Origin of the sequence: Agrobacterium larrymoorei (genome assembly GCF_013322225.1) — a bacterium.
Lineage (GTDB): Bacteria > Pseudomonadota > Alphaproteobacteria > Rhizobiales > Rhizobiaceae > Agrobacterium > Agrobacterium larrymoorei_A.
Map to the genome: position 1 here is coordinate 56,664 of NZ_JAAMFB010000012.1, position 84,411 is coordinate 141,074.

Genomic DNA, 84,411 nt, shown 5'->3' on the forward strand with positions numbered 1-84,411 from the left:
CGCGCTGGTGGTGATCGAATATCCGCCATTCGGCGTCATAGGCACCACCAACATCATAGATTATGCGGTCTTCGGCGGGGGTAATCCACCCTGGCGCGCGGCTGCGCACGATACGCGCCTGTGGGTAAAGTCTGGTCAGGATGACGCTGGAAAGCAGTTCATCGGCATGAAAGCCACCGGAATGGGTGACGAGGAATTCCACCGTCATGCAGCATAAGCCCTTTATTGAGGATGATCTTTGCTGCGGACCTACCCGTTATTTTGCAGTGCGGCAACCGGCTGACTATTCGATTGCCGTGATTTCGAGTTCCTTGCCGCTGACTGTCACCACATCGCCTACGGCCTTGCCGTTGAGCGCGCGGGCGACCGGAGAGACGTAGGATATGGAACCGGTCTTCGGATCTGCTTCGTCTTCTCCTACAATGCGGTAGGCCTGAACGCGACCATCATCACGTGTGAATGTGACCTTGCTTCCAAAGGCAACGACGTCCGTCGCTTGCGGTGCGGGGATGACCTGGGCGGTGCGAAGACGCTCCGCGAGATAGCGGATATCGCGCAGATGGGGCGAGATCTGCCTTCTGCGCTCGTTTACGTCATCAACGGCATTGGCGATTTCATGCGCTGCACGCGCCGCCTTGAGCTGTTCTTCAAGGAGTTTCAGTCCCTGTTCGGTGACGAGGTTTGGGTGCTCGGAAATAGGGCGATCGGGCAGTTGCGTTTCCGCTGCAGTCTCCGCACTCTCTTCCTTCACAAATGCGACGCTCACGGTGAAACTCCATAAAAATACTCATCCACCATATGGAGATTGCGAACCTTATTGGCAAGCTGCGGGCAAGGGCTACTCGTGGCGCAACGCCTCAATCGGGCTTAGGCTTGCGGCGCGTCTAGCAGGGAAGTAACCGAAGACGACACCGATAGCCGCCGAGAAGCCAAATGCAATCGCGATGATGGATGGGCTGGTAACAAAAGGGACGCCAAGGAAGCTGACCACCGCATAAGCGAGCCCAAGACCCGTGAGAATGCCGGCTATTCCGCCGAATGCAGAAAGCATGACAGCTTCTACCAGAAACTGGGTCAGCACCTGTTTTTCCAGCGCGCCGATTGCCAGACGAATGCCGATCTCGCGGGTTCGCTCAGTCACGGAAACGAGCATGATGTTCATGATGCCGATGCCGCCGACGAGCAGGCTGACGGCTGCGACGGCGCCGAGCAGGCCCGTGAGCAGCGTCGTGGTCCCCGTCATGGCAGAAGCAATCTGCGTCATGTCGTTGACGGTGAAGTCATCATCACGCCCCAGCGCGATACGTCGGCGTTCCCGCAGCAGGTTTTCAAGGTCCGATTGAACCTTGGTGGTTGATACGCCGTCCTGCGCGGAGACCATGATGGATGAGATGGTGGTGGTGCCGCCGATTCTGCGTTGGTGGATTTTCAGCGGCATGATGATCGTATCGTCCTGATCGTCACCCATGCCGGACTGGCCCTTGCGCACCAGAACCGCAATGACCGGGCAGGAGATGTTGCTGACACGGATTGTCTGCCCCACCGGATTTGATGCGCCGAAAAGCTCCTGCCTTACGGTTTCACCGATGATGCAGCCAATTTGACCGCCACGATCTTCCGCGGGCTGGAATTCACGGCCGAGCGCAATCGTCCAGTCCTGTGCGATGAGATAATCGTTTGACGTTCCCACTACACTGGTCTGGTGGTTTCGCCCACCATAGATGACGGTTGCAGCGGAAGATCTGTTTAACGGGGCAACAGCGCGGACGCCGCTGATCTGGTCCTTGATTGCCTGCACATCCCGGTCGGTAAAGCGCTTGGCGTCCACGCTTGCGCGGCCGGGACCGAACTGGCCGGGCCGCACGAAAAGCATGTTCGTGCCTAGCCTGGAAAGTTCAGCCTTCACACGCTCTGTCGTGCCATTGCCGATTGTCACCATGGCAATGACGGCAGCCACACCGATGACGACGCCTAGCACGGTGAGAAACGAGCGAAGCATGTTGCGGCTGATGGCCCGCATGGCAAGGCGGCTTGTTTCAAAAAACACCGGACGTCTCCTTCTCTTGCTCTGCCAGACTGTCGGAGGCAAGATGCCCGTCCACAAAGCGGAGCAGGCGGTTGGCGTGCGCGGCGATATCTTCCTCATGCGTCACCATGACGACGGTGATGCCCTTGTCGCGGTTGAGCGAGGTTATGAGGTCCATGATTTCGACGCTGGTCTTTGTATCGAGGTTACCGGTTGGTTCGTCCGCCAGAAGCAATGCCGGTTTGGTGACGATGGCGCGAGCGATGGCGACACGCTGCTGCTGCCCGCCTGACAACGCCTGTGTTGTGTGATGTTCGCGTCCGGTCAGCCCCACCTGCGCCAGTGCGTCCATGGCGCGCGCACGTCTCTCGGCGGATTTCATACCTCGATAGATGAGAGGCAGTTCCACATTCTCTACGGCCGAGGTGCGTGAAAGCAGGTTGAATCCCTGAAAGACGAAGCCCAGCATGTGTCGCCGCAGAAGCGTCAGGTGCTCATTATCGAAGCCACTGGTCGGCACGCCCTGAAAGAGATACTCACCTGCCGTCGGCGTATCGAGACAACCGATGATATTCATGGACGTGGATTTGCCGGAGCCGGATGGCCCCATGATCGCGACGAACTCGCCTTCATGGATCGACAGGCTTACGCTGTCCAGCGCGCGGATCGTCGCTTCGCCTTTGCCGTATTGTTTCACGACCTCGCGAAACTCGATGAGAGGAGTGGCGGTCATGACATCGCGCCTCATCCACTACGTTGCTGAGCATCGGTGATGACGAGATCGCCAGACTTCAGATCATTCGATTTGACGGCGGTGAATTGTCCATCGGTCGATCCGGTTTCGATCTGAATGCTGACGGGGATGTTGTTTCTCAAAACCCAGATCGTGCGTTTACCATCGGTCGCCTGTTCTGTTCCACCACCGCCTCGCGGGCGGTTCATGCGGGGAGGGCGGAACAAGGCCCCAAGGCCACCGCCGCGAGACGCACTTTCGCGTGGCGGGGAGTAACGCAAAGCGGCATTGGGAACGAGAAGTGCGTCCTTCACATGCTCCACCACGATGTTCGACGTGGCGGTCATGCCAGGTCGCAGCAACAGTTCGGCGTTGTCGACGGTAAGAATACCCTTGTAGGTGACGACATTGGAAACCGTTTCGGATGCGAAGCGCACGCCTTCGATTTCCGCCGGAAAGCTGCGTTCAGGATAGGCATCCACGTTGAAGGTTGCCGTTTGTCCCACCTCGACCTTGCCGACATCCGCCTCGTCGATGGAGACCTGAAGCTCCATTTTTCGCAGATCGCCAGCGATGGTGAACAGCACCGGCGCGTTAAGCGAGGAGGCGACCGTTGCGCCCGGATCGACGCTTCGCGTGAGAATCACGCCATCTATGGGGGAAACGATCTTGGCCTTGCCGAGATTAACCTCGGCAAGCCGCAGGTCGGCCTCGGAAGAAAGAACCGTCGCTTCATTGACATCCAGCGTTGCCGCCGCTGCATCATAAGCGAATTGCGCGGCATCGAGGTCTTGCTGGCTGGACACTCGATTCTGGACGAGCGACTTCAATCGCTCCAAGGAAGTACGGGCGGAACCAAGGTCCGCCTTTGCTTTCAGGACGTTCGCTTTCGCAGAAGCAAGCTTCGCGCGGGCGCTCTGAACATCGGCCTCGAGCTTGTTGGTATCAAGTTCGGCAAGAACGTCGCCCGCCTTTACGGTGGAATTATACGTTACGTTGACCTTGCGAACTGTGCCGGAAAGCTCGCTTGAGATATCCACCTGATCGGTAGGCTGCACGGAGCCGGTGGAGGTAACGATCACCGAAAGATCGCCCTGCTTTGCAGATTCAGTCGTATACACGTAGGCGATCCGAGAGCCTGCAAAAGCGAAATAGTAGATGCCGATCGCTGCTGCCACGACCAAAAACGCCGCCGTATAGACCCATCGGCGGGATTTCTTTCTGCCGGAATTTGCCGAAACAAGAATTTCTCCAAGGTCGGGCTTTTGAGAAGGAGTGCTATTTTTCTGCACGGACTTATCGGCGTCGTTCATTCCTGGTACCTGTTGATGCCGCTCTATCCGGCTCCTCCGGCCTATTCCGTAAAATTGTGTTGGCAGGCCTTGCTAATGTTCAACCCCGCTTCGCACAGCTTCGTTGCATGCGGAAGTGAAAACTTCGTAATGTTGGCGTGCGCAGGTTGCGGCGCGTATCTGTGGAAAAAAGAGGGCTCGCGAAAAAAACAAACAGAAAGGTGATTTTACCTGTTGCAGGGTCCGCACGAACTATGTATTACCCGCCTCACGACATCGGCGGAGTGTAGCGCAGTCTGGTAGCGCATCTGGTTTGGGACCAGAGGGTCGGGAGTTCGAATCTCTCCACTCCGACCATTTAAAGTCATCTATTTGCAATGACTTTCGTGATTTCCCTAATAAATTGGTTCGGGTTTAAAATAGTGTCTGTGGGCGCAGCTGGTGCCGCGCCTCATGCTACATATTGAAAATATGCCCAGGCACCGACAAAGAATGCAACGATCCCCAAAACTGTAAGAAATTTGCGCAAACCGGGGCGAGGTTGTTTCTGCCGCTTTGGTGGTTCTGGCTTACGGAATTTGATGACATTTTCGTTCATTTTAGGCCTCTTATGATATTTCGAGATAGAATACGGTTCGCTTGATGGGTTCAAGAGTGCGCGGTGCTTTTTCTTTTGGCAGGCCGCGGCATCTTTCCATATTGGTGGATTTTCTCTTTTCAGCGAATGGCTTAAATTCTGTTGGAGTACTATCCATTACAAAACCGCTTCGCAGTTGCTTGAAATGCTCTATCGGCGGCTTATCGACTTGACTTGGAAGTGGAGTCGGTCCAAGTGAATTTTGGCTGCCGTGCGTAATAAATCGGTTACGGGTGGTGGCTTAGAAAGAGCGAAGTCTCGCTTGATCGGAAGACGGAGCAGTTGAAATGTCGGCAAAAATCTATCGTCCAGCAAAGACGGCTATGCAGTCTGGTCAGGCCAAGACCAATGTCTGGGTTCTGGAGTTCGATGCTGAGGTTCCCCGTAAGATCGACCCGATCATGGGCTATACGTCTTCGTCGGACATGAAGCAGCAGCTGAAGCTCAACTTCGATACGCAGGAGCAAGCGGAAGCCTACGCGCAACGCAAAGGCATCGAATACCGCGTCATTCTACCCAAGGAAGCAACCCGCAAGGTCGTCTCTTACACGGACAATTTCCGCTATTCGCGCACGCAGCCTTGGACTCACTAATCTGATTTTCGACGCCTTCGCGGGCGTCATCAAGGCCCCTTAGCTCAACTGGATAGAGCAACTGCCTTCTAAGCAGTAGGTCGCAGGTTCGAGTCCTGCAGGGGTCGCCACTAACTTTTATCCAGAACGAAATGTTGGTTTAACGCTGGTCTCTCAGACTTACAGCCTGCTGCTCTCAGCTTTTTTATCTTATTGATCGCGATTGCATCTCGTCTTTTTGCGCACAATCCTTATTTCTGATGCGCGAATAAATGAAGGAGATTGCATGAACGACCGATGTGGCCCGTATGTACAAATGGGTATCCTCGCGGAGCGTATGGCTGCGATGTACCAGATGGATAAGAACCTTGAGTTGGCACCCCATCTTTTGCATTACATGGACGAAGTCGATGTCAATATTGCTTCCGATAGCTTTGACCATGTCGGCTTCATGACCAAAATCCGCGACCGCGTTGAATCGGGCGTTCTAAAAGCTACTGAATCTCGCCGCCGTGATTTTCTGCGGGCCGTCTCTGGCGCGCTCATGGAGCGTATCGGACGGGACGCTATTGATTTGGCTCGGGAGAGTTGATGATTTCAGCGGTCGATGGAAGTTGGGTGAACTGCCGTCTGTAGAATATAAACCCGCACTGTAATTCCGTGCGGGTCGAGTTCATAAATTCTACTTCTTTTCATTTTTTGCGTTTTTAGGATCCGTGGAGAACGAGATTCCGCAACTCTTCCTGCGTGACGCATCCTCGATAGCTTGCATCTCTCCTTTCAGACGAGCGACTTCGGCGGCAGACGCTCCGTCTCCATTGTTGAAAAAGAGAGCAGGCCAGAACAAAACGATGCCGACTGTTGTGATTGCAGCATCTTGCCCCGCTTTTTTGTCTTGAACTCCAGATGCGGCAATGGCTCTGCTAGATACCGCCTTTGCTTCTTCCGCGAGTTGGCTGCAAGAGAGATGAGTGTAGAGCGTAGGAGATACGTATGTCGCCGCGATCTTGTCGGCTTTCGACGCGCACGAAACTGCCGCCACGGCGATTACGCCGATGGTAATGATATTTTTCATGATTTACCCCCGATTAACTTAAGCAATCAAGCATAAGTACAATCCAGAGTCGATTGCAGACTTACTAAAATTGTTTTCATCAGCATTTAAGCTGTGAAAACATTTTGAACTTCACCAAGCAACAAAACTATTTGAGCTCAGCCTTGATCCTCTCCGCATACTCTTTCAACACTTCTGTATCCGCCATCGCGCCACTATGCGGCTTCAGCGGTTCGCCTTCCTTGCGGGGGACGATGTGGAAGTGGAGGTGGAAGACGGTTTGGCCGGCGGCGGGTTCGTTGAACTGGGCAATATAGACGCCATCTGCTTCGAAGGCTTCCTTTGCGGCGATGGCGAGCTTTTGGACGACTGGGATTGTTTTTGCCAAGACTTCCGGATCGGCATCCAGAAGGTTGCGGGAGCCGGTTTTGGGGATGACGAGCAGGTGGCCAGGGGCTTGGGGCATGACGTCCATGAAGGCCAGCGTGTGATCGTCTTCGTATACCTTCACGGAGGGGATTTCGCCGCGCAGGATTTTTGCGAAGATGTTGTTGGTGTCATAGGTCGTCATGATGTCTTCTCCCTAAATGCTTTGCTTGCATTGGCCTGCGTACTCGCGAGAGTATTAATGGCTGATGCATGGATTGGATATGTGACTATGGCTGTTCGCCCGCGTCAGTCGTCGGTTTCCTGCCGCTCACCTTTGCGGAAAGGGCTGCGATCTTCAAGATAGTCGTTGATCTCCTCCACTTCGCTACGCTCCCGCTCCAGATAATCCGCAATTGCGCGGCGAAGGCCGGGGTGGGTGATGTAGTGGGCGGAATGGGTCGTGATGGGGGTGTAGCCGCGTGCGAGCTTATGTTCGCCCTGCGCTCCGGCTTCCACGCGCTTCAGGCCCTTCGACAGAGCGAAATCGATGGCCTGATGATAGCAAACCTCGAAATGCAGGAAGGGATGGTCTTCGATGCAGCCCCAATGGCGGCCATAAAGCGCGTCGCCGCCGATGAAGTTGATGGCGCCCGCAATATACTTGCCCTCGCGCTTTGCCATGACCAGCAGGATATCATCCGGCATCCGCTCGCCGATAAGCGAGTAGAATTCGCGCGTAAGGTATGGCTTACCCCATTTGCGGCTACCGGTGTCCATATAGAAGGTGAAGAACTGGTCCCAGATATCTTCCGTCAGATCGCTGCCGGTCAGCAAGTCGATCTCTATTCCGTTTTCCAGTGCTGCGCGGCGTTCCTTTTTCAGGGTTTTGCGCTTGCGCGATGACAAGGCGTCGAGAAAATCGGAGTGGTCGCGGTAGCCCTCGTTGATGAAGTGGAACTGCTGGTCGGTGCGATGCAGGAACCTGTTTTCCACCAGCGCTTCGATCTCGTCTTCTGGCGCGAATGTCAGATGCGCGGAGGAGACGCCAAGCTTCTCCGTAACCTGGGCGAGGCCAGATGCGAGAACTTGCTGGAACGCGGCAGTATCCAATCCGGCTGTCAGCAACCTGGGGCCTGTTGCGGGTGTGAAGGGAACCGAGCATTGAAGCTTGGGATAATAGCGCCCGCCCGCCCGCTCAAAAGCGTCTGCCCATCCGTGATCGAAAACGTATTCGCCGCGGCTGTGATTTTTCAGGTAGGCAGGGACCGCCCCCATCAACTCACCGTCGCCACGCTCCAGCAGAAGATGCTGGCCAAGCCAGCCTGTCTTGGGCGTGGCGGAGCCTGATTCTTCCATGGAAGACAGGAAAGCATGAGAAATAAAGGGGTTGTACGGTTTTGTTAATGTGGATTTTGATGTTCCGGAAAGTGTGTTCCAGCTTTCCCGATCAATGTCCTTGAAGGACTGTGCAATGCGAATGGAATATTCATCGCTCATGCGGCCTGCCAAATGGCTAAAGCATGTCGCGTTTAATTGTCTTCAATTAAACGATAACGTACATGCGAGAAAATAAGGATCTAAAGCGGGTCGCGGTGAATCCTATTCACTGCGACCCGCTTTAGGTTATGCTGTCGGGGCTGACGCCTTCGGGTCGAAACCCTCGAACGTCATCTGGTCAGCATATGTATAGGTCTTCTCTTTGGCGTTTTCATCCCGCACCGTCCAGGTAATTACCGGAACGTTGAGTTTTCGCTGCGCCTCGATGAAGCTGTTGGGCAGATGACCCCAGAAATAGGAGATAAAATCGAGGCCTATCTGCATGGCTTCGTCATGCTTGAAGAAGTCTTCCGGGTTGGCACCTTCCGCCGTCAGGCCAAGGGGCCACGGCGATCCCGCGGCTTTCAAGTCCTTCAGCAGATGGTGGTCGAAGCTCATCAATGCGACCTGGCCCTGATAGCCTTCAAGGTCTTCCAGAACGGCTTCGGCAAAACCGTCATCAACGCCTTCACCTTCACGTCCCTTTAACTCGATGACGAGCGGAACTTTGCCTGCGCAGAGCGTCAAAAGCTGCTTCAGTGTCGGTACGCGGTCCTTCGTCTGGCCAATGGACAACAGGCCGAGTTCTGCAGATGTACGTTCCCGCACATCCCCCTTGATGCCGGTCAAACGCGTCATCTCGTCATCGTGGAAGATGACTGGAACGCTGTCTGCCGCCAGTTGCACATCGCATTCGATGGCAAAACCTGCCTCGATTGCGCGGGAGAACGCGGAAAGCGTGTTCTCCCATACGGCCTTGTTCATGTCGTGATAGCCACGATGGGCGACGGGTTGGGCCGTCAGCCAGGAAAGCTTCAATGTCATGCTTCGATTTCCACGATGGCGTCGATCTCGACAGCGGCATTGAAGGGCAGGGACGCCATGCCGACGGCGGCGCGCGCATGTTTGCCAGCGTCGCCCAGAACATTCGCAATCAGGTTCGATGCGCCGTTGATGACGAGGTGCTGCTCGGTGAATTCCGGGACGGAGGCAACGAAGCCGTTGAGCTTCAACACGCGGCGAACCTTGGAGAGATCGCCGGTCAGCGCTGCCTTGACCTGCGCCAGAATGTTGACTGCGCAAAGTTCGGCAGCCTTCTGCGCCGTCGCAACATCCACATCACGACCGACATGGCCGGTGACCGCAATCTTGCCGGATTCCATGGGCAACTGACCTGAAATGTAGAGCAGATTGCCGCTGATGGTGAAGGGCACGTAGTTTGCAGCAGGCGCTGCGGCGGCGGGAAGGGTGTAACCGAGTTCCTTGAGGCGAGCTTCGATGGCGTCCGACATTTTTTCCGTTTCCGCTTTTGTTGTAAATCTTTCAAAAATCCGGCATTCAGTTCATGATGTCCAAAAGCCGGATGGTTGCTTGTACAGTATGAGCGATGAGTCCAACAGGAGATATTGTATGATCGTCAGGAACCTTGCTCTCGTTCTTGCCGCTGGCGTGGGCTTAACACCCTGCATCGCAAGTGCCGTGCCGGTAGGTGTTCCCAACCTTATTTCCCATCGCGCCGTCTATGACCTGGAGCTGAAAGATGCTTCCGACCGATCCGGCATAGAAGGCATGACGGGGCGAATGGTCTATGAGTTCACTGGCTCCTCCTGCAAAGGCTACAAGACCGACTTTCGTTTTGTCACGCAGATCAGCACGGGCGATGCTGTGCGTCTTACTGACCAGCAGACTACGACGTTCGAGGACCCTGGCTCGAAGAAGTTTACCTTTGAAACGAAGTCTTTCACCGACGACAAGCTCGACAAGGAAGTGACTGGATCGGCTGCTGATGTCGATGGCACGATGACGGTCGATCTCACCAAGCCAGATTCCCGCAAGGTCGATCTGGATGCTGGCGAATTTCCGACCGAACACATGTATCAGGTCATCGAAAACGCCAAGCTCGGTAAGCGCATCTTCGAGTCGCGCGTATTCGACGGTTCTGACGATGGCGATGAGAGCATGATAACCTCGACGCTGGTCGGCAAGCAGCAGACGCCGAAGGAAGGTGTATCGGACCCGGATGCTGGCATGGCAGGCGATTTCGCCAAAGCGCCATTCTGGCCGGTCACCATCGCTTACTATAATGACAAGTCCGGTACGGATGCGCTGCCAATCTATCGTATGTCCTTTAAGCTATACGAAAATGGAATCACGCGCGACCTGACAATGGATTATGGCGACTTCGTTCTGACCGGCAAACTTGCCAAGCTCGATGTTCTTCAGCCAGAAAGCTGTGAAACAGCGCCCATGCGCTGAAATCGATGGGCGTCCGGCCTTTTTTAATGTTGGATGCTTGCAATTTGGGTGAGGGCGCTGTATGCGGCTCACCATTCCACACGCGAAGCTTGGGGTGTTCCGGGAGAAATCCGGTCCATTCCGCCCGGTGGTGCCGCTCAAACGGCGCTGTTCGCTTCGCGGGGGTTCAACCGGAAAAGGATAACTAGGCATGGCATTGCCCGATTTCTCTATGCGTCAGCTTCTCGAGGCTGGTGTTCACTTCGGCCACCAGACTCACCGCTGGAACCCGAAGATGAAGCCGTACATCTTCGGCGATCGTAACAACATCCACATCATCGACCTGGCTCAGACCGTTCCGATGCTGTCGCGCGCTCTTCAGGTCGTTTCCGACACCGTTGCTCGTGGTGGCCGCGTTCTGTTCGTTGGCACGAAGCGTCAGGCTTCTGAAATCATCGCAGACAGCGCAAAGCGCTCCGCTCAGTACTACGTCAACTCGCGTTGGCTCGGCGGCATGATGACGAACTGGAAGACGATTTCCAACTCGATCCAGCGTCTTCGCAAGGTCGACGAAATCCTGAACTCCGAAGCTTCGGGCTACTCCAAGAAGGAGCGTCTGAACCTCGAGCGCGAGCGCGAGAAGCTTGAAAAGGCTCTCGGCGGTATCCGCGATATGGGCGGCGTTCCGGACCTGATGTTCATCATCGACACCAACAAGGAAAAGATCGCAATCGAAGAAGCCAAGCGTCTTGGCATCCCGGTTGTTGCTATCATCGACAGCAACTGCGATCCGGACCACATCGACTTCCCGATCCCGGGCAACGACGACGCTTCGCGCGCCATCTCGCTCTACTGCGACCTGATTGCACGCGCTGCAATCGACGGTATCGCACGTCAGCAGGGCGCTTCCGGTCGCGACATCGGCGCTTCTGACGAAGCTCCTGTCGAGCCAGCTCTCGAAGACGAAGCCAACGCCTGATAGTGGGCCGTCTGGTGGCGTCGTGACGCCGCCTTTCAATCAGGATTAAGACAAGGCCGTTCTGGACTACATGTTCGACGGCCTTGTTCGTTTAAAGCCACCGCAGCTTCCCGTAATCGCGTCAACGACGATGAGTTGGGGAGCAGCAGGGGGCTGACAAGTTTCGTGGCGGTCTCTTCATCAGGCTGTCACAGTTCCGGGTACATTCGTTCCCAAAATCCGATTTCGGCCTGGCAAACTGCCGTGACCGACCGAACCGACAAGAGGCACACAATGAGCGAAATCACAGCCGCAATGGTTAAGGAACTGCGCGAAAAGTCTGGCGCAGGTATGATGGATTGCAAAAAGGCGCTGGCCGAAACCGGCGGCGACATGGAAGCTGCAATCGACTGGCTGCGCGCCAAGGGTATCGCCAAGGCTGACAAGAAGTCTGGCCGTACGGCTGCCGAAGGTCTCGTCGGTATTGCATCTGCCGGTCACAAGGCTGTTGTCGTTGAAATCAACTCCGAAACCGACTTCGTTGCCCGTAACGATGCCTTCCAGGATATCGTTCGTGGTGTTGCCTCCGTTGCGCTGACGACAGATGGTACGGTGGATGCCGTTGCGGCCGCAACCTATCCTGCGACGGGCAAGACCGTTGCCGACACCATCAAGGACGCAATCGCAACCATCGGCGAAAACATGACGCTGCGTCGCTCCGCTTTGCTTGAAGTCGAGCACGGCGTTGTTGCGACCTATGTTCACAACGCTGCTGGTGACGGCATTGGCAAGCTTGGCGTTCTGGTTGCGCTCAAGTCGGTTGGCGACAAGGCTGTCCTGACGTCCATCGGCCGTCAGATTGCCATGCACATCGCTGCAACCAACCCGCTGGCCATCCGCGCCGAAGAAGTCGACGCCGCTGTTGCAGAACGCGAGCGCAACGTATTTATCGAGCAGGCCCGTGAATCCGGCAAGCCTGAAGCCATCATCGAAAAGATGGTCGATGGCCGTATGCGCAAGTTCTTCGAAGAAGTTGCTCTTCTTTCGCAGGCCTTCGTTATCAATCCGGACCTGACTGTTGAAGCTGCCGTCAAGGAAGCCGAAAAGGAAGCCGGTGCGAAGATCGAAGTCGTCGGCATGGCTCGCCTGCTTCTCGGCGAAGGCATCGAAAAAGAAGAGAGCGATTTCGCTGCAGAAGTCGCAGCCGTCGCAAAGGGCTGATGTTCTTTACCCAATATGGGAAAACTTCGGGGCATCGCGTGACAACGCGGTGCCCTTCGTGTATCCGCGTTTTGGTTATATCTAAAGCGAATGGTGCATTTCAGCTTCCTATCCGCTTTGGATTTTCGTATTTCGCATGTCGTCATCTCAAACCGCACACATCGCAGCGCGACATGCTTTAAGGAGTCATGATGTCTTCCAAGCCGCTTTATAACCGTGTTCTTCTCAAGGCGTCCGGCGAAGCCCTCATGGGCAATCAGGGGTTCGGCATCGATGTTGCCGTAGCTGACCGTATCGCCTCCGATATCGCCGAGGCCCGTGCCATGGGCGTCGAAGTCGGTGTCGTCGTGGGCGGCGGCAATATTTTCCGAGGCGTTGCTGTTGCCTCCAAGGGCGGTGACCGCGTGACTGGCGACCACATGGGCATGCTGGCAACCGTCATCAACGCGCTGGCTCTCGCAACCTCTTTGCGCAAGCAGGATATCGATACGGTGGTTCTTTCCGCCATCGCCATGCCGGAGATCTGTGAGAGCTTTTCACAGCGTGCCGCCATTCACCACCTGTCACAGGGCCGCGTCGTGATCTTCGCAGGTGGCACGGGCAATCCATTCTTCACCACTGATTCCGCCGCCGCCCTTCGTGCAGCCGAGATGGGTGCTGAAGCGATCTTCAAGGGCACGCAGGTTGATGGCATTTACTCGGCCGACCCGAAGAAGGATCCGACCGCCACCCGTTTTGACGAATTGACCCATTCGGAAGTTCTGGGCAAGGGGCTGGCTGTAATGGACGTGGCTGCCGTTGCTCTGGCAAGGGAGAACCACATCCCGATCATCGTGTTCTCGATCCACGAAAAGGGTGGTTTCGCGCAGATATTGACGGGTGGCGGTCGCAAGACCATCGTGCACGACAAATAATCACCGGCTGCTGATTCCGCGCCGATAAAAACGGGCCGCCAAGGCCGAAATTATGGAGTATGAAGATGAGTGGTGTTGACCTCAATGACATAAAGCGCCGCATGGATGGCGCGATCAACGCTTTCAAGAGCGATATCGCTTCGCTGCGGACCGGGCGTGCATCCGCCAACATTCTCGATCCAGTCACGGTTGATGCCTATGGTTCGCGCGTGCCTCTTTCGCAGGTCGCCAACATCACCGTTCCCGAGCCACGCATGCTTGGCGTCAACATCTGGGACAAGTCGATGGTCGGCGCTGTCGACCGCGCTATCCGCGAGTCCAACCTCGGCCTCAATCCGATCGTTGATGGTCAGAACCTTCGTATTCCTTTGCCGGAACTGAACGAAGAGCGCCGTAAGTCGCTGGTGAAGGTTGCGCATGAATATGCTGAGAAGGCCAAGGTCGCCATTCGCCATGTTCGTCGTGACGGAATGGATGGTCTAAAAAAGGCCGAAAAGGATGGTGACATCGGTCAGGATGAAAGCCGTGGCAACTCCGACAAAATCCAGAAAATGACGGACGACACGATTTCTGAAATTGATCGCTTGCTTGCGGAGAAGGAAAAGGAAATCATGCAGGTATAGTTGGCTGCGGCCAATCCCTGTAACTTTGCTTTCTTCAACTCCGCGCTGCCTAAACTGGATTGAGATGTCGGAAACTGGACGTTCCCCACTGCCTGAGCATGTTGCCATCATCATGGATGGGAATGGACGCTGGGCAAAGCAGCGCGGATTGCCGCGTATCATGGGCCATCGCCGTGGCGTCGAAGCCGTGCGCGAAACGGTGAAGGCTGCCGGTGAGTGTGGGCTGAAATATCTGACGCTTTTCGCTTTCTCTTCGGAAAACTGGCGCCGCCCGGAAGCTGAGGTGGTCGATCTTCTCGGCCTCCTCAAGACATTCATCCGCCGCGATCTGGCCGAGTTGCACAAGGAAAATGTGCGTATTCGTGTGATCGGCGACCGTCAGGGGCTGGCTGACGATATCAGGAACCTGTTGACGGAGGCTGAAGAGACGACGCGCGATAACTCCGCGCTGACGCTTATCATCGCCTTTAACTACGGTTCGCGTGACGAGATTGCGCGCGCGGCCCGATCGCTGGCTCTGGACGTTGCAAGCGGCAAGATCGATTCTTCCGCAATTACGCCGGACGCGATCAACGCGCGGCTGGATACGGCCGGAATTCCCGATCCGGACCTCATCATCCGCACCAGCGGCGAGGAGAGGCTCTCGAACTTTCTGCTCTGGCAGGCGGCTTATTCCGAATTTCTTTTCATTCCCGACTACTGGCCGGATTTCGACCGGAAGATTTTCTTCTCGGCAATCGATCAATTCATGACACGAGATCGCCGGTTCGGCGGCCTTTCCGGTCAAGTCGCTCTGGCGGGCGTTTGATGAACCGCGAATTGAAGCTGCGGATTATCTCCGCCCTTGTGCTTGCCCTGATTATTCTGACCGCAACATGGTACGGCGGGCTGATGTTTCGCACTGTTGCGGGCATTCTTGCTCTTTTGATCTATACCGAATGGAGCACCATCACGAAATTGTCAGACACCAATCCCACGGGCTATGCCTGGGGGTGGTTTGCTGTCGCAGTGATGAGTGGCAACACGATTTTCGGCGAAAGTTCGCTGGATTTGCCGCTGCTTTCCGGCTTTGCGATCACCGCAGCCCTGTTTCCGATTCTGCGTGGCAAGAACTGGTGGCTGGTGGGTGGCATCGTTTACTCTGGACTTACAGGAATCTCGCTGGCCGCCATTCGCGGTGACGACGCAGTTGGTCTCGTGGCTATGCTCTTCGTCTTCGCCATCGTCTGGGCGACGGATATTCTGGCTTACTTTGTCGGCCGTGCAATAGGCGGGCCGAAGCTTGCGCCTGCCATATCGCCCGGCAAGACGTGGTCCGGCGCCATTGGTGGCACCGTTTCGGGCGTCATCGCGGGCGGGGCGGTCGCCCTTGCTTATCACGGTCGCCTGGCTCTCATCGTCGTGGTTATGGCGTTCGCGCTTTCGGTTTTCAGCCAGATCGGCGATCTTTTCGAATCCTTCATCAAGCGTCGTTTTCAGGTGAAGGATTCCTCGAACATGATACCGGGCCATGGCGGCTTTATGGATCGGGTTGACGGTCTTGTTTTCGCCTGCTTTACCGTATTCCTCATTGCTGTTGTTCACGCCGCGCTAACGGGCGATGTGCCAGGATCGGGCAGCGGAATTCTGATCGGTTTTTGAACTGGTTGACCGGCAGTAAAGCGAAGGGCAGGGCAGAATGGATGTGGTGATGAATGCGGTTGGCTTTTTGACCGGCTACATGGTGCCGTTCATCCTTGTTCTGTCGCTGCTGGTTTTCGTCCACGAGATGGGCCATTACCTCGTCGGTCGCTGGTGCGGCATTCGATCCACAGCTTTTTCTGTCGGCTTTGGCCCTGAACTCGTCGGCCTTACCGACAAGCGCGGCACGCGCTGGAAGCTTTCCGCGATTCCCCTCGGCGGCTACGTCAAGTTCTTCGGCGATGACGACATTTCCAGTAAGCCGGATAGCGATGGTCTTACCGGGCTCACTCTTGAAGAGCGGGCGCATACCCTACAGGGCGCAAAGTTGTGGAAAAGGGCTGCAACGGTTGCTGCCGGTCCTATCGCCAATTTCATTCTGGCGATTCTCATTTTTGCAGCTCTGTTTACGATCTACGGACGCACGATTTCAGATCCGGTTGTGTCGGAAGTTCGTCCCGATAGCGCTGCGCAGACCGCCGGGATTATGCCTGGAGACCGGCTGCTTGCCATTGATGGTGAGAAAGTGGTTACTTTCGAGGATGTGCGCCGATATGTCAGCATTCGTCCCGGTACACAGATTGCCGTAACGGTGGAGCGAAACGGGCAGGAGCTATCCCTGCCGATGACCCCAACCCGCACCGAGACGACGGATCAATTTGGAAACAAGATCGAGCTTGGAATCATCGGCATCGTAACCGATCAAACCAGAGGCAATTTCCGCCATGTTACCTACGGTCCAGCGGAAGCCGTGTGGGAAGGTGTTCGGGAAACAGGCCACATCATCACGGGTACGTTCAACTATATAGGCAATCTTATTACCGGCCGCATGGATGCCGATCAGCTCGGCGGTCCGGTTCGTGTAGCGCAGGCTTCAGGCCAGATGGCGACGCTCGGCGTGGCCGCCGTCATTCAGTTGGCAGCAGTGCTTTCGGTGTCAATCGGACTTCTCAATCTGATGCCTGTTCCAGTTCTGGACGGGGGGCATCTGGTGTTTTATGCGATTGAAGCGGTGCGTGGCAGACCCCTCGGTTCAAGTGCGCAGGAGGTTGCGTTCCGCATCGGCATGGCAATGATTTTTAGCCTCATGGTATTTGCCACTTGGAACGATATCAGCAGCTTGATCGGCTAAGGGACGTCTTTTAGCTGTTTTTTTAAGAAATTGTTTACCGTGTTTTGATGCCAAAGTGGCGATTGGGTCACGGTGGCTTGCGAAGTAAACAGAAATTAACGGTCGGGCTTGCTTGTAGAGGAAAAGCAGGTAAAACGACGCAGATGGCCGGAGTCGGGTTCTGCCCGCTGAGGGACAACGGGAAAAGGTAAGAGTTGAATATGAAGGCTGGTTCAAGATTTTTGAACGCGGTGTCGGCGGTTGCGCTGTCTGCTGGTGTTTCTTCGGTCGCAGCTGTGGGGGTACTTGCTTCTGCCGGTGTTGCGAATGCGGCTGTTGTCAGCAGAATCGATGTACGCGGCGCTGAGCGTTCCGGTGCGGATGCGGTCCGTTCCAACATAACGATCGCGCCCGGTCAGAATTTCTCCAATGCTGATATCGATGAATCGGTGAAGCGCCTTTATGCGACGGGATACTTCTCCAACGTCAGCATGAGCGTTTCGGGCCGCACGCTCGTCGTCACGGTTGCTGAAAACAATCTGATCAATCAGGTCGTTTTCAACGGTAACCGTAAGATCAAGGACGACAAGCTTCAGGGCATTGTTCAGACCCAGTCTCTCGGACCGTATGATCAGACCCTCGTCTCCGCCGACATTGCACGGATCAAGGAAGCTTATGCTGCCATTGGTCGTAGCGACGTCGAAGTAACGACGCAGGTCGTTCCGGTCGGTCAGGGTCGTGTTAATCTTGCTTTCCAGATCAATGAAGGTGAGCGCACCAAGATTGCGCGCATCGATTTCGTCGGAAACAATGCCTACAGCGATGGCCGTCTTGCTGCTGTCATCAACACCAAGAAGTCCAACATGCTGTCGTTCCTGACGCGTAAGGACGTTTACAATGGCGACAAGCTGCGCGCCGACGAAGAGGCGCTGCGCCAGTTCTATTACAACCGTGGTTATGCCGACTTCCGCGTGCTGTCTTCCGATGCAGTACTTGACGAAGCGAGCAACGAATACACGATCACGATCACTGTCGATGAAGGCCAGCGCTACGCTTTCGGTAACGTCGCTGTCGAATCGACCGTTTCTGGAGTTGATGGTGCCGAGCTTCAGGGTCTCGTAGAAACCCGCTCGGGTTCCAGCTACAGCGCCAAGGAAGTACAGCAGAGCATGGAAGCTATTTCCAAGCGCGTTGCTGCTGAAGGCTATCCTTTCGCACGTGTAACGCCACGTGGCGACCGTGATCTGGCTGGTAACACCATTGGCGTTACCTATATCGTAGACCAGGGCGAGCGCGCCTATGTCGAGCGTATCGAAATTCGCGGTAATACCCGTACTCGTGACTATGTCATTCGTCGTGAGTTCGACATCAGCGAAGGCGATGCGTTTAATCAGACCGTTGTTTCTGCCGCCAAGCGTCGTCTTGAGGCTTTGGGTTACTTCTCCAAGGTCAATATCGGCACGTCGCAGGGTAGCGCACCTGATCGCGTCGTCATCGTCGTAGACGTCGAAGATCAGGCAACTGGCTCCTTCGGTATCGGTGCGGGCTATTCGCAGAACGACGGTGCGCTTCTCGAAGCGTCTATCGAAGAGAAGAACTTTCTCGGTCGCGGCCAGTACATTCGCCTCGCAGCGGGTGCAGGTCAGGATGATGCGCGTAGCTACAACCTGTCCTTCACCGAACCTTACTTCCTGGGTTATCGTCTTGCCGCTGGTTTCGACCTGTTCAAGAGCCAGAGCTCGAGCGAAGACTATTATGATTACGACGAGCAAGGTTTTGCACTTCGCGTAACCGCTCCGATCACGGAAAATCTCGCGACGACGTTCAAGTATACGTATAAGGAGATCAGTTATGATGGACGCGGCGATTGGAACGTAGGTAATAACCTCGCTTCTCCTTATCGTGCGCTTATCGCAGGTGGCGACTGGACTCAATCTATTATTTCCAACACCATCGCCTACAATACTCTTGATGATCGCAATATGCCGCGTGAAGGCTGGCAGGCTGCGTTGACGAATGAGTTCGCAGGTCTCGGTGGTGATTCTGAGTACTACAAGATTTACGCTAAGGCTCGTTACTACCACACCCTGTCTGACGAGTACGACATCATCGGCTCTCTTACCGGTCAGGCTGGTTATGTTGCTCCAACAGGCGACAACTTGCTGGTGTTCGATCAGTTCAAGATTGGTGGACGCGTGATCCGTGGTTTTGAAAATGATGGTATTGGTCCGCGTATTGGTGATGACGCAATCGGCGGTACGACCTATTTTGCCGCGTCTGCCGAAGTGACGGCTCCTATGCCGGGCGTTCCGGAAGATTTTGGTCTTCGTTTGGCCGGTTTCGTGGACGCGGGTACTCTGTATGGCAATAAAGTTTCCGCTACTGAGTCGGTTCAGGACGACAGCTCTATCCGCGCTTCTGCCGGTATTGGCATCATGTGGGCTTCGCCGTTCGGCCCGCTGCGTGTCGACTACGCAGTGCCGTTCATGAAAGAAGACTACGACGAAGTGCAGAACTTCAAGTTTGGCATGTCCAACACTTTCTGATATCGGCAGTCCAGAACTGCGAGTTTGAACGTTCTGGAGTTTCCGTCTGATGGAATACAATGCATTTTTTCCGCCTCACGATGGCATGCGATTGAAAGATATCGCAGACCGTCTTGGGGCGGAACTGTCTGATGAAGCAGCCGGTGATTGTATCGTTCGGTCTATAGCGCCGGTCTACAGGGCAAAAGCCGACCAGCTTTGCTACATCCTGTCCCGCAAGAATCGAGATGAGTTACTGACTTGCGAAGCAGCTGCGGTCATTTGCGACGCAGCGCTGAAAAGCCTTTTACCTCCACACATTCCGGCTTTAATTACGAAGAATGCCCATACGGTTTTCGCCCAAGCGGGTGAGCTACTTCATCCTTCCGCGATGAAGCCGTCTGCGGTTCTTTTTCACGATTCCGAGATATCGCCTACAGCCCATATCGATCCGACGGCGAGGCTTGAACCAGGCGTTGTTGTTGAAGCGATGGCGGTAATCGGTGCGAATTCGCACATTGGCGCTGGCACGCGGATCGGTCCATGCGCCATCGTGGGCGCTGATGTTCAGATCGGTCGTGAATGCACCATTGCAGGCGGTGCGAGTGTTTTGTCTGCCCTTATCGGCAATAGCGTGATCATTCACAATGGCGCCCGCATTGGACAGGACGGCTTTGGCTATGCGCCCGGTCCGCGCGGTATGATCAAGATCGTACAGATCGGTCGTGTCATCATTCAGGACAATGTCGAAATCGGTGCCAATACGACCATCGACCGTGGGACTATGGACGATACTGTGATCGGCGAAGGCACCAAGATCGATAATCAGGTCCAGATCGGCCACAACGTTCGTATCGGCCGCCATTGCGGCATCGTCAGCGGTGTTGGCATTGCCGGAAGTACACGCATCGGTGATGGCGTAATGATTGGCGGCGCTGCGGGGATCAACGGGCACATCACTATTGGCGACGGTGCGCAGATCGCCGCGATGAGCGGCGTCGTGGCAGACGTTCCTGCCGGTGCAAAGTATGGCGGCGTTCCGGCCAGACCAATTAAACACTTCCTGCGCGACATGGCGGATATCCTGGCGCGCGCCGAGGAACGAGATAAGAAAACAGGAGAGAAGAATGTCTGAAGAGACGCAAACGACGCTTGGCGCGGCTGACATCCTAGAGGTGATGAAGCTGCTGCCGCATCGTTATCCCTTTTTGCTGATCGACAAGATCATCGATATCGATGGTGACAAATCCGCTATCGGTATTAAGAATGTGACAGTCAACGAACCGCATTTCACAGGCCATTTTCCGGATCGCCCGATCATGCCCGGCGTCCTGATCGTTGAGGCCATGGCTCAGACTGCGGGTGCCATCTGCGCGCGCAACCAGGGTGAGGGTGGCCATCTCGTCTATTTCATGACAATCGACAACGCGCGTTTCCGCAAACCTGTCGTGCCTGGAGACCGTCTCCAGATCCATGTCGTCAAGCAGCGTCAACGCGGCAATGTATGGAAATTCCATTGTGAGGCAAAGGTTGAAGGCGTTCTGGTCGCGGAAGCGGATATCGGTGCAATGATGATCCCCGAGGACCAGCAATGAGTAACGTTGCGGCTTCTGCCAAGATCCACGCCATGGCCGTTGTCGAGGATGGCGCGATCATTGGTGAGAACGTCGAGATCGGCGCGTTTTGCCACGTCGGTGCTAAAGTGACATTGCGGGACGGAGTCAAGCTGCTCAACCATGCGGTCGTAACCGGCCGGACAGTGGTGGGCGAGGGAACAGTCATCCACCCCATGGCGGTCATTGGCGGGCAGCCACAGGCTATTCGTCATGATGGATCTGAGACCACGCTGGATATCGGGGCGCGTTGCATCATTCGTGAAGGCGTGACGATGAACACGGGCAGTTCGGATGGCGGTGGAAAGACGATTGTGGGGAGCAACAATCTGTTCCTTGCCAATTCGCACGTCGCTCATGATTGCATTCTCGGAAATGAGATCATTCTGTCGAACAACGTCATGCTCGCGGGTCATGTCACGATCGCGGACAAGGCGATTCTCGGCGGTGGATGTGCCGTGCATCAATTCACTCGAATTGGAAGGCAGGCTTTTATCGGTGGGCTTTCCGCAGTCAGCTATGATGTTATTCCCTATGGCATGCTGAATGGAAACCCTGGCGTGCTAAGCGGCCTGAACGTCGTTGGAATGACGCGTGCGGGCATCGAGCGTGCCGATATCCATACGGTTCGCCGCGCATATAAGCAAATATTCGAGGGTGAGGGCAATGTGCGGACGAGTGCATCTGCCATTCGCGACGATTATGTCGACTGCGCCCAGGCGCTCGAAATCATCGATTTCATAGCAGAAGCTAACGACCGCGCGATCTCGTCGCCAAACCGCGGTAAGTAAGCAATGAAGCACAGCGGCCAGCGTCTGGCGATCATCGCCGGTAGCGGTTTTCTTCCCTACTATGTGGCTCTGGCCGCGCAGGAGGCAGGTGAAACCCCGCTGATCATTCGCTTACAAAATGAAGCAGACCTCGATTGGTCGCAGTTCGAGAATGTTGCGATCAGTGTGGGGGATGTGAAAGGGCTTGGTCAGCTTCTTCTTTCACATGGAATAGACCGTGTCGTTCTATCCGGCGGTGTTTCACGCCGTCCTGAATGGCTTGAGATTCGCCCCAATCTCAAGATGATCGCTAAAATGCCGTCGATCATCCGCACGCTTTTGTCAGGCGGTGATGACACGGTCCTGCAAATGGTGATCGGTCTCATTGAGGCACAGGGTGCTCGCGTTATCGGAGCGCATGAGATCGCGCCAGCACTTCTTGCAACCACTGGCCCGCTTGGGCAGATAAAACCGAATGACGACGATCGCAGGGACACCAAAAAGGCTGCTCAGGCTGCACTGGCTCTCGGCATGTTGGACATAGGGCAGGGTGCAGTATCCGTAGGCGGACGAATAGTCGCTACGGAGGGGGTTGAAGGGACCGATGGAATGCTGGAGCGCGTGGCGGCGCTGCGCACTGCGGGACGAATATCAGCGCGCCGCAAGGGCGTTCTGGTCAAGCTATGCAAGCCACAGCAGGATGTTCGTGCGGATCTACCCACAATCGGTCCTTCGACGGTAGAGAACGCTGCCAAAGCCGGACTTGCCGGAATAGCGGTGGAAGCGGGGCGCGCCTTCATTCTTGATCGTGAGGCCATGTTGAAGGCCGCCGATGAAGCAGGTCTTTTTGTTTGTGGTATAGACACGGCTCTTGAGGGAGACATGATGTGACCGAAGGCGCTCTGAAGCTTGCCGTGGTGGCTGGGGAAGTCTCAGGCGATCTGCTCGGCGCCGATCTGGTTGGATCTCTTAAAAAACAGCATGACGGGGCGGTGGAGCTCATCGGCGTCGGTGGAGAGCAGCTGACAGCAGAAGGCTTGACCTCGCTTTTTGACTATTCCGAATTGTCGATCATGGGTTTCACACAGGTTCTGAAGAAACTTCCACAACTCATTTCCCGCATAAAGGAAACGGCAAACGCGATAATTGCCGCAAAGCCCGATGCGCTGTTGATCATCGATAGTCCCGATTTCACACATCGGGTTGCCAAACGGGTAAGGAGGGTACTGCCAAACCTTCCAGTGGTGAACTATGTTTGCCCCAGTGTATGGGCATGGAAAGAGTATCGCGCTCAGGCAATGCTGGGTTATGTCGATCATGTGCTCGCTCTCTTGCCCTTCGAACCGGAAGCGATGCAGCGTCTTGGTGGTCCGCCGACGACATTTGTCGGCCACCGCTTAAGCGTCGATCCGAATGTTCTAGCGGTTCGGGAGAAAAGGGCATCGCGCAAGCCTCCACAGACGAGGGAGCCGCGGACGATCCTTCTATTGCCGGGATCCCGTTCGACGGAAACCATCCGTTTGATGGAACCCTTTCAGCAGGCTGCGACGGCCTTCGTAGAGCGTAATGGTCCGACCCGATTCGTGTTGCCAACCGTCCCTCGGCAGGAAGCGCGGGTGCGTGAACTGGCTGAAGCGTGGCCAAGCGATATTCGGCCCGAAATCGGAACAAGTGGCGATTTCAAATGGCGATGCTTTGCTGAAGCGGACGCCGCAATCGCGGCATCCGGCACAGTTATCCTGGAACTGGCGCTATGCAACGTTCCCGTCGTGTCCGTTTATAAAACCGACTGGATTTTCACGATGCTCAGCAAACGCGTGAAAACCTGGACCGGTGCTCTGCCAAACCTGATTGCCGACTACCCGGTCGTGCCGGAATATTTCAACGAAGTCGTCCGCGCAGGCTCCATGCTACGCTGGGCGGAACGCCTTTCCTCCAACACCGCGCAGCGCCAAGCTATGCTCGAAGGCTTCGCCCTAGTGCATGATCGCCTGACGACAGAGGTGCCGCCGGGCGAACGCGGAGCGAAGATTTTGGTTGAGACGATCAAGAAGAAGGCAGAGATGGCCTGAGATCGTCGCCATCAAGAAAGCAACATACGCTCAACACGCCTTTGTGATTCCATCGACAGATCGATTATTCCCACGGTAGAATCTCGCATCATCACTTACAGCGGCTGATCAGTAGCCTGATGCCTGCGAAGGCAAAAAATGCTCCTAGGGTCGTCTGGATTGCGCGGCGGCATCTGGCATAGATCCGGACCATTGGCTGTGTCGAAAAGATAAGTGCATAGCATATATGTACAATGAGCGAGAGGAGAGAGGTGCCGAGAACGATGATCATGCCGACCCACGCGGGTGCATCGCTCTGCAAGCCGAGCGAAACAATTGCAATCCATGTCAGAGCTGCTTTTGGATTCGTCATCTGAATGCTCAATCCACGCAGGAAATAACCCGATTGGCTTCTTCTCCCCCAGCCTGGTTCTTTCGCTTCTATGTCGTGCGCGCAGGCTGCGGACTTGAAGGCCTTGAAGCCCAACCACAGGAGATAGATGCTGCCACCGATCTTGATAATAGTCAGCGTGACTGCATAAGTGGATAGCAATGCTGAGAGCCCCAGCACTGTTAATACGGCCCAAAATAAAGACCCAGTTGCTACGCCCATAGCCAGCGCCATGCCTGAAGTTCGCCCAACGCGCATCGATGTTGCCATGACCGCGAGAACGTTGGGACCGGGGCTGGCTATTCCCAGTAGAAAAGCCGTGTAAGCCATTAATATCCCAGGCAGGTATATTATGATGTCATCATGCATGGTGTGATTCTTCTATGTTGATCAGAATACCATTTCCATACAGCAGGATCGGGCACCGTTGTTTCGGCGTCGACCGAACTATCCAATGATGACGCGGTACACCCTCTGCGTTATCTTGGGGCATGACAAATATCGCCAGCGCAAACGCCCTCGCAGAAATCGCCGCGTTGATCGGAGATCCGGCAAGAGCGAACATTTTGTCAGAATTGATGGGCGGCAAGGCGCTGACAGCTGGTGAACTCGCTCAAGCAGCAGGTGTAAGCGCTAAAACCACCAGTGGCCATTTGGCGAAGCTGCAGGAAGGCGGCCTAATAGTTTTGGAAAAGCAACATGGTCGCCACCGATATTTTCGCATTTCCTCCGTAGAAGTCGCTCAGATTATTGAGGTTCTTTCATCTGCTGCTGCTCGGGGCCCTAAACGGTATCGACCACACGGTCCGAGGGATGAAGCAATGCGCTTCGCCCGCACGTGCTACGACCACATCGCGGGTAGACTTGGAACCTCTTTGACGGAGTCCCTATGCTTAAATGGCTACGTGGTACTATCCGATGGTGCGGGGGTTATCACGGAGGCCGGAAATCGGTTCTTTTGCGACTTTGGCATTGATCTGGAACTATCGCGGATGTCCAAGCGTGCCCTTTGCCGAACATGCCTCGACTGGAGTGAGCGGCGTCCTCATCTAGCCGGTTGGCTTGGCGCAGCCATTCTAAAGCGATCTCTTGATCTGGAATGGGTCGTTGCTTCTTCGAAAGGCCGCGTCCTTCGGCTCACGAACGCGGGGCGCACGGAGTTTACTTCCAGATTTAATATCGCAGTGGATTGACTGCTGTATTCTCTAATCGGCTCGATCAGGCAATCCGTAAGTGAAGAAAAGCCCCGAGGTTGTCTCCAACTCTCGGGGTCTTTGATTTTAACTGAGTACGTTAGGCTTAGAAAAAGCCCTTGCGTTGCCACCAGCCGCCCTTGCGGGGCTTTGGTTCGTCGCCTTCCGGATTTTCGCCTGCGCCGGTGGAGGTAACCACAGGCCCAGACGAGGACACGTTTTCACCGCGGTTGGCGCGGGCAGGTTTTGTGCCGTCTTCTGCTGCATCCGATGTGGTTTCGGTAGAGACTTCAGCGACTTGCTCTAAAGGAGCAGATGCCGCAGGCGCTTCTACAACTGGAGTTTCCTGTGGTGCAGGCGTGGCTGTTACCGTTGGTGCCTCAGCGTCCGCAGTCGTCTCTACCTTTTCCTTCGCCTTGCGTGTGCGGCGCGGCTTCTTAGGCTTTTCAGATTCCTCGACGACGGCTTGCGTTTCAGGCTCCGCCTTGACGATGTCTACGGAAGCGACCGGTTCTACACTTTCCACCTGAGCTGCAGCTTCACCATCCTGAACGGATTCGTCTGCATCGCCATTTTCTACTTCCAGCGTTTCGCCATTTTCATCGCGATTGCGGCGACCGCCGCGCTTGCCACGACGGCGGCGTTTGCGCTTGCTGTCTTCAGAGCTTCCATCTTCGCCTTCGGCTCTGACGTCTGCACCTTCAGCCTGCTCTTCGCCGTTGTCTTCTTCTTCGTCTGACTCGTCGGAAGACGTTTCGTCATTGGCGTCTGCCTGAGCGTCGCCATTCTGACCGTTGCCCTTAACGCGACGGCGGCGGCGACGCTTGCGCTTGCGCTTGCCGTCTTCCCCATTTTCAGCCTGAGGACGAGATTCGCTAGCCGGCGCCTTGACGATGATTTCTTCGTCTTCTTCCTCATCGAGTTCGATGACGATATCGTCGTCTTCTTCCTCAAACTCCGGCAGTGCCTGTAACAGGCTTTCGATCTTTACCGGGTTCTCTACAGCATCACCCCGATCGATCGCGAAATGCTGGGCACCAACGCTTGCATCCGCAGCGACGATGATTGCGACGCCGAAGCGACCTTCATAATCAACGACGGTCGCGCGCTTGTGATTAAGCAAATAAAGCGCTGTGTCTGGCGTAGTGCGAACCGTGATGTTGTGAGTCGTATTACGCAGCAGATATTCCTCTACGCCGCGCAAAACATGCAGTGCGATGGAGGATTCGGAACGAACATGACCTGTGCCGCCGCAATGCGAGCAAACTTGCGTCGTGGATTCAAGAACCGAAGCGCGGATGCGCTGCCGTGACATTTCCAGAAGACCGAAGTGCGAGATGCGGCCAACCTGAATGCGGGCACGGTCGTTCTTCAGGCAATCCTTCAGCTTCTTTTCGACGGAGCGGTTGTTGCGCTTTTCTTCCATGTCGATGAAGTCGATGACGACCAGACCTGCCAGGTCGCGCAAGCGAAGCTGGCGTGCGACTTCTTCAGCCGCCTCGAGGTTAGTTGCCAGCGCCGTTTCCTCGATGGAATGTTCGCGCGTCGAGCGACCGGAGTTCACGTCGATAGAAACCAGCGCTTCCGTCTGGTTGATGATGAGATAGCCACCAGACTTAAGCGTCACTTGCGGCTGCAACATACGGTCCAGTTGCGCTTCGATGCCGGAGCGCGAAAAGATCGGGTGAATGTCGCGGTAAGGCTGAACCACTTTGGCATGGCTCGGCATCAGCATCTTCATGAAGTCTTTTGCTTCACGATAGCCTTCTTCACCGGACACGATGATCTCGCCGATATCCTTGTTGTAGAGATCGCGAATGGAGCGCTTGATGAGCGAACCTTCCTCGTAGACGAGGCAAGGGGCGGTCGAATTCAGGGTCAGTGTGCGGACATTTTCCCAAAGGCGCATCAAATATTCAAAGTCGCGCTTGATCTCGACACGCGTGCGGTTCGCACCCGCAGTACGCAAAATGACGCCCATGCCGTTAGGAACTTCCAGGTCGCGAGCGATTTCCTTCAGGCGCTTGCGGTCCGCAGGCTGGGTGATCTTGCGGGAAATACCGCCGCCACGCGCAGTATTCGGCATCAGAACCGAGTAACGACCGGCCAGCGACAGGTAGGTAGTCAGAGCAGCACCCTTGTTGCCGCGCTCCTCCTTGGCAACCTGAACCAGTAGAATCTGCCGGCGCTTTATGACTTCCTGAATACGGTACTGCTTGCGAGGCTTGCGCGAAACGCGATCAGGAACTTCTTCCATCGCGTCTTCTGCGCCAACAGATTCGATGACTTCCTTTTCGTGATGATCGTCGTCGTCATCATCATCGTCCTGACGGCGGCCTATACCTTCGACTTCCTCGGAAATCGTATCTGTATCGACCATGGCAGCCATTTCGCCGCCCTTGCTGTCGTCTTCATCCGCATTTTCGTCCGAAGCAGCTTCCGCCGACGCTTCTTCAGTCTCGGCCTTCTTTTTCGCACGAGGGCGGCGGGTGCGCTTCTTCGGCTTCTCTTCCTCAGCAGGGGCTTCGGCTGCAACGGTCTCTTCAGCCGCAGATTCGGTGGTTTCAACGACTTCTTCTGAGGCCACGGCCTGTTCTGTAGCGGCCTCGTTCAACGGAACGATACCGACATCCGGCTGATCGGCCTGAGAAAGATCGATGGCAGGGGAGGCGGGTTCGTTCGGCGCGTCTGCAGGTTCGAAGTCGTCGCTGCGGCGATGCTCTTCGGCTTCCGCCTTCAGCAGTGCCTGACGGTCGGCCAGCGGGATCTGATAATAATCCGGGTGAATTTCCGCAAAGGCAAGGAAGCCGTGCCGATTACCACCGTAATCCACGAAAGCTGCCTGAAGCGAAGGCTCAACGCGGGTTACCTTGGCAAGGTAGATGTTCCCACGGATTTGTTTCTTGTGTTCCGACTCGAAATCGAATTCTTCAATCCGGTTTCCGCGGACGACTACGACGCGCGTCTCCTCTTCGTGGGAGGCGTCGATAAGCATTTTGTCTGCCATGTAAGCTGTGCTCCTCGGCGCAGCCCTGTCTTATACGAGAAGAGGCCCGCCACGAGGACAGGCCTTTCATCATTTTTCAAGGGTGTGCCGGAAATGAAGTTTCCAGCCCGGCGCATGTAAACTGGCAGCATCCGGACGACTGGCAAGGCATACTGCCTGCTCCATGTATCCGGTTCATATGAAAGCTGCTGCAACGACATCATTGGCCAAGCGAGAACGACTTTAATAAATAGACCCCGAAAGGTCCGATGAAATTGCTCTCCTCAGAGCGGCGGTGGCATGCCACCGGGTATGATTCCGGCCATGGCCGGTTGATCCAGTTTCAGGAAAAAAATGCAAAGACGGCAGATGATTGCCCGATTTGCAGCGCCAGCGTCTTTATCGATTGGCAGCCGGCGGGCATCTATCCCGTCAACACTTTTAACCCTCAATCTCGTTGTATGTTTTATCTGTCATAATAGCAATAGGCAGGCTAAATATGCCATATCATTGATGGATTTTCGCAGTTAAGAAATGCTTTACCAACGCCTGCGATTGTTGCGCGGGCGCGCAAATCAGGCCATCCTACATCCATGCCGCCTTCATTTGGACCGTAAAAGGCGAAATTCTCCTGTCGAACGACTGAAACGCGAAAATGATACTGGCATCCATAAATAATCATTCAAAGAATGACACGCGTCACTTCGTAAGCGTTTTCAAGCGAATCGCCATGGTGATCTGCGCGGCTTTTCTTGCGGCTCCCCTGTCGTTCGAATGTGTACATTCGGCTGAAACCGCCCCGTCGTTGGTCGCGAATGCTGCACGCATTATCGGCGACGAGGCGCGGACCCGCGTTGTTCTTGATTTTAACGCCGAGCCCGAGTTTGAAATCCATTACCTGGATGCACCGGCGCGAATCGTCGTTGATATGCCAGCCGTCAGTTTTGCATTTCCGACACAGGATTTAGCGCCCACCGGTCTTTTCAACGATATTCGCTTCGGCAGTATGGGGGAGGACAGTGCCCGTCTCGTTCTGACTGCAAAGAAGCCCGTTCAAGTCGCCGTTGCAGAAACCAAGGTAGAGGATGGAGGCAAGGTTTTTCGGTTTGTGCTGGACACGGAAATCGCCACGAAGCAGAAATTTGCCGATCTGCTGAAAAATCAGAACTGGCAGGCGCTTGCCCCGGCGACCACCGCTTCGGTTACACCGGATATTCTGGCGAAATCTCCCCGTCAGTCTGATTTCGTCATTGCCGTGGATGCGGGACATGGCGGAATAGACGCAGGGGCCAAAGGTGGCATCAGCGGTACGGATGAAAAAGTTATCACCCTACAATTCGCAAAACAGCTTTCAGACCGCCTGAACAAGATTACCGGTGTAAAGGCGTTTTTGACCCGAGACGACGATACGTTTCTTGCACTTTCCGAGCGGGTAACGCTGGCGCGGCAGCAGAATGCCAATCTATTCATTTCGGTCCATGCCGATACGTTGAAGCAAAAGGGCATTCGCGGCGCGACCGTTTACACCATTTCAGACCGCGCATCAGACCGGATGGCACAGGATCTTGCCGAGCGTGAAAACCTTTCCGACCAGGTTGCTGGCGTGGCTGTCACCAACACCCAGCCTGAAGTGGCAGATATTCTTCTAGACCTCACCCGTCGCGAAACGCTGGCGTTTTCCGTAACCCTGGCGGAAAACATCGTGTCGTCCTTTGAGGGGCAGGTGGGGCTTATCAATAACCCCCATCGTTACGCGGGTTTTCAGGTGCTTCGCGCTCATGATGTCCCCTCGGTTCTGCTGGAGTTGGGGTTCCTCTCCAATCCAGATGATGAGAAGCTGTTGCTGGACGAAAAATGGCGTGAAAAGGTTGCTGACCGGCTTGCAGCGGCAGTGACACGTTACCGTGCGCAAGCACTGGCCAATGGCGGATGATCCATCCTTTGACTACCACCTGTGTCGGTTTTGCGACGGTTTGTGAAAACCGTTGAGGCTTTGCATCTTTAAGGGTTCAATTATAAACCGAAGCCCTATTTTACTCACATTCCCCACGTTACTCGCAGGCTAGATTCGGCGACAGGAAGGGTTCGTTTCCATTTGGAGAAGCGGCGATCTCCCGGTAACATACGCGGGAATGCTTTTATCAGCGACTTGTCATCCGTTAAGCGGTGTGCAAAACGGCACGCTACATGTAAAAATGCGCTCCTGAAATATGGGCGCAAAGTTACGATTCGAAGTATCGGTAGCCTAATATGATCAGACTGATTGGATATTTCTTCGGCTTGGCGAGCATGCTCTTTCTCGTGGTCGCTGCTGGCGTTGCCATTTATTTGGTGACGATAACGAAGGATTTGCCTGACTACGCGGTTCTGAGCAGCTATGAGCCGCCGGTGACGACGCGCGTGCATGCTGGCAATGGTGCTCTAATGGCTGAATACGCCGAGCAGCGCCGCCTTTTCCTTCCGATTCAGGCTATTCCTGACCGTGTGAAGGCTGCATTCCTTTCCGCTGAAGACAAGAATTTCTATCAGCATCCGGGTATCGATGTGACGGGTTTCGCCCGCGCCGCCCTTGCTTATGTAACCGGTGGCCCCACCCAGGGCGGTTCGACGATCACGCAGCAGGTGGCGAAAAACTTCCTGCTGACGAACGAACAGACAATGGAGCGTAAGGCGAAGGAAGCCATTCTCTCCTTCCGTATCGAACAGGCCTATAGCAAGGACAAGATTCTCGAGCTTTATCTCAATGAGATTTTCTTTGGACTGAATTCGTACGGTATCGCCAGCGCGTCTCTTACCTATTTCAACAAATCCGTGACCGAACTGACGATTGCGGAAACGGCTTATCTTGCTGCCCTGCCGAAGGGGCCTGCCAACTATCACCCTTTCCGTCGTGGGAAGGCAGCTGTTGAGCGCCGTGACTGGGTTATCGACCGCATGGCGGAAAATGGGTACATCACTAAAGCTGATGCCGACGAAGCCAAGCAGCAGCCGCTGGGTGTCAACGTACGCCGCGGCGGCCCGCAGTTGCCTGGGGCCGATTACTTCGCGGAAGAGGTTCGCCGCCAGATCGTTGATCAGTATGGTGCGGATGCCCTGCTAAAGGGCGGGCTTTCCGTCCGTACGTCCTTCGACCCCGAGATCCAGATCGAGGCGCGCCGCGCATTGCAGGACGGTCTTCTTGAATATGATGAGCGTCGCGGTTTCCACGGACCTGTCGATCAGATCGACACCAGCGGCGACTGGACTGCGGCACTCGAAAAGATCAGGCCGTTGCGTGACGTGCCGGAATGGCGTCTCGCGGTTGTGCTTGCGTCTTCGGCTGAAGGTGTCGATATCGGCCTTCGCCCGGATGGCGACAGCGAAACGCAGCAGACGCGCGGTCGCATAAAGCCGGAAAACATGCGCTGGGCCTATCGCGATTCGAAGGGCGCGCGCAGTACGGCGAAATCTCCGGCAGGTGTCTTGAAGACCGGTGATGTGGTCTATGTCGAACCCATGTCGGGCGGCGGGAGTGATCTCCGGCTTCGCCAGCCTCCAAAGGTTCAGGGCGGCATGGTTGTCATGGACCCACATACGGGCCGCGTTCTGGCAATTGTCGGCGGCTTCTCTTATGCGCAGTCGGAATTTAACCGCGCGACCCAGGCCATGCGCCAGCCGGGCTCGTCCTTCAAGCCGTTTATCTACGCTGCGGCTCTCGACAACGGTTATACCCCCGCTTCCGTTGTTATGGATGCTCCGCTGGAAGTCGTTTCCGGAGGCGAAGTCTGGCGGCCGCAGAACTACGGCGGGGAAGTCGCGGGTCCATCCACACTGCGCCTCGGTATCGAAAAGTCCCGCAATCTCATGACCGTGCGTCTCGCGCAGGACATGGGCATGAACCTCGTTGCTGAATATGCCGAAAGCTTCGGTATCTACGACAAGATGCCTCCGTTGCTTTCGATGTCCCTCGGTTCCGGTGAAACGACAGTCATGCGCATGGCGTCTGCCTATTCGGTGATTGCCAATGGCGGAAAGCAGATCAAGCCGACGGTGATCGACCGCATTCAGGACCGCTACGGCAAGACTATCTTCCGTCATGAAGATCGTGCCTGTGAGGGCTGCAACGCGACCGTCTGGCAAAATCAGGACGAGCCGACGATCGTCGACAAGCGTGAGCAGGTTCTGGACCCGATGACCGCCTTTCAGGTGACATCGATGATGGAAGGCGTCGTTCAGCGCGGTACGGCGGCTGGCAAAATCAAGACCAACCTTCCGGTTGCCGGCAAGACGGGCACCACAAACGACGAAAAAGATGCCTGGTTCGTTGGTTATACTCCAGACCTCGTCGCGGGCCTCTATATCGGTTTCGATACGCCAGCACCTCTTGGTCGTGGCGGCACCGGCGGCTCGCTTGCCGCACCGATTTTCGGTGAGTTCATCGCACAGGCGCAGAAACATCTCGAGCCAAGCAAGTTCATCGTGCCGAACGGAATGCAGTTCATTGCCGTGAACCGCAAGACAGGCATGGCGGCCATGGAGGGCGAGCCGGACACCATCATGGAAGCCTTCAAACCGGGTACCGGCCCTGCTTCCACGCTTGAGGTCATCGGCATGGATGGCTACATGTCGCAGGAGGATATTCTGCGCGCGTCTCCGCAGGCGCAGCAGGCGATAACGGGCGGCGGCGGCGGCCTATACTAGACACGCTAATTCTGAAGGCGAGGGGCGCGGGTCTTTACATCCGCGCCCCTCGCATTTATTCACGCAAACAGTTTTCAAAAAAGGCGAAATACTCTCGAAATGCGCAACGAAATCGTGAATGTAGTCGACGAAATCAAGCAGGCCATAAGCCTGCTGAGGAGGCATCTTTGACTGGGATCAGGCAATAAGACGGCTGGACTGGTTGAATAACAAGGCAGAGGATCCGAACCTCTGGAACGATGCGTCCGAAGCGCAGAAGCTGATGCGGGAACGCCAGCAACTCGATGAATCCATCAGTGGGGTCAAATCACTCGAACAGCAGGTGAATGATAACATCGAGCTCATCGAGATGGGCGAGGCTGAGGGGGACGCCGATATCGTCAAGGAGGCCGAGGACGCCCTGAAGGCCCTTCGCAGCGAAGCAAACCGCCGTCAGGTGGAAGCTATGCTCTCCGGCGAAGCGGATTCCAACGATACCTATGTCGAAGTTCATTCCGGCGCTGGCGGTACGGAAAGCCAGGATTGGGCCAACATTCTGTTGCGCATGTACACGCGCTGGGCGGAACGCCAGGGCTTCAAGGTCGAGGTTCTGGAAGTTCACGAAGGCGAAGAAGCTGGCATCAAGTCTGCAACGATCCTCGTGAAGGGCCACAATGCTTTCGGCTGGATGAAGACGGAATCGGGTGTTCACCGTCTGGTACGTATTTCGCCTTACGACAGTAACGCGCGCCGTCACACGTCGTTCTCTTCGATCTGGGTTTATCCCGTCGTTGACGATTCGATCCAGATCGACATCAACGAAAGCGACTGCCGTATCGATACCTATCGTTCGTCGGGTGCCGGTGGTCAGCACGTTAATACGACTGACTCGGCTGTGCGTATTACGCATATTCCGACCGGTATTGCCGTTGCGTGCCAGCAGGAGCGCTCCCAGCACAAAAACCGCGCCAAGGCCTGGGAAATGCTGCGCTCGCGTCTCTATGAAGTCGAACTCCAGAAGCGGGAAGACGCGGCCAATGCGCAGGCTGCTTCCAAAACCGATATCGGCTGGGGCCACCAGATTCGCTCTTATGTTCTCCAGCCTTACCAGCTGGTGAAGGATCTGCGCACAGGTGTTGAAAGTACCGCGCCGAGCAACGTTCTCGATGGCGATCTGAACGAGTTCATGGAGGCAGCACTTGCCCACCGCATCAGCGGCGGCGCGAATGTAGAAGTTTCCGATATCGACTGAACGTTGATGTCTTGAATTATGTGAGCCTCTCGCGATGACAGTTGCGGGAGGCTTTTGTTTATGGAGATTACGTTGCGTCAGGTTTTGTATATCGTTGATGTTCAGCCGAGCTTTAACCCGCCGCCCGCTTTGATGACGGATATAACATCGCTGGCAAAGCGGATGCATAGCGTTGCCAGCGTCGAACGCCACGACGAAAATATTACGCCCTTCGAACGACAGCTTGCATGGAAGCCGGGAGTGGATGACGATTCATTCGTTCCAGCCGATCGCGTATTCATCAAGCATGGTTATGCGCCGCCCAAGGACGCCGTCGATTACCTTATTTCGCTGAAACTCGATCGCGTGCTCGTTTGCGGCATTCAGACAGACACCTGTGTGCTTGCGGCCGGATTTGCATTCTTCGATGCTGGACTGCAACCAACGCTCCTACCATGGCTCACCGTCGGGTCTAGCCTCGACCGATCCGGCGCACTCGGCACACGCCTCTGGAAGCATCATTTCGGAGCCGTGCTTAACGGCCCGGACGAACTTGCTGTCTGATTTAATTCGAGGCTTTCTCGATTTTCATGTCGCCCAATTCGTCTATAAGCACGGTCCACGCATCGGCTTCCTTTTGCGTTGGATCGGTCTTCAGGAAGACAGTGACAAACAGGCCGGGAGCGGTGGAAGCACCTGACGAACTTTCGGACCGGATATCAGTCACGTAAGCCTTCATCTGCGTGAACTCTTCCAGTTCCAACGTCTCAACCAGATTAGGACCCTTAGCAGTATAGGCTATCTGCTGAAGATAAACCTTTGCCGTTCCGTCGGTCTGACGCATGGCGACTAGCTTGTAATAGCCGCGGGTGGGTTCGCTCGCCGCCGCATTGTTCGATGCGTCTTTTTCGGCGGGCTGCTCCCACATGCCGCTACTGGTCACGAAAATGGTCGAAACGGGCAAGGCGTCGATATCCCGAGTCTGAGCCAGCGCTGGGGCAAAAGAAGCAGACAAGAGGGCGGCTGCGAGAAGCGTTTTCATCATCATCGTTTTCATCAGTTCGTAAATTGTTCGGCAAGCACTCTATCAGACCATGAACGGTCTGGGTCGGAGAGGATTCTCGCAGTTCTATCTTGAGACTGTGCAATCCGCACGGTCCTTACCGATTTCACTTCCGTGTGGTCGGCAACGGCGTTGACTGGACGCTTGTCGATCTCGAGGACGTGGATTTCGACCGTGACTTTGTTGGGGAGGAGCGCGCCCCGCCAGCGGCGAGGTCGGAAAGCGCTGACCGGCGTCAAGGCAAGGAGAGGGGATTCCAGTGGAAGGATTGGCCCGTGGGCAGAAAAGTTATAGGCGGTAGACCCGGCGGGGGTAGCAACCATCATGCCGTCACACACGAGCTCTTCCAGCCGCGTCTGGCCGTCGACATCCACGCGCAGCTTTGCAGCCTGATGAGACTGACGGAAAAGGCTCACCTCATTCATGGCCAGCGCCGAGAACTCTTCACCATGAGCGTCTATCGTCGTCATGCGCAGCGGATGAAAATCATTACCAGTCGCGGCCTCGATACGTTCCCTTAGGCGTTCAACCTTATAGTCATTCATGAGAAAGCCGATAGAGCCACGGTTCATGCCATAGACGCGCTTACCGGAATTCATCGTTTCGTTCAGCACCTGGAGCATGAAACCGTCGCCGCCCAGCGCGACGATAACGTCGGCCCCCTCGAAAGATTCGTTGCCGTATTCCTCGATCAATTCCTCGCGCGCGGCCTGCGCGTGCTCTGCAGATGACGCAACGAAAGAAATAGACTGTGTTGAACGCGACATGCCGCCACCCTTGTTGATGGCATCTTTGGTACATGAATACGCAGTCGTCCTACAAGCTCTTTCCCGCGTTCCCACGACCTCAACAAGTTTGTCACAAGTCAGTATTTGAACGGTAGCAAAGTACCATCGGATCAAAATGACACGCCTGTGAAGAAATGTTGATGATTAATTTTGCCTGTTTACGATTCACGCCGTCAGAGATCAGGAACTAAACAACACCTATCCCGTTCTGTGAACAAAAGGAGAGGTGACATGAAGTCGCAAAGCAGTTCCGATAGCCGCAGAGTTCTTGAAGCCGCCAACAGTGCGTCTTCCTCAACCTACAAGCCGCTGATCATTCCTCTGCGCGGCACCTATGTCGCCATGATCTTCCGAAGAACATGCCGTGGCGCGTTGTCAACGCAGAAGAATTAGTCTTCCGACCTTTGGGCTAGTCCCAAGTAATGAATCCAAAGAGCATGCACAACGACTTATAGTGGTAACAAAAATAGCGAAGGGAGAATGACATGAAAGCAATTCTCATAATCGCAGGTGCTCTGGGCATGACCGCCTCTGCAGCGCTCGCAGACTGCATCAACCACACCAATGTGAACGCATCCATACCTGTAGACAGGGAATTTAAAACCGCCAGCATCGCGCCTCCGACCGGGCCGGTAGAGAAGCCAGTGTTGATCCTTAAAAAGACTGACCGCGTGGCCATCGCAACGCAGGGTGCTGTGGCTTCGCCGGAGAGCGCTCTTCAGCGCATGCAATAAGCGAAACGAAACGCGCATTTTTCAAGATGTCCCGTGCGGATCAAAATCCCACGGGACTTTTGCTTGGTAGGTCTAAGTCGAACAACTCCATCAAGCCATCTTTGCCGGAAATCTCAGACGATTTACGCAAAATCATCTGGCGTCCGGCGTCAAAATGAAGCTGGAACAAGCGTCGCGCCCGAATAACTACGGACATCCGTAGTTCACGAATCCAGTTTGAGCGACAACTGCCTGCCACCATTTTTCTTAAGAATATAAATCGGTTTTGCGGTCATGAACTCGGTTTTTCTTTGCAGCTCTCGACGCCGAGCCTCGGCGCGCTCCCTGAGGTCACGAGATTTTGCAACTACATTAAGTGCATCTTGAATGGCTACATCCGCTCGCGTCATGGCAGGCTCTCCATTTGTTCACTTTATGTTCTTATTTTTGATCTTCCTTGTCAAGCAGTATTCGAGTGTCCGAAAGATGGGGCGTAGGAAAGGAGGCTCGGAAAACTGAAAAGCCGGCACGTATGGATGCCGGCTTCAAAACATTCATGATGTAAAGCGAATTGACATACGTTTACAAAGGTCAGGACAGAGGTTGGCCCTCTACAAAGGCAGCCTCAGAGATTTGTCCGCTGACGAGAGCGACGATTGCCAGGACCGCATGTTGCCGGTCCCAGCCAGCACCTTCGGCTTTTTCCAATAACCCGTTTATAGACGGCTCAAGAGCGAATTGGCATTCTGCCTGGTAATCCATCGTGTCGATAGAAAGCGACGGAGAATTGATCAAAGCGCGCATTCAGCACTCCATTCTAACGCGCGAACTGACCCCCAAATCAGAAAGCGCGGAAATTCAGATGCCTGCGCTGCCTCACTATAAGACGAGCAGCACAAGTTACGAATCCCCCAGCGCCGGGCAGACTCGGTTAATTGCGAGGCAGTGTCAACTAGACTTTGCCCCTTATGCTCAGGTTTCTCAGTCTCTGTGAGGTGTCCGCCGCCAGATCAACATGGCCATGACGAACAGGCAAAACAGGACGAACCAGATCAGCGGAAAAGCCAAAAAGAGAGTCGCATACCCACACCCTCCCGCGACGCACGATCCTGACTGCGCCATAACGGTGGCCGTTAAAAAGGCGACCGCACCGCTTGCGGCGACGCCTCCTATTAAAAGAAGAAGATTTGTTACCGTTCTCATGTCGGCGATTATGAAGCGAAATAAGACAGCTTTTAGGAGCGCAATATCTAGGTGTGATTTATAATCGTAATCGCCTGCCTAGTGTTGCATGTGAGGCATACGTCATACGAGAGCCGCGCAGGCTGAAACCAAGCATTACGCACTCGGTTTGCATACACGTTCCATTAGAATAAAGAGGAATTTGGTGGGTGATGTAGGGCTCGAACCTACGACCCGCTGATTAAGAGTCAGCTGCTCTACCAACTGAGCTAATCACCCGCCGCCCGCCGTCTGGCGGTGTGATTGGCCGTATAAAGAGGAACATTTGGGTTGTCTAGCGGCAAATGTATTTTATTTCGTTTTTATGCCTCCAAAATTTCCCGATAAACGAAAAAAGCCCGGAAGACCGGGCTTTTGGCGGTTGAGAATTTTTCTTCGTCAACGCCGGAAGGCGCGTCCGATCGCAATGAGAATGCAGGCGCCGATGAAGCCGGCTATCAGATAACCCAGCCATCCCGCCAAAACGATTCCGAAGACGGATAGAATAGCGTTGGCGACGATGGCTCCGATTATTCCTAGAATGATGTTCATGAAGACACCCATGTTGCTCTTCATGAATTGTTCGGCAAGCCACCCTGCGATGCCGCCGATGATGATTGCGGCGATCCAGCCAATCCCAGCAGATTCCATAATGTCCTCCAAGTTTGCGTGATAACTGTGTCAGTCACTCTAATATCGCGCGAATGGGCGTTTTGTTCCCCCGTTTTGCGATTTATTGGCGCTTGAAACCCTCGAGTTGCCGATTATTTTGACGCGATGAATCAGGCGAAGCAGAAAGGCAATACGATGATTTTTTCGATAAGGCAGAACAGGTCGCTTCGGCACCTGCCGATGCTCGCCGTTGCCTGGATGCTTTTGTCCTCGTTTGCCTTGGCGCAGGTTACCGATGAAGCCGTTCCCGATGCACCTCTGCCGGTCGCGCAGCAGGCAAAAGTCGATATCGAAAAATGGAATTCGACGCTGTCTGGTATTACTCAGGATGTTGAGAACGGAAGCGGTGAAGATAACAAACTCGTGGACCTCAAGGGCCGTGCCGACGACCTTACGGGAAACGCGAATGGAACGGTCAGCAGTCTTCGCGTCCGGCTAGATGAGATAAACGGTCGCCTGAGCTCTATAGGAGAGCCGCCGAAGGAGGGGCAACCGCCTGAGCAGAGCGTCGTTACGGATGAGCGAAACAAGCTGAACAGCGAAAAGTCGCAGATCAACGCAATTCTGGGACAGGCGGAAGCTGTTTCGACGGCTGCCGCCAGACTTTCCAACAACATCACCTCGATCCGCCGCTCGCTCTTTGCTGCGACACTGTTCAAGCGGACTGAAATCTCTCTTCCTGTGTTAGGTGAGGCCGGAAAGGAGTTTGTTAGCGAGTTATCGGCGCTGAGCAGTTCGTTGACGAACTGGGCAAACTACGTCTGGAATTACAAACGAGTTTCCATGTTTGGGGCAGTTTCGCTGTCGGTACTTGCGGCGCTGCTCTTTTTGGTCGGTGGATATCGCCTTCTTGGTCACCGCATGGAGCGAAGAGCGTTTACAGGCGAACCATCTTATTTACGCCGACTATCGGTCGCGTTCTGGTCTACGACGGTCCAGTCGCTGTCCGTGTTCCTGTTTATGGTGACGTCGGCATTTTTTCTCGATAACTTCGGTGTACTCACCGAGGATATTGCACCGATCGTTTTTGTCGCCATGTCCGTCATGGCCTTCGTCTACTTCGTTTCACGACTGACCTACGCCATTTTCGCGCCGACACAGCCGGAGTGGCGCTTGTTGCTGGTCTCTAACCGAGGCGCACACACCCTTTCCTCCGCCATGCTCGTGATGGCACTGGTCAATGGCCTTGATTACCTGTTCAGCACAATCAGCGAAACGCAGAATTCCCCGCTGATCCTGACTGTGGCGAAGAGCTTCGTAGCGTCGATAACCATAGGCGTTATTCTCTTTGCGATGTCGTTTTTGCGTCCGGTCATCGGCGAGGGGCAGGATGCCGAAACCGGCAACCGACGCATGCCACGCTGGCTGGTTATTCTGCTGCGCGTCGGCGGCCTGCTGCTGATTGGTGCGTGCCTCACCGGTTACGTGGGCCTTGGGCGTTTTCTGGCCACGCAGATCGTTGCAACGGGGGCTGTGGTTGCGACGATCTACATCGGCATACTCTCCGGCAAGGCGATTTCCAGACAGGGTGCGTTTGCCGAAACACTCGCAGGCCGCTATCTCGGTCGCCGTTTCGGACTAGGGCCAGTGCCTTTGGATCAGGCAGGGCTTGCAGCGGGGCTCGGCATATACGGCATTGCGCTCGCCTTCGGGGTGCCGCTCATCCTGTTCTCATGGGGCTTTCAGCCGGGAGACATCGAAAGCTGGGCATATCGCCTGCTGACCGGTTTCTCCGTCGGCAACACCTCGATTTCGCTGATCAGTATTTTTACCGGCATTCTGGTCTTTGCGGTTGGCTATATCGTTACACGCTGGTTCCAAAAGTGGCTGGATCGTAACGTGATGGCGCGCGGGCAGGTGGATGCCGGTGTGCGCAATTCCGTCGGCACGGGCATTGGTTATCTCGGTGTCGTCGTCGCCGCCATTTTTGGTGTCTCGTCGGCGGGTCTTGATCTTTCCAGTCTTGCTCTTGTCGCTTCCGCTCTTTCGGTCGGTATTGGTTTTGGTCTGCAGAACATCGTTTCGAACTTTGTCTCCGGCCTCATTCTTCTCGTCGAGCGCCCATTCAAGGTGGGTGACTGGGTGGTGACGGGTACGACAGAGGGAACCGTGAAGCGGCTCTCGGTTCGTGCTACCGAGATCGAAACCTTCCGTGGTCAGTCGATCATCGTTCCGAACTCGGAATTCATAAATGCGTCTGTCGGCAACTGGACGCATAGAAATCGCATCCAGCGCGCGGAAATCCCCGTTTCCGTTGCTTACGATACCGATCCGCAAAGGGTGATGGATATTCTGCTGGAGCTCGTCAAGAAGCAGACGCCGGTGCTTCGCAATCCTGAGCCACACGTCGAGTTCCTGCGGTTCGGCGACTTTTCGCTGGATTTCGAGCTGCGGTTCCATCTGGCGGATCTTTCACACGGGCTAACCGTGAAGAACAATCTGCGCATGGAAATCCTGCGTCGTTTCCGCGACGAGGGGATCAGCATTCCGATGCCGCAGCGCAACCTCAATATCCATATGGAAGGTGAGACCAATCCGCAGCTTCTGGCCGCACTTCTGGCCGAAGAGGGCGAAAAAGCGGTCGTCTCTCATACAAACGCGGCGGCGGCTGCAAAACAGGAGACGCCGAAGCAAAATGATATGGATGAAACCGAAATGGAATCTGGAAATAAACAGCCCTCTGCCCGCGCAGCCAAGCGCAGCAGCTGACCGGTTCGGAGCTTGAAAATCGTCAAAAGGCTCGTCGTCGCGGCGAGCCTTTTGCATGTCGTAATCAGGCGTTTGGGCAACGAAGCGACATTGCATAGTCCGTTCCATACTGGTTCGGGAAAATTCCGCCATTAGGCGGGTAGAAAATGCCTCAAGGGGAACTTTCATTATGAAGACAAATGCGCGGGCTGTTGTTATCGGTGGCGGCGTTGTCGGTGTTTCGACGCTTTACCACCTTGCCAAAAAAGGCTGGAACGATGTCGTTCTCATCGAGCGCAAGGAGCTGACGTCCGGCTCCACATGGCACGCCGCTGGCCTGCTGCCGCTGTTCAACATGAGCTATTCGGTTGGGCAGATCCACAAATATTCCGTGAAGTTCTATCAGGAACTTCAGGAAGAGACCGGTATGAATGTCGGCTTTTCCAAGGTTTCCAATATTCGTCTCGCCCGGACAAAGGACCGCTGGGATGAATATATGTACTACGCTGGCATCGCTGAAACCATTGGCGTCAATTACAAGCTGCTGACGCCGGAGGAGGTGAAGGAAGTCTGGCCTCTTTGTGAGACAGACGGTCTCCTCGGCGCTATTCAGCACCCGGACGATGGCTATATCCAGCCTGCCGATCTGACCCAGGCGCTTGCCAAGGGTGCGCGTGATCGTGGCGCGACGATCTATCGCAACACCACGGTTACTGAAATTGAGCAGCAGGCGGACGGCAACTGGAAGATTACGACCGACAAGGGCGAAATCATCGCGGAGCATGTCATCTCCTGTACGGGCAACTTTGCCCGCAAAACCGGCGAAATGGTTGGCATCAACATTCCCGTCATTCCCGTCGAACACCAATACATCGTTACCGAGCCACACCCGGCCATTCTGGAACGCCGCAAGCAGGGTCTGCCGGAAATGGGCGTGTTACGCGAATCCGATAGTGCCTGGTACATGCGCGAAGAAGCTGGCGGCCTGATCCTCGGCCCTTACGAAGTCGGCGCACCCGTCTGTTATGTCGACGGTCCGTCCGACGAAAGCGAGTATGAGCTGTTCCAGGAAGAGCTCGACCGCCTTATGCCGCATATCGAGACGGCTATCGAACGCGTTCCCGCATTCGGTGAAGTCGGTATCAAGAAGGTCTATAACGGCGCTATTGCCTATACGCCCGATGGTAATCCGATTGTTGGCCCTGCGCCGGGGCTCAAGAACTTCTGGCTCAACGAAGGTCACTCTTTTGGCATTACTGCGGCTGGTGGCGCAGGTTGGCAGTTGGCGGAATGGATCGTCGATGGTGAGCCCACGCTCGACCTCACCGGCGTCGACCCACGCCGTTTCGGTCCTCACGCCACAGAGGGTTATCTCATCGCCAAAAACGAAGAAGCCTACGCAAACGTCTTCACCATGCACTATCCGGATGAAGAGCGTTCGGCTGCGCGTCCGCTGAAGACGACGCCGGTTTATGATCGCCTGAAGAAGCTCGGCGCAGTATTCGGCTCTGTCTACGGCTGGGAACGCGCAAACTGGTTCGCACCTGAGAGCTATGCGCTGAAGGAAGAAGAACTCGGCGTCGGAGCAGACGTAATCACCAACCATAATTACGCTCCTGCTTTGGAAGACGGTCGTATCGTTGAAAAGTGGTCGTTCCGCCGGTCGAACTATTTCGAACACGTCGGCAACGAAGTGAAGAATGTGAACCAAAACGTCGGCGTGATGGACATGTCCGCCTTCGCGAAGATGGAAGTCTCCGGCCCCGGTGCACGCGCCTGGCTGGAATCTATCCTCGCCAACGCCATTCCGAAGAAGCGTGGCCGTATTGCCCTGACCCACCTTCTGACGCCTAATGGTGGAGTGAAGGCCGAGTTCACTGTTTATGAATGGGCACCGGGCCGCTTCTATCTGGTTTCGGCTGGCGGTCTCGAGTCTGTCGACCATGACACCCTACGCCGTCTGGCGCCGACCGACGGTTCCGTCGTTCTCCAGCCGATCACCCAGAAATACGGTGTGTTGGTGCTGGCAGGGCCTAAGTCGCGTGATGTACTCAAGAAGTTGACGCGCACCAGCCTGGAAAACAAGGATTTTCCGTGGCTCACGGCGAAGGAAATCTCAGTGGGCGTTGCCACGGCGCATGCGCTGCGTGTCAACTTCGTAGGCGAACTGGGTTGGGAACTACACCATCCAATCGAAATGCAGAACTACATCTTCGACCGCCTGATGGAGGCCGGTGCGGAGTTCGGCATCAAGCCGTTCGGTATCCGCGCAATGGTTGCCATGTCGCTGGAAAAATCCTACCGCAACATGGGTCGCGAGCTTTCGGTTGAATACAATGCGTATTCCTCCGGTCTCGACCGATTCGTAAAGCCTGAAAAGCAGTTCATCGGTCGCGATGCGCTGGTTGCTGGTAAAGAAGCGGGCCTGAAGTGGATATTCTCAACGCTCGTCGTCACAGGTAACACCACGGTCGACGCTCGCGGCTCGGAGGCCATCTTGAACGACCCGGGAGATGTCGTCGGCCGTGCGACGAGCGGCGGTTTCGGCTGGCGTATCGGAAAGTCGCTGGCGCTTGCCATGCTTTCACCGGAATACGCTACCGTCGGTACGAAGCTTAAGATCAAGATTTTGGGCGACCATTACGACGCTGAGGTAGTGGGCGAAAGCCCCTTCGATCCAGACAACGCCGTCCTTCGGGCATAAGAACCAAAAAGGCTCCGGTTGATCCAGGAGCCTTTTTTCTGTGTGTCATCTGTCGCGGGTGACAGACATTTCGCCGAAGATTCTTGCCATTTCTTTTTGGACGTTACGCTCTTCATCGCTGTCACCAGAGGGAGATACAGCGGGTTCTGGTGCTTGCTGTTCTGTATTCTCAACCTCCAGGCTAACAGGAGGTCCACCCGCTGCGTTATTCTTGGCAATTTCTGCTTCCAGAAAACTCTCAAAGTCGCTGGTAAGCTGGTCACCGAAAACCGGACCATTGTCACCAAGTGCAAGCGGTTCTTTCTTCGGGGAAGCGGCAGCGGTGACCGCTGGCGCCGTCTGGAAGGTCGGTAGCACCCGCTCGCGGGCGGCATCGAGAAAATCGACGGCGCTCTGCCGATCGATGGCGGGTTCTCGCGCAGCGACAGGCTCCGGTGCAACGGCTACGGGCGTCGGGATGACAGCTTGTTCCTCAGCCGCCGACGCCGGGCTTTTTATCGGGCGCTCTGGCTCCACAGTTGGCAGAGCCGCAACTGTCGCCGCGACCGCTGTTGCCGGTACCGCAGGCGCAACGGGCTCACGCGCGATAGTACGTGGTATTGCGGGCGCATCCTCCTGATCTCGCTGCCTAGGCGCCGCTGCCGGGATTTGCGCTGACGTGACAGGGGGGCGGGCGGGCAACGGGGTCGGCGCAGGCGCAGGCGAAGGCGAGGGCGTGACTGCCGGTGCAGATGGTCTCGGTACCGGCGGTGTCACAGGCCTCACGGTTGCCACTGGCGATGCGGCAACTGGCTGCTTCTTCTCGGGTTGAGGCACCGCTGGCTGCGAGGGAGCTGCATTTGTTGCCGCAAATGTGGGCCGCGTTTCCTCCTCACGCTGTGGCGGAAGAGGTTTTGGCTTTTCGGACGTGATGGCTCGCTCTGCCGAAAGCGATTGCAAAACTTCCTGCTGTGGGTCGCGGATGTCTTTTACGATCGGGATTGCGCCAATGCCGCTTTCAATGACGATATCCGTAGGGCCGCCGATCATGACCAGATGCTCGACATTGTCGCGCCGTACGAGAACGAGACGGCGGCGCGCATCGACTGCCGTTGCGTCCAGCACCTGAAGACGAGGTTGACGGTTTTTTCCACCGCGAATGAACGGGGCAGAGCCGCTCCGTCTTCGAATGAACCATAAAACGATGGCAAGAAGGAGAAGCGCGACGCCTACGCCCACGACCGCCACGATAAGGCGGTTGCCATAAGTGCCGATAAAGTCTTCCATCATGAAGCCGGTCCCTTTGGTCTTCTGCAGCCCAAATGATTGCTGCATTTCATGTTTTTACAGATTGTGAACGGAAAAGACGATTTTTTTGGGCCGGACACAAGAATTATCCGAATTCCTCCACGAAATTGCTGGAGCTATCTCGATAAAGCCGCTTTTCGCACAGTCATAGCTTCAGTCGTACGCGGCGTCGCGTCTTCCCCCGCGCATTGGCTGTGCATGGACAAAGGTTTATGCAGTTCAGGAGCTTTTTGATATTTCTTCGAATTGCTACAAGGAAAAGTAAAGGCGATTCCGTATGCTTCGCCTCAGTGAATGCCAGGGAATGACAGAACTGCAAGGGTTAGAGCCTCGATGACCAAGGTGCGTCAAGCCAGCGACAATGACTTTCCCTTGGTGGACAGGCGTGCCCGCTCCGGCACTGTGCTGCGAATATTGCTTCTGGCTTTGGTGCTGGTGGCTGCTGCCGTTGCTTTCGTCTACTTCAAGAACTCACTGGAAAACGAGATCGTGCTCGGTATTCTGGGCGTTCTGGCGATGCTTGGCATCTTTTTCCTCGTTTCTTCGGTCATCGGTTTCATCGAGGTCATGCCGCAGTCGCAGTCGGACGGGATGGCGCGGCGGTTTCTCTCCTCTCATCCGGATGGAACGCTGATCGCCGACCCAAAGGGGCGCCTGGTCTATGCCAATGCGACCTATTGCCAGATGACGAGCGCCACCAAGGCTACGGACATACAGAGCCTCGAAACTCTGCTCTCGCGAGACCGGGAATCGACCGAGGCACTTTACCGCCTGATCAACGGCCTTCGGGAAGGCCGCGACGGCTACGAAGAATTCAGGCTTTTGAAGCCGCTCAGCCAAACCGCCTCCCATTCCGGTCCGCATTGGTACCGCCTCAAGGCGCGCCTGCTCAAGGACACGAACGGGCAGGACCTGCATGTTTTTCAGATCGCTGACATTACCACCGAGCGCGAAGATCAGGAGCGGTTTTTCCGCGAGTTGCAAAACGCCATCGATTACCTCGACCACGCGCCAGCCGGTTTCTTCTCGGCGGGCCGCAAGGGCGAGATCGTTTATTTGAACGCCACGCTTTCCGAATGGCTTGGTATCGATCTTGCGCAATTCTCGCCGGGATCCATGACAGTTTCGGATATCGTTGCAGGCGAGGGTATGGCACTGATCGAGTCCGTCCATCCGCAGGCCGGGGCCAACCGTACAGAAATGCTCGATCTCGATATGCGCCGCGTCAACGGCCAGAGCATGCCCGCGCGTCTGGTGCATCAGGTAACCGCCGCGCGCGATGGTGCGCCAGGTGAGAGCCGCACCATCGTTCTGATGCGTCCAAAGGGGCAGGAAAACGCGGAGTCGGCTTCGGCGATGCGCTTTACCCGTTTCTTCAACAATACCCCGATGGCGATTGCATCACTGGACGGTGACGGGCGAATCCTGCGCACCAATGCGCCGTTCCTGAAGCTATTTTCCGGTGTCGTCGGCCGTGACGAAATCGATAGTCACGTGACATTCGAGACCGTTCTGCATGATAACGAAAAGGCGAAATTTGCTCAGGCCGTTGATGCCGCCAAGGACCGACAAGGCGATATCGCGCCGTTCGATTCGCGCCATCCCACCGATGAGGCGCGCCATTTCCGCTTCTACGTGAACGCCGTCATTGACCAGGATGACGAAGCGCCGGAAGAGGTTGCCATTGTCTACGCAATCGAAGTGACCGAGCAGAAAGCGCTCGAAACGCAGATGGCGCAGACGCAGAAGATGAATGCCGTAGGTACGCTGGCAGGCGGCATAGCGCATGACTTCAACAACGTTCTGACCGCCATCCTTCTGTCATCCGACCATCTTCTGCTTCAGGCGCGACCGGCCGACGCCAGCTTTGCCGATTTGATGGAGATCAAACGAAATGCAAACCGCGCAGCCGTTCTCGTTCGGCAGTTGCTTGCATTCTCTCGCAAGCAGACAATGCGACCGGCTGTCCTCAATCTGACAGACGTCATCGGTGATCTTCGCATGCTGGTGGATCGTCTGATTTCCGGCACGAACGTCAAGCTGGAAGTCGATTATGGCCGCGATCTCTGGCCGGTGAAAACAGACCTTTCGCAGTTCGAGCAGGTTCTGATCAATCTCTGCGTCAACGCGCGCGATGCCATGCCGGATGGGGGAAAGATCAAGATCGTTACGCGCAATATGACCGAGAACGACGTTGCAGCCCTTGGACGGTCGGATCTTCCTGTTGAAGATCTGGTAATGATCGAGGTAGCCGATAACGGCACTGGTATCGCACCCGAAATCATGGACAAGATTTTCGAGCCGTTCTTCACCACCAAGGAAGTGGGCAAGGGAACGGGACTGGGCCTTTCCATGGTCTATGGCATCGTCAAGCAGTCCGGCGGCTATATCTATCCGGAATCCGAGGTGGGCAAAGGTACCGCCTTCCGTATCTTTCTTCCACGTCACATCGTTGAACCTGTCCAGGCGGTTTCGTCAGTCGATGGCGCACCGGTTCAGACGCAGCCGGCTCCAGCGGCGAAGGAGCCTTCAAACGAAGAACCGCTGGATTTGACGGGAAAATCGGCTGTCGTGCTTCTTGTCGAAGACGAGGAGGCCGTTCGTCGCGGTGGCAAGCGTATGCTGGAGACCAGAGGCTACACTGTTCACGAAGCGGGCTCGGGCACCGAAGCGCTCGACGTCATGGAGGAGTTGGAAGGCAAGGTCGATATCGTGGTTTCGGACGTGGTGATGCCAGAGATGGATGGACCATCGCTGCTCAGGGAATTGCGGAAGTCCTATCCTGATCTCAAGTTCATATTCGTTTCGGGATATGCCGAAGACGCCTTTGCCAAAAACTTGCCCGCAGATGCAAAGTTCGGATTCCTGCCTAAGCCGTTCTCGCTCAAGCAACTGGCGGTCGCCGTTCGGGAGATGCTCGACGATAACAGTTGATGCTCAGCGTGCAGCGGACTCCAAAATTGCCTTATCAGGTTGATGGCTTGGGAATGTCCGGTAGAAAACCATTTAAGGTCAATGTTCCTGCGTGTCGCCGAAGTTGGATCTAACTTTCGTCGGCTTGAAACGGATTAGTGATTGCAGTGCGCCGCAAGGGGCTTAAAATCGCTCATTGAAGACCTAAATAGGAGAAGGCGAAATTCTTACTCGCTGCCTTATCGGGTTAAGCGGGTTTGATGTGGAGAATGAAGAAAGATGATCGCCAAGTCGATCTACATGCAGGGCGAAGGTGAAGGGGACGACGGCGGAACGAACCGTGGAACGTCGGTTATTACCCGCACCCAGCCCAAGACGAAACGACCGAATTTATACCGTGTTCTTCTGCTGAATGACGACTACACTCCAATGGAGTTCGTCATTCATATTCTGGAGCGTTTTTTCCAGAAGGACAAGGAAGCCGCGACCCGTATCATGTTGCATGTCCATCAACATGGGGTAGGGGAATGCGGAGTATTCACATATGAGGTCGCCGAGACAAAAGTAAGCCAGGTCATGGATTTCGCCCGACAGCACCAGCATCCGCTTCAGTGCGTCATGGAAAAGAAATGAGGATCGCAACGTGCCAACTTTTTCCCCAAGTCTAGAGAAGGCGCTGCACCAGGCACTGACCTTTGCAAATGAGCGTCACCACGAGTATGCGACGCTCGAACATCTACTGCTCGCGCTGATCGAGGATGTCGATGCCGCCGCCGTGATGGGTGCGTGCAACGTCGACCTCACTGCACTGCGCAAGACCGTGGCTGATTATGTCGATAACGAACTTTCCAATCTGGTCACAGGATATGACGAGGATTCCAAGCCCACCTCCGGCTTCCAGCGCGTCATCCAGCGCGCGGTTATCCACGTCCAGTCCTCCGGCCGCGAGGAGGTGACGGGCGCCAACGTTTTGGTCGCCATTTTTGCAGAGCGTGAAAGCCACGCTGCTTACTTCCTGCAAGAGCAGGAGATGACCCGTTACGATGCGGTCAACTACATCTCGCATGGTATCGGTAAACGTCCGGGTTCTTCCCAGACCCGCACGCCGCGGGGTTCGGAAGAGAACGAAAACGAGGCAAAGCCAGCGCGAAACGGTTCGGAAGACGATGGTTCCGGTGCCAAGAAGCAGCAGGATGCGCTGAAGGCTTACTGCGTCAACCTCAACGACAAGGCTCGTAACGGTAAGATCGATCCGCTGATCGGTCGTCACGAGGAGGTCAACAGGACCATTCAGGTCTTGTGCCGCCGTTCGAAGAACAATCCGCTTTATGTTGGAGACCCTGGTGTCGGCAAGACCGCCATCGCTGAAGGTCTCGCAAAACGCATTGTTGAAGGCAAGGTGCCGGAAGCGTTGAAGAACGATACGATCTTCTCGCTGGATATGGGTACGTTGCTGGCCGGTACGCGTTACCGCGGTGATTTCGAAGAGCGCCTGAAACAGGTCGTGAAGGAACTCGAAGAATTTCCGGGTGCGGTTCTGTTCATCGATGAAATCCACACTGTTATCGGTGCTGGCGCGACATCTGGCGGCGCAATGGATGCGTCCAACCTCTTGAAACCTGCACTGTCCTCAGGGGCGATCCGTTGCATCGGTTCGACCACCTACAAGGAGTATCGCCAGTTCTTCGAGAAAGACCGCGCACTTGTGCGTCGTTTCCAAAAAATCGACGTCAACGAGCCATCCATCGATGATGCCATCGAGATCATGAAGGGTCTGAAGCCCTATTTCGAGGATTATCATCATCTTCGTTATACCAACGAAGCGATCAAGGCTGCGGTGGAGCTTTCAGCACGTTACATTTCCGACCGCAAGTTGCCGGACAAGGCTATCGACGTGATCGATGAGACTGGTGCGGCGCAGATGCTGCTTCCAGCTTCCAAGCGGCGCAAACTCATCACCGAGAAGGAAATCGAGGTCACCATCGCGACGATGGCTCGTATCCCGCCGAAGACAGTTTCGAAAGATGACGAGATGGTTCTGGCCAATCTCGAGCAGGAACTGCGCTCGGTGGTCTACGGTCAGGATATTGCGATTGAAGCTCTCTCGACCGCTATCAAGCTTGCCCGTGCTGGGTTGCGCGAGCCGAACAAGCCGATTGGTTCCTATGTCTTCTCCGGCCCAACCGGCGTGGGTAAAACCGAAGTTGCCAAGCAGCTTGCGTCGTCACTCGGCGTTGAGATGCTGCGCTTCGACATGTCGGAATATATGGAGCGTCACACCGTATCTCGCTTGCTCGGTGCGCCTCCCGGCTATGTCGGCTTCGATCAGGGTGGTCTTCTGACAGATGGCGTCGACCAGCATCCGCATTCGGTCGTGCTGCTGGACGAAATCGAAAAGGCGCATCCGGATATCTACAATATTCTCTTGCAGGTTATGGACCACGGTTCGCTCACGGATCATAACGGCAAGAAGATCGATTTCCGGAACGTCATTCTGATCATGACCACTAATGCGGGCGCGTCCGAAATGGCAAAATCTGCCATCGGTTTCGGTTCGTCGCGTCGATCTGGTGAGGATGAAGAGGCACTGAACAGGCTGTTTACACCGGAATTCCGCAACCGTCTGGATGCGATCATTCCATTCTCACCTTTGCCAACAGCGGTCATCCACAAGGTTGTCCAGAAGTTCGTCATGCAGCTTGAAACACAGCTTTCCGAACGCAACGTTACGTTTGACCTGCACGAAGACGCCATCGCTTGGCTCTCCGATAAGGGCTATGACGAAAAGATGGGTGCGCGTCCGCTTGGTCGCGTTATTCAGGAGCACATCAAGAAGCCGCTTGCTAACGAGATCCTGTTCGGAAAACTCAAAAAGGGCGGAGTCGTCAGTGTTGCCGTCGACAATAAAGACGGCAAGGACGGCCTGAAGCTTGAGGTGTTGCCAGAAACGGCTCCAGTCAAACCAAAGCCGGAAGCTGAGTTGAAGGCGGCGAAGTCCCCTGGAAAGGGCAAGGCCAAGTCGAAAGCGGCAAAGGTTGCCAAGGCTGACGAACAATCAGAGGTCTTGACGCTGGATGACGACAAGTCTGCCGACGAGGCAACGCCTCGCCGCAAGGCCAACGCGGTTCCAAAAGTGCCGAAGAAAAAGTAAAAGCGTCTTGTCTTGAGTGATGAGTGCCGGGTAGTTTCTGCCCGGCACTTTTGTTTGTATCGGAAATACCATGCCTAGCCAAAATGGCACCGACTCTCACTTTCTCTGGTTCGCACGGGGAATGAGAGGGATATTCTCGCTGCCTTCTCTCATCCTCATGACATCGTTTGTTGGGTTCAGTGCGTTTGCGCTGGAATCTGGCGTCACGCGTGGCGAGGCGGTATTCATGACGCTGACGATCTGGGCGCTGCCCGCGAAGATGATCCTGATCAGCTCCATGGTCAGCGGTGCAGGGCTTGCGGCGTGTTTCCTGGCGGTGACATTATCCTCTATCCGTATGATGCCGATGGTGGCGTCCATCGTACCGGAGATGCGGACCGCAAAGACCCCAACCTGGCTACTCCTATTCATCTCGCATTTCGTGGCCATAACGGCATGGGTTTTCGCCACGCAAAATCTTAGCAAAGTCTCAAGGGAGGCTCGGGTCGCCTGGTTTGCGGGTTTCGGCATGACTTTGACCGTCATAAATGCGCTGATCGTCGGCGTATGTTACGGCGTGGTTGCGGCTTTTCCGCCGCTCGTTGCTGGTGTGTTGTTCTTTTTGACGCCTGTATACTTCGTCTCGTCGATATGGGCTTCGGCCCGGCACAGCGTCGTAAAGGTCGCCTTCATCATTGGCGTCATCGGTGGCCCGTTATTTGCGATGATAGAGCCTGAATTCGACATTCTCTATGCGGGTGTCGGCGGCGGAACACTTGCTTATCTCGTTGATCGTTTTTGGTTTCGCCGCCGCGTTCAACCTGTCTCACCGGAGAGTGAGCTATGATGGGCGACGCGTGGTGGGCGCCTTACCTGTTCATTGCAATTGCAGGATGGATCGCTACGGATTTATGGCGATGGCTGGGCGTCATCGCCGGTAACAAGCTTCGTGAAGATTCGGAGGCTTTGAACTGGGTGAGGGCAGTGGCGACGGCTCTCGTTATGGCTGTGACAGCCAAACTGATTGTTTTCCCTACCGGTACGCTTGCTGATTCGCCTGTATGGTTACGGATTGGTGCCGCTGCGCTGGGCTTCATCGCATTTTTGGCCAGCGGTCAGAGAGTTTTCGTGGGTGTCGTCGTACCGATTATTCTGCTTGCATCGGGCATGTTCCTGCTAGGAGTCTAACCCGGGTTTTTCATAAATATCGTTCAAAAAAAATGGTTGAAGCAGTTTATTTCTGCTTCAACCTCAAAGTATGCCGTTATCACTAATGCACGTTCAACACGTGTGCATGGCTGCTGGCCACGAGAAACGATTCTCTCGCAGCCTCAATGTCGCACCGTCCAGAAATCGCGGCGAGGCACTGCTTTTTTGCTTCTTCGTACTCATATCCGTGGTCGTTCGGCCAACGATACATGAGCATATCAAGCGCGACCAACGGACTGTATATTTCCACCATAGCGCAAAGCGGTAAGTGTATTGCTACGGGTTTAACCCATTGCGCGTGGTGACAGGGCTGTGACTTGTGGATGAGCATGGGATCCTCCTTCCCGACCTCGCGCACAAAACCGAAAAATCACGAAATGGTTCCTGTTCACGGAAAATGTGAACACATTAGGGGTTTCTTTTTATCAAGATGAATGGAAAATGAACGAACACATGAACCGGAGATGAACGAAAAAGCTGTTCACGCGTTTATATGCTCATAATGAAGGAGGCCCGATTATGTTCAATCTGTCTGGAATTCAGGAAAGCTTTTTTGGTGATCGTATGGCTGGCGTATGCCAGGCGATAACCTCAGCACTCGCGTTTGAAACGGGTCTGGAAAAATCAAGTATTTCGGCCATGGTCGAGAACGACACGATCTACCTCGAAGGCACAGCCGACTCCGTTGAGGCAATCGACATCGCCATCAGCTTGGCATCTTCGATATCGAACTGCCGCATTCTCAGCCACATCGAGCCAGTTTACTGAGAGCCGCGTGCCGGGCCATCTGAGCCCGGCAAAATTGTTATTTGTTGTTGCCGATCTGTTTACTGCGAACAACGTCGCCAGCCTTTATTCGAAGCTTCGCAGCAAGGCCGCCGTTCAATTCGAGAACGTAGCGGACTGATCCGCCAGAGCCGATGATCGATTCTGAATGCGGAACAGCATTCGCACCGATGTGTTCAATTTTCCCGGACTTGGACATGAACAGCATATCGAGTGGAATGAAGGTGTTTTTCATCCACATTGTCACGTCTCGGTCGGCACCGAAGTCGAATAACATTCCATGATTGTCTGTCATGGTCTTACGGAACATCAGCCCCTGCTGTCTCTGTGCATTGGTCGTGGCGAGTTCTACGGTAAATTCGTGGGTTTTGTTGTCAGAGGTCTCAATCGTCAGCGTTTCGGTTGGGAAGCTTTCCTGAGCTGTCGTGAGCGTCGGCGAGCATAAAGACAACACAAGCGCCAAAAAGGCGCTCGCAACTTTTCCTGATCTGGAAGAATTCATTAGTGGGCCATCCCAATACGCGCCGGATTGTCCGGATGGATTTCAGCAGCCATCAAGCCCTTATCTCCATCTCCATACCGAACCAGAACGACCTGACCGGGACGAAGTTCCGCAAGACCGTACCTGCGTAAAGTCTCCATATGAACGAAGATATCCTCGGTGCCTTCGCCGCGCGTCAGGAAGCCGAAGCCCTTGGTACGGTTGAACCACTTGACGATGGCGCGCTCCAGTCCGCTCTGTGGCGTAACCTGAACATGAGTGCGTACCGGCGGCATCTGCGAGGGATGAACAGCCGTGGACTGATCCATGGAGAGAATGCGGAAAGTCTGGTAGCCACGGTCCCGACGCTGGATAAGCGCTACGATGCGCGTGCCTTCGAGAATGGTCTGATAACCATCACGGCGCAGGCAAGAGACGTGGAGAAGCACATCCTGCGTGCCATTATCGGGAACGATGAATCCGAAGCCTTTGGCAACGTCGAACCATTTTACGACACCAGTGATCTCGACAAGGTCAACGGCATCGCCCGAAAGGTCTTCGAAATCGACAACAGTTTTCGACGACATTCTATCAGCCATATTTGCCCAGCCCCTCGATTACGCACCACTACCGGTCAACTGATTCTTTAACCAGAGATTAACATCTTGGTAACGGTTTTGCGCAAGTCCTAGTTTGTGATTACTCATCGGTTTTTACCCTTTCGGGCTTGCTCAAGGCTGACTTGCATGGCCTAAATGAAGGTGAGATGCATGGAAGGAGAATGCAAATGCGTTATCTACACACGATGGTTCGCGTCAAAGACCTCGAAAAATCCCTGAATTTCTACTGTAATCTCTTCGGTTTAGAGGAAGTTCGCCGTATCGATAACGAAAAAGGTCGCTTTACGCTGGTGTTTCTCGCTGCGTTCGAAGATGTGGCGACCGCAAAGGAGAACAAGGCTCCATGCCTGGAGCTCACCTATAATTGGGATGCGGAGGATTACACCGGCGGGCGCAATTTCGGCCATTTGGCTTACGAGGTTGATGATATCTACGAAACCTGCGCGAAGCTTCAGGCAAATGGCGTGACGATCAATCGCCCGCCTCGTGATGGCCACATGGCTTTCGTTCGCTCTCCTGACGGCATCTCCATCGAAATTCTTCAAAAAGGCGCAAGCCTGGCACCAGCCGAGCCATGGATATCTATGGAAAACACCGGTTCTTGGTGATGTCGTGGGCTGTGCTAACCTTCGACCTGCATGAACGGCCTTGAGAATACGAAAGCTCCCATTAGTCGGCTTGGTGCGGACTGGCGGGAGCCTCGTCTGGCGAAACGGTATATCTTGCATGCAAACGGAGGTTTCTTCTGTTGACATCAACGGCTGACAACATCTCGAAGAAAGTGCCGCTTGCGCTTTTGGCCGCGGTTTCACTTCTGGTCCTGTCCGGCTGTGTCTCGGAAGTGCAAGAGGCAGCGGCTGACCTGAAGCCAACCGCAGCAACCGCGCCGGAAAATACCGTGAGCGCGGCAAGTTCGCCGCCGGGTGGTGCGATGGTACATCAGGCAGGCTATGTCGATCCTGTCGTTGCGTCTGCCGCTTCCGGCCATCGCTCACAGCCAAATGCGGCGCAGTCTCAATATCAGCCAATTCAACCCACTGCTGGCGAAACACCGCAGATGGCCGGACTGGTGACGCAGCCCACCGGTATCTCCGCCGGGTCACAAAGCATCTTTTCAAGCGCGCAAGGTGGACCGGCGTCTGCCGCCAATACAGCGGGTGGCCAGATGAATACGGGTTCTGTTCCAGCCTATGCGCCGACGCCAAAAATCTCACCTGCTCTTAACAGTGTTTACTCGGCACCCGCCGCGCCTGTGGCGTATCCTCAACCAGTGACACAGCAACGTCCGCTGGAGCATTCTGCCAACAGCCAATCACCCGCCGCGTCCGGCTCGACAGAAAATCTTGCCGCGAGTGTTTCCGGGGAGAACGTACCTCCGGACGGCAGCTTGCAGAGCGTGCCGATCGCTGCCTTTTTTGCCGGTGCTGCGAAAAAACGAACGGCTGCACAAACGTCTGCCGGAACGCAGATTGCTGCACTTCCCAGGTCTGCCCAAGCGGGAATAGCGCTTGCGGGCAGGGCAACCATGACGGACGAGTTCGACGATTCCCATACGGATGACGATGACAAGCCGGCGGGACTGATGAAGCTCGCCTCACTTTCAGGCCTCAGTCGGGTCATGCCGAACGGACTTGTCCTGCAAACGGAGCAGGTAAATGTCGGCTGCTTCAAGCCCGAACTGATCCGTCGTATCAAGGAAGTCGAATCGCACTACCAGCGTCCAGCCATAATCACGTCCGGCTATCGTCCACCGAAGGGCGCCACACAACACTCCAAGCATTACACATGTGAAGCGGCAGATATTCAGGTCAAGGGCGTTTCAAAATGGGAGCTTGCGGAGTATTTGCGTTCCTTGCCGGATCGGGGTGGGGTGGGTACATACTGTCACACCGAGTCCGTCCATCTGGACCTGGGTGAACCGCGTGACTGGAACTGGCGTTGCAGGCGCACCGCACAAAATCTCTGACAAAGCAGTTGCTCCGGCGCAAGTCCCTGAAGCCATAGACGGCGATTTTGCCGTTGCGTAAAAACACGGTCAACGGATGGTTAAGCAAATGCCGCTAAGGTGATTCCAGTAGCGCGTTTGAAGGCTGTTCGAGAGTATGTGGACAAAGCATCATAAGAAAAGACGGTTTGGCCGTCTCGTTGTTCCTGCGATTACGGTCGCGTTTCTCTCCTATTTCGGATATCATTCGGTCCATGGCGATTTCGGGCTTGAGGCAACGGAGCGTCTGGAGCGTCAGCGCATTGCGAGAACGGCCGAACGGGACAAGCTCGTCAAGGCCCGCGTCGCACTCGAGCGTCAGGTCGAACTGATGAGCGATGGTTCCCTCGAAAGAGACATGATCGACGAGATTTCTCGGTATCAACTGAATATGTCGAAGCCGGATGAAATCGTCATCATGAACGGATATTTGTGATTAACCTAATTCGGGTTAATCAATTTTTATGATTTATTCACAGCTACTTAACTTGAATATGAGCCATGCGTTTATGGCATTGCTGCTTCGCATTTTCTTGCATATGTTACGCGCCACTCCAACCATTCAAATTCAACTTAAGGGAGGGATGAATGGCGCCGCGCAAAAACGCGACCGTATCCGGCCGCAAGACTACGGCAAAAACGCCTGCCAAGGAATTTACCGGCAAGAATTCGCCGGAATTTGGCAAGGACGAAGAGCTTCACGCCTATCGCGAGATGCTGCTCATCCGTCGCTTTGAAGAAAAAGCTGGCCAGCTTTATGGCATGGGCTTCATTGGTGGCTTCTGTCACCTCTATATCGGTCAGGAAGCTGTCGTCGTCGGCATGCAGATGTCGCAGAAAGAAGGCGATCAGGTCATCACCGCTTACCGTGATCACGGCCACATGCTGGCTGCTGGCATGAGCGCGCGCGGTGTCATGGCAGAGTTGACGGGACGTCAGGGCGGTCTTTCCAAGGGGAAGGGCGGCTCCATGCATATGTTCTCCAAGGAAAAGCATTTCTACGGCGGCCACGGCATCGTCGGTGCGCAGGTTTCTCTTGGAACCGGTCTTGCATTCGCGAACAAGTATCGCGGCAATGACAACGTATCCGTCACTTACTTTGGTGACGGCGCGGCGAACCAGGGTCAGGTTTACGAGAGCTTCAATATGGCTGCTCTCTGGAAACTGCCGATCATCTACATCGTCGAGAACAACCGTTATGCCATGGGCACGTCCACGGCACGCGCGACGGCTCAGTCCAATTACTCGCTGCGCGGTTCCGGCTTCGGCATCCCGGGCATTCAGGTGGATGGCATGGATGTGCGCGCGGTCAAGGCTGCTGCGGATGAGGCTCTGGAACACTGCCGTTCTGGCAAGGGTCCGATCATTCTGGAAATGCTGACCTATCGTTATCGCGGTCACTCCATGTCCGACCCGGCGAAATATCGTTCCAAGGAAGAAGTGCAGAAGATGCGCTCCGAGCAGGACCCGATCGAACAGGTCAAGGCACGCCTTCTCGAGCAGGGTTGGGCGAGTGAGGACGAATTGAAGGCAATCGACAAGGATGTTCGTGACATCGTTGCCGACAGCGCTGAATTCGCCCAGAACGACCCGGAGCCGGATGTTTCCGAGCTCTATACCGACATCCTGCTCTGATCCGGGAAGGGAGATACCATGCCTATCGAAATTCTTATGCCCGCCCTTTCCCCAACCATGGAGGAAGGCACGCTTTCCAAGTGGTTGAAGAAGGAAGGCGACACCGTTACATCTGGCGACGTGATCGCTGAAATCGAAACCGACAAGGCGACGATGGAAGTCGAAGCCGTGGACGAAGGCGTCATCGGCAAGCTGCTGATCGAAGCCGGTACGGAAAACGTAAAGGTCAACACGGCGATAGCCGTGCTGCTTCAGGAAGGTGAAAGCGCCGACGCTGTTTCTTCTTCTGCAAAGAAAGAAGAGCCAAAGGCCGAAGCCTCCAATTCCGGTTCCGACGCTGCTGGCGGCAAGACCCGCGAAGCAAGCGAAGAGCCGTCTGCTGCTAAGGAAGCTGCAAAGGTTCCAGCCGCACCGAAGATCGAAGTTGCTGCCGATCCCGATATTCCGGAAGGCACCGAATTCGTAAGCCAGACAGTGCGCGAAGCGCTTCGCGATGCAATGGCTGAAGAAATGCGCTCCGACGAAAAAGTTTTCGTCATGGGTGAGGAAGTTGGCGAATACCAGGGTGCCTACAAGATCACCCAAGGGTTGCTGCAGGAATTTGGCGACAAGCGCGTCATCGATACGCCCATCACCGAGCACGGCTTTGCCGGTATCGGCGTCGGCGCTGCTATGACGGGTCTGAAGCCGATCGTCGAATTCATGACGTTCAACTTCGCCATGCAGGCTATCGACCAGATCGTCAACTCTGCTGCCAAGACGCTCTATATGTCCGGCGGTCAGATGGGTGCGCCGATGGTGTTCCGTGGCCCTTCGGGTGCTGCTGCCCGCGTTGCTGCCCAGCATTCGCAGTGCTATGCCGCATGGTACAGCCATATTCCGGGCCTCAAGGTCGTCATGCCGTACACGGCTGCCGACGCCAAGGGTCTTCTGAAGGCGGCTATCCGTGACCCGAACCCGGTCATCTTCCTCGAGAACGAAATCCTGTATGGTCAGAGCTTCGAAGTGCCGAAGCTGGATGATTTCGTGCTGCCAATCGGCAAGGCGCGCATTCACCGCAAGGGCAAGGATGCGACCATCGTTTCCTTCGGTATCGGCATGACTTACGCCATCAAGGCAGTCGCCGAGCTGGAAAAAGAAGGCATCGATGTCGAGCTGATCGACTTGCGCACCATCCGTCCGATGGACCTTCCGACGGTTATCGAATCCGTCAAGAAAACCGGTCGTCTGGTCACTGTCGAAGAAGGCTTCCCGCAGTCATCGGTCGGTGACTTCATCTCCAACCAGGTTCAGCGCGCTGCTTTCGATTACCTCGATGCACCGATCCTGACGATTGCGGGTAAGGACGTTCCAATGCCTTACGCTGCAAACCTGGAAAAGCTGGCTCTGCCGAACGTCGACGAAGTCATCCAGGCTGTCAAAGCCGTCTGCTACAAGTAAGGGGAGGGCGTTTCGATGCCTATCAACATCACAATGCCTGCCCTTTCCCCCACGATGGAAGAGGGCAATCTTACCAAGTGGCTGGTCAAGGAAGGCGACAAGGTTGGTCCCGGCGACGTGATTGCCGAGATCGAGACCGACAAGGCAACCATGGAAGTGGAAGCCGTTGACGAGGGTATCGTTGCCAAGCTGGTCGTTCCGGCTGGCACCGAAGCGGTCAAGGTCAATGCCCTGATCGCCATCCTCGCCGGTGAAGGCGAAGACGTTGCAGAGGCTGCCAAGGGTGGCGATGCTGCTCCAGCTAAGGCCGAAGCGCCGAAGCAGGAAGCCAAGGCAGAAGCGCCGAAGGAACAGAAATCGGAAGCCGCCCCTGCAAAGGCTGAAAAGCCGGTTGCAGATCAGGCTGCCGCACCTTCCACGCCCGCTCCGGTGTCGAAGTCTGGCGAGCGCCTTTTCGCATCTCCGCTGGCACGCCGTCTGGCGAAGGATGCCGGTCTTGATCTGTCGGCTGTTTCGGGCTCCGGCCCGCATGGCCGCATCGTCAAGTCCGACGTGGAAAAGGCAGTCAGCTCCGGTGGCGCAAAATCCGCTGCGGCACCTGCTCCCGCATCCTCCGGCGCTTCGGCTCCGGCTGCTGCTAAGGGCCCGTCCGACGAGAATGTTCTCAAGCTGTTTGCGGAAGGCTCCTACGAGCTTCTGCCGCATGACGGCATGCGCAAGACGATTGCCTCGCGCCTGACCGAATCCACGCAGACCGTTCCGTCCTACACGGTTTCGATGGAATGCGAACTGGATGCGATGCTGAAGCTGCGCGCCGAGATCAATGCATCCGCGCCGGTGAAGAGGACGGAGAAGGGCGAGGTTCCGGCCTTCAAGCTTTCCGTCAACGATTTCATCATCAAGGCAATGGCGCTTGCACTGCGTGACGTTCCGATGGCGAATGCCTCCTGGACCTCCACGGCCCGCGTTCTGCACAAGCATGCAGATGTCGGCGTCGCGGTCTCCATCCCGGATGGTCTCATCACGCCAATCGTGCGCAAGGCGGAAGAAAAGTCTCTTTCAGCCATCTCCAACGAGGTCAAGGATCTTGCCAAGCGTGCGCGTGACAAGAAGCTGAAGCCGGAAGAATACCAGGGCGGCACGACATCCGTGTCCAACCTCGGCATGTTCGGCGTCTCCTCCTTCACGTCGATCGTCAACCTGCCGCAGGCGTCCATCGTTTCGATTGGCGCTGGCGTCGAAAAGCCGGTCGTTCGCGGCGGCAAGATCGAAGTCGGTACGGTCATGACCGCCACCTTCGCCTTCGACCACCGCGTCATCGATGGCGCGCTCGGCGCGGAACTCGCTTCCGCCTTCAAGCGCTACATCGAAAGCCCGATGAGCATGCTGGTCTGATAAACACGGTCGAGCCGAAAGCTGTCGCCAGCCTTCGGCTCTTCCCGTTCGGGAGACGGATGTGACGAAAACCGTTCTTTGCTATGGCGATAGCCTGACATGGGGATATGACGCCGAGAATCTCGGTCGTCATGCCTTTGAAGATCGTTGGCCGAGCGTGCTGCAAAAGGCGCTGGGTGGCGATGTCAATGTCATTGCCGAGGGCTTGAACGGGCGTACCACCGCTTACGATGACCATCTGGCGGATTGCGACCGGAACGGCGCCACGGTGCTACCGACCATTTTGCACAGCCACGCGCCGCTTGATCTTGTCATCATCATGCTCGGCACGAATGACCTGAAGCGTGGCATTGGTGCGGGCTCGGCCGTCGGTGCCGTCAAGGGTGTCGAGCGGCTGATCAGCCTCATCAGGCATCACGTATGGTCCTTCGAGGATCATGATGAGCCGGAAATCCTGATCGTGGCTCCGCCGCATATCTGTGAGACGGGCAACGAAATGTTCGCCGCCATGTATGCGGGCGCCATCGAGCAGTCACAGATGATGGGTTCGCTCTATCGCGATCTGGCTGACGATAAAGGTTGCGCCTTCTTCGATGCGTCGTCCGTTGCTGTCACGACGCCGTTGGATGGCGTTCACCTGGATGCCGAAAATACGCGTGCGCTTGGTCGCGGGCTGGAGCCCGTGGTGCGCATGCTGCTTGGAATTTGAATTTTAAATTCGATTGACGGAGCGGCGCGAAGTCGCCGTCAAAAAGATAAAGGCAGGAAATAGAATGGCTCAGTCCTACGACCTCATTGTCATTGGCTCCGGCCCTGGTGGCTATACCGCCGCCATTCGCGCGGCTCAGCTCGGTATGAAGGTTGCCGTTGTCGAGCGCGAGCATCTGGCCGGTATTTGCTCCAACTGGGGTTGCATTCCGACCAAAGCGCTGCTGCGCACCGCCAACGTCATGCACAGTGCCACGCACGCCAAGGATTACGGCCTGACGCTGGATGGCTCGATCAAGCCTGACGTGAAGGCCATCGTCGCCCGTTCGCGTGGCATTGCTGCACGCATGAACAATGGCGTCGGCTTCTTGTTCAAAAAGAACAAGGTCGATATCATCTGGGGTGAAGCCAAGATCACAAAGCCGGGCGAAATCGTCGTTGGCAAGATCAGCAAGCCAATTGTCCAGCCGCAGGGTCCTGTACCAAAGAATACGCTGGGCGAGGGCACCTACACCGCCAAGCATATCATTGTTGCAACTGGCGCACGTCCCCGCGCGCTTCCCGGCATCGAGCCGGATGGCAAGCTGATCTGGACCTATTTCGAAGCCATGAAGCCGGAGGAACTGCCTAAGTCCCTGCTCGTCATGGGCTCTGGCGCCATCGGCATCGAGTTTGCCAGCTTCTACCGCACCATGGGCGTCGATGTGACCGTCGTTGAAATCATGAGTCAGGTCATGCCGGTGGAAGATGCCGAAATCTCTGCCTTCGCCAAGAAGCAGTTCGAAAAGCAGGGTATCAAAATTCTTCTCGAAGCCAAGGTTGCCAAGGTAGAGAAGGGTGCCAACTCCGTTACCGCCACCATCGAAAAAAAGGATGGCTCGTCCGAGAAAATCACCGCAGACCGGATGATTTCAGCCGTCGGCGTTCAGGCCAATATCGAGAACATCGGCCTCGAAGCCGCTGGTGTGAAGACCGATCGCGGCTTCATCGTCATCGATGGTTATGGCAAGACCAATATTCCGGGTATCTACGCCATTGGCGACGTTGCCGGTGGTCCGCTTCTGGCCCATAAGGCCGAACATGAAGCTGTCATCTGCGTCGAAAAGATCGCAGGCCTGCCGAATGTCCACCCGATGGACAAGGGCAAGATACCCGGCTGCACCTATTGCAATCCGCAGGTCGCGTCTGTCGGTCTGACGGAAGCCAAGGCCAAGGAACAGGGCCGAGACATTCGCGTCGGCCGTTTCTCCTTTGCCGCAAACGGCAAGGCCGTGGCGCTCGGTGAAGATCAGGGCATGGTCAAGACCATCTTCGACAAGAAAACTGGCGAATTGATTGGTGCTCACATGGTTGGCGCGGAAGTAACCGAACTCATCCAGGGCTTCGTCGTGGCCATGAACCTTGAGACGACGGAAGAAGAGTTGATGCACACCATCTTCCCGCATCCGACGCTCTCCGAAATGATGAAGGAAAGTGTGCTCGACGCCTATGGGCGTGCGCTGAACGCGTAATTGCCGGTCGATACCCGGCATTGCTTGCGCGTGCCGGGTACACCATATGTCTCTGAAATAGGGTTGACGGGAGTATGGAATGGAAAGTGTAGGCTGGATTGCCGCGATCTTTATCGGCGGCTTGGCGGGTTGGCTCGCGGGCAAGCTCATGGATATGCGCTTCGGCATTTTCATGAACATCATCCTCGGAATCGTTGGATCGGTCGTTGCTGTCGCCGTGTTGCAGTCCTTCCATGTTTTCGTGGAAGATAGTCGGCTCGGCTACTTCGTGACATCTTTCTTGGGCGCGAGCCTTCTGTTATTCCTCGCCAAGCTCGTCAGGCGATAAATCCGCGCAAAAGCGGTAGAAGCAGGTCTCTTATGGTCACTATTCTCGACAGGACGTCTTCCCCGGATGAAAAGCGCATTCGGCACCCGGAGAAGGCTCACAAGCCGGATACGGAAGTCGCGCGCAAGCCTGAGTGGATTCGCGTCAAGGCGCCCACATCCAAGGGCTACCACGAGACGCGTGAACTGGTGCGCAGTCACAAGCTGGTGACAGTATGCGAAGAGGCTGGCTGTCCGAATATCGGCGAGTGCTGGGAAAAGAAGCACGCGACCTTCATGATCATGGGTGAGATCTGCACCCGCGCCTGCGCCTTCTGCAACGTCTCCACCGGCAAGCCTAACGCGCTCGATATGCTCGAGCCGGAAAACGTCGCCAAAGCCGTCAAGCAAATGGGCCTCAGCCATGTCGTCATTACGTCGGTTGACCGTGATGACCTTGAAGACGGTGGTGCAGAGCACTTCGAAAAGGTGATCTGGGCTATCCGCGCCGCATCGCCCAATACGACGATTGAAATCCTGACGCCTGACTTCCTAAAGAAGCCCGGTGCGCTGGAACGCGTCGTGGCCGCTAAGCCTGACGTTTTCAACCACAACATGGAAACCGTTCCCGGCAATTACCTCACCGTTCGCCCAGGTGCGCGTTACTTCCACTCTGTTCGCCTGCTTCAGCGCGTGAAGGAACTGGACCCGACCATGTTCACCAAATCCGGCATTATGGTCGGTCTCGGTGAAGAGCGTAACGAAGTGCTGCAATTGATGGACGACCTGCGCAGCGCCGATGTGGACTTCCTGACAATCGGCCAGTACCTCCAGCCGACCCGCAAGCACCACAAGGTCGAAAAATTCGTCACGCCGGAAGAGTTTAAGTCCTACGAAACCATTGCCTACACCAAGGGCTTCCTCATGGTTTCTTCCAGCCCGTTAACGCGCTCTTCCCACCACGCCGGCGACGATTTCGCACGCCTGCGCGCCAACCGTGAGAAGAAGCTGCTCGTTGCAGCCGAGTGATACTGTAATGGCGCGTGAACCTTTGCCACGCGCCATGCTTTGAATCTGGACGTCTGTGCGGCTTTCACCACAACGCTACCAGTCAATTTTGTGTGACATACGCTAGGTGTCGCTTGAATGTGCCTCCAGAAGCGTCTTCAGTTTCTCCAAATCTGCCTGCACCAGTCCGGCGTCTCGGTCAAAATCCGCGCTACTCATTCCCGGTAGTTTCAGCACTGTGAAGGATATTTCCGCACCGTCTCCATTCGGGGTGATACGCAATGCGTTGTACACTTCCAGTCCATCCGGCATGGTCACGATGTGGTCTATGACGCCGTAATCATTGGGCTCTACAAAGTGGACACGGACGCTGCCCAACGGACCTGAGGCAATCCAGTCGTCCCCCTCCCGTTGCAATCCGCTGGCGAGACCTGCTGCCCATAAGGGCATTCTTTCAGGATCAGAGGCAAAGGCGTACACATCTCTCCAAGCCCGGTCTATCGCCTTGTGGACAATTCGAGTTTCCATGGTTGGCATATGATCCCTCCTCGATAAGACAGTCTGCGCTATTTTGTCCTCACTTGACCTAAGTCAAGGATGGTTGCGCCGACTGATGGCAAAACGCAAGGAAAGAAACGGACCTTGCGACCATGAATCTGTACACCGCCGGACATCCAAGTTCAGGGGCCGATAAAGGCCGAAGTCGGAATTCGGAGAAGGCCGGAGACGGGCGCCCGCCACTCTATGAACCGCGCAAGAAGATATTTCCCAAGCGAGCGCAGGGCCGATTTCGCCGCTTCAAATGGATCATAATGCTGACAACACTCGGCATTTACTACCTGACGCCGTGGATCAGGTGGGATCGAGGCCCATATGCGCCGGATCAAGCGGTCCTTGTCGATATTGCCAGCCGACGGTTCTACTTCTTTTTCATCGAAATCTGGCCGCAGGAATTCTACTACGTTGCGGGGATGCTGGTCATGGCAGGTTTTGGCCTGTTTTTGGTTACATCCGCTGTCGGTCGCGCATGGTGTGGATATACCTGTCCTCAAACCGTGTGGGTTGATCTTTTCCTGATTGTAGAACGCGCGATCGAAGGCGACCGCAATGCGCGGATGAAACTCGACTCTGGTCCCTGGACATTTGAGAAAGTCCTCAAACGTGCAGCCAAACATTTCATCTGGCTGGGGATTGGCTTGGTAACCGGTGGAGCATGGATATTCTACTTTGCCGACGCACCCACCTTGGCATTGCAGCTTCTCAATGGCGATGCGGCGATGATTGCCTATTACACAGTCGCTACTCTGACCGCGACAACCTATGTTTTGGGTGGGCTGATGCGCGAGCAGGTCTGCACCTATATGTGTCCATGGCCGCGTATCCAGGGTGCGATGCTGGACGAGCATTCGCTGGTCGTAACCTACAACGACTGGCGGGGAGAGCCGCGCTCGCGCCATGCGAAGAAGGCAGTTGCCGCGGGGCAGCCGGTCGGCGATTGCGTGGATTGCAACGCCTGCGTTGCGGTCTGTCCCATGGGTATCGATATTCGAGATGGCCAGCAGATGGAGTGCATTACTTGCGCCCTGTGCATCGACGCCTGTGATGGCGTTATGGACAAGCTCGGAAAGCCGCACGGCCTCATAGCCTATGCCACGCTCAGCGAATACGATTCCAATATGGCGCTTGCCACCGGTAATGGCGCGCACCCAATCAAGCCGTCGAATATTCGTGATAGTGATGGGACTTTCGTCAAAGCCATTCGACACTTCAACTGGCGCATCATTTTCCGCCCGCGAACGGTCTTCTACATGACAGTCTGGTGTCTGGTGGGCGTGGTCATGCTGGTAACACTGGCGACCCGCGAGCGGCTCTCTGTCAATGTCATCCACGACCGTAACCCTCAATATGTGCTGGAGTCGGACGGTTCGATCCGCAACGGCTATACGGTTCGCATCCTGAATATGATCGCCCAGCCGCGAACGATCACGCTTTCGCTGGAAAGCCTTCCCGAAGCGGTCATGAAGATCAACGGCATTTCGGACGTTGCAGCAAGAAGCTTCGATATCGCCGTGAAGCCCGATGAGGTCACGAGCATCAAGGTTTTTGTGACCCTCTCGGCGGGTGAGGTCGAAAGGACGGCGACGGATTTCAATTTCACTGCTATGGACGCGGAAAACGCCGAGTCCGCACATTACAAGGCCGTATTTAACGCGCCGGGAGCGAAAAAATGAGCTTGGAACGGAGCCAAAAGAAGCCGTTTGTCTTCACCGGCTGGCACATGCTGGCCATAATGCTCTTGTTTTTCGGCACTGTCATTACCGTCAACATCACCATGGCCTGGAACGCGGTGACGAGCTGGAGCGGGTTGGTGGTGAAGAACACCTATGTCGCAAGCCAGCAATTCAACGGCAAGGCTGAGGCTGCGAAGGCGAGGGCGGCGAGCGGTATCGTCGGCACGCTTCTAATCGACGGCGACAGCATTCGATATGATGTCACCCATGCCGAAAAGGGTGTTGTCGATACCGATATGGTGACGCTGAACTTCCGCCGCCCGGTTGGCGAGAGCCAGGATTTTTCGCTGGCTATGGATAAGCTATCCGCCAACAGCTTTGCTGCCAGACACGAGCTTCCACCTGGTGACTGGATCGTGGAGGCTGTCGCCGTAAAAGATGGAAAGGTCATCGTTCACGAAGGTACGCGTATCGATATTGCCGGAGGTGTCAGATGAGTTGCTGTGCGCCCGGAACGGAAAGTGCGCTCGATAAGGCGGGGTTGAAGCGGGCGCTGCCCTCGTCCGAGGAAATGATGATGGCAAGCCGCGATCTGGGGCAGGGTATGCGCCAGATCGATCTTTCCGTGCCGGGTGTCTATTGCGGCACCTGCATCACCACCGTCGAGACTGTGCTGAAGGCTCTACCGGTCGTGGAGCGCGCTCGCGTCAACCTGTCATCCAAACGCGTTTCGGTGATCTGGAAAGAAATATTGGACGGTGACAGGACAAATCCCGGCGTCATTGCGGAGGCACTCGCCTCTAAGGGATATGAGGTTCACCTTTTCGGGAATGGTGAGGAGGCTTCCGACGAACTTCGCAATCAGCTCATTCGGGCTGTTGGACTAACCGGCTTTGCGTCGATGAATGTGATGCTGCTTTCCATTTCGGTCTGGTCGGGCGCGGATGCCGCGACGCGTGATATGTTCCACTGGCTCTCGGCTTTGATCGCCACGCCAGCTCTCATCTATGGTGGCCGCTTTTTCTATAAATCTGCCTATACCGCGTTGAGACATGGCCGAACGAACATGGATGTGCCGATAGCGATCGCCATCACACTCACCTATGTCGTTTCAATATGGGAAACGATGCACAGCGCCACTCATGTCTGGTTCGATGGTACGGTGTCGCTATTATTCTTCCTGCTAATCGGCCGAACGCTGGATCACGTCATGCGCGACAAGGCACGCTCTGCGATTGCGGGTCTGGCAAGGCTTTCACCCCGTGGCGCGACCGTTCTCTTGGCTGATGGTACGCGGGATTACCTGCCGGTTAACGAGATTGAGCCGGGTAACAGCATAGCTGTGGCTGCGGGCGAAAGAGTGCCGGTCGATGGCGAGGTGGTGAGCGGTAGCAGCGATCTGGATGTGTCAATCGCCAACGGTGAGAGCGCGCCGCGTGTCGTTCGTGTGGGCGACGCCGTTCAGGCCGGAACGCTGAACCTGACAGGCCCAATTATCATCAAGGCGACGGCGATAGCGAAAGATTCTTTTCTCGCGGAAATCATCGGTCTGATGGAAGCTGCCGAAGGAGGCAGGGCTCGTTACCGCCGTCTTGCCGACCGCGCGGCGCAATATTATGCGCCTGTGGTTCATCTTCTCGCGCTGATCGCCTTCGTGGCATGGGGCGTCTTTGGCGGAGACTGGAAGCAGGCGCTTCTGGTTGCTATCGCGGTTCTCATCATCACCTGCCCATGTGCTCTGGGGCTGGCAGTGCCGGTCGTTCAGGTCGTAGCAGCTGGACGTATGTTCAAGAATGGCATCATGGTAAAGGATGGCTCTGCCATGGAACGTCTGGCAGAGATCGACACCGTTCTGTTTGACAAGACGGGAACATTGACCATTGGCAAGCCGCGACTGGTGAATGGTTCGGACATTTCCGAAGCGACGATGCGGCTCGCGGCTACTATTGCGGCCAATTCCCGCCACCCACTGTCGCAGGCGCTTTATGGTGGCGTTGCAGGTCCATTTCCTGATTTCAAAGAGATCACGGAAATTCCCGGCTGCGGCGTAGAGGCCAGAGGGCCGCTCGGGGTCTATCGCCTTGGAAGCAGAGCGTTTTCCTGCAAGCAAAATGCCGTAGCAAGCGGAACTGATGGGACGTCGGAAGTCGTTCTTTCTCTGAACCATATGGAAATCGCCCAGTTTTGCTTCGAGGACAGCTTACGGCCAGGCGTCAAGGAAACCGTTTTCGAATTCAACAGGGCTTGCTTTGCTACGGAGATCGTTTCCGGTGACAGGCCCAGTGCCGTCGAAGCTCTTGCAAGACGCGTAGGTATCAATAAATGGCAGGGTTCGATGGCGCCCTCTGAAAAGGTCGGTCGCTGTGAGGAACTTGCAGCGGCAAACCGGAAGGTTCTCATGGTGGGTGATGGCATAAATGATGCACCCGCGCTGGCCGCTGCCCACGTTTCCATCGCACCTGCATCGGCTGCGGACATCGGGCGTAAGGCTACGGATTTCGTTTTCATGCATAGCGATCTGCGGGCTGTCGCCTTTGCGGTCAATATTTCAAAGCGGGCGGGGCGGCTCATTCGACAGAACTTTGCACTGGCAATCGGTTACAACATTATTGCAGTACCGATTGCGCTTGCAGGGTATGCGACGCCGATGATTGCGGCGATCGCCATGTCGACTTCGTCGATCATCGTCGTCGTGAATGCACTCCGGCTTAATGGCTTCGAACAGCAGGTTACGGCATCTGCGGGCTCGACTTCCGTTGGCGCTGAACCGATCGCACATGGGGGGCACTTGGCATGAATATGTTGATGTACCTTATCCCGGTCGCATTGTTTCTCGGAGGGTTGGGTCTGTGTGCTTTTCTCTGGTCGCTGAAAAGTGGCCAATATGACGATATGGATGGCTCCGCATGGCGAGCTCTGGACGATGGAGATGACAGGCCATCGCAATAAGGCCAGTATGCACTTGGCGCAAAGCTGACCTGCGTCACCAAAATATAATCGTTTTAACTGCCTCTTGCCTTGCTGTTTGAAAATTTGAGTGCCAAAACAACCGCCATCGAATGCAATATGGAGGCACATCCGTGGAACAGGCAGAAATCGGTTTGATTGGTCTTGGCGTTATGGGGTCGAACCTCGCGCTGAATATCGCGGAAAAAGGTAACAAGATTGCCGTTTTTAACCGAACCGCGGAAGCGACGAAGAAATTCTACGCTGAAGCTGGTGACCTGCAGGGCCAGATCATTCCTTGCGAAACCATCGAGGAATTCGTTGCCGCCATTCGCCCGCCGCGCCCCATCATTATCATGATCAAGGCTGGTGAACCTGTCGATCAACAGATGGAAATTCTGAAGCCGTACCTCGAGAGCGGCGACATCATGATCGATGCGGGTAATGCAAATTTCCGCGATACGATCCGTCGTTTTGATAACCTCAAGGATAGCGGCCTGACCTTTATCGGCATGGGTGTTTCCGGTGGCGAAGAAGGTGCTCGCCACGGCCCGTCGATCATGGTCGGCGGCACGGAAGAAAGCTGGAAGCGCGTCGAGAAGGTACTGACTTCCATCTCCGCGAAATACAAAGGCGATCCGTGCGTAGCATGGCTTGGCAACGACGGTGCTGGCCACTTCGTCAAGACTATCCACAATGGCATCGAATATGCAGACATGCAGATGATCGCCGAGATTTACGGCATCCTGCGCGACGGACTGAACCTCAGCGCCTCGGAAATCGCCGATGTGTTCGGTGAGTGGAACAAGGGTCGCCTGAACTCCTACCTGATCGAAATTACCGAGAAAGTCCTGCGCGCCGCCGATCCGATTACCGGCAAGCCGATGGTCGACCTGATCCTCGACAAGGCAGGTCAGAAGGGCACCGGCAAGTGGTCTGTCATTGAAGCGCAGAACATGGGCGTTGCTGCGACTGCTATCGAAGCTGCCGTTGCTGCTCGTATTCTTTCCTCTCAGAAGGATGAGCGCGAAGCTGCTGAAAAAATCTTCGGCGTGCCGCAGGCGCTTGCTGCTCCGGCAGACAAAAAGGCCTTCATCGCTGATCTTGAAAGTGCATTGCTTGCAGCCAAAGTTGGCGCTTATGCGCAAGGCTTCGCAATCATGGCGGCAGCTTCCAAGGAGTTTAACTGGAATTTGCCGATGCCGACAATCGCCCGCATCTGGCGCGATGGCTGCATCATCCGCTCGCAGTTCCTGGATGAAATCACCTCGGCCTTCACCAAGGATCCGCATGTCGCAAACCTGATCGTAACACCTGCCTTCGCGCAGATCGTCAAGGAAACCGACGCACCCCTTCGCAATGTGGTTTCTCACGCGGTTCTTTCCGGTCTGCCGGTTCCTGCACTTGCTTCCGCACTTGGCTACTTTGACGCCTATCGTCGCGGTCGTGGCACGGCTAATCTCATTCAGGCCCAGCGCGACTTCTTCGGCGCGCATGGTTTCGAGCGCACAGATGGCGTAGACAAGCCGCATGGCCCTTGGGGCAGCGGTCTGGATATCTTCCAGAAGTGATAACGAAAGGCCCGCGAAATGCGGGCCTTTCGCTTCTCTGAGTGGAGGTTGAATTCTTACGCCACCAGCGAAAGGCGTACTTTTCCGATCATGAGTGCAGCGCGGGCGGCCTCTCGGCCTTTTTCTACGAAATGCGCGCTGTAAATCTGTTTGTGGTGATCGGTTTCCTGAAAGTGGTGCGGTGTCAGGGAAACGGACAGGACGGGAATACCCGTATCCATTCCGGCTCGCATAAGGCCATCGACCACCGCCTGCGCTACAAAATCGTGGCGATAAATTCCGCCATCGACGACAAGAGCAGCAGCTGCTACGGCTGCATAACGTCCGCTTGCGGCCAAATCGCGAGCGAGCAGCGGCATTTCGAATGCGCCGGGAACATCATAGACATCGACTTGCTCGGAGGGAATGAGTTCACAGAATCCTTCCAGCGCACGGTTGACGATTTTGGAATGCCAATTGGCCTTGATAAAAGCATAACGGGTGGGTGCCAACGTAATCTCCTTCGGTAACGACACTTCACCCAAGGCGATCACGCGCGGACAGCATGCCAGCAAAGGCAAGCTGATCCACCCGTTCTCTTTCATCCGGACTTTCACCGTCGGCTCAGGCCTCTCACCTGATCTGCTGACCCTTCCAAGGAAGGCGCTCGCGGGCTCGTGGCCAAAGCCACATACCGCCGGTAGGGAGTTTCACCCCGCCCTGAGAACAAGCCAATGTTAGATCATTGGAGATGTGTTTGACAACGCCAGACGGTGACGATTTCGCACATTCGATATTTGCGACAATTAGTTGTCGAACTTCGGCGCACGGTTGGACCAAGCGGGTTGACTGACCGTTTGCAGGTTGGCTGAGGTCGTACCATCAATACGCGCAAGAACAGCTTTGGCGAGTTCTCGACCTGCAAGCTTGATGTCTTCGTTGACCGTATGAATTTCCGGCCGCAACCAGTTCAGGAAGTCTGCAGACTGTTTGGAAACGACGTCGATGTCCTTGCCGATCTTCCTGCCGCTGGCCTCGATACCTGCGACGAAGGCAATGGTTGACGTGCCGCTGATCGAAACGAGGCCATCCGGAAAGTCTGCGCTGCTCATGACCTTTTGGCTTGCATCCTTGACCTGATCGAGCGGTGTCTCATCGCTTGAGATACGCAATGGAAATTCGTTGAGGCCAAAATCTTGCAGCCCACGCTCGAAACCCCTGCGAGCGTAATCATAATAGGAATACTGGCTTGGCGGCAGGAGAATGCCGATGCGCTTTCTGCCGCACTGCGCCAGTCGCTTTACGGCCTCGTAAACATAGGCCTCATTATCGAAGTCATGATAGGGATGCTCGATGCCCATGTTGCTACGCCCATGCGTGGCAAAAGGCATCCTGCGTTCCGTCATGAAACGCACCCGCTCATCATCCGGTTTGATCTTGGAAATGATGACACCATCCGCCGAGCCAGTATCCAGGATGTAGCGGATGGGGATCATCGGGTCTTTTGCATGGGTATGAGGCGTAACGACAAGATGGTATTGCGTGTTGGCAAGTACCTCGGTGATACCGAACACCATCTGCGTGGTGAAGCCCATCAGTTCTTCATCCACACTGAGCACCAGCGCGATCACGTTTGTCTTGCCTGTACGAAGTCTAACACCCGCCCGGTTTGGCTGGTATCCAATCTGCTGCGCGACGCGGCGAACGCGTGCCTTGGTTTCGGCACCGATATCTGGTGCATCCTTCAAAGCGCGGGAGACGGTGGTTATGCCCAGTCCGGTAATATAGGCAATCGTCTTGAGAGTAGGGCGTTCACCGCTGGCTAGTGGATCGTCGCCCTCTTCGGGTTTCATACTATCAGTCATTTCGCTACCACTACTCCTCGCTGATGATCATGGTAAGGCGGTTGTGCGTCGTTGCAAAGCTATTGCCAACGCGACAGCCCCTTATGGAGAATAAAGAGCTGTAACGATGCGGTAAAGTTACCTCCCACATGAGATCACCAGGCTTTACTGCGGACGTCAAAAAATAAGCTGTTACGAATAAGGTTACATAACGTTGATAAGTCAATGTTTTATTTGGTGTATTATCAATTCATTTTTTGTCAGACCTATTTATTGGTCATGAGCATGTTCAAACTTTTAGCAATGACGACTGAGTGTTTTTACGATAACGTTTTAGCCCGGAGGAGAAATCTACGATAAAAGTCTGGTGCATCAGGCGATAAGCGCGCGAGCGGGCATGCTTGTTAGCTGGCTCGTCCTCGATGACAACCTAAGACTTCCTCCAGGCTGCGTTAATGACAGGGCATGGACATGACACCATCTTATGCGACCGACGCCGTGGTCGATCTCTCCGGCGAATGGAAACTGTCTTCTGCCGAGGGAGATCATGTTACCAATATCGCCATTCCGGGTGATGTGCATAGCGCTCTGCGAAACGCAAAGATTATTCCCGACCCGTATTTTGGCCGCAACGAAAATGATGTCCAGTGGGTGGCGCATCGCGACTGGATCATAGAACGCCGTTTCACGGTGGAAGATGTCGACGCCGACTGGTATCTGGACATTGATTACCTGGATACCGTGGCAGTCGTTTTCCTGAATGATGTGCCGGTGCTTTCGGCCGATAACTGCTTTCGGCGTTACCGCCCAGACGTTTCCGCTGCCTTGCAGCCCGGTGAAAACGTCATTCGCATCCATTTTCATTCCAGCATCAAGGCCGGAGCGGAGAGGCAGGCGGCGCAGCCCTTCTATGTGCCTTATCACCCCGGCAATTCGCCAATCCCCCACGGCAATATGCTTCGTAAACCGCAATGCCATTTCGGTTGGGACTGGAATATCGCCATCGCGCCGCTCGGGCTATACGGCTCCGTTGCTCTTCGAAGACTTGAGACTGCGCGCATCGAGCATATCACCACTTCGCAGCAGCACACACGTGATGGTGTGGAGTTGCATGTGGAGGTGACACTCTACGCCGCGCAGCCTGCTAGTGTGCCGGTGCATCTTTCTCTTGGCGACGAAAAGCTTCGCCTGGACTGTGGAGTCAATGCCGGCGAAACCGTGGTGCGGCATATTTTCTTCATCGAAGACCCTCGTCTATGGTGGCCGGCGGGCAGCGGTGAGCAGGCGCTCTATACGCTGACAGTCGCTTTGCCGGATGAGACTGTCACGCGCCAGATCGGATTGCGCACGGTCGAGCTTCTAACGGATAAGGATGAGGCCGGAAGCCGCTTCGCTTTTCGCGTAAACGGCCGGGAAATCTTTTGCCGGGGCGCCAACTGGATACCGGCGGACGCCCTGCATTCCCTGTCTAGCCGCGAAAAGACGGAAGGTCTTCTATCGTCTGCCGTCGAAGCCAATATGAACATGATCCGCGTTTGGGGCGGTGGCTTCTATGAGCCCGACTGGTTTTACGACTTGTGCGACCGTTTGGGCCTTATGGTTTGGCAGGACTTCATGTTTGCCTGTAATCTTTACCCCTGCACGGATGACTTCCTCGCTAATGTCGAGCACGAGGTCGATTATCAGGTCAAGCGACTGGCATCTCATCCCTCTCTCGCCCTCTGGTGCGGGGATAACGAACTGGTGGGCGCACTGAACTGGTTTGAGGAATCCCGTCATAATCGCGACCGCTACCTTGTCGCTTATGACCGGTTGAACCGCACGATCGAAAAGGCACTGAAGAAGGCCGCTCCATCCGCCATATGGTGGCCATCCAGTCCGGCATCTGGTTATCTGGACTACGGGGATGCGTGGCACGCCGATGGTTCTGGCGATATGCACTATTGGTCCGTATGGCATGAGAACAAGTCATTCGACAATTACCGAAGCGTGAAGCCCCGCTTCTGCTCCGAATTCGGATTTCAGTCCTATACATCTATGCCGGTGATCCGCACCTATGCGGACGAGAAGGATATGAACATCTCCTCACCGGTGATCGAGCTTCACCAAAAGAACGCGGGCGGGAACGAGCGTATCGCGGGCACCATGTTCCGCTACTTCCGCTTCCCCAAGGATTTCGCAAATTTCGTCTACGTCAGTCAGGTGCAGCAAGCCCTGGCCATCAAGACGGCTGTGGAATACTGGCGGTCGCTCAAGCCCCACTGCATGGGCACGCTATATTGGCAATTGAACGACACTTGGCCCGTCGCATCTTGGTCCAGCCTCGATTACGGCGGCAGCTGGAAAGCGCTGCATTATTCTGCCCGTCGATTTTTTCAGCCCGTTTCCGTGTCTGCGATCCCTTCGGAAGACGGACGCGTTGTCCGGTTTTCGATGGTCAACGATACAGCAGAAGACGTTGAGATCGACATGAACATCTTTGCGCTGAGCATGGATGGAACGCGTGTTCCACTGAAATCAGCCAATGGCGCCTGCGGACCGGACGCGGCTAAGCAACTGACGGAGGTGTCGTTGGATCAGCTTCCCGATGGTGCGATACTCTCCTGGAACTTCATTTCTTCCAATGGCATGACGGGTGAGGGGCATCACGTCCGCGACACATACAAGGCTCTGGATTTGCAGGCCTCCGGGCTGGAGCATTCGGTCAAAACGCTGGATGACGGGCAGTTCGAAGTCGAAATCCGTTCAGACGGTCTTGCGCTTTTCGTTATGATAGAGGCGGACGTTCCGGGTCGATATTCCGACAACCTTTTCGATCTGACGGCAGGTGAGACCAAGCGTATCGTATTCTCCCCAAGTGAGCGCCTCAGCACTGGAAAACCTTCATTTCGGCTGTTTGATCTCTATTCATCGCAGTCGCAAGGTTGAAAGCGGGAAGCTGTCTCTTTAAGCTTTCACCAATATACATAGCTCGCCGTGTTCTTCGGCGGGTTTCCAATCGATCTAGGGAGGACCATCCATGGCCTGGCAACCGGCGGAAAACCGCTACGCTTCCATGAAATATAATCACTGCGGCCATTCGGGCCTTAAATTGCCTGCCATTTCTCTCGGCCTATGGCACAATTTCGGAAACGATTTCTCACACAGGACGAAACAAGAGATTTGCCGCAAGGCTTTTGATCTCGGCATCACCCACTTCGATCTCGCCAATAATTACGGTCCACCACCCGGCAGCGCCGAGACCGCTTTCGGTGAAATCCTGAGAACCGATTTCGCTGGATATCGTGACGAGCTTATCATCTCCTCCAAGGCTGGCTACAATATGTGGCCGGGACCGTATGGAGAGTGGGGCAGCCGCAAATATCTGATCTCTTCCTGTGACCAGAGCCTCAAGCGCATGGGACTGGACTACGTCGATATCTTCTATTCGCACCGCTTCGACCCGGATACTCCGCTGGAGGAAACGTGCGGTGCGCTTGATCATATCGTCCGTTCGGGCAGGGCGCTTTATGTCGGCATTTCGTCCTATAACTCGCAGCGCACCCGCGAAGCGGCGGCTATCCTTAAAGACTTGGGTACACCCTGCATCATTCACCAGCCCAGCTATTCCATGATCAATCGCTGGATCGAGGAAGACGGGTTGGTTGATACGTTGGAAGAACTTGGTATCGGCTCCATCGTATTCTCGCCGCTGGCTCAGGGCATGTTGACCACGAAGTATCTTGGCGGCGTGCCTGATGCGAGCCGTGCCAGCCAGGGCAAGTCTCTGAACCCCGCTTTTCTGAATGAGCGCAATATCGAAAACATTCGCGGCCTGAACGCCATTGCGGAAAGACGTGGGCAGACTTTGGCACAGATGGCTATCGCCTGGGTTCTGCGCGAAGGTCGCATTACCACCGCGCTTATCGGAGCAAGCCGCCCTGAACAGGTGGAAGACTGCGTGAAAGCGCTCGACAAGCCTGACTTCACAGTGGAAGAGCTGGCTGAGATAGACCGTTTCGCCCAAGATGCGGATATCAATCTATGGGCAAAATCCGCTGAGCTGAAAAAATAATCGAAGGCGCCGCCTGAAGGCTTTTTCAGGCGGCGCCATTCCTATCCCAAGCTACTTTTTAGTGTTTTTACACATTAATATCGCGATGTAAGTTATCATAAACATTACGGATTTGTAATTAGAAGCTTCACTTTCCATTCATCTTCGGAACGCTATCTTCAGCGCATCGAAATGCAGAGGAAACACAATGAAAAAGCTTGTAACCGTCTTTCTAGCCGCCACCATTCTTGCCGCACCGATGGCACAGGCGCAAAGCCGCCACGATTATGGACATGACCGTGGACGGGTGACCGAGAGAACGATTACGACGAAAAAGGTCATCGTCAAAAAGCATCGCTGGGATCGAGGTCAACGCCTGTCGGCCGCCGAGCGCCGTCACTTCATTGACCGCCGTGAGTATCGCCGTTTTAACCTGCGGGAGCCACGCCGTAACGAGCGTTGGGTACGCGTCGACAACCAGTTCCTGCTGATCAACGCCGTCAGCGGCCTCATCGTTGGACTTGCCGCTGCTCGATAAGCATTTAAATCCGATTGGCGGGTACCACGCAGTCACCCGCCAATTTATTAAGCTGCCCTGACGCTCCAATCAGGAAAAGGATCAGCAAGCGCGCTCCAGTCGGAAGGTCTGAAATTGGTTGCGTTCACAAGGCACGCATTGAGTTCCGCGCGTATGGCTGCTTCGCTCATTGGGTCCGCGCCTATGAAGACGATTTCCTGACGGCGATCTCCCCACACCTTATCCAGATAGGGCGCAAGCGTCCGTTCAAATACGGGGTCGTCGGGCCAATGTTTCTTGGGAACAGAAGACCACCAGAGACCCATTTTGCCGGTTTTTACAAATGCGCCCGCCTGGCTTATTTCTCCGACATGGTCAGGTCTCGTCGCCAGCCAGAAAAAGCCTTTCGCACGGATCACACCCGGCCAATCACGATTGATGAACGCGTGCAAGCGCGCCGGATCGAACGGCTGTTTGGCGCGGTACACGAAAGAGCGGATACCGTATTCATCGGTTTCCGAAATATGGTCCTTGAAACCGTGCAATTCCTTGAACCACAAAGGATGCGTTTCAGCTTTCGCCGTATCGAACAGTCCCGTTCCCAGCACATGCTTTAGCTCGACCTTGCTAAAATCCGCTTCGATCACTCTGGCGTCCGGATTTAAACCGACAATGATTTTGTGCGCGGCATCCCGTTCCGCCGGTGTCGCATGGGATACCTTGTTAAGCACAACGACATCGGCAAACTCGATCTGCTCTACCAGTAGATCGACCAGCGTCCGGTTGTCACCAGCGCCTGCTGTTTCACCGCGATCCGCTAGAAAATCCGCAGAACCGTAGTCTTTGAGGAGATTGGCGCAATCAACGACGGTCACCATGGTATCGAGCCGGGCAATATCCGAAAGGCTAAATCCTGTTTCATCGCGGAAATCGAAGGTGGCTGCGACGGGCAGGGGTTCGGCAATACCCGTTGACTCGATCAGAAGATAATCGAAGCGGTCCTGCTCGGCCAGTTGCCGCACCTCATTCAGAAGGTCGTCCCGGAGCGTGCAACAGATGCAGCCATTGGTCATCTCCACGAGCTGCTCTTGTGTGCGGGAGAGGTTGGCGCCTCCATCGCGCACCAATGCCGCATCTATATTCACTTCGCTCATGTCGTTCACGATAACGGCGACGCGTAACCCTTCGCGATTACTCAAAATATGGTTGAGCAGCGTTGTCTTTCCTGCGCCAAGAAAGCCGGACAGGACGGTGACTGGCAACTTCCGTTTCATGATAACCTCATTGTTATATTATTACATCAATAGGCAAAAAAGAAAGGCAGCATCGCCGCCTTTCACGTTTCAGTACTGTTTATGACAGGCAGTTTTTAAGCGACTGTGCGATACCGCGCATAAGCTTGAAGTAAAGTTCAGGCCCTGCTTCAAGCGTTCCTGCTTCGGGGTCCAGAGTACCGGACTTCGCCTGTGTTCCCTGAATGACGACGTTGACGAGTTTCGGCTCGAACTGCGGCTCTGCAAAGACGCATGTGGCGTTCAGTTCTTCTACCTTCGTATGGATCTGCTTCACACGATCAGCACCGGGCATGTTTTCAGGGCTGACGGTGATCGAGCCCGCGGTCTTCACAGCGTAACGATGCTCGAAATACTGATAGGCATCGTGAAACACCACGAAAGGCTTGTCCTTTATCGGAGCAACCGTTTCGGCAATTTCCTTATCAAGGGCGTCAAGACGCTCCATCAGTTTTTTGGTGTTGTCCTGATAGGACTGAGCGTTGGCGGGATCGGCAGCCAGCAGCGTCTTCTCGATCTCAGTCGCCATCGCCTTGGCATTCTGAGGGTCCAACCAAAGATGCATATCATACTCACCCTCGTCATGATCATGACCTTCGTGAGCATGGTCATGGCTGTGTTCCCGCTTATGGGCCTGCTCTTCGCCACCATGGTCGTGTCCCTCATGCTCGCCATGGTCATGGGCTTCGAATGGTCCGCCTTCACGGAATTTCAGCTTTTCCAGCCCGGGCGCACCATCCAGTTCAACGACAGTCGCCTTGCTGCCAAGCGTCTCAAGCGGCTTTTCAAGAAACTTTTCCAGCCCATCGCCAACCCAAAACACAACATCTGCACCTTCGATGGCCTTCGCGTTGGAGGGTTTCAGATTGTAGGTGTGCGGGGACGCTCCGCCATCGACGATGAGTTGCGGCTCTCCAACCCCTTGCATGATGGCGGCCACCAGCGAGTGGATCGGCTTGATGGAAACAACCACATTGGGAGACGCCATTGCGTTTGAAGAGGCTATCATCGCAGCGGAGGCGAGAAGAAGCGTGGCGAAGGTTTTCATGCGGTATGCTCCACTTGTTAATTGAATGTAATGTTATTACATAAGTTGCGTTACGCTATAACGTATGCGATAGCCTTGTGCAACAGCTTCAATCGGAAAAACACATGCTTCATTCTCCGACCAAAGGTGATGAAAATCTCGTTTCCTTGTCAGGTGCCGGCGTAAGGCGCAGCGGGCGCTGGCTCGTGCGGGGCGTGGACTTTTCCGTCCGCCGTGGCGAGATCGTTACCCTGATCGGTCCCAATGGTTCGGGGAAATCCACCAGTGCCAAGATGGCAATCGGTGTGATGAAGCCGGATGAGGGTGCTGTTTCGCGTCTCACCGGATTGAAAGTTGGCTATGTCCCGCAAAAGCTTTCAGTGGACTGGACAATGCCTTTGACTATCTGGCGGCTGATGACACTGACCGGCCCGCTGCCTGCCCGTGAGATCGATGCCGCACTGAATGCAACCGGCATTGCCCATCTCGCGAAAGCGGAAGTACAGCATCTGTCAGGCGGCGAATTTCAAAGAGCGCTGCTGGCGCGCGCTATCGCACGCAAGCCCGATCTCCTGGTTCTGGATGAGCCGGTTCAGGGCGTCGATTTCTCCGGCGAGATCGCCTTGTACGATCTCATCAAGACCATCCGCAACGCTACTGGATGCGGCATTCTGCTCATCTCCCACGATCTTCATGTGGTGATGGCTGAAACGGACACCGTCATCTGCCTGAACGGACATGTTTGCTGCCGCGGCACGCCACAGGCGGTCAGCCAGAGCCCGGAATACATGAAGCTTTTCGGCGGAGGCGCTGCACGCGGCCTTGCTGTTTACAGTCACCACCACGATCATACCCATCTACCGGACGGTCGGGTCATGCATTCCGATGGGTCGGTAACCGACCACTGCCATCCTGAAGACGGGTATCATCACGACCACGATCACGATCATGAACATCATCATGACGGGCATGAGGATGATGCCTGCGGCTGTGGCCATCACCACGGAGATGGTGAGAAACAGCATGCGCCCGGAGTAAAACATGTTTGATGACTTCTTTATCCGAGCGATTTTCGCGGGCGTCGGCGTAGCGTTGACTGCCGGGCCGCTCGGCTGTTTCGTCGTCTGGCGGCGCATGGCCTATTTCGGGGACACGATGGCGCATTCAGCCCTTCTTGGCGTTGCACTTTCGTTGCTGCTTCAGTTGAACCTCATCGTGAGCGTTTTCGTCGTTGCTGCGGCCGTTTCGCTTCTTCTGCTTTTCTTGCAGCGCAGACAGGCACTGTCCGCCGATGCGCTTTTGGGCATCCTGTCTCATTCTGCGCTCGCATTCGGGCTTGTCATCGTCGCCTTTATGACCTGGGTGCGCATCGATCTCGTCGCCTTTCTGTTTGGTGACATCCTTGCGGTTTCGGTTTCGGATATCCAGATGGTGTGGGGCGGCGGCGTGCTGGTTGTCTTCGCAATCGTCTATCTCTGGAAGCCTTTACTTGCCTCCACCGTTAACGCGGAACTTGCAGAGGCGGAGGGCTTGCGGCCGGAACGCTCCAAGCTGCTTTTTATGCTGCTGATGGCGCTGGTTATCGCCATTGCCATGAAAATCGTCGGCATCATGTTGATTACGTCACTGCTGATCATCCCGGCGGCGACGGCCAGACGCTTTTCGTCAACGCCGGAAATCATGGCGGTACTGGCCTCGCTCATCGGCGCACTTGCCGTCATCGGGGGGCTGATGGGATCGCTGCAATACGATACGCCGTCCGGACCGTCGATCGTCGTGGCCGCCGTCTTGCTTTTTGTCTTGAGTCTCTTGCCTATGCCGGGTCGCTCGCGTAGGGCGGAGCAGGGAGCCCGCTAATGAATACGAAAACGCTTACCCGCAATCAGTCGCTTGTTTACGATGCGCTTTCACACTCGCAAGCGCCACTCAGCGCCTATGTCATTCTCGACAAGTTACGTGACAGCGGGTTCCGCGCGCCCTTGCAGGTTTATCGCGCACTTGAAAAACTGATGGAGTTCGGCCTGGTTCATCGCCTCGAAAGCCTCAACGCTTTCGTCGCCTGCTCGCACACCAGCGCGGATTGCTGCACCCATCACCACGGCACGGTGGCTTTCGCAATCTGCAATGCCTGCGGCCAAGTGACCGAATTTCACGACCACGAAATCGACCACCGGCTCGGTGACTGGGTGAAGGCGCAAAAATTCAAAGCGGAGAAGACCACGATAGAAATCCGTGGCCTGTGCGAAGCCTGCGCTGCCTAATCAGACCAGCTTCAATTCTTTCGCAAACCGCTTCCAGTTCTGGACATATTTCTCGGCTGATTTTTTGAGACCTTCCACTGCCTGCTCATCCAGCGTGCGGATTGCGCGGGCAGGGGAGCCGACGATCAGCGAATTGTCGGGAAACTCCTTGCCTTCCGTCACCAGAGCATTCGCCCCTATGAGGCAGTTCCGGCCGATCCTGGCGCCGTTGAGAACGGTCGCGCCCATGCCTATCAGCGAGTTGTCTCCGATGGTGCAGCCATGGATAATGGCGTGATGACCTATGGTGCAATGTTCTCCGATGGTCGCCGGGAAGCCTGGATCGCTATGAACCATTACGCCTTCCTGAATGTTGCTTCCACGACCGACGCTGATCGGTTCATTATCACCACGTAATGTCGCACCAAACCAAATGCCGACATCTTCTCCAAGTGTGACCGAGCCAATGACATTCGCATCCGGAGCGACCCAGTATCGATCTGGAGAGGGCGTGTTGGGCACCCTCTCACCGAGGCTGTAAATCGGCATATGCTTCCTCCAAAAGGTGGCGTTATCACGCGACCTTGACGGTCAGTGTTCCAACGCCGTCCACGCCGCACGTCATGACGTCGCCCGAAATGACCGGACCTACGCCTGCAGGCGTGCCGGTCATGATCACGTCTCCGGGCGCGAGTGTGAATAGCTTGGAAAGCTCCGCGATGATTTCCGCCGTCTTCCAGATCATCTGGTCGAGATCGCCCGACTGTTTACGGTCCCCATTAACCTCCAGCCACACCGAGCCCTTGGCCGGATGGCCGATCCTTGACGCCGGGATGAGTGGCGAAATCGGAGCGGAAAACTCGAACGCCTTGGCGCTTTCCCAGGAACGTCCCATCTTCTTCAACACATCCTGCATGTCGCGGCGTGTCATGTCGATGCCGACGCCATATCCCCACACATGATCCAGAGCCGTTTCTACCGCAATATTCGAGCCACCACTCTTCAACGCAACGACGCATTCCACTTCAAAGTGGACATTGGAGGAAAGTGGCGGATAGGGAAAATCATTGCCCGCGGGAAGCAAGTTGTCGGGATTTTTCTGAAAGAAGAAGGGTGGTTCGCGTGAGGGGTCATGCCCCATTTCGATGGCGTGATCCGCATAGTTACGCCCTACACAATACACCCGCCGTACAGGAAAGGTGTCGTCCGTGCCTTCGACGGGCAAAAGAACGGGCTGAGGGGCGGGGATAACTGTTGCGGACATCATGGCACTCCTGTTTTGAAGATGTGTTGTCCCGCGATTCCAGGTGGATTTCCAGCCTTTGTTTTCTGAAATGGTGCTTCATCAGAACAAAAGCCAAGTCATAAATACCGCGATTCAGATAGGGCCAAGCAGACGCCCGAGACCTTCATCGGTACTGGTGCCCGAGCCAACCACAGGTCGATGAAGAGACTAGTCATTGGTTTGCTCGCTCATTTCGCTTTTCTGCGATGATTGAGGCAAGCTAACAGCAGCTGAAGATGAAGCACTCCCCATCTGGAATCGGTGATTTTTGCGTTGGGATTTCGAGCTAGCATCAGAATATCTAGTCCATCTAAACACATCACTCCCGGTCGCGCACTGAAATTCGCAGGTGTGGCTGAGGTAAGCCCATCGGCGTATAAAAGTAGCTTTGCATGAGAGATGGCACGCCACGACTTGCTATCTCGATAAGGTCGAAATCTGTTGGATCGTCGATCATGTCTGAGGTGCTGTGAGCGAGTCCCTTGTTCGTTAGGAGAAAAACTCTTAACAGCGCATTCTCCGCTTCCTCGCGATCGCCGCCATATCTGCTTACTGCGACATGCGGAGGCAGTAATGCCAGCGGTCCGCTGGCATTACTAAAGCATTCAATGCCTAGGTGTTTGATCCCGGACTTTGATGGTGCATTATTTTCCCAAGCTTGGAGGGATGCACTATGGGACAAATTCTGCACGGCAGCGCCACGATGACGGAGGCAATCCGTCGAGCAATACAAAATAGTCAAGAGAGCCTGAGGGCTCTGTCAAAGCGCTACGGGATCAATCAGAAGACTGTGGCCAAGTGGCG

General features: G+C 55.3%; 81 protein-coding genes, 3 tRNA genes, 1 pseudogene and 1 riboswitch (1 of these 86 cut by a window edge). Of the genes and pseudogenes, 55 read left to right on the top strand and 30 right to left on the bottom strand.

From position 1 onward, the window contains the following. The 5 genes from G6L28_RS07420 to G6L28_RS07440 all read right to left on the bottom strand — a co-directional run. Positions 1 to 208 carry the start of an MYG1 family protein gene (locus tag G6L28_RS07420; protein ID WP_174063150.1) on the bottom strand. The gene continues 716 nt to the left of window position 1, outside the view, so the window shows 208 of its 924 coding nt (coding positions 1-208); the start codon lies at positions 206 to 208; its stop codon lies beyond the left edge, outside the window. A gap of 75 nt (positions 209 to 283) precedes the next feature. Further along, positions 284 to 766, bottom strand: a complete 483-nt coding sequence (gene greA / locus G6L28_RS07425; protein ID WP_174063151.1) for a transcription elongation factor GreA — start codon at positions 764 to 766, stop codon at positions 284 to 286. 72 nt (positions 767 to 838) lie between these two features. Next, positions 839 to 2,047 (bottom strand): ABC transporter permease, encoded by a 1,209-nt coding sequence (locus G6L28_RS07430; protein ID WP_174063152.1) that lies wholly within the window; start codon positions 2,045 to 2,047, stop codon positions 839 to 841. Then, the gene (locus G6L28_RS07435) at positions 2,037 to 2,759 is read right to left on the bottom strand and encodes an ABC transporter ATP-binding protein (RefSeq protein ID WP_174063153.1); all 723 of its coding nucleotides are present in this window, start codon (positions 2,757 to 2,759) and stop codon (positions 2,037 to 2,039) included. Before G6L28_RS07435 ends, G6L28_RS07430 begins: the two co-directional genes overlap by 11 nt. 11 nt (positions 2,760 to 2,770) lie before the next feature. Continuing rightward, positions 2,771 to 4,072, bottom strand: coding sequence for an efflux RND transporter periplasmic adaptor subunit (locus tag G6L28_RS07440; RefSeq protein ID WP_174063154.1), 1,302 nt, complete (start codon positions 4,070 to 4,072; stop codon positions 2,771 to 2,773). A 259-nt stretch (positions 4,073 to 4,331) separates the two neighbouring features. On the opposite strand from G6L28_RS07440, the gene G6L28_RS07445 reads away from it, so the two are divergent. After that, positions 4,332 to 4,408: transfer RNA gene (locus tag G6L28_RS07445), tRNA-Pro, on the top strand. Between the two features lie 94 nt (positions 4,409 to 4,502). Here the strand turns inward: G6L28_RS07445 and G6L28_RS07450 are convergent. Then, complete coding sequence (locus G6L28_RS07450; RefSeq protein WP_174063155.1) at positions 4,503 to 4,649, bottom strand: hypothetical protein; 147 nt, start codon at positions 4,647 to 4,649, stop codon at positions 4,503 to 4,505. Between the two features lie 326 nt (positions 4,650 to 4,975). Between G6L28_RS07450 and G6L28_RS07455 the strand changes: the two genes are divergently transcribed. The 3 genes from G6L28_RS07455 to G6L28_RS07465 all read left to right on the top strand — a co-directional run bounded on the left by G6L28_RS07455 (position 4,976) and on the right by G6L28_RS07465 (position 5,852). Next, positions 4,976 to 5,281: an ETC complex I subunit gene (locus G6L28_RS07455; protein WP_174063156.1), complete on the top strand. Its 306-nt coding sequence runs from the start codon at positions 4,976 to 4,978 to the stop codon at positions 5,279 to 5,281. Positions 5,282 to 5,314: 33 nt separating this feature from the next. Further along, positions 5,315 to 5,391: transfer RNA gene (locus tag G6L28_RS07460), tRNA-Arg, on the top strand. Between the two features lie 155 nt (positions 5,392 to 5,546). Beyond that, the gene (locus G6L28_RS07465) at positions 5,547 to 5,852 is read left to right on the top strand and encodes a hypothetical protein (protein WP_174063157.1); all 306 of its coding nucleotides are present in this window, start codon (positions 5,547 to 5,549) and stop codon (positions 5,850 to 5,852) included. Between the two features lie 90 nt (positions 5,853 to 5,942). On the opposite strand, the gene G6L28_RS07470 is transcribed toward G6L28_RS07465, so the two are convergent. The 5 genes from G6L28_RS07470 to G6L28_RS07490 all read right to left on the bottom strand — a co-directional run bounded on the left by G6L28_RS07470 (position 5,943) and on the right by G6L28_RS07490 (position 9,511). Beyond that, positions 5,943 to 6,335: a hypothetical protein gene (locus G6L28_RS07470; RefSeq protein WP_174063158.1), complete on the bottom strand. Its 393-nt coding sequence runs from the start codon at positions 6,333 to 6,335 to the stop codon at positions 5,943 to 5,945. Between the two features lie 127 nt (positions 6,336 to 6,462). Further along, a complete protein-coding gene (locus tag G6L28_RS07475; protein ID WP_174063159.1) occupies positions 6,463 to 6,885 on the bottom strand; it encodes an HIT family protein in 423 nt (140 codons plus the stop codon). A 104-nt stretch (positions 6,886 to 6,989) separates the two neighbouring features. Next, positions 6,990 to 8,180 carry a GNAT family N-acetyltransferase gene (locus G6L28_RS07480; RefSeq protein WP_174063160.1) on the bottom strand — a complete coding sequence of 397 codons (1,191 nt, stop codon included), beginning with the start codon at positions 8,178 to 8,180 and terminating at the stop codon, positions 6,990 to 6,992. Between the two features lie 126 nt (positions 8,181 to 8,306). Next, positions 8,307 to 9,044, bottom strand: coding sequence for a glycerophosphodiester phosphodiesterase (locus tag G6L28_RS07485; RefSeq protein ID WP_174063161.1), 738 nt, complete (start codon positions 9,042 to 9,044; stop codon positions 8,307 to 8,309). Continuing rightward, entirely contained in the window at positions 9,041 to 9,511 is a 471-nt protein-coding gene (locus tag G6L28_RS07490) for a RidA family protein (protein ID WP_174063162.1), read from the bottom strand. The genes G6L28_RS07485 and G6L28_RS07490 overlap by 4 nt, the downstream gene beginning before the upstream one ends. A 118-nt stretch (positions 9,512 to 9,629) precedes the next feature. On the opposite strand from G6L28_RS07490, the gene G6L28_RS07495 reads away from it, so the two are divergent. From G6L28_RS07495 to lpxB, 14 genes are all read left to right on the top strand, one after another. Beyond that, on the top strand, positions 9,630 to 10,475 hold the full coding sequence (locus tag G6L28_RS07495; RefSeq protein WP_174063163.1) for a cell envelope integrity EipB family protein: 846 nt from the start codon (positions 9,630 to 9,632) through the stop codon (positions 10,473 to 10,475). A 190-nt stretch (positions 10,476 to 10,665) separates the two neighbouring features. Next, positions 10,666 to 11,433, top strand: coding sequence for a 30S ribosomal protein S2 (rpsB, locus tag G6L28_RS07500; protein WP_174063164.1), 768 nt, complete (start codon positions 10,666 to 10,668; stop codon positions 11,431 to 11,433). Positions 11,434 to 11,706: 273 nt separating this feature from the next. After that, on the top strand, positions 11,707 to 12,633 hold the full coding sequence (gene tsf, locus G6L28_RS07505) for a translation elongation factor Ts (protein WP_174063165.1): 927 nt from the start codon (positions 11,707 to 11,709) through the stop codon (positions 12,631 to 12,633). A gap of 191 nt (positions 12,634 to 12,824) precedes the next feature. Next, the gene (pyrH, locus tag G6L28_RS07510) at positions 12,825 to 13,547 is read left to right on the top strand and encodes a UMP kinase (protein WP_174063166.1); all 723 of its coding nucleotides are present in this window, start codon (positions 12,825 to 12,827) and stop codon (positions 13,545 to 13,547) included. A gap of 65 nt (positions 13,548 to 13,612) precedes the next feature. After that, positions 13,613 to 14,170: a ribosome recycling factor gene (gene frr / locus G6L28_RS07515; RefSeq protein WP_174063167.1), complete on the top strand. Its 558-nt coding sequence runs from the start codon at positions 13,613 to 13,615 to the stop codon at positions 14,168 to 14,170. A gap of 64 nt (positions 14,171 to 14,234) precedes the next feature. Then, positions 14,235 to 14,978 carry an isoprenyl transferase gene (locus G6L28_RS07520; protein WP_174063168.1) on the top strand — a complete coding sequence of 248 codons (744 nt, stop codon included), beginning with the start codon at positions 14,235 to 14,237 and terminating at the stop codon, positions 14,976 to 14,978. Further along, the gene (locus G6L28_RS07525; RefSeq protein ID WP_174063169.1) at positions 14,978 to 15,811 is read left to right on the top strand and encodes a phosphatidate cytidylyltransferase; all 834 of its coding nucleotides are present in this window, start codon (positions 14,978 to 14,980) and stop codon (positions 15,809 to 15,811) included. The genes G6L28_RS07520 and G6L28_RS07525 overlap by 1 nt, the downstream gene beginning before the upstream one ends. Positions 15,812 to 15,848: 37 nt before the next feature. Continuing rightward, the gene (gene rseP, locus G6L28_RS07530) at positions 15,849 to 16,982 is read left to right on the top strand and encodes an RIP metalloprotease RseP (protein ID WP_425292661.1); all 1,134 of its coding nucleotides are present in this window, start codon (positions 15,849 to 15,851) and stop codon (positions 16,980 to 16,982) included. 200 nt (positions 16,983 to 17,182) lie between these two features. Further along, positions 17,183 to 19,507 carry an outer membrane protein assembly factor BamA gene (gene bamA, locus G6L28_RS07535; protein WP_174063170.1) on the top strand — a complete coding sequence of 775 codons (2,325 nt, stop codon included), beginning with the start codon at positions 17,183 to 17,185 and terminating at the stop codon, positions 19,505 to 19,507. Positions 19,508 to 19,556: 49 nt separating this feature from the next. Then, a complete protein-coding gene (gene lpxD, locus G6L28_RS07540) occupies positions 19,557 to 20,621 on the top strand; it encodes a UDP-3-O-(3-hydroxymyristoyl)glucosamine N-acyltransferase (protein ID WP_174063171.1) in 1,065 nt (354 codons plus the stop codon). Next, positions 20,614 to 21,081, top strand: a complete 468-nt coding sequence (gene fabZ, locus G6L28_RS07545; protein ID WP_174063172.1) for a 3-hydroxyacyl-ACP dehydratase FabZ — start codon at positions 20,614 to 20,616, stop codon at positions 21,079 to 21,081. Before lpxD ends, fabZ begins: the two co-directional genes overlap by 8 nt. Further along, a complete protein-coding gene (lpxA, locus tag G6L28_RS07550; protein ID WP_174063173.1) occupies positions 21,078 to 21,890 on the top strand; it encodes an acyl-ACP--UDP-N-acetylglucosamine O-acyltransferase in 813 nt (270 codons plus the stop codon). The genes fabZ and lpxA overlap by 4 nt, the downstream gene beginning before the upstream one ends. Positions 21,891 to 21,893: 3 nt before the next feature. Next, a complete protein-coding gene (locus G6L28_RS07555; protein WP_174063174.1) occupies positions 21,894 to 22,760 on the top strand; it encodes an LpxI family protein in 867 nt (288 codons plus the stop codon). Beyond that, the gene (lpxB, locus tag G6L28_RS07560) at positions 22,757 to 23,941 is read left to right on the top strand and encodes a lipid-A-disaccharide synthase (protein ID WP_174063175.1); all 1,185 of its coding nucleotides are present in this window, start codon (positions 22,757 to 22,759) and stop codon (positions 23,939 to 23,941) included. The genes G6L28_RS07555 and lpxB overlap by 4 nt, the downstream gene beginning before the upstream one ends. A 91-nt stretch (positions 23,942 to 24,032) precedes the next feature. On the opposite strand, the gene G6L28_RS07565 is transcribed toward lpxB, so the two are convergent. Continuing rightward, positions 24,033 to 24,680, bottom strand: a complete 648-nt coding sequence (locus G6L28_RS07565) for a LysE family translocator (RefSeq protein WP_174063176.1) — start codon at positions 24,678 to 24,680, stop codon at positions 24,033 to 24,035. A 122-nt stretch (positions 24,681 to 24,802) separates the two neighbouring features. On the opposite strand from G6L28_RS07565, the gene G6L28_RS07570 reads away from it, so the two are divergent. Beyond that, the gene (locus G6L28_RS07570; protein WP_174063177.1) at positions 24,803 to 25,504 is read left to right on the top strand and encodes an ArsR/SmtB family transcription factor; all 702 of its coding nucleotides are present in this window, start codon (positions 24,803 to 24,805) and stop codon (positions 25,502 to 25,504) included. Between the two features lie 106 nt (positions 25,505 to 25,610). Here G6L28_RS07570 and G6L28_RS07575 read toward each other — a convergent pair whose 3' ends face one another. Beyond that, positions 25,611 to 28,511 carry an Rne/Rng family ribonuclease gene (locus G6L28_RS07575; RefSeq protein ID WP_174063178.1) on the bottom strand — a complete coding sequence of 967 codons (2,901 nt, stop codon included), beginning with the start codon at positions 28,509 to 28,511 and terminating at the stop codon, positions 25,611 to 25,613. 709 nt (positions 28,512 to 29,220) lie between these two features. Between G6L28_RS07575 and G6L28_RS07580 the strand changes: the two genes are divergently transcribed. The 4 genes from G6L28_RS07580 to G6L28_RS07595 all read left to right on the top strand — a co-directional run bounded on the left by G6L28_RS07580 (position 29,221) and on the right by G6L28_RS07595 (position 34,944). Continuing rightward, positions 29,221 to 30,423: an N-acetylmuramoyl-L-alanine amidase gene (locus G6L28_RS07580; RefSeq protein WP_234902493.1), complete on the top strand. Its 1,203-nt coding sequence runs from the start codon at positions 29,221 to 29,223 to the stop codon at positions 30,421 to 30,423. Positions 30,424 to 30,740: 317 nt separating this feature from the next. Continuing rightward, positions 30,741 to 33,170, top strand: coding sequence for a penicillin-binding protein 1A (locus G6L28_RS07585; protein WP_174063180.1), 2,430 nt, complete (start codon positions 30,741 to 30,743; stop codon positions 33,168 to 33,170). 99 nt (positions 33,171 to 33,269) lie between these two features. Next, positions 33,270 to 34,401, top strand: a protein-coding gene (gene prfB / locus G6L28_RS07590) for a peptide chain release factor 2 (protein WP_174063181.1) whose coding sequence is annotated in 2 segments (ribosomal slippage) — positions 33,270 to 33,338 and positions 33,340 to 34,401 — 1,131 coding nt in all. Because the reading frame shifts where the segments join, the coding sequence is not laid out codon by codon here. A gap of 72 nt (positions 34,402 to 34,473) precedes the next feature. Next, positions 34,474 to 34,944, top strand: a complete 471-nt coding sequence (locus G6L28_RS07595) for a cysteine hydrolase family protein (protein WP_174063182.1) — start codon at positions 34,474 to 34,476, stop codon at positions 34,942 to 34,944. Between the two features lies 1 nt (position 34,945). On the opposite strand, the gene G6L28_RS07600 is transcribed toward G6L28_RS07595, so the two are convergent. Further along, positions 34,946 to 35,425 carry a hypothetical protein gene (locus G6L28_RS07600; RefSeq protein WP_174063233.1) on the bottom strand — a complete coding sequence of 160 codons (480 nt, stop codon included), beginning with the start codon at positions 35,423 to 35,425 and terminating at the stop codon, positions 34,946 to 34,948. A gap of 11 nt (positions 35,426 to 35,436) precedes the next feature. After that, entirely contained in the window at positions 35,437 to 36,210 is a 774-nt protein-coding gene (locus tag G6L28_RS07605) for an NAD kinase (protein ID WP_174063183.1), read from the bottom strand. A 252-nt stretch (positions 36,211 to 36,462) separates the two neighbouring features. On the opposite strand from G6L28_RS07605, the gene G6L28_RS07610 reads away from it, so the two are divergent. Continuing rightward, entirely contained in the window at positions 36,463 to 36,624 is a 162-nt protein-coding gene (locus G6L28_RS07610) for a hypothetical protein (protein WP_174063184.1), read from the top strand. A gap of 92 nt (positions 36,625 to 36,716) precedes the next feature. Beyond that, positions 36,717 to 36,965 carry a hypothetical protein gene (locus tag G6L28_RS07615; RefSeq protein ID WP_174063185.1) on the top strand — a complete coding sequence of 83 codons (249 nt, stop codon included), beginning with the start codon at positions 36,717 to 36,719 and terminating at the stop codon, positions 36,963 to 36,965. A gap of 203 nt (positions 36,966 to 37,168) precedes the next feature. On the opposite strand, the gene G6L28_RS07620 is transcribed toward G6L28_RS07615, so the two are convergent. The 4 genes from G6L28_RS07620 to G6L28_RS07635 all read right to left on the bottom strand — a co-directional run bounded on the left by G6L28_RS07620 (position 37,169) and on the right by G6L28_RS07635 (position 38,816). Next, on the bottom strand, positions 37,169 to 37,354 hold the full coding sequence (locus G6L28_RS07620; protein WP_174063186.1) for a hypothetical protein: 186 nt from the start codon (positions 37,352 to 37,354) through the stop codon (positions 37,169 to 37,171). 181 nt (positions 37,355 to 37,535) lie between these two features. Beyond that, positions 37,536 to 37,748: a hypothetical protein gene (locus G6L28_RS07625; protein WP_174063187.1), complete on the bottom strand. Its 213-nt coding sequence runs from the start codon at positions 37,746 to 37,748 to the stop codon at positions 37,536 to 37,538. A 581-nt stretch (positions 37,749 to 38,329) separates the two neighbouring features. Then, positions 38,330 to 38,405: transfer RNA gene (locus G6L28_RS07630), tRNA-Lys, on the bottom strand. 159 nt (positions 38,406 to 38,564) lie between these two features. After that, positions 38,565 to 38,816: a GlsB/YeaQ/YmgE family stress response membrane protein gene (locus G6L28_RS07635; RefSeq protein WP_174063188.1), complete on the bottom strand. Its 252-nt coding sequence runs from the start codon at positions 38,814 to 38,816 to the stop codon at positions 38,565 to 38,567. Positions 38,817 to 39,035: 219 nt separating this feature from the next. Between G6L28_RS07635 and G6L28_RS07640 the strand changes: the two genes are divergently transcribed. Together G6L28_RS07640 and G6L28_RS07645 are read left to right on the top strand one after the other, a co-directional pair. Next, positions 39,036 to 41,546 (top strand): mechanosensitive ion channel domain-containing protein, encoded by a 2,511-nt coding sequence (locus tag G6L28_RS07640; RefSeq protein ID WP_425292662.1) that lies wholly within the window; start codon positions 39,036 to 39,038, stop codon positions 41,544 to 41,546. A 169-nt stretch (positions 41,547 to 41,715) separates the two neighbouring features. Then, a complete protein-coding gene (locus G6L28_RS07645) occupies positions 41,716 to 44,229 on the top strand; it encodes a GcvT family protein (protein ID WP_174063190.1) in 2,514 nt (837 codons plus the stop codon). 45 nt (positions 44,230 to 44,274) lie between these two features. On the opposite strand, the gene G6L28_RS07650 is transcribed toward G6L28_RS07645, so the two are convergent. Further along, positions 44,275 to 45,543, bottom strand: a complete 1,269-nt coding sequence (locus G6L28_RS07650) for a flagellar biosynthetic protein FliO (RefSeq protein WP_234902495.1) — start codon at positions 45,541 to 45,543, stop codon at positions 44,275 to 44,277. Between the two features lie 306 nt (positions 45,544 to 45,849). On the opposite strand from G6L28_RS07650, the gene cckA reads away from it, so the two are divergent. The 5 genes from cckA to G6L28_RS07675 all read left to right on the top strand — a co-directional run bounded on the left by cckA (position 45,850) and on the right by G6L28_RS07675 (position 52,747). Continuing rightward, the gene (gene cckA / locus G6L28_RS07655) at positions 45,850 to 48,450 is read left to right on the top strand and encodes a cell cycle histidine kinase CckA (RefSeq protein WP_174063192.1); all 2,601 of its coding nucleotides are present in this window, start codon (positions 45,850 to 45,852) and stop codon (positions 48,448 to 48,450) included. Positions 48,451 to 48,708: 258 nt separating this feature from the next. Further along, positions 48,709 to 49,062 carry an ATP-dependent Clp protease adapter ClpS gene (gene clpS, locus G6L28_RS07660; protein ID WP_174063193.1) on the top strand — a complete coding sequence of 118 codons (354 nt, stop codon included), beginning with the start codon at positions 48,709 to 48,711 and terminating at the stop codon, positions 49,060 to 49,062. Between the two features lie 10 nt (positions 49,063 to 49,072). Beyond that, positions 49,073 to 51,580, top strand: a complete 2,508-nt coding sequence (gene clpA, locus G6L28_RS07665; protein WP_174063194.1) for an ATP-dependent Clp protease ATP-binding subunit ClpA — start codon at positions 49,073 to 49,075, stop codon at positions 51,578 to 51,580. 70 nt (positions 51,581 to 51,650) lie between these two features. Then, entirely contained in the window at positions 51,651 to 52,406 is a 756-nt protein-coding gene (locus tag G6L28_RS07670) for an AzlC family ABC transporter permease (RefSeq protein WP_174063195.1), read from the top strand. Further along, positions 52,403 to 52,747: an AzlD domain-containing protein gene (locus tag G6L28_RS07675; RefSeq protein ID WP_174063196.1), complete on the top strand. Its 345-nt coding sequence runs from the start codon at positions 52,403 to 52,405 to the stop codon at positions 52,745 to 52,747. Before G6L28_RS07670 ends, G6L28_RS07675 begins: the two co-directional genes overlap by 4 nt. Before the next feature lie 82 nt (positions 52,748 to 52,829). Here the strand turns inward: G6L28_RS07675 and G6L28_RS07680 are convergent, their stop codons facing one another. Continuing rightward, the gene (locus tag G6L28_RS07680) at positions 52,830 to 53,099 is read right to left on the bottom strand and encodes a DUF982 domain-containing protein (protein WP_174063197.1); all 270 of its coding nucleotides are present in this window, start codon (positions 53,097 to 53,099) and stop codon (positions 52,830 to 52,832) included. Positions 53,100 to 53,287: 188 nt separating this feature from the next. Between G6L28_RS07680 and G6L28_RS07685 the strand changes: the two genes are divergently transcribed. Beyond that, positions 53,288 to 53,536, top strand: coding sequence for a BON domain-containing protein (locus G6L28_RS07685; RefSeq protein ID WP_174063198.1), 249 nt, complete (start codon positions 53,288 to 53,290; stop codon positions 53,534 to 53,536). Between the two features lie 37 nt (positions 53,537 to 53,573). On the opposite strand, the gene G6L28_RS07690 is transcribed toward G6L28_RS07685, so the two are convergent. Further along, entirely contained in the window at positions 53,574 to 54,056 is a 483-nt protein-coding gene (locus tag G6L28_RS07690) for a DUF192 domain-containing protein (RefSeq protein ID WP_174063199.1), read from the bottom strand. Next, complete coding sequence (locus tag G6L28_RS07695; RefSeq protein WP_174063200.1) at positions 54,056 to 54,634, bottom strand: cold-shock protein; 579 nt, start codon at positions 54,632 to 54,634, stop codon at positions 54,056 to 54,058. Before G6L28_RS07695 ends, G6L28_RS07690 begins: the two co-directional genes overlap by 1 nt. A 188-nt stretch (positions 54,635 to 54,822) precedes the next feature. Here G6L28_RS07695 and gloA point away from each other — a divergent pair, with 188 nt between their 5' ends. The 10 genes from gloA to lipA all read left to right on the top strand — a co-directional run bounded on the left by gloA (position 54,823) and on the right by lipA (position 64,663). Then, the gene (gene gloA, locus G6L28_RS07700; protein WP_174063201.1) at positions 54,823 to 55,263 is read left to right on the top strand and encodes a lactoylglutathione lyase; all 441 of its coding nucleotides are present in this window, start codon (positions 54,823 to 54,825) and stop codon (positions 55,261 to 55,263) included. Between the two features lie 140 nt (positions 55,264 to 55,403). Beyond that, positions 55,404 to 56,621: a YcbK family protein gene (locus G6L28_RS07705; protein ID WP_174063202.1), complete on the top strand. Its 1,218-nt coding sequence runs from the start codon at positions 55,404 to 55,406 to the stop codon at positions 56,619 to 56,621. 136 nt (positions 56,622 to 56,757) lie between these two features. Further along, positions 56,758 to 57,075 (top strand): FtsB family cell division protein, encoded by a 318-nt coding sequence (locus tag G6L28_RS07710; RefSeq protein ID WP_174063203.1) that lies wholly within the window; start codon positions 56,758 to 56,760, stop codon positions 57,073 to 57,075. Positions 57,076 to 57,227: 152 nt separating this feature from the next. Further along, positions 57,228 to 58,274 carry a pyruvate dehydrogenase (acetyl-transferring) E1 component subunit alpha gene (gene pdhA, locus G6L28_RS07715; protein ID WP_174063204.1) on the top strand — a complete coding sequence of 349 codons (1,047 nt, stop codon included), beginning with the start codon at positions 57,228 to 57,230 and terminating at the stop codon, positions 58,272 to 58,274. Between the two features lie 18 nt (positions 58,275 to 58,292). Then, positions 58,293 to 59,714 carry a pyruvate dehydrogenase complex E1 component subunit beta gene (locus G6L28_RS07720; protein ID WP_174063205.1) on the top strand — a complete coding sequence of 474 codons (1,422 nt, stop codon included), beginning with the start codon at positions 58,293 to 58,295 and terminating at the stop codon, positions 59,712 to 59,714. Between the two features lie 15 nt (positions 59,715 to 59,729). Next, the gene (locus G6L28_RS07725) at positions 59,730 to 61,109 is read left to right on the top strand and encodes a pyruvate dehydrogenase complex dihydrolipoamide acetyltransferase (RefSeq protein WP_174063206.1); all 1,380 of its coding nucleotides are present in this window, start codon (positions 59,730 to 59,732) and stop codon (positions 61,107 to 61,109) included. Positions 61,110 to 61,170: 61 nt separating this feature from the next. Continuing rightward, positions 61,171 to 61,818, top strand: coding sequence for a GDSL-type esterase/lipase family protein (locus tag G6L28_RS07730; RefSeq protein WP_174063207.1), 648 nt, complete (start codon positions 61,171 to 61,173; stop codon positions 61,816 to 61,818). A 64-nt stretch (positions 61,819 to 61,882) separates the two neighbouring features. Next, positions 61,883 to 63,328 carry a dihydrolipoyl dehydrogenase gene (gene lpdA / locus G6L28_RS07735; RefSeq protein WP_174063208.1) on the top strand — a complete coding sequence of 482 codons (1,446 nt, stop codon included), beginning with the start codon at positions 61,883 to 61,885 and terminating at the stop codon, positions 63,326 to 63,328. A gap of 79 nt (positions 63,329 to 63,407) precedes the next feature. Continuing rightward, positions 63,408 to 63,656, top strand: coding sequence for a GlsB/YeaQ/YmgE family stress response membrane protein (locus G6L28_RS07740; RefSeq protein ID WP_174063209.1), 249 nt, complete (start codon positions 63,408 to 63,410; stop codon positions 63,654 to 63,656). Positions 63,657 to 63,688: 32 nt separating this feature from the next. Continuing rightward, positions 63,689 to 64,663: a lipoyl synthase gene (gene lipA / locus G6L28_RS07745; RefSeq protein WP_174063210.1), complete on the top strand. Its 975-nt coding sequence runs from the start codon at positions 63,689 to 63,691 to the stop codon at positions 64,661 to 64,663. 102 nt (positions 64,664 to 64,765) lie between these two features. Here lipA and G6L28_RS07750 read toward each other — a convergent pair whose 3' ends face one another. Beyond that, positions 64,766 to 65,179, bottom strand: a complete 414-nt coding sequence (locus G6L28_RS07750; RefSeq protein ID WP_174063211.1) for an SRPBCC family protein — start codon at positions 65,177 to 65,179, stop codon at positions 64,766 to 64,768. 113 nt (positions 65,180 to 65,292) lie between these two features. Between G6L28_RS07750 and ccoG the strand changes: the two genes are divergently transcribed. From ccoG to gndA, 5 genes are all read left to right on the top strand, one after another. Then, complete coding sequence (gene ccoG, locus G6L28_RS07755) at positions 65,293 to 66,873, top strand: cytochrome c oxidase accessory protein CcoG (protein ID WP_174063212.1); 1,581 nt, start codon at positions 65,293 to 65,295, stop codon at positions 66,871 to 66,873. After that, on the top strand, positions 66,870 to 67,370 hold the full coding sequence (locus tag G6L28_RS07760; protein WP_174063213.1) for a FixH family protein: 501 nt from the start codon (positions 66,870 to 66,872) through the stop codon (positions 67,368 to 67,370). The genes ccoG and G6L28_RS07760 overlap by 4 nt, the downstream gene beginning before the upstream one ends. Then, entirely contained in the window at positions 67,367 to 69,670 is a 2,304-nt protein-coding gene (locus G6L28_RS07765) for a cation-translocating P-type ATPase (protein ID WP_174063214.1), read from the top strand. Before G6L28_RS07760 ends, G6L28_RS07765 begins: the two co-directional genes overlap by 4 nt. Further along, the gene (gene ccoS / locus G6L28_RS07770) at positions 69,667 to 69,822 is read left to right on the top strand and encodes a cbb3-type cytochrome oxidase assembly protein CcoS (protein ID WP_174063215.1); all 156 of its coding nucleotides are present in this window, start codon (positions 69,667 to 69,669) and stop codon (positions 69,820 to 69,822) included. Before G6L28_RS07765 ends, ccoS begins: the two co-directional genes overlap by 4 nt. Positions 69,823 to 69,953: 131 nt before the next feature. Next, entirely contained in the window at positions 69,954 to 71,390 is a 1,437-nt protein-coding gene (gndA, locus tag G6L28_RS07775) for an NADP-dependent phosphogluconate dehydrogenase (RefSeq protein ID WP_174063216.1), read from the top strand. A gap of 56 nt (positions 71,391 to 71,446) precedes the next feature. Here the strand turns inward: gndA and G6L28_RS07780 are convergent, their stop codons facing one another. Beyond that, positions 71,447 to 71,881 carry a 6,7-dimethyl-8-ribityllumazine synthase gene (locus G6L28_RS07780; protein WP_174063217.1) on the bottom strand — a complete coding sequence of 145 codons (435 nt, stop codon included), beginning with the start codon at positions 71,879 to 71,881 and terminating at the stop codon, positions 71,447 to 71,449. Positions 71,882 to 71,958: 77 nt separating this feature from the next. Next, positions 71,959 to 72,101: riboswitch (FMN riboswitch) on the bottom strand. Between the two features lie 74 nt (positions 72,102 to 72,175). Further along, positions 72,176 to 73,234, bottom strand: a complete 1,059-nt coding sequence (locus tag G6L28_RS07785; RefSeq protein ID WP_174063218.1) for a LacI family transcriptional regulator — start codon at positions 73,232 to 73,234, stop codon at positions 72,176 to 72,178. A 450-nt stretch (positions 73,235 to 73,684) separates the two neighbouring features. Between G6L28_RS07785 and G6L28_RS07790 the strand changes: the two genes are divergently transcribed. The 3 genes from G6L28_RS07790 (at position 73,685) to G6L28_RS07800 (ending at position 77,784) form a co-directional block, all read left to right on the top strand. Beyond that, complete coding sequence (locus G6L28_RS07790) at positions 73,685 to 76,141, top strand: beta-mannosidase (RefSeq protein ID WP_174063219.1); 2,457 nt, start codon at positions 73,685 to 73,687, stop codon at positions 76,139 to 76,141. Between the two features lie 91 nt (positions 76,142 to 76,232). After that, positions 76,233 to 77,267: an L-glyceraldehyde 3-phosphate reductase gene (gene mgrA, locus G6L28_RS07795; protein ID WP_174063220.1), complete on the top strand. Its 1,035-nt coding sequence runs from the start codon at positions 76,233 to 76,235 to the stop codon at positions 77,265 to 77,267. A 187-nt stretch (positions 77,268 to 77,454) separates the two neighbouring features. After that, positions 77,455 to 77,784 (top strand): RcnB family protein, encoded by a 330-nt coding sequence (locus G6L28_RS07800; protein WP_174063221.1) that lies wholly within the window; start codon positions 77,455 to 77,457, stop codon positions 77,782 to 77,784. A 47-nt stretch (positions 77,785 to 77,831) separates the two neighbouring features. Here G6L28_RS07800 and G6L28_RS07805 read toward each other — a convergent pair whose 3' ends face one another. Further along, the gene (locus tag G6L28_RS07805; protein ID WP_174063222.1) at positions 77,832 to 79,037 is read right to left on the bottom strand and encodes a GTP-binding protein; all 1,206 of its coding nucleotides are present in this window, start codon (positions 79,035 to 79,037) and stop codon (positions 77,832 to 77,834) included. A 79-nt stretch (positions 79,038 to 79,116) separates the two neighbouring features. Next, entirely contained in the window at positions 79,117 to 80,103 is a 987-nt protein-coding gene (gene znuA / locus G6L28_RS07810) for a zinc ABC transporter substrate-binding protein ZnuA (protein WP_174063223.1), read from the bottom strand. A 104-nt stretch (positions 80,104 to 80,207) separates the two neighbouring features. On the opposite strand from znuA, the gene znuC reads away from it, so the two are divergent. The 3 genes from znuC to G6L28_RS07825 are packed head-to-tail and all read left to right on the top strand — an operon-like array spanning position 80,208 to position 82,343. Next, positions 80,208 to 81,131 (top strand): zinc ABC transporter ATP-binding protein ZnuC, encoded by a 924-nt coding sequence (gene znuC / locus G6L28_RS07815; RefSeq protein WP_174063224.1) that lies wholly within the window; start codon positions 80,208 to 80,210, stop codon positions 81,129 to 81,131. After that, the gene (gene znuB, locus G6L28_RS07820; protein WP_174063225.1) at positions 81,124 to 81,939 is read left to right on the top strand and encodes a zinc ABC transporter permease subunit ZnuB; all 816 of its coding nucleotides are present in this window, start codon (positions 81,124 to 81,126) and stop codon (positions 81,937 to 81,939) included. Before znuC ends, znuB begins: the two co-directional genes overlap by 8 nt. Continuing rightward, positions 81,939 to 82,343 carry a Fur family transcriptional regulator gene (locus G6L28_RS07825; RefSeq protein WP_174063226.1) on the top strand — a complete coding sequence of 135 codons (405 nt, stop codon included), beginning with the start codon at positions 81,939 to 81,941 and terminating at the stop codon, positions 82,341 to 82,343. Before znuB ends, G6L28_RS07825 begins: the two co-directional genes overlap by 1 nt. On the opposite strand, the gene G6L28_RS07830 is transcribed toward G6L28_RS07825, so the two are convergent. Both G6L28_RS07830 and G6L28_RS07835 read right to left on the bottom strand, forming a co-directional pair. After that, the gene (locus G6L28_RS07830; protein WP_174063227.1) at positions 82,344 to 82,871 is read right to left on the bottom strand and encodes a gamma carbonic anhydrase family protein; all 528 of its coding nucleotides are present in this window, start codon (positions 82,869 to 82,871) and stop codon (positions 82,344 to 82,346) included. Positions 82,872 to 82,896: 25 nt separating this feature from the next. Next, positions 82,897 to 83,586 (bottom strand): fumarylacetoacetate hydrolase family protein, encoded by a 690-nt coding sequence (locus tag G6L28_RS07835; protein WP_174063228.1) that lies wholly within the window; start codon positions 83,584 to 83,586, stop codon positions 82,897 to 82,899. A 694-nt stretch (positions 83,587 to 84,280) separates the two neighbouring features. On the opposite strand from G6L28_RS07835, the pseudogene G6L28_RS07845 reads away from it, so the two are divergent. Next, positions 84,281 to 84,411 (top strand): annotated as a pseudogene (locus G6L28_RS07845) (IS481 family transposase); the annotation flags it as partial.

What these genes read in the sequence shown, in the direction of transcription:
- G6L28_RS07435 (WP_174063153.1), bottom strand. Translation starts at nt 2,759, where the DNA reads ATGACCGCCACTCCTCTCATCGAGTTTCGCGAGGTCGTGAAACAATAC.
- G6L28_RS07440 (WP_174063154.1), bottom strand. Translation starts at nt 4,072, where the DNA reads ATGAACGACGCCGATAAGTCCGTGCAGAAAAATAGCACTCCTTCTCAA.
- G6L28_RS07450 (WP_174063155.1), bottom strand. Translation starts at nt 4,649, where the DNA reads ATGAACGAAAATGTCATCAAATTCCGTAAGCCAGAACCACCAAAGCGG.
- G6L28_RS07455 (WP_174063156.1), top strand. Translation starts at nt 4,976, where the DNA reads ATGTCGGCAAAAATCTATCGTCCAGCAAAGACGGCTATGCAGTCTGGT.
- G6L28_RS07465 (WP_174063157.1), top strand. Translation starts at nt 5,547, where the DNA reads ATGAACGACCGATGTGGCCCGTATGTACAAATGGGTATCCTCGCGGAG.
- G6L28_RS07470 (WP_174063158.1), bottom strand. Translation starts at nt 6,335, where the DNA reads ATGAAAAATATCATTACCATCGGCGTAATCGCCGTGGCGGCAGTTTCG.
- G6L28_RS07475 (WP_174063159.1), bottom strand. Translation starts at nt 6,885, where the DNA reads ATGACGACCTATGACACCAACAACATCTTCGCAAAAATCCTGCGCGGC.
- G6L28_RS07480 (WP_174063160.1), bottom strand. Translation starts at nt 8,180, where the DNA reads ATGAGCGATGAATATTCCATTCGCATTGCACAGTCCTTCAAGGACATT.
- G6L28_RS07485 (WP_174063161.1), bottom strand. Translation starts at nt 9,044, where the DNA reads ATGACATTGAAGCTTTCCTGGCTGACGGCCCAACCCGTCGCCCATCGT.
- G6L28_RS07490 (WP_174063162.1), bottom strand. Translation starts at nt 9,511, where the DNA reads ATGTCGGACGCCATCGAAGCTCGCCTCAAGGAACTCGGTTACACCCTT.
- G6L28_RS07495 (WP_174063163.1), top strand. Translation starts at nt 9,630, where the DNA reads ATGATCGTCAGGAACCTTGCTCTCGTTCTTGCCGCTGGCGTGGGCTTA.
- rpsB (WP_174063164.1), top strand. Translation starts at nt 10,666, where the DNA reads ATGGCATTGCCCGATTTCTCTATGCGTCAGCTTCTCGAGGCTGGTGTT.
- tsf (WP_174063165.1), top strand. Translation starts at nt 11,707, where the DNA reads ATGAGCGAAATCACAGCCGCAATGGTTAAGGAACTGCGCGAAAAGTCT.
- pyrH (WP_174063166.1), top strand. Translation starts at nt 12,825, where the DNA reads ATGTCTTCCAAGCCGCTTTATAACCGTGTTCTTCTCAAGGCGTCCGGC.
- frr (WP_174063167.1), top strand. Translation starts at nt 13,613, where the DNA reads ATGAGTGGTGTTGACCTCAATGACATAAAGCGCCGCATGGATGGCGCG.
- G6L28_RS07520 (WP_174063168.1), top strand. Translation starts at nt 14,235, where the DNA reads ATGTCGGAAACTGGACGTTCCCCACTGCCTGAGCATGTTGCCATCATC.
- G6L28_RS07525 (WP_174063169.1), top strand. Translation starts at nt 14,978, where the DNA reads ATGAACCGCGAATTGAAGCTGCGGATTATCTCCGCCCTTGTGCTTGCC.
- rseP (WP_425292661.1), top strand. Translation starts at nt 15,849, where the DNA reads ATGGATGTGGTGATGAATGCGGTTGGCTTTTTGACCGGCTACATGGTG.
- bamA (WP_174063170.1), top strand. Translation starts at nt 17,183, where the DNA reads ATGAAGGCTGGTTCAAGATTTTTGAACGCGGTGTCGGCGGTTGCGCTG.
- lpxD (WP_174063171.1), top strand. Translation starts at nt 19,557, where the DNA reads ATGGAATACAATGCATTTTTTCCGCCTCACGATGGCATGCGATTGAAA.
- fabZ (WP_174063172.1), top strand. Translation starts at nt 20,614, where the DNA reads ATGTCTGAAGAGACGCAAACGACGCTTGGCGCGGCTGACATCCTAGAG.
- lpxA (WP_174063173.1), top strand. Translation starts at nt 21,078, where the DNA reads ATGAGTAACGTTGCGGCTTCTGCCAAGATCCACGCCATGGCCGTTGTC.
- G6L28_RS07555 (WP_174063174.1), top strand. Translation starts at nt 21,894, where the DNA reads ATGAAGCACAGCGGCCAGCGTCTGGCGATCATCGCCGGTAGCGGTTTT.
- G6L28_RS07565 (WP_174063176.1), bottom strand. Translation starts at nt 24,680, where the DNA reads ATGCATGATGACATCATAATATACCTGCCTGGGATATTAATGGCTTAC.
- G6L28_RS07570 (WP_174063177.1), top strand. Translation starts at nt 24,803, where the DNA reads ATGACAAATATCGCCAGCGCAAACGCCCTCGCAGAAATCGCCGCGTTG.
- G6L28_RS07575 (WP_174063178.1), bottom strand. Translation starts at nt 28,511, where the DNA reads ATGGCAGACAAAATGCTTATCGACGCCTCCCACGAAGAGGAGACGCGC.
- G6L28_RS07580 (WP_234902493.1), top strand. Translation starts at nt 29,221, where the DNA reads ATGGTGATCTGCGCGGCTTTTCTTGCGGCTCCCCTGTCGTTCGAATGT.
- G6L28_RS07585 (WP_174063180.1), top strand. Translation starts at nt 30,741, where the DNA reads ATGATCAGACTGATTGGATATTTCTTCGGCTTGGCGAGCATGCTCTTT.
- G6L28_RS07600 (WP_174063233.1), bottom strand. Translation starts at nt 35,425, where the DNA reads ATGATGAAAACGCTTCTCGCAGCCGCCCTCTTGTCTGCTTCTTTTGCC.
- G6L28_RS07605 (WP_174063183.1), bottom strand. Translation starts at nt 36,210, where the DNA reads ATGTCGCGTTCAACACAGTCTATTTCTTTCGTTGCGTCATCTGCAGAG.
- G6L28_RS07610 (WP_174063184.1), top strand. Translation starts at nt 36,463, where the DNA reads ATGAAGTCGCAAAGCAGTTCCGATAGCCGCAGAGTTCTTGAAGCCGCC.
- G6L28_RS07615 (WP_174063185.1), top strand. Translation starts at nt 36,717, where the DNA reads ATGAAAGCAATTCTCATAATCGCAGGTGCTCTGGGCATGACCGCCTCT.
- G6L28_RS07620 (WP_174063186.1), bottom strand. Translation starts at nt 37,354, where the DNA reads ATGACGCGAGCGGATGTAGCCATTCAAGATGCACTTAATGTAGTTGCA.
- G6L28_RS07625 (WP_174063187.1), bottom strand. Translation starts at nt 37,748, where the DNA reads ATGCGCGCTTTGATCAATTCTCCGTCGCTTTCTATCGACACGATGGAT.
- G6L28_RS07635 (WP_174063188.1), bottom strand. Translation starts at nt 38,816, where the DNA reads ATGGAATCTGCTGGGATTGGCTGGATCGCCGCAATCATCATCGGCGGC.
- G6L28_RS07640 (WP_425292662.1), top strand. Translation starts at nt 39,036, where the DNA reads ATGCTTTTGTCCTCGTTTGCCTTGGCGCAGGTTACCGATGAAGCCGTT.
- G6L28_RS07645 (WP_174063190.1), top strand. Translation starts at nt 41,716, where the DNA reads ATGAAGACAAATGCGCGGGCTGTTGTTATCGGTGGCGGCGTTGTCGGT.
- G6L28_RS07650 (WP_234902495.1), bottom strand. Translation starts at nt 45,543, where the DNA reads ATGCAGCAATCATTTGGGCTGCAGAAGACCAAAGGGACCGGCTTCATG.
- cckA (WP_174063192.1), top strand. Translation starts at nt 45,850, where the DNA reads ATGACCAAGGTGCGTCAAGCCAGCGACAATGACTTTCCCTTGGTGGAC.
- clpS (WP_174063193.1), top strand. Translation starts at nt 48,709, where the DNA reads ATGATCGCCAAGTCGATCTACATGCAGGGCGAAGGTGAAGGGGACGAC.
- G6L28_RS07670 (WP_174063195.1), top strand. Translation starts at nt 51,651, where the DNA reads ATGCCTAGCCAAAATGGCACCGACTCTCACTTTCTCTGGTTCGCACGG.
- G6L28_RS07675 (WP_174063196.1), top strand. Translation starts at nt 52,403, where the DNA reads ATGATGGGCGACGCGTGGTGGGCGCCTTACCTGTTCATTGCAATTGCA.
- G6L28_RS07680 (WP_174063197.1), bottom strand. Translation starts at nt 53,099, where the DNA reads ATGCTCATCCACAAGTCACAGCCCTGTCACCACGCGCAATGGGTTAAA.
- G6L28_RS07685 (WP_174063198.1), top strand. Translation starts at nt 53,288, where the DNA reads ATGTTCAATCTGTCTGGAATTCAGGAAAGCTTTTTTGGTGATCGTATG.
- G6L28_RS07690 (WP_174063199.1), bottom strand. Translation starts at nt 54,056, where the DNA reads ATGAATTCTTCCAGATCAGGAAAAGTTGCGAGCGCCTTTTTGGCGCTT.
- G6L28_RS07695 (WP_174063200.1), bottom strand. Translation starts at nt 54,634, where the DNA reads ATGGCTGATAGAATGTCGTCGAAAACTGTTGTCGATTTCGAAGACCTT.
- gloA (WP_174063201.1), top strand. Translation starts at nt 54,823, where the DNA reads ATGCGTTATCTACACACGATGGTTCGCGTCAAAGACCTCGAAAAATCC.
- G6L28_RS07710 (WP_174063203.1), top strand. Translation starts at nt 56,758, where the DNA reads ATGTGGACAAAGCATCATAAGAAAAGACGGTTTGGCCGTCTCGTTGTT.
- pdhA (WP_174063204.1), top strand. Translation starts at nt 57,228, where the DNA reads ATGGCGCCGCGCAAAAACGCGACCGTATCCGGCCGCAAGACTACGGCA.
- G6L28_RS07720 (WP_174063205.1), top strand. Translation starts at nt 58,293, where the DNA reads ATGCCTATCGAAATTCTTATGCCCGCCCTTTCCCCAACCATGGAGGAA.
- G6L28_RS07725 (WP_174063206.1), top strand. Translation starts at nt 59,730, where the DNA reads ATGCCTATCAACATCACAATGCCTGCCCTTTCCCCCACGATGGAAGAG.
- lpdA (WP_174063208.1), top strand. Translation starts at nt 61,883, where the DNA reads ATGGCTCAGTCCTACGACCTCATTGTCATTGGCTCCGGCCCTGGTGGC.
- G6L28_RS07740 (WP_174063209.1), top strand. Translation starts at nt 63,408, where the DNA reads ATGGAAAGTGTAGGCTGGATTGCCGCGATCTTTATCGGCGGCTTGGCG.
- lipA (WP_174063210.1), top strand. Translation starts at nt 63,689, where the DNA reads ATGGTCACTATTCTCGACAGGACGTCTTCCCCGGATGAAAAGCGCATT.
- G6L28_RS07750 (WP_174063211.1), bottom strand. Translation starts at nt 65,179, where the DNA reads ATGCCAACCATGGAAACTCGAATTGTCCACAAGGCGATAGACCGGGCT.
- ccoG (WP_174063212.1), top strand. Translation starts at nt 65,293, where the DNA reads ATGAATCTGTACACCGCCGGACATCCAAGTTCAGGGGCCGATAAAGGC.
- G6L28_RS07760 (WP_174063213.1), top strand. Translation starts at nt 66,870, where the DNA reads ATGAGCTTGGAACGGAGCCAAAAGAAGCCGTTTGTCTTCACCGGCTGG.
- G6L28_RS07765 (WP_174063214.1), top strand. Translation starts at nt 67,367, where the DNA reads ATGAGTTGCTGTGCGCCCGGAACGGAAAGTGCGCTCGATAAGGCGGGG.
- ccoS (WP_174063215.1), top strand. Translation starts at nt 69,667, where the DNA reads ATGAATATGTTGATGTACCTTATCCCGGTCGCATTGTTTCTCGGAGGG.
- G6L28_RS07785 (WP_174063218.1), bottom strand. Translation starts at nt 73,234, where the DNA reads ATGACTGATAGTATGAAACCCGAAGAGGGCGACGATCCACTAGCCAGC.
- G6L28_RS07790 (WP_174063219.1), top strand. Translation starts at nt 73,685, where the DNA reads ATGACACCATCTTATGCGACCGACGCCGTGGTCGATCTCTCCGGCGAA.
- mgrA (WP_174063220.1), top strand. Translation starts at nt 76,233, where the DNA reads ATGGCCTGGCAACCGGCGGAAAACCGCTACGCTTCCATGAAATATAAT.
- G6L28_RS07800 (WP_174063221.1), top strand. Translation starts at nt 77,455, where the DNA reads ATGAAAAAGCTTGTAACCGTCTTTCTAGCCGCCACCATTCTTGCCGCA.
- G6L28_RS07805 (WP_174063222.1), bottom strand. Translation starts at nt 79,037, where the DNA reads ATGAAACGGAAGTTGCCAGTCACCGTCCTGTCCGGCTTTCTTGGCGCA.
- znuA (WP_174063223.1), bottom strand. Translation starts at nt 80,103, where the DNA reads ATGAAAACCTTCGCCACGCTTCTTCTCGCCTCCGCTGCGATGATAGCC.
- znuC (WP_174063224.1), top strand. Translation starts at nt 80,208, where the DNA reads ATGCTTCATTCTCCGACCAAAGGTGATGAAAATCTCGTTTCCTTGTCA.
- znuB (WP_174063225.1), top strand. Translation starts at nt 81,124, where the DNA reads ATGTTTGATGACTTCTTTATCCGAGCGATTTTCGCGGGCGTCGGCGTA.
- G6L28_RS07825 (WP_174063226.1), top strand. Translation starts at nt 81,939, where the DNA reads ATGAATACGAAAACGCTTACCCGCAATCAGTCGCTTGTTTACGATGCG.
- G6L28_RS07830 (WP_174063227.1), bottom strand. Translation starts at nt 82,871, where the DNA reads ATGCCGATTTACAGCCTCGGTGAGAGGGTGCCCAACACGCCCTCTCCA.
- G6L28_RS07835 (WP_174063228.1), bottom strand. Translation starts at nt 83,586, where the DNA reads ATGTCCGCAACAGTTATCCCCGCCCCTCAGCCCGTTCTTTTGCCCGTC.